69 protein-coding genes are annotated in these 84,425 nt (G+C 74.2%); 33 read left to right on the top strand and 36 right to left on the bottom strand.

The genetic code is table 11. The features are described from left to right. The 4 genes from AB0G16_RS17680 to AB0G16_RS17665 form a co-directional block, all read right to left on the bottom strand. Nucleotides 1-742 (bottom strand): hypothetical protein (locus AB0G16_RS17680; protein WP_362805714.1); only part of this gene is annotated, 742 nt, incomplete at its 3' end. 175 nt (nucleotides 743-917) lie between these two features. Then, nucleotides 918-1,622, bottom strand: coding sequence for a class I SAM-dependent methyltransferase (locus tag AB0G16_RS17675; RefSeq protein ID WP_362805712.1), 705 nt, complete (start codon nucleotides 1,620-1,622; stop codon nucleotides 918-920). Between the two features lie 157 nt (nucleotides 1,623-1,779). Then, on the bottom strand, nucleotides 1,780-2,847 hold the full coding sequence (locus tag AB0G16_RS17670; RefSeq protein ID WP_362805710.1) for a glucose-1-phosphate thymidylyltransferase: 1,068 nt from the start codon (nucleotides 2,845-2,847) through the stop codon (nucleotides 1,780-1,782). 125 nt (nucleotides 2,848-2,972) lie between these two features. Beyond that, entirely contained in the window at nucleotides 2,973-3,347 is a 375-nt protein-coding gene (locus AB0G16_RS17665) for a GtrA family protein (RefSeq protein ID WP_362805708.1), read from the bottom strand. A 187-nt stretch (nucleotides 3,348-3,534) separates the two neighbouring features. Between AB0G16_RS17665 and AB0G16_RS17660 the strand changes: the two genes are divergently transcribed. Beyond that, entirely contained in the window at nucleotides 3,535-4,530 is a 996-nt protein-coding gene (locus tag AB0G16_RS17660; RefSeq protein ID WP_362805706.1) for a glycosyltransferase family 2 protein, read from the top strand. Here AB0G16_RS17660 and AB0G16_RS17655 read toward each other — a convergent pair. Together AB0G16_RS17655 and rffA are read right to left on the bottom strand one after the other, a co-directional pair. Further along, nucleotides 4,481-5,401, bottom strand: a complete 921-nt coding sequence (locus tag AB0G16_RS17655; protein ID WP_362805704.1) for a GNAT family N-acetyltransferase — start codon at nucleotides 5,399-5,401, stop codon at nucleotides 4,481-4,483. The two genes, AB0G16_RS17660 and AB0G16_RS17655, sit on opposite strands and share 50 nt — an antisense overlap. Continuing rightward, a complete protein-coding gene (gene rffA, locus AB0G16_RS17650; RefSeq protein WP_362805702.1) occupies nucleotides 5,398-6,594 on the bottom strand; it encodes a dTDP-4-amino-4,6-dideoxygalactose transaminase in 1,197 nt (398 codons plus the stop codon). Before rffA ends, AB0G16_RS17655 begins: the two co-directional genes overlap by 4 nt. A 365-nt stretch (nucleotides 6,595-6,959) precedes the next feature. On the opposite strand from rffA, the gene AB0G16_RS17645 reads away from it, so the two are divergent. Further along, nucleotides 6,960-8,219 carry a nucleotide sugar dehydrogenase gene (locus tag AB0G16_RS17645; RefSeq protein WP_362805700.1) on the top strand — a complete coding sequence of 420 codons (1,260 nt, stop codon included), beginning with the start codon at nucleotides 6,960-6,962 and terminating at the stop codon, nucleotides 8,217-8,219. A 54-nt stretch (nucleotides 8,220-8,273) separates the two neighbouring features. Here the strand turns inward: AB0G16_RS17645 and AB0G16_RS17640 are convergent, their stop codons facing one another. The 11 genes from AB0G16_RS17640 to AB0G16_RS17590 form a co-directional block, all read right to left on the bottom strand. After that, nucleotides 8,274-8,657: a carboxymuconolactone decarboxylase family protein gene (locus AB0G16_RS17640; RefSeq protein ID WP_362805698.1), complete on the bottom strand. Its 384-nt coding sequence runs from the start codon at nucleotides 8,655-8,657 to the stop codon at nucleotides 8,274-8,276. Continuing rightward, complete coding sequence (locus tag AB0G16_RS17635; RefSeq protein WP_362805696.1) at nucleotides 8,626-9,486, bottom strand: NAD(P)-dependent oxidoreductase; 861 nt, start codon at nucleotides 9,484-9,486, stop codon at nucleotides 8,626-8,628. The genes AB0G16_RS17640 and AB0G16_RS17635 overlap by 32 nt, the downstream gene beginning before the upstream one ends. A 61-nt stretch (nucleotides 9,487-9,547) precedes the next feature. Further along, nucleotides 9,548-9,784: an SDR family NAD(P)-dependent oxidoreductase gene (locus tag AB0G16_RS17630; RefSeq protein ID WP_362805694.1), complete on the bottom strand. Its 237-nt coding sequence runs from the start codon at nucleotides 9,782-9,784 to the stop codon at nucleotides 9,548-9,550. Further along, a complete protein-coding gene (locus tag AB0G16_RS17625) occupies nucleotides 9,781-10,632 on the bottom strand; it encodes an aldehyde dehydrogenase family protein (protein ID WP_362805692.1) in 852 nt (283 codons plus the stop codon). Before AB0G16_RS17625 ends, AB0G16_RS17630 begins: the two co-directional genes overlap by 4 nt. After that, entirely contained in the window at nucleotides 10,626-10,901 is a 276-nt protein-coding gene (locus tag AB0G16_RS17620) for an aldehyde dehydrogenase family protein (RefSeq protein ID WP_362805690.1), read from the bottom strand. Before AB0G16_RS17620 ends, AB0G16_RS17625 begins: the two co-directional genes overlap by 7 nt. Continuing rightward, nucleotides 10,898-11,446 (bottom strand): nuclear transport factor 2 family protein, encoded by a 549-nt coding sequence (locus tag AB0G16_RS17615; protein ID WP_362805688.1) that lies wholly within the window; start codon nucleotides 11,444-11,446, stop codon nucleotides 10,898-10,900. Before AB0G16_RS17615 ends, AB0G16_RS17620 begins: the two co-directional genes overlap by 4 nt. After that, nucleotides 11,446-11,637, bottom strand: a complete 192-nt coding sequence (locus AB0G16_RS17610) for a ferredoxin (RefSeq protein WP_362805686.1) — start codon at nucleotides 11,635-11,637, stop codon at nucleotides 11,446-11,448. The genes AB0G16_RS17615 and AB0G16_RS17610 overlap by 1 nt, the downstream gene beginning before the upstream one ends. After that, the gene (locus AB0G16_RS17605) at nucleotides 11,634-12,962 is read right to left on the bottom strand and encodes a cytochrome P450 (protein WP_362805684.1); all 1,329 of its coding nucleotides are present in this window, start codon (nucleotides 12,960-12,962) and stop codon (nucleotides 11,634-11,636) included. Before AB0G16_RS17605 ends, AB0G16_RS17610 begins: the two co-directional genes overlap by 4 nt. After that, the gene (locus tag AB0G16_RS17600; RefSeq protein WP_362805682.1) at nucleotides 12,955-13,743 is read right to left on the bottom strand and encodes an SDR family oxidoreductase; all 789 of its coding nucleotides are present in this window, start codon (nucleotides 13,741-13,743) and stop codon (nucleotides 12,955-12,957) included. The genes AB0G16_RS17605 and AB0G16_RS17600 overlap by 8 nt, the downstream gene beginning before the upstream one ends. 51 nt (nucleotides 13,744-13,794) lie before the next feature. Further along, nucleotides 13,795-15,039: a cytochrome P450 gene (locus tag AB0G16_RS17595; protein WP_362805680.1), complete on the bottom strand. Its 1,245-nt coding sequence runs from the start codon at nucleotides 15,037-15,039 to the stop codon at nucleotides 13,795-13,797. Nucleotides 15,040-15,165: 126 nt separating this feature from the next. After that, a complete protein-coding gene (locus AB0G16_RS17590; protein ID WP_362805678.1) occupies nucleotides 15,166-15,768 on the bottom strand; it encodes a helix-turn-helix domain-containing protein in 603 nt (200 codons plus the stop codon). A 453-nt stretch (nucleotides 15,769-16,221) separates the two neighbouring features. Between AB0G16_RS17590 and AB0G16_RS17585 the strand changes: the two genes are divergently transcribed. Beyond that, nucleotides 16,222-18,882 carry an exo 1,3/1,4-beta-D-glucan glucohydrolase gene (locus AB0G16_RS17585; protein WP_362805676.1) on the top strand — a complete coding sequence of 887 codons (2,661 nt, stop codon included), beginning with the start codon at nucleotides 16,222-16,224 and terminating at the stop codon, nucleotides 18,880-18,882. Between the two features lie 194 nt (nucleotides 18,883-19,076). On the opposite strand, the gene AB0G16_RS17580 is transcribed toward AB0G16_RS17585, so the two are convergent. Beyond that, nucleotides 19,077-19,304, bottom strand: a complete 228-nt coding sequence (locus tag AB0G16_RS17580; RefSeq protein ID WP_362805674.1) for a DUF397 domain-containing protein — start codon at nucleotides 19,302-19,304, stop codon at nucleotides 19,077-19,079. 33 nt (nucleotides 19,305-19,337) lie between these two features. Continuing rightward, complete coding sequence (locus AB0G16_RS17575) at nucleotides 19,338-20,204, bottom strand: helix-turn-helix transcriptional regulator (protein ID WP_362805672.1); 867 nt, start codon at nucleotides 20,202-20,204, stop codon at nucleotides 19,338-19,340. Nucleotides 20,205-20,354: 150 nt separating this feature from the next. On the opposite strand from AB0G16_RS17575, the gene AB0G16_RS17570 reads away from it, so the two are divergent. Both AB0G16_RS17570 and AB0G16_RS17565 read left to right on the top strand, forming a co-directional pair. Continuing rightward, nucleotides 20,355-20,762: an ATP-binding protein gene (locus AB0G16_RS17570; RefSeq protein ID WP_362805670.1), complete on the top strand. Its 408-nt coding sequence runs from the start codon at nucleotides 20,355-20,357 to the stop codon at nucleotides 20,760-20,762. Nucleotides 20,763-20,959: 197 nt separating this feature from the next. Beyond that, the gene (locus AB0G16_RS17565) at nucleotides 20,960-22,786 is read left to right on the top strand and encodes a M14 family zinc carboxypeptidase (protein ID WP_362805668.1); all 1,827 of its coding nucleotides are present in this window, start codon (nucleotides 20,960-20,962) and stop codon (nucleotides 22,784-22,786) included. Between the two features lie 209 nt (nucleotides 22,787-22,995). Here AB0G16_RS17565 and AB0G16_RS17560 read toward each other — a convergent pair whose 3' ends face one another. The 3 genes from AB0G16_RS17560 to AB0G16_RS17550 all read right to left on the bottom strand — a co-directional run bounded on the left by AB0G16_RS17560 (nucleotide 22,996) and on the right by AB0G16_RS17550 (nucleotide 26,111). After that, entirely contained in the window at nucleotides 22,996-23,805 is an 810-nt protein-coding gene (locus AB0G16_RS17560; RefSeq protein ID WP_362805666.1) for a methyltransferase domain-containing protein, read from the bottom strand. A gap of 187 nt (nucleotides 23,806-23,992) precedes the next feature. After that, a complete protein-coding gene (locus tag AB0G16_RS17555; protein WP_362805664.1) occupies nucleotides 23,993-25,528 on the bottom strand; it encodes an aldehyde dehydrogenase family protein in 1,536 nt (511 codons plus the stop codon). 151 nt (nucleotides 25,529-25,679) lie between these two features. Further along, nucleotides 25,680-26,111 (bottom strand): cupin domain-containing protein, encoded by a 432-nt coding sequence (locus AB0G16_RS17550; RefSeq protein WP_362805662.1) that lies wholly within the window; start codon nucleotides 26,109-26,111, stop codon nucleotides 25,680-25,682. A 94-nt stretch (nucleotides 26,112-26,205) separates the two neighbouring features. On the opposite strand from AB0G16_RS17550, the gene AB0G16_RS17545 reads away from it, so the two are divergent. The 7 genes from AB0G16_RS17545 to AB0G16_RS17515 all read left to right on the top strand — a co-directional run bounded on the left by AB0G16_RS17545 (nucleotide 26,206) and on the right by AB0G16_RS17515 (nucleotide 35,346). Next, a complete protein-coding gene (locus AB0G16_RS17545) occupies nucleotides 26,206-26,763 on the top strand; it encodes a MarR family transcriptional regulator (RefSeq protein WP_362805660.1) in 558 nt (185 codons plus the stop codon). 185 nt (nucleotides 26,764-26,948) lie between these two features. Further along, nucleotides 26,949-27,362 (top strand): SRPBCC family protein, encoded by a 414-nt coding sequence (locus AB0G16_RS17540; RefSeq protein ID WP_362805658.1) that lies wholly within the window; start codon nucleotides 26,949-26,951, stop codon nucleotides 27,360-27,362. Nucleotides 27,363-27,445: 83 nt separating this feature from the next. Further along, nucleotides 27,446-28,954: an SWIM zinc finger family protein gene (locus tag AB0G16_RS17535; protein ID WP_362805656.1), complete on the top strand. Its 1,509-nt coding sequence runs from the start codon at nucleotides 27,446-27,448 to the stop codon at nucleotides 28,952-28,954. Continuing rightward, entirely contained in the window at nucleotides 28,951-30,387 is a 1,437-nt protein-coding gene (locus tag AB0G16_RS17530; protein WP_362805654.1) for a DUF5691 domain-containing protein, read from the top strand. Before AB0G16_RS17535 ends, AB0G16_RS17530 begins: the two co-directional genes overlap by 4 nt. After that, nucleotides 30,384-31,451 (top strand): AAA family ATPase, encoded by a 1,068-nt coding sequence (locus tag AB0G16_RS17525; RefSeq protein WP_362805652.1) that lies wholly within the window; start codon nucleotides 30,384-30,386, stop codon nucleotides 31,449-31,451. The genes AB0G16_RS17530 and AB0G16_RS17525 overlap by 4 nt, the downstream gene beginning before the upstream one ends. A 69-nt stretch (nucleotides 31,452-31,520) precedes the next feature. Beyond that, nucleotides 31,521-34,202: a DUF5682 family protein gene (locus AB0G16_RS17520; RefSeq protein ID WP_362805650.1), complete on the top strand. Its 2,682-nt coding sequence runs from the start codon at nucleotides 31,521-31,523 to the stop codon at nucleotides 34,200-34,202. Further along, complete coding sequence (locus AB0G16_RS17515; protein WP_362805648.1) at nucleotides 34,195-35,346, top strand: VWA domain-containing protein; 1,152 nt, start codon at nucleotides 34,195-34,197, stop codon at nucleotides 35,344-35,346. The genes AB0G16_RS17520 and AB0G16_RS17515 overlap by 8 nt, the downstream gene beginning before the upstream one ends. Before the next feature lie 115 nt (nucleotides 35,347-35,461). On the opposite strand, the gene AB0G16_RS17510 is transcribed toward AB0G16_RS17515, so the two are convergent. Next, nucleotides 35,462-35,638, bottom strand: coding sequence for a hypothetical protein (locus AB0G16_RS17510; RefSeq protein WP_362805646.1), 177 nt, complete (start codon nucleotides 35,636-35,638; stop codon nucleotides 35,462-35,464). 25 nt (nucleotides 35,639-35,663) lie between these two features. On the opposite strand from AB0G16_RS17510, the gene AB0G16_RS17505 reads away from it, so the two are divergent. Further along, a complete protein-coding gene (locus tag AB0G16_RS17505; protein ID WP_362805644.1) occupies nucleotides 35,664-36,182 on the top strand; it encodes a CGNR zinc finger domain-containing protein in 519 nt (172 codons plus the stop codon). Nucleotides 36,183-36,224: 42 nt separating this feature from the next. On the opposite strand, the gene AB0G16_RS17500 is transcribed toward AB0G16_RS17505, so the two are convergent. After that, nucleotides 36,225-36,587 (bottom strand): nuclear transport factor 2 family protein, encoded by a 363-nt coding sequence (locus AB0G16_RS17500; protein ID WP_362805642.1) that lies wholly within the window; start codon nucleotides 36,585-36,587, stop codon nucleotides 36,225-36,227. Between the two features lie 150 nt (nucleotides 36,588-36,737). Between AB0G16_RS17500 and AB0G16_RS17495 the strand changes: the two genes are divergently transcribed. Beyond that, nucleotides 36,738-37,148, top strand: coding sequence for a nuclear transport factor 2 family protein (locus AB0G16_RS17495; protein ID WP_362805640.1), 411 nt, complete (start codon nucleotides 36,738-36,740; stop codon nucleotides 37,146-37,148). Nucleotides 37,149-37,215: 67 nt separating this feature from the next. Here the strand turns inward: AB0G16_RS17495 and AB0G16_RS17490 are convergent, their stop codons facing one another. Together AB0G16_RS17490 and AB0G16_RS17485 are read right to left on the bottom strand one after the other, a co-directional pair. Next, a complete protein-coding gene (locus tag AB0G16_RS17490) occupies nucleotides 37,216-38,439 on the bottom strand; it encodes a sigma-70 family RNA polymerase sigma factor (RefSeq protein WP_362805638.1) in 1,224 nt (407 codons plus the stop codon). Further along, complete coding sequence (locus tag AB0G16_RS17485; protein WP_362805636.1) at nucleotides 38,436-38,798, bottom strand: YciI family protein; 363 nt, start codon at nucleotides 38,796-38,798, stop codon at nucleotides 38,436-38,438. Before AB0G16_RS17485 ends, AB0G16_RS17490 begins: the two co-directional genes overlap by 4 nt. A 264-nt stretch (nucleotides 38,799-39,062) precedes the next feature. On the opposite strand from AB0G16_RS17485, the gene AB0G16_RS17480 reads away from it, so the two are divergent. The 5 genes from AB0G16_RS17480 to AB0G16_RS17460 all read left to right on the top strand — a co-directional run bounded on the left by AB0G16_RS17480 (nucleotide 39,063) and on the right by AB0G16_RS17460 (nucleotide 48,976). Further along, nucleotides 39,063-40,415: an MFS transporter gene (locus AB0G16_RS17480; RefSeq protein ID WP_362805634.1), complete on the top strand. Its 1,353-nt coding sequence runs from the start codon at nucleotides 39,063-39,065 to the stop codon at nucleotides 40,413-40,415. 216 nt (nucleotides 40,416-40,631) lie between these two features. Continuing rightward, the gene (locus AB0G16_RS17475; protein WP_362805632.1) at nucleotides 40,632-41,648 is read left to right on the top strand and encodes an enolase C-terminal domain-like protein; all 1,017 of its coding nucleotides are present in this window, start codon (nucleotides 40,632-40,634) and stop codon (nucleotides 41,646-41,648) included. A gap of 224 nt (nucleotides 41,649-41,872) precedes the next feature. Then, nucleotides 41,873-43,822 carry an RNA ligase family protein gene (locus AB0G16_RS17470; RefSeq protein WP_362805630.1) on the top strand — a complete coding sequence of 650 codons (1,950 nt, stop codon included), beginning with the start codon at nucleotides 41,873-41,875 and terminating at the stop codon, nucleotides 43,820-43,822. A 2-nt stretch (nucleotides 43,823-43,824) separates the two neighbouring features. Continuing rightward, nucleotides 43,825-46,434 (top strand): RNA repair domain-containing protein, encoded by a 2,610-nt coding sequence (locus AB0G16_RS17465; protein ID WP_362805628.1) that lies wholly within the window; start codon nucleotides 43,825-43,827, stop codon nucleotides 46,432-46,434. A 127-nt stretch (nucleotides 46,435-46,561) separates the two neighbouring features. After that, nucleotides 46,562-48,976 carry a polysaccharide lyase 8 family protein gene (locus AB0G16_RS17460; RefSeq protein ID WP_362805626.1) on the top strand — a complete coding sequence of 805 codons (2,415 nt, stop codon included), beginning with the start codon at nucleotides 46,562-46,564 and terminating at the stop codon, nucleotides 48,974-48,976. Nucleotides 48,977-49,041: 65 nt separating this feature from the next. Here AB0G16_RS17460 and AB0G16_RS17455 read toward each other — a convergent pair whose 3' ends face one another. Then, entirely contained in the window at nucleotides 49,042-50,577 is a 1,536-nt protein-coding gene (locus AB0G16_RS17455; protein ID WP_362805624.1) for an LCP family protein, read from the bottom strand. 139 nt (nucleotides 50,578-50,716) lie between these two features. On the opposite strand from AB0G16_RS17455, the gene AB0G16_RS17450 reads away from it, so the two are divergent. Both AB0G16_RS17450 and AB0G16_RS17445 read left to right on the top strand, forming a co-directional pair. Further along, nucleotides 50,717-51,610: a crotonase/enoyl-CoA hydratase family protein gene (locus tag AB0G16_RS17450; protein WP_362805622.1), complete on the top strand. Its 894-nt coding sequence runs from the start codon at nucleotides 50,717-50,719 to the stop codon at nucleotides 51,608-51,610. 5 nt (nucleotides 51,611-51,615) lie between these two features. Continuing rightward, the gene (locus AB0G16_RS17445) at nucleotides 51,616-52,659 is read left to right on the top strand and encodes an alpha/beta hydrolase (RefSeq protein WP_362805620.1); all 1,044 of its coding nucleotides are present in this window, start codon (nucleotides 51,616-51,618) and stop codon (nucleotides 52,657-52,659) included. Nucleotides 52,660-52,789: 130 nt separating this feature from the next. On the opposite strand, the gene AB0G16_RS17440 is transcribed toward AB0G16_RS17445, so the two are convergent. Further along, the gene (locus AB0G16_RS17440; protein WP_362805618.1) at nucleotides 52,790-54,304 is read right to left on the bottom strand and encodes a prolyl oligopeptidase family serine peptidase; all 1,515 of its coding nucleotides are present in this window, start codon (nucleotides 54,302-54,304) and stop codon (nucleotides 52,790-52,792) included. A 139-nt stretch (nucleotides 54,305-54,443) separates the two neighbouring features. On the opposite strand from AB0G16_RS17440, the gene AB0G16_RS17435 reads away from it, so the two are divergent. From AB0G16_RS17435 to AB0G16_RS17415, 5 genes are all read left to right on the top strand, one after another. Then, the gene (locus AB0G16_RS17435; RefSeq protein WP_362805616.1) at nucleotides 54,444-55,571 is read left to right on the top strand and encodes an exonuclease SbcCD subunit D; all 1,128 of its coding nucleotides are present in this window, start codon (nucleotides 54,444-54,446) and stop codon (nucleotides 55,569-55,571) included. After that, nucleotides 55,572-59,768: an AAA family ATPase gene (locus tag AB0G16_RS17430; RefSeq protein ID WP_362805614.1), complete on the top strand. Its 4,197-nt coding sequence runs from the start codon at nucleotides 55,572-55,574 to the stop codon at nucleotides 59,766-59,768. A 357-nt stretch (nucleotides 59,769-60,125) separates the two neighbouring features. Then, nucleotides 60,126-61,805, top strand: a complete 1,680-nt coding sequence (locus AB0G16_RS17425) for an MDR family MFS transporter (protein ID WP_362805612.1) — start codon at nucleotides 60,126-60,128, stop codon at nucleotides 61,803-61,805. A 64-nt stretch (nucleotides 61,806-61,869) separates the two neighbouring features. Beyond that, nucleotides 61,870-62,238 (top strand): VOC family protein, encoded by a 369-nt coding sequence (locus AB0G16_RS17420; protein ID WP_362805610.1) that lies wholly within the window; start codon nucleotides 61,870-61,872, stop codon nucleotides 62,236-62,238. A gap of 363 nt (nucleotides 62,239-62,601) precedes the next feature. Continuing rightward, nucleotides 62,602-63,120 (top strand): crosslink repair DNA glycosylase YcaQ family protein, encoded by a 519-nt coding sequence (locus tag AB0G16_RS17415; RefSeq protein ID WP_362805608.1) that lies wholly within the window; start codon nucleotides 62,602-62,604, stop codon nucleotides 63,118-63,120. A gap of 180 nt (nucleotides 63,121-63,300) precedes the next feature. Here the strand turns inward: AB0G16_RS17415 and AB0G16_RS17410 are convergent, their stop codons facing one another. The 4 genes from AB0G16_RS17410 to AB0G16_RS17395 form a co-directional block, all read right to left on the bottom strand. After that, entirely contained in the window at nucleotides 63,301-66,396 is a 3,096-nt protein-coding gene (locus tag AB0G16_RS17410; RefSeq protein WP_362805606.1) for a chromosome partitioning protein ParA, read from the bottom strand. A 384-nt stretch (nucleotides 66,397-66,780) separates the two neighbouring features. Further along, nucleotides 66,781-68,193, bottom strand: a complete 1,413-nt coding sequence (locus AB0G16_RS17405) for a hypothetical protein (protein ID WP_362805604.1) — start codon at nucleotides 68,191-68,193, stop codon at nucleotides 66,781-66,783. Beyond that, nucleotides 68,183-69,400, bottom strand: a complete 1,218-nt coding sequence (locus AB0G16_RS17400; protein WP_362805602.1) for a hypothetical protein — start codon at nucleotides 69,398-69,400, stop codon at nucleotides 68,183-68,185. Before AB0G16_RS17400 ends, AB0G16_RS17405 begins: the two co-directional genes overlap by 11 nt. A 188-nt stretch (nucleotides 69,401-69,588) precedes the next feature. After that, nucleotides 69,589-70,335, bottom strand: a complete 747-nt coding sequence (locus AB0G16_RS17395) for a TetR/AcrR family transcriptional regulator (RefSeq protein WP_362805600.1) — start codon at nucleotides 70,333-70,335, stop codon at nucleotides 69,589-69,591. A gap of 93 nt (nucleotides 70,336-70,428) precedes the next feature. Here AB0G16_RS17395 and AB0G16_RS17390 point away from each other — a divergent pair, with 93 nt between their 5' ends. From AB0G16_RS17390 to AB0G16_RS17380, 3 genes are all read left to right on the top strand, one after another. Then, nucleotides 70,429-71,496 carry an amidohydrolase family protein gene (locus tag AB0G16_RS17390; RefSeq protein WP_362805598.1) on the top strand — a complete coding sequence of 356 codons (1,068 nt, stop codon included), beginning with the start codon at nucleotides 70,429-70,431 and terminating at the stop codon, nucleotides 71,494-71,496. A gap of 236 nt (nucleotides 71,497-71,732) precedes the next feature. Continuing rightward, the gene (locus AB0G16_RS17385) at nucleotides 71,733-72,587 is read left to right on the top strand and encodes a helix-turn-helix transcriptional regulator (protein ID WP_362805596.1); all 855 of its coding nucleotides are present in this window, start codon (nucleotides 71,733-71,735) and stop codon (nucleotides 72,585-72,587) included. A gap of 60 nt (nucleotides 72,588-72,647) precedes the next feature. Continuing rightward, complete coding sequence (locus AB0G16_RS17380) at nucleotides 72,648-73,031, top strand: hypothetical protein (RefSeq protein ID WP_362805595.1); 384 nt, start codon at nucleotides 72,648-72,650, stop codon at nucleotides 73,029-73,031. A 29-nt stretch (nucleotides 73,032-73,060) separates the two neighbouring features. On the opposite strand, the gene AB0G16_RS17375 is transcribed toward AB0G16_RS17380, so the two are convergent. Further along, entirely contained in the window at nucleotides 73,061-74,125 is a 1,065-nt protein-coding gene (locus AB0G16_RS17375; RefSeq protein WP_362805593.1) for a DUF418 domain-containing protein, read from the bottom strand. Between the two features lie 119 nt (nucleotides 74,126-74,244). Between AB0G16_RS17375 and AB0G16_RS17370 the strand changes: the two genes are divergently transcribed. The 4 genes from AB0G16_RS17370 to AB0G16_RS17355 all read left to right on the top strand — a co-directional run bounded on the left by AB0G16_RS17370 (nucleotide 74,245) and on the right by AB0G16_RS17355 (nucleotide 78,442). Then, nucleotides 74,245-75,423: a histidine kinase gene (locus AB0G16_RS17370; RefSeq protein ID WP_362805591.1), complete on the top strand. Its 1,179-nt coding sequence runs from the start codon at nucleotides 74,245-74,247 to the stop codon at nucleotides 75,421-75,423. Continuing rightward, nucleotides 75,420-76,076 carry a response regulator transcription factor gene (locus AB0G16_RS17365; protein WP_362805589.1) on the top strand — a complete coding sequence of 219 codons (657 nt, stop codon included), beginning with the start codon at nucleotides 75,420-75,422 and terminating at the stop codon, nucleotides 76,074-76,076. The genes AB0G16_RS17370 and AB0G16_RS17365 overlap by 4 nt, the downstream gene beginning before the upstream one ends. Before the next feature lie 272 nt (nucleotides 76,077-76,348). Then, on the top strand, nucleotides 76,349-76,996 hold the full coding sequence (locus AB0G16_RS17360; protein ID WP_362805587.1) for a response regulator transcription factor: 648 nt from the start codon (nucleotides 76,349-76,351) through the stop codon (nucleotides 76,994-76,996). A 273-nt stretch (nucleotides 76,997-77,269) separates the two neighbouring features. Next, nucleotides 77,270-78,442, top strand: a complete 1,173-nt coding sequence (locus tag AB0G16_RS17355) for a phospholipase D-like domain-containing protein (RefSeq protein ID WP_362805585.1) — start codon at nucleotides 77,270-77,272, stop codon at nucleotides 78,440-78,442. Nucleotides 78,443-78,661: 219 nt separating this feature from the next. On the opposite strand, the gene AB0G16_RS17350 is transcribed toward AB0G16_RS17355, so the two are convergent. From AB0G16_RS17350 to AB0G16_RS17340, 3 genes are read right to left on the bottom strand one after another with little or no spacing between them, the layout of a single operon-like run. Continuing rightward, on the bottom strand, nucleotides 78,662-80,680 hold the full coding sequence (locus AB0G16_RS17350) for a prolyl oligopeptidase family serine peptidase (protein WP_362805583.1): 2,019 nt from the start codon (nucleotides 80,678-80,680) through the stop codon (nucleotides 78,662-78,664). Beyond that, complete coding sequence (locus tag AB0G16_RS17345) at nucleotides 80,677-82,548, bottom strand: ABC transporter ATP-binding protein (RefSeq protein WP_362805581.1); 1,872 nt, start codon at nucleotides 82,546-82,548, stop codon at nucleotides 80,677-80,679. The genes AB0G16_RS17350 and AB0G16_RS17345 overlap by 4 nt, the downstream gene beginning before the upstream one ends. Continuing rightward, complete coding sequence (locus tag AB0G16_RS17340; RefSeq protein WP_362805579.1) at nucleotides 82,545-84,296, bottom strand: ABC transporter ATP-binding protein; 1,752 nt, start codon at nucleotides 84,294-84,296, stop codon at nucleotides 82,545-82,547. The genes AB0G16_RS17345 and AB0G16_RS17340 overlap by 4 nt, the downstream gene beginning before the upstream one ends. Between the last annotated feature and the right edge of the window lie 129 nt (nucleotides 84,297-84,425).

Raw genomic sequence — 84,425 nt, 5'->3', positions numbered from 1 at the left:
AGCTCGCCGCCGCCAGGTGGGCGTAGACGAACCAGTGGTAGAGCAGGGGCTCCCCGGCCACCATCGGCACGGTGGGCGGCACGTGGTGCCTCAGTTCGCCGGTCAGCGCCAGGTGGTACGGCATGTCGGGGAACGCGTTCCCCAGCGCGGGCCAGGTCAGGGCGTTGCGCGCGAAGAACGACACCGCGCTCCAGGCGAGCAGGTAGGCCAAGAGCAGCACCAGCGACCAGGACCACCAGACCGGTGACCTCTCCAGCCGGGACGGGTCGCCCGCCCAGTGCCGGCGCAGCCGGGGCACGGCCAGGAAGAGCAGGAAGGTGACGGCGGGCCAGGCCAGGACGAGCAGCGGCATCCCCGCGGCGCGGGCACCGGCGTAGGCGAAGACCTCCACGGCGTAGCCGAGCGCCAGCCCGAGCGCGATCTCCTCGGCGAGGGTGCGCCTGCCCCCGTACAGGAGACGCAGGACCAGTACGCCGGGCAGTGCCACGCCCAGCGCGACGTAGAGGAGGAACAGGGCCGCGTCGGTGCCGGAGACGCCGTGCCGGTACAGCACGGCCCCGGTCAGGGCGGCCGCCGTCGCGGCGGGCGCCCAGGCGGTGAGGCGCCGCATCCCTGGGGGCCGGGCGTCCGGCCGGTCGGCCTCCGGTTCCGGGAAGGCCTCGCCGGCCTCGCCGTCCCCGGCGGTCAGCAGCGGTCCCGGCGAGGAAGGGCGACCAGGGTGACGGGGCGGGGTTTCTGCCATGCGCCCGAGCCTGGTGAAACGATCGTCCCGCGAGGTCTCCGGCACCCGCGCCCGGCGATGTCTTTCCGGGTCTTTTGCCATTCGCCAGGCCATCGGGGTGCGGGCACGCGGGCGTGCGAGCACGCGGGTGTGCGGGACGCGGCCGCGCGGGTGTGTGGGGAGGGGGCGGCGCCGGTCAGGGGTGGTGGGCCCGCACCATGAGCGAGACACCGGGCAGCGAGGTGACCGGCAGGTACCTCTCGGCCGCCACCACGGCCCTCAGCCCCAGGTTCACCAGGGGCGAGGTCTCCGTCACGTCCGAGCCCGAGGTGTGCCTCCTGCGGCGGGCGACGACCGGCCGCAGCAGGACGTTCCAGCTCCACATCCGGTCGACGACCAGGCCCGCGCCGGTCAGCAGGGCGCCCAGCTCTTCGCGGGTGTACCGGCGGACGTGGCCGGAGGCCACGTCGTGCGCCGACCAGAGCGCCATGTCGCAGGGGACCGTGATCAGCGCGGTCCCGCCGGGCCGCAGCACGCGCGCGAGCTCACCGGCGGCCCGGTCGTCCTCCTCGATGTGCTCCAGGACGTCGAACGCCATCACCAGGTCGAACCTCGCGTCGGGCAGGGGCAGGTTTCGCGCGTCGGCGTGGATCGCCCGCAGGCCGCGCTCCCTGGCGAGCTCGACGGCGAGTTCGGAGAAGTCCGCGACCAGGGCGTCCCAGCCGTGCTCGACCAGCACGCGGGTGTTGCCGCCCCCGGCCGCGCCGATGTCGAGCGCCCTGCCGGGCGGGCCGAGCCGGCGCAGCTCGCGGAGCTCGCGGGCGAGGATGGCGCGCCGCTCGCGGTACCACCAGTGGCGGTCCTCCAGCTCGACCGTGCGGCGGATCTCCGTGGCCTCCATGCGTCGTCCTCCCAGACGTGTTCTCGGGCGCGGTCTCGGGTGTGTTCTCGGGCGCCGTCCCAGAGGTGCTCTCGGGTGCGGTCCCGCGGGTGTTGCCAGGCGTTTCCTCGGGCGCGGTGCCGGGGCGTGTTCCCGGGGGCGACCCCGGGCTGGGGGATCAGGCGCGCAGTTGCACCCGGCTGTGGTCGCCGACCATGAGCTGGTGCGTGTCGGGCAGGCCGACGGCCCGGCTCACCTCGACGTTCCGGCCGATCAGGGAGCGGGTCAGCGGGGAGACGCCCCTGACGGTGGAGTCGGCGAGGATGATGCTGTACTCCACCCCGGCCTCCTCCAGCACGCACCCCTCGCCGATCGAGGTGTAGGGGCCGACGTAGGAGGCCTCGATCCTGGCGTTGGCGCCGATGACGGCCGGGCCGCGGATCACCGATCCGCGCACCGTGGCGCCCGGCCCGATGTCGACGCGCCCGGTGATCTCCGAGGCCGCGTCCACCGTCCCCCGGACGGTCGTCTCGATCGCCTCCAGGACCATGCGGTTGCACTCCAGCATGTCCTGCAGGCGGCCGGTGTCCCTCCAGTAGCCGGTGACGAAGTGCGAGTGGACGCGCCGGCCGTTGTCGATCAGCCAGGTGATCGCGTCGGTGATCTCCAGCTCGCCGCGGGCCGACGGCTCGATCGCCCGGACCGCCTCGTGGATCGCGGGGGAGAAGGTGTAGACGCCCACGATCGCGAGATCGCTGCGCGGGTTCTCCGGCTTCTCCTGGAGGGCGAGGATCTCCCCGTCCGGTCCCAGCTCGGCCACCCCGTAGAACTGCGGCTCGGTCACCTTGGTGAGCAGGATCTGCGCGTCGTGGTCGGACGCGCGGAAGGCGTCCACCAGGCCGGCGATGCCGTCCAGCAGGAAGTTGTCGCCCAGGTACATCACGAACGGCTCGTCACCCAGGAAGTCGCGGGCGATCAGCACGCAGTGGGCCAGGCCGAGCGGCGCCTCCTGCTGGATGTAGGTGACCTCCAGGCCGAACGCCGAGCCGTCGCCCACGGCGGCGCGGACCTCCGCGCCGGTGTCGCCGACGACGATGCCGACGCTCGTGATACCGGCGTCCCTGATCGCCTCCAGCCCGTAGTGCAGCACCGGTTTGTTGGCGACCGGGACGAGCTGTTTCGCGGACGTGTGGGTGAGCGGGCGCAGCCTCGTGCCCCTGCCGCCCGCCAGAACAAGTGCCTTCATCGCTGCCGGCCCCTTCCACGGGAACCACGTGGCCACGGCGGCCGGTCGATCCCGTTGAAAACTACGCGGGGAGCCGGGAATTCCCTCCGCGGCGCGGTCGCCTTTGCGGAGAAAGGGGGGTGTTTTCACCCGGGACGGACGTTCACCTTCTCCCGGAACGTCCAGGCGCGGTGCACCGCGTAGGTCACCGTGGGACTGACGACGAGGATCACCGCCTGGGCCGCCATCACGGGAAGGTGGCAGAGCTCCACCAGCACGGGAAGGCCGGCGAGGGAGGCGCCCAGGAAGCCGAGGCCGACCGCGTAGAAGCGCAGGTAGCCTGCGAGCCACGACCGGTCGCGCGTCCTGAACACCACCAGCCGGTACCACGGGTAGACGATCACCACGGTCGTCAGATGGGCCGCCATCGCCAGCAGAAGGTAGGAGACCGCATCGTTCACGGCGAGCAATGCCAGGCCCAGGAGAGCGTAATAGAGCACGGCCGTCGTGGCGCTGGCCATCAGGTATGTGATGCGCTGTCCAGCAAGAGAGGAGATAAAACCTCCTCGCCCGGCATGCAGGCATTTTTCGAGATTAGTCAGCTTTCCTGCGCCTACCATGTCCGGCCATTTCAGATCTTATTTGTTGTCGCGGTAAATGGATGTTAGCTCGCTGTGAGATGTAATCGGGGGATCAATGTCCGTGTCGGTGGTCATTCCGTGTTACCGCTCCGCGCGGACCCTTCCGGCACTGGTGAACGGGGTCGTCGCGGTCCTGCGCGAGCTCTCCGTCCGCCACGAGGTGATCCTCGTCGTCGACGGGAGCCCGGACGACACCTGGCGGGCCGCGACCGAGCTCGCGCAGCGCGTCGAGGGAGTGCGGGCGCTGCACCTGTCGCGCAACTACGGTCAGCACAACGCGCTGGTCGCCGGGATCAGGGAGGCCGAGTGCGAGGTGGTCGTCACCATGGACGACGACCTGCAGCACCCGCCCGGGCAGATCCCCCTGCTGCTGGCCGCGCTGGAGCGCGACGGCCTGGACCTGGTGTACGGCGTGCCGCACCGCGAGGAGCACGGGCTCGTCCGCAACCTCGCGTCCCGGTCGGTCAAGACCGCCATGGCCGGAGGGCTGGGCATCCGCACCGCCCGGACGATCAGCGCCTTCCGGGCCTTCCGCACCCGGCTGCGCGACGGGTTCCAGCAACTGTCCGGGCCGCACGCCTGCGTCGACGTGGCCCTGTCCTGGGCCACCACGAAGGTGGGGTCGGTCGGGGTGGAGATGAACGAGCGCGGGCACGGGCGCTCCAACTACACGCCGGGCATGCTGCTGCGCCACGCGGTGAACATGCTGCTGGGCTACAGCGCGGCCCCGCTCCGCGCCGCCAGCTACCTGGGGTTCCTGATCGGCACCGTCGGCCTGCTGCTGGGCGGCGTCGTGCTCTGGCGCTTCGCCAGCGGGGACACCACCGTGGCCGGGTTCACCACGATCGCGTCGATGGTCACGCTCTTCTCCTCGGCCCAGCTCATATCCGTCGGCGTGCTCGGCGAGTACATCGGGCGCATCCACGGCAACGGCATGGGGCGGCCGACCTACGTGGTCCGCGAGCGCGTCGGGTCGCCGGCCGCGACGGCCGTCCCCCGGCAGCCGGGCGGCGCTAGCGGCGCGGTCCACGCAGCAGCCGGCTCCGGATCAGGTGAACGGTGAGGAAGGCGTGCACGGGCTCGAACCCGTACCGTGCCCAGGCACGCTGCACGCCGGTGTTGTGCCCCTGGGTGGAGATGACCACCTCCCGCCCGCCCCGGGCGAGGACGCGCTCCTCCACCGCCGCCAGCAGGTGGCCGTAGAGGCCGCGCCCGCGCGCCCGCGAGACGACCCCGGCGAGCAGGATCTCGGTGACCCCGCCACCGCCCCCGCCACCGTCCCCGCCGCCTCCCCCGAGGTCGCCCCCGCCGGTGATCCCGTCGCCGTCCCCGTTCCCGCCGCCGGTGCCGTTCCCGCCGGTGGGTTCACCGCCGGGCCCGTCGTCGTCGGCCAGCGTCGCCAGCGCGAGCACCCCGCTCCCGTCGTCGTGCGCGTCGTGCGCGTCGTGCTCCCGCAGCGCCACGCACCTCCCGGACGCGGCCGAGCGCACCGCCCACTCCCGGTACCCCTCCAGCGCCGCCGAGGCGTCGAACAGCGGGTTGGCCACGTAGTGGCTCCGGTAGGCGGCGAAGATGTCGGAGACCGGACCGGGCACCGCGGCCGCCGGGAGCGGGCAGGCGGCCCGCAGGTCGGCCCGGGGCTCGGGCGCGCGGCCCCGCCCCGCGCGCAGCCGCCAGTAGGCCAGGGAGTCGGCGAACACGGCGGTACGGCCGAGCGAGGTCAGCTCGGCGAACCAGCCGACGTGCCCGGCCGGGTAGCGGAGCACGATGACGTCGGCCGCCGACCCCAGGACGGCCTCGCGGACCGGCCCGAAGGACGGCCCGGCCCCCGCCGGGACGGTCAGGCGCTCCACCGGGCGGCCGAACCGGGCCGAGTCGAACGGCGACCCCACCGCCCGCGGCGTCCCGTCCCCCGTCATCTCCCACCAGCTCACCGGCGCACCTCGTGCTCGCGCACGGCCTCGACCACGCGCGCCACCCCGGCGTCGTCCAGGTCGGCGAAGAGCGGCAGCCGCACCAGGCGGTCGGCGACCTCCTCGGTGACCGGGCATCCCGCCGGGGCCGTCCTGCCGTACCGCAGGCCGGCGGGCGCGGTGTGCAGCGGCTGGTAGTGGAACGCCGCCTGCACGCCCCTCGCGGCGAGGTGGGCGATGAACGCGCCCCTGCTCTCCAGGCCGGGCAGCAGCAGGTGGTACAGGTGCGCCGGGTGCTCGCGGTCGGCGGGGACCGCCGGCTGCCGGACCCCGTTGGCGGCGGCCCAGCCGGCCAGCTCCGCGTGGTAGCGGCGCCACACCTCCTGGCGCATGGCCTGGATCTTCTCGAAGGATTCGAGCTGGGAGGTGAGCTGCGCGGCGAGGATGTCGGAGGGCAGGTAGCTGGAGCCGATGTCGACCCACCGGTACTTGTCCACCTGCCCGCGGAAGAACCGGCCGCGGTCGGTGCCCTTCTCCCGGACGATCTCCGCGCGGGCGGCGAGCTCGGCGTCGTTCACCAGCAGCGCGCCGCCCTCACCGCACTGCACGTTCTTGGTCTCGTGGAAGCTCTGCGCCGCCATGCGGCCGAACGACCCCAGCGCGCGCCCCCGGTAGGAGCCGCCGAGGCCGTGGGCGTTGTCCTCGATCAGGGCCAGGCCGTACCGCTCGGCCACGGCGAGGATCGGCTCCATCTCGCAGGCGACCCCGGCGTAGTGGACGACGACGACGGCCCGGGTGCGGTCGGTGATCGCGTCCGTCAGCAGCCTCTCGTCCAGGTTCAGCGTGTCGGGCCTGCAGTCGACGAAGACCGGCACCGCCCCGCGCAGCGCGTAGGCGTTGGCCGTCGAGACGAAGGTGAACGACGGCATGATCACCTCGTCGCCGGGCCTGAGGTCGAGCAATAGCGCCGACATCTCCAGGGCGTGCGTGCAGGAGGTGGTCAGCAGCACCTGCCGTGCCCCGGTCATCTCCCGCAGCAGCCCGGCGGCCCGCCGGGTGAACGGCCCGTCCCCCGACGTGGAGCCCCGGCGCACGGCCTCGGCGAGATAGTCCATCTCATTGGCCGAGACGTATGTCCGGTTGAAGGGAACGGGGGCGGGCGGGCGGCCGGAATTCGGCGGAAGGACGCGGGAAGAAGCGCCGGCCGCCGTCAACGGAGCCTCTTCTCCGGTACGGCGCCGATGTCGCGCATGGAATACACGGCTGAATGCTACGTACGCCGTTCCGCCGCGCCGCGGACCGACATGCGGGCGGACGCGACTCTTGTACGGGTGGCCGTGAGGTTTTTACCCGGGTCGCCGAGCTGCGACAACGCGCAAATATCCGGAAATGTCAGATATTTATTATATTGCGTCATATGGTATTCGTAACGGCTCGCGCGGGGACACCGACCCGCGCGAGCCGCGGCCTCGGGAGCGGGCGGCGACACGCCCGGTTCACCGCATGATCGGTTCCGGGGGAATATCGCTCCTAAAGTCGTTTCGTATTCTCCTTTTTCCGAGGCGACGGAGGTCCTGCCGTGGGAGAGAAACTGGTCGTGGTCGGCCAGGGGTACGTCGGCCTGCCTCTCGCGATGCGGGCCGTCGCGGCGGGATTCGACGTGGTCGGCGTCGACGTCGACGAGCGGCGGGTCAAGCGCCTCAACGCGGCCGAGTCCTACGTCGAGGACGTCGGCGACGACGCGCTGTCGGCCGCCCACCGCTCCGGCCGCTACCTGGCGAGCGCCGACTACGGCGCCGCCGGGGACTTCGACGTCTGCGTCATAACCGTGCCGACGCCGCTCCGCGACGGCGTCCCGGACCTGCGCCACATCGCCGCGGCCGGGGAGGCGGTCGCCCCGCTGCTGCGGCGGGGCGCCGCGGTCGTGCTGGAGTCCACCACCTATCCGGGCACCACCGAGGAGTACCTGCTGCCCCTGCTGGAGGAGGGCTCCGGCCTGCGGGCGCCGGAGGACTTCCACCTGGGCTACAGCCCGGAACGGATCGACCCCGGCAACGGGCACTGGCGCCTGGAGAACACGCCGAAGGTGGTCTCCGGCATCGACGCGGCGTCCCTGGAGCGGATCCGGGTGTTCTACGCCCGGCTCGTCCACCAGGTCGTCCCGGTCTCCTCGCCCCAGGTGGCGGAGCTGTGCAAGCTCCTGGAGAACACCTTCAGGCACGTCAACATCGCCCTGGTCAACGAGCTGTCGATCTTCGCGCAGCAGCTCGGCATCGACGTGTGGGAGGCCATCGACGCCGCCTCCACCAAGCCCTTCGGCTACATGCGCTTCACCCCCGGACCCGGCGTCGGGGGGCACTGCCTGCCGATCGACCCGTCGTACCTGTCGTGGAAGGTCAAGCGCAGCCTCGGGCACAACTTCCAGTTCGTGGAGCTGGCCAACGACATCAACCGCCACATGCCGGACCAGGTGGTACGCCGCCTGGGGCTCGCGCTGAACCGGGCGCGCAAACCGGTCAACGGCAGCCGGGTGCTCGCGCTGGGCCTGGCGTACAAGAAGAACGCCGGCGACTGCCGCGAGTCGCCGGCGATCGACGTGGTCAGGGGGCTGCGCAAGCTGGGCGCCGACGTGCGGGCCGCCGACCCGCACGTGGACCCCTTCCTGCTGCCCGCGGGCGTCGGGGTCGTCGCGTTCTCGGAGCGGGAGCTGGCCGAGGCCGACGCCGTGGTGGTCCTCACCGACCACGACTGCTTCGACTACGCGCTCGTCCAGCGGGCGAGCGCCTTCGTCCTCGACACCCGCAACCGCTGCCGCGGGCCCAACGTCGAGAGGCTCTGACCGGCCGGCGCCGGGCCTGCGGCGACGGACCGGCGGCGGGCCGCCCGCGGCCGGCTACGGGCGCATGACGCGGGCGATCAGCTCCTCGACCTGCGTGTTGAGCTTGGCCCCCCTCGGCCAGCCGGCGTAGTGGGTGAGGAAGACGACGATCTCGCGCAGCTCGTCGGGCGTGAGGTCGCCGGTCCGGACGGCCGCGTCGAGCTGGAGCCCGACGACGTCGTCCATGCCCTGGCCCACCAGCATGCCGAGCAGGAGCAGCCGCCGGTCGCGGTTGGAGATTCCCTCCCTGGACCACACCTCGGCGAACAGGTGCTCGACCGTCATCCCGAAGAAGTCGCCGGGGCCGTCCTCGACGTGGTCCCAGCCGTAGGCCTTTTTCATGATCTCCAATCCGCGGGCCCGGCGCTCAGGAGTGGTCTCGTCCGCGTGGTCGCTCATGGGGCACTCCAAGTCCGTCGGCCAGCCGTTCCAGGGCGAGGGCGGCCATCGGGGTCTCCACCCCGCTGGCCCGTGCGAGTTCCAGCGCCAGGGAGAGATCCTTCTCCCCGAGGGCTCTGACATGTAGCAATATTTCGTACCACGGATCATCCGGAGTTACAGGCTCGGTGGTCTTCCTGAGCATGATGGCCCCGGGGCCGCCGGTGACCGCGTCGGAGTGCCTGACGGCCTGCGCCAGCGCCTTCAGCGGGACGCCGCACGCCTCGGCCGGCCGCTGCGCCTCCGCCGCCGCCGCGAACGCCGCGAAGTGCAGCAGGTTGCGCGCCAGCTTGGCCCGCGTGCCCGCCCCGGCCGGGCCGACGTGCAGCACCAGCTGCGCCCAGTGCCCGAACGGCTCCCGGCACCGCTCGACCGCCTCGTCCGCGCCGCCGGCGAGGACGGCCAGCCTGCCCTCGTGCGCCCCCGTGAAGCCCCCGGTCACCGGCGCGTCCACCACGTGCACGCCGTACCGGGCCGCCTCGGCCGCCAGCTCCTCGGCGGTGACCGGGGAGATCGTCGAGTGGACGGCGATCACCGTGCCCGCCCGCGCGACCGGCAGGGCGGCGCGCACCACCTCGCGGACCTGCTCGTCGTCGAGGACCATGACCTCGATCACGCCGGCCTCGGCCGCGATCTCCAGCGGGTCCGTGACGGCCCGCGCGCCGCGCTCCACCGCGGGCGCGCACGCCCCGGGCCTGACGTCGTACACCAGCAGCCCTCCGGGCCGGCCGGCCAGCCGTACGGCCATCGGCGAGCCCATCTGGCCCAGCCCGACGAATCCGACCCTCATACCGGTCCTCCCTCCGGGAGCCGGGGGCCGCCCGGCCCCGGACACGGCCGCGTCGCGGCCCTCATGAGCGGATCACGTGCCCGCCGTCGACGTTGAAGATCTGCCCGCCGACCTGCTCGGCCACCCGCTCGCCCGCCGCGGTCTCCAGGTCGGCCACCACGACGTGCGCGCCCTCGGCCGCCAGCGCCCGGACGTAGGCCTCGCCGATCCCGCGGGCGCCGCCGGTGACGATCGCCACCCTGCCCTCGAACCGCGTTGCCGCACCGCCCCGCTCCCGCCCGTCCTCGAAGCGCATCATCGACCTCCGTACGGTGTGGCGACGACCTTGCTCTCCAGGTACTCCTCGAATCCGAGCACGCCCATCTCCCGCCCGACCCCCGACTGCTTGTAGCCGCCGAACGGCACGTCCCCGCCGTACCACTGCCCCCCGTTGACGCCGACCGTCCCGGTCCGCAGCCGCCGGGCCACCGCCAGCGCCCGCTCCTCGTCGCCGCCGTGCACCGCCCCCGACAGCCCGTACGGCGAGTCGTTGGCGATCCGGACCGCGTCGTCGTCCCCGTCGTGCGGCAGGGCCACCAGGACCGGGCCGAAGATCTCCTCCCGGGCGACCCTGGCGGAGTTCGTCATCCCCACGATCAGGGTCGGCTCGATCCAGAACCCCCGCTCCCGGTCCGGGGGCCGGCGCCCGCCGCAGGCGAACGCGCCCCCCTCGTCCAGGGCCAGCCGCAGGTAGGACTCCACCCGGTCGCGCTGGCGGGCGGAGATCACCGGCCCGCAGACGGTCCGGGGATCGGCCGGGTCGCCCACGCCCAGCTCGGCCAGCGTCCTGGCCGCGGCGTGCACGCCCTCGTCGAACCGCTCCCGGGGGAGCAGCAGCCGGGTGGTGATCGCGCACCCCTGCCCGGCGTGCGTCGCCACCGCGAAGGCCGCCGTCGCCGCCGCCGCGCCGACGTCGGCGTCCTCCAGCACCACGTAGGCCGACTTGCCGCCGAGCTCCAGGAAGACCCGCTTCACCGTGGCCGCCGCCGAGACCATCACCGAGCGGCCCGTCACGGTGGAGCCGGTGAACGAGACCAGGTCCACCCGGGGGTCGGAGACGAGCTGCGTGCCGAGCGCGTGCGAGGAGGAGGTGACCACGCTCACCACGCCGGGCAGCCGGCCTCGGCCACCGTCAGCTCCCGCAGCTCGTCGGCGTGCCCGGTCAGGGCCTCGCGCAGCTGCCGCAGGCAGCGGGCGCGCAGGGACGGGTCCGAGGCCCACGTCCCGGTGTCGAACGCCTCGCGCGCGGCGCCGATCGCCGCGTCCATGTCGGCGGGCGCCGCGTCCGGGGCCTCGCCCACGATCTCCTCGGTGGCCGGGTCGACGCTCAGGAAACGGGCGTCCGGCACCGCCCGGCCGCCGCCGCCCGGCCTCACGGGCGCTCCCACAGCGCGACCGGGGCGGCTCCCAGCCGGTACCAGCCCGCCGGCCTGCCCCCGGCGCGTTCCATGCGGCGCTTCATGCCGTCCGTCAGCACGCCCGCCCCGATCATCTCCGCGAACAGCGCGGTGGCGTTGCCGAAGTCGAACCAGTCGCGCTGCCACGACCAGCGCATGCCGCCCGCGTACCGGAACCACGACCCGCCGATCCCCGCCACCTCGTACGGCGTGCCGTCCGGACGGGTCGCCTCGGCGACCTGCTTCCAGAAGCCGACCACCTCGCCCTCGACCTCGTCGACGAGCACCTTCTGGTACGGGTAGCGCCAGCCGTCCAGCCCGCCCATCTCCGCCCCCAGTGCGACGTCGCGGATCTCGTCCCGGCCGACGGCCATGAACTCCAGCTCCGGGCCGAGGTTCCAGCCGTAGGTGGCGTCCTCGGTGTAGAGGGAGGCCAGCGGCCTCCAGTCACCGAGACGCTCGCACTCACGGTTGGACGACAGCCACAGCCGGACCATCTCCTCCAGCTCCTCGCGCGGATACATCAGTCCTCCAGTCGCAGCGCTCGGGTGGGACAGTTGCGCACGGCCTCGCGCACCGCGCCGGACAGGGCGGCGGGCGGCTCGTCCGCCAGGACGTCCACCGCGCCGCGCCGGGGCACGGAGAAGACCTCCGGGGCGGCGAGCTCGCACTCGGCGTGCCCCTGGCACAGGTCGGCGTCCAGGACCACCCTCATCGGACCCGCCTCCGGTAGCGGACCGCGCAGGGCCGTGCGAGCTGGACGACCATCTTGGTGTGGTCGTCGCGGTAGCTCTCCAGCGGCTGGGCGGGCGCGAACTCCCAGTCCCGCAGCAGCACCGAGAAGATCGCCTTGAGCTGGACCATGGCGAACTGGGCGCCCACGCAGCGGTGCCTGCCCGCCCCGAACGGGATCCACGTCCACCGGTTGACCAGGTCCTCCTGGCGCGGCTCGGCGTAGCGTTCGGGCCGGAAGGAGTCGGGGTCGGGGAAGTCCCCGGCCAGCCGGTTCGAGACCGCGGGGGAGGCGGCGACCAGCTCGCCCGGCTCGATGTCGTACCCGCACACCCGCTGCGGGGTCTTGGCCACCCGCATCAGCAGGATCAGCGGCGGGTGCAGCCGCAGCGCCTCCTTGATCGCCGACTCCAGCGCCGGGATCTCGCGCAGCGCCTGGAAGCTCACGGCCGAGCCGTCGGCGTACAGCGTCTCCAGCTCCCCGTCGACCCGCGCCATCGTCCCGGGGTGGCGCAGCAGCTCGATCAGGGTCCAGGCCGCGGTGCCGGAGGTGGTGTGGTGCCCGGCGAACATCATCGAGATGAACACGCCGGTGACCTCGTCGGCGCCGAAGCGCGGGGTGCCGTCCTCGTTCCGCACCGAGAGCAGCACGTCCAGCAGGTCGCGGTCCTCGCGCGCCGCCGGGCCGCGCGAGTCCATGATCTCCTGCACCAGCGCCACCAGACCGGCCCTGGCCGCGTCCCGCCGCCGGAAGGACTCGATGTCGGCGTACGGGTCCACGAACGCGATCGGGTCGGTGCCGCGCTCCAGGTCGTGGTAGAGCCGCGCGAACCGCGCGTCGAGCCGCTCGCGGAACCTGCGGCCGATCAGGCACGAGGAGGAGGTGTAGATGGTCAGCTCGGCGAACCAGTCGAGCAGGTCGATCTCGCCCTCGTCGTCCCAGAGCGCGACCATCTCCCTGACCTCGCGTTCGATGGTCTCGGCGTGCCCGCGCATCATCGTGGCCCGCAGCGCCTGGTTGTGCAGCATCTCCTTGCGCCGCTCGGGCGGGGCGTCGAAGACCACGCCCTCGCCGAAGATCGGCTTCATGAACGGGTACGCCTCGGCCTGGTCGAGGTCCTCGTCGGCCGACCGGAAGAAGAACTCGTTGGCCTCGGCCCCGGACAGCAGCACGACCGGCCGGCCCGCCAGCGAGAACGTCCCCACGTCCCCGCACTCCCGGCGGACCCGCCACATGAGCTCGACGGGATCGGTGCGCAACTCCTCCAGATGATCGCTCCCGGACACCGGGGGCGCTTTTCTAGTCATTCCGCTCCTCGTTCAGGGGGGCTTCGGGTTCGATCTCCAGGAGGGTGACGTGCGCGCCGCGGGGCATGGAGACCACGGCCAGGACGGCCGCCGCCACGTCGCGAGGCTTGAGGAACCGGTCGTGCCTGGCCAGCCCGAACCTCGTCCAGTCGTCCAGGACCTTCCGCAGGACCTCGACGGGCCAGGTGGAGCCCATGCCCGACAGCGTCGGGCCGGGGCGAAGGACCGACGCCCGCACCCCGGTGCCCTCCAGCTCCATCCGCATCGCCCCGGCCGGCCCCTCCAGGGCGTTCTTGGCGGCGACGTAGGCGCCCATCCGGGGACGTGGCAGGCGCACCACGTCGGAGGTGACGAACACGATGTCGCCGCGTCTCCTGGCCGCCATCGCGGGCGCCACGGCCGCCACGAGCCGCTGGGTGCCGAGCAGGTCGAGCTGGAGCTGCGCCTCGAAGGCCGGGGTGGAGGTCTCGTAGGCGTTCCCCGGCGTCACCTCGCCCGCGCAGGTCACCACCACCTCTGTTTCACCTAACGCTTGCTCGGCTTCGGAGACAAAAAAAGAGACCGACCCGTCGGAGGTCACGTCGAGCGGCAGCGCCACGGCCCCCCCGCCCCCGGCCCTGATCCTCGCCGCCAGTTCCTCGCAGACCGCCGCCCGGCGCGCGCCGAGGGCCACGGGATGACCGGCCCGCGCCAGGGCCACGGCCACGGCCGCCCCGATGCCGGACGAGGCCCCGCTGACCAGGGCCGGCCTGCGCTCGGGGTGCGGGGGGACTCTCGGCACGGGAAACCTCCGTCGTCGGTCGTGGCCGGGCGTTCCGGGCCGCGTGGGGTCTCACCGGCGGGTCACGCTCATCGGCAGGCGGGCGAACCCCCGGACGTTGGCGGCGTGCGTCCGTTCGGCCCCGGCCAGGTCGATCTCGTAACCGGTGATCCGCCGGGTCAGCTCGCCGAGGACCACCCGCCCCTCCATCCGGGCCAGCGAGGCCCCCAGGCAGAAGTGGCCGCCCCGGCCGAAACTGATCATCTCTCCGGTGTCGCGGTCCAGGTCGTAACGGTCGGCGGCGGGGAAGACCCGCTCGTCGCGGTTGGCCGAGCCGACCAGCAGCAGTACCCGGGCCCCGACCGGAAGGCGCGTGCCGCGCACCTCCACCTCCTCGGCGACCCGCCTGGCCAGCATCTGCGAGGACGTGTCGTAGCGCAGGGTCTCCTCCACCCACGGCTCCACCGCCCCGCCCAGGGCCTTGGCCCCCTCCACCGGGTTCAGGAACGCCCAGTACAGGGCGTTGCCGAGCAGCTTCGTGGTCGTCTCGTTGCCGGCGACCACCATCAGGAACAGGAACGCGATGATCTCCTCGTCGCTCATCCGCTCACCGTCGATCTCGGCGTCCAGCAGGGCGCTGGTCAGGTCGTCGGTCCGCCGGGCGCGCCGCAGGGCGAGCATGTCCGCGTAGTAGCCGACCAGTTCGAGGGAGGCCGCCACGCCCTCGGGCGGGATCTCCTGAAGGCCGTCGTCGCGGTGCATCAGCACGTCGGCCAGCCGCCGCAACTCCCGCCGGTCGGCCTCGGGCACGCCCATCAGCTCGGAGATCACGTCCATCGGCACCCGGCTCGCGACGGCCGTGATCCAGTCGAACTCCCCGCCCTCCAGTGCCGGCTCCAGGTGCAGGCGCGTGATCTCCCTGATCCGCGGCTCCAGCGCGGCCACCCGGCGCGGGGTGAACCCCCGCGACACCAGTGCCCGCATCCTGGTGTGCCGGGGCGGGTCCATGGCCAGGAAGGACATGGACCGGTGCGCGCCGGGCCCCCACACGGTGGGCTCCAGCGAGACCCCGTAGCCGCTGGAGTAGGTCGAGCCGTTCCTGAACGCGGAGCCGACGTCCTCGTGGCGGGACAGCGCCCAGAAGTCCAGCTCCTCGTTGCGGTAGAGCGGCGCCTCCTCCCGGAGCCTGGCGTAGACGGGATAGGGATCCTCGTGCACGGCGTAGTCATAGGGGCTGTACAGCGGTGCCCCGCCGATGGCGACGCTGTCGCGTCGCGGTTCGGCCGCTGGGACCCGGCTCCTTCCCTCGTCGCTCATCCGCTTCGCTCCTTCGCTCCTCGGTCCAGTCCCCGGCGCGGCCTCACGGCGCTCCTCGGTCCAGTCATCGGCGCGGCCTCACGGGCCGATCCCCGGCAGGGGCATGGGGTGGTTTCTGCCATGGCTTCATGGGGTGTTTTCCGGTGTGGTCCCGTGGGGGGCGGGGGGGAAGACGGTGGCGGCGGTGGTGGCGAGGAGGGCGGGGAGGTCGTCGTAGGAGAGGTGGCCCATTCCGGCCTGGACCAGGGCGCCGTAGAAGGCCAGCTCGAAGGTCTGGAGGGCGGCGGGGGAGGCGTCGGTGGCCTCGGCGATCCGTTCGTGGACGCGCAGGCCGATGCGGGCCCGCAGGCGCCGGACGTTCGGTTCGTCGGCGAGCATCGCGGCGGTGCAGGCCGACGACAGGGCCGGATCGTCGGCCACGAGCAGCGCCACCCCGCGCAGGGCCTCGGCCGCCCGTTCGGCGGGTGAACCGCCGTGGGGCAGGGGGGCGGGGGGTGGCAGGTCGCGCAGGCGCCGCCAGAACACCTCCGCCAGGAGGTGGTCCTTGGAGGCGAAGTAGGTGTAGGCGGTGGCCGGGGCCACTCCCGCGCGCCTGGCCACCCCGCGTACGGTCAGCCCCTCGTACCGGTGTTCCGCGACCTCCGCGACCGCCGCCTCGGCGAGCCTGCGCACGGTCTCGGCCTGCCGGTCCGACAGCCGGGCCCGGGGGGCCTGGGTCGTCCTGGCCATCGTCGCTCCTCGAACTGGACACCTGTCCAGAAGCTAGTCCACGGATGAGGGGTTGCCTAGGCCCAAACGCGCGGCGGTTCGGCCGGCGGGGTATCCGCGGGGTGTCCCGGGTGGATCGGTGCGGTCCCGTGGGAGAAGGAAGTGTTGATCTACAATGTCAAGGACGGAGCCGTGCGGACGACCACAAGGAAAAGGGGGACAACGAAGCGTGAGAGCGCTCTCAGGAGGATGGTGATCTGATCGTCGCCGGGAAGGAAGTGTGGCTGCTCGTGGTCGCGACGCCGCTGGTGGGGGCGGTTTTCCGCCGATCGGGTGTTTGCGGGGCTCCCGTCCATCCGAGAGAGCGCTCCCTGAGGGCTATTGACTAGGCCGCGTCACGGCGTCAGGATCTGCCAAGTGCGGACTCCGGGGGGGCCGCCGTGACCGTCGCAGTGCCTCGAGAACGGACCCTCGATGATCAGACCCTTCGCCCGCCTGGGCGCCCGCAGGAGCGGATTCGCGGTGCTCGCGAGTCTCGCCGTGCTGGCCACCGGGACGGCCGGCATCCCGAGCGCGGGAGCCGAGAGCGCGACCGGCGGCCGGCAGCCGGTGATCGGCAAGCCGGCGCTGGACTTCCGCGGCTGTGCCCGCATCGAGAAGAAGCTGCCCACCCTGAACGAGTGGCCGAAGGTCAAGAGCAAGATCGGGAAGAACCCGCTCCAGGAGCGCCGGATCGCGAAGATCCTCGCGGGCATGACGCTCGCCGAGAAGGTCGGCCAGATGACCCAGCCGGAGATCACCTCGATCACCCCCGCGGAGGTCGGGCAGTACTTCATCGGCTCGGTGCTCAACGGCGGCGGCGCGTGGCCGAACCGCGACAAGCACGCCCCGCCCAAGGCCTGGCTCGACCTCGCCGACGCCTACTGGAACGCCTCCGTCGCCACCCGGACGAAGATCCCGGTGATCTGGGGCATCGACGCCGTGCACGGCAACAACAACGTCTACGGCGCGACGGTCTTCCCGCACAACATCGGCCTGGGTGCCGCGCAGGACCCGTGCCTGGTCCGCGACATCAGCGCGGCGACGGCCCGGCAGATCCGCGCCACCGGCCAGGACTGGGCGTTCGCGCCCACCCTCGCCGTCCCCCTGGACGACCGGTGGGGCCGCACCTACGAGGGCTTCTCCGAGGACCCCCGGATCACCCGCGCCTACGGGTACGAGGCCGTCAAGGGTCTGCAGGGCAGGCACCCGTGGGGCATCGGCCAGGACGGGGTGATCGCCACCGCCAAGCACTTCATCGGTGACGGCGGCACCCTCAAGGGCGTGGACCAGGGCGTCAACCCCTCGTCCGAGGCCGAGATGATCAACGTGCACGGCCAGGGCTACTACGGCGCGCTCGCGGCCGGCGCCCAGAGCGTGATGGTCTCGTTCAACAGCTGGACCAACACCGAGCTCGGCATCGACGAGGGCAAGCTGCACGGCAGCAAGCGCGCCCTCGACGAGATCCTCAAGAAGAAGATGGGCTTCGACGGCGTCGTCGTCTCGGACTGGAACGGCATCGGCCAGGTCGCCGGCTGCACCAACGCGAGCTGCGCCAAGGCGGTCAACGCGGGCATCGACGTGGTGATGGTGCCAAGCGACTGGAAGGCGTTCATCGCCAACACGATCGCCCAGGTGCAGAGCGGCGAGATCCCGATGGCGCGGATCGACGACGCGGTCACCCGCATCCTGCGGGTGAAGCTGCGCGCCGGCGTGCTCGACGGGCCCAAGCCCTCCAAGCGCGCCTTCGCCGGGTCGGCCGACGCGCTGGAGGCGCGCAGGCTCGCCAGGGAGGCGGTGCGCAGGTCGCAGGTCCTGCTGAAGAACAACGGCAAGGTGCTGCCGCTGGCGAGCGACTCCAAGGTCCTGGTGGTCGGCAAGAGCGCCGACAGCCTGCAGAACCAGACCGGCGGCTGGACGCTCACCTGGCAGGGCACCGGCAACGTCAACGCCGACTTCCCCAACGGCACGACGATCCTCGGTGGTCTGCGCGAGGCGCTGGGCGAGGCCGACGTCACCTTCAGCGAGACCGGTGAGGGCGTCGACCCGTCGGCGTTCGACGCGGTCGTCGCGGTGATCGGCGAGACCCCGTACGCCGAGGGCGTCGGGGACCTGGCGCGGCGCTCGCTGGAGGCCGCCAAGATCTACCCCGGTGACCTGGCGGTGCTCGACCGGGTCAGCGGCAAGGGCGCGCCCGTCGTCACCGTCTACGTCAGCGGCCGGCCGCTGTGGGTGAACAAGGAGCTCAACCGCTCCGACGCCTTCGTCGCCGCGTGGCTGCCGGGCACCGAGGGCGGTGGCGTCGCCGACCTGCTGGTGCGCGGCAAGCACCGCGAGGGCTACACCGGCAAGCTGCCGTACTCGTGGCCGAAGAGCGCCTGCCAGACGCCGCTGAACCCCGGCACCGAGGGCTACGACCCGCTCTTTGCGCTCGGGTACGGCCTGCGCTACGGCCAGACCGGGTCGGTGGGGACGCTCGACGAGACCTCCCCGGCCGGCTGCGGCGAGCAGGGTGGCGGTGGCGAGGCCGGTGAGGATCTGGAGATCTTCAACCGGACGGACGTGGCGCCGTACAGGAGCCTGATCGGCTCGGCGGAGAACTGGGGCGGCACCGAGATCGGCGCCGACGGCCGGGCGGCGCACGCCGAGATCGCCGTGGAGCCCGCGGACGTGAACGTGCAGCAGGACGGCCTGAAGGCGACCTGGAGCGGTACCGGCCCGGCCCAGATCTACATGCAGGACCCGGCCGGGGGCTCGGACCTGCGGGGCTACCTCAACGCCGGTGGGGCGCTGGTCTTCGACACGATCGTCCACCAGGCCCCGGCCGCCAGGACCGTGCTGAGCGTCCACTGCGTCTACCCGTGCCTCTCCGAGGTGGTGGCGACCTCCCTGTTCCAGGGGATCCCGGTCGGCACCAGGACGACGGTCAAGATTCCCGTCTCCTGCTTCGCCGCGGGCGGTCTGGACCTGGAGGCGGTGAACACGCCGTTCCTGGTCTACACCGACGGGGCCTTCTCGGCCTCGTTCGCCAACGTCCGCTGGGTGCCGAAGGCGGCCGGTGATCCCGACGCGCGGAAGTGTGAGGATCTGACCTAGGACCGGCCCGGGCGCCGGACCTGGATCCGAGGTCCGGTGCGAGGGCCGCGATGACCGCGATGACCGCCCGGTGACGGGAGGCGAGGCCGGAGGGCGCGTGCCGCCCTCCGGCCTCGCCGCCGTTCCGGGCGCGTCGTGCTCCGTGCGGCCGGTGGTTCCGGGGGAACCGGTGAGGCGGTTCCCCCGGAGGTCCGTCAGTCGAACTCGCCGTCCTTCACGCCGCCGACGAAGGCGTCCCACTCGCTCGGGGTGAACGCCAGCGCCGGGCCCTTCGGATCCTTGGAGTCGCGGACGAGATAGAGGTGGTCGGAGTCGGCCTTGTGGGGGACGGTCGTCGCCTCACCGGGGACGACCGCCACCTCCACGCAGTTGCCTCCGGTGCTGCGGCCGCTCTTGCGCCATTGGGCGTCGGACAGATCCATCGTGGACCCTCGCACTTTTTCTTCCTTCGGGTACTAGGGGGTGGAAAACCTTCCCGCCATCTGGGCGATGAAGGCCGCCGACGCCTCCTGGCCGAGAGCCATGGCGCAGAGGCTCTCGAACATGGAGGCGTATCGGCTGACTTGCTCTGGTTCGTCCGGCAGGAGCCCGCTCGCGGCCTGCTCCAGGTAGAGCAGGTCGGGATCCTCCGGTTCGGGGAAGCTGAGCAGGCAGAACGGGCCGTCCATCGCGGGGTGGGCGCCGGCGGAGAACGGGAGGACCCGGATCTCCACGTTGGGCAGCCCGCCGAGGTGGACGAGATGTTCCAGCTGCTCCGACATGGTGTCGCCGCCGCCGATCCGGCGCCGGATCACCGCTTCGTCGAGCACCGCGACGAGGTGGATAGGGTCGCCTGGTCCGTGCAGCAGTCGCTGACGCGAGATGCGCACGGCGACCGTCTCCTCGACCGTGGAGGGGGTCTGGGCGACGGCGGTCGCCTCGATCACTGCGCGTGCGTACGGTTCGGTCTGCATCAGGCCGGGAACGACCAGCGGCTCGTACGACCGTACGAGGGACGCCTCCGCCTCCAGCCCGATGTAGGAGTCGAAGCCGGGCTTGAGCGCCTGCCGGTGGCGGTGCCACCAGTCGCGCCTCCTGGCCTCGACGGCCATCTGGATCAGGGAGGCCCGCGCCTCCCCGGTCACGCCGTACACGTCGGTGAGGGCCGACACGTCCGAGGGACGAGGCCGGGTCTGGCCCGTCTCGTACCGCCAGACGGTGGTGTCGGTGGAGCCGATCCGCTCGGCCACCTCCACCCTGCTCAGCCCACTGTCCTTTCGCAGACGGTTGAGTTCAGCGACCAGGCGGCGATGCCGGGCCGTGGGGCTGCGTCGAGAAACCACGCATCTACCTCCCTCCGTCCTTTGATAGGAAAACTGTGGAATCTCAACCTGAGGTATTGCAGTCCTTGATAGAACAGTTCACCGTGAGTGAGTGTGCCATCTCAGAGGGCGACGTGCATGGAATATGCGGGTCGGGGAGTGAGGTCAACGATGACGACCGGACGGCAGGCCGTCTCACCTCGGACGACGGTGCCCCTCAAGGGGGTTCCGGAGTCGGTGGCGACGGCGCGGAGCCGGGTCAGGGAGCTGCTGGGTGAGGGGCACCCCGCCTTCGACGACGTCGTCCTCCTGGTGAGCGAGGTGGTGACCAACTCGGTCGTCCACTCCGGCTCCGGGGCGGGCGGCGAGATCGCGATGACGGTGACGACGGGACCGGCCGCGGTGCTGGTCGAGGTCTGCGACGCCGGCTCCGGCGCCTCGGCGCCGCACGTGCGCAACGACCCCGAGGCCGAGGGCGGGCGCGGCATGTTCCTGGTCGACCTGCTCGCGGAGGGCTGGGGCATGTACGACGAGCCCGCCGGCGGTGCGCGGACGGTCTGGTTCAGGGTCGTCTTCTGATCCTCTCCCGGAACTCCCGGAGTTCTCGCCGCGCCCGGGACGCGGCGCGCGGTGCTCCGGTTCGGGGGCGTCCTCCGATCTGCCCCCCGAGTCCCCGCGGCGCCTAAAATTTGGGCCTTTCCTAATCAACGCCGCTGCTTGACTCTCGGTGGAGGCACGTGACGAATCCCTAGAGTGCGTGCCTGAGGAGGACACAGGTGAGACGCCGACTGATCGTGGTGTTCGCCGCCCTGGCGCTGTTGTGTCTCGGTGTGACCGGGGCCGGAGCCTCGGCCGAGCCACAACCGAACAGCCAGTACAAGGTCCAGGGACCGACCACGTCCCAGCAGCGCAGCGCGGTCGCCGCCACAGGCGCCGCGATCGACCAGGTCGACTCCGACTCGATCGTGGTCACCGCCAGCCAGGAAGAGGTCGCCGAGATCAAGAAGCTCGGCTACAGCGTCACCAGGATCCCCAGGGCGTTATTCCCGACCGGGCCCGAGCAGCGCGCGGACTTCCCGCCGTCCGACTCCGGGTACCACACCTACGCCGAGATGACCGCCGCGGTGAACAAGATCGTCGCCGACCACCCGACGATCGCCCGCAAGATCAGCTACGGCAGCTCGTACGAGGGACGCGACCTGATCGCGGTGAAGATCAGTGACAACGTCGCCACGGACGAGAACGAGCCCGAGGTGCTGTTCACCCACCACCAGCACGCCCGCGAGCACCTGACCGTCGAGATGGCGATCTACCTGCTCAACCTGTTCACCGACGGCTACGCCACCGACAGCCGTATCGCGAACCTGGTCAACGGCCGCGAGATCTGGATCATGCCGGACCTCAACCCCGACGGCGGCGAGTACGACATCGCCACCGGCTCCTACCGCTCCTGGCGCAAGAACCGCCAGCCCAACTCCGGCTCGTCGTACGTGGGCACGGACATGAACCGCAACTGGGGCTACAACTGGGGCTGCTGCGGCGGCTCGTCCGGTTCGGCCTCCAGCGACACCTACCGGGGCTCGGCGGCGGAGTCGGCGCCCGAGGTCAGGGCGGTGGCCAACTGGGTCCGCAGCCGGGTCGTCGGCGGGGTGCAGCAGATCAAGTCGCACATCGACTGGCACACCTACGGCGAGCTGATCCTGTGGCCGTACGGCTACACCTTCAACGACACCGCGCCCGGCCTGACCCAGGACGACCGCGACGCCCACGCGACCCTGGGCCAGAACATGGCCTCCACCAACGGCTACACCCCCCAGCAGGCCAGCGACCTCTACGTCACCGACGGCACCATCGACGACTGGATGTGGGGCGTCCACAAGATCTTCAGCTACACCTTCGAGATGTACCCGACGAGCGCCTCGCCGGGCTTCTACCCTCCCGACGAGCAGATCGTCCCGCAGACCACCCGCAACCGCGAGGCCGTGCTCCGCTTCATCGAGTACTCCGACTGCGTCTACCGGATCATCGGCAAGGAGGCGCAGTACTGCGGCGGCTCCAACCCCGGGGTGACGGTCTACTCCGACACCTTCGAGACGGCGACCGGCTGGACGACCAACCCCTCGGGCACCGACACCGCCACCTCCGGCGCGTGGGAGCGCGGTGACCCCGAGGCCACCACCTCCGGCGGCGCCAAGCAGCTCGGCACCACCGTCAGCGGCAGCAACGACCTGGTCACCGGACGCCTCGCCGGCGCGGCGGCGGGTGACCACGACCTGGACGGCGGGGTCAGCAGCGTCCGCTCACCGGCGATCACGCTGCCCTCGTCCGGCACGCTCAGGCTGGGCTTCTCCTGGTACCTGGCGCACGGCTCCAACGCCTCCAACACCGACTTCCTGCGGGTGAAGGTCGTCGGCTCCTCCACCACCCAGGTCTTCCAGCAGCTCGGCTCGGCCGCCAACCGCAACGGCGCCTGGGCCACGGCGAGCGTCGACGTCTCCGCCTTCGCCGGGCAGAGCGTCCGCATCCTGGTCGAGGCCGGTGACGCCTCCGGCGCCTCCCTCGTCGAGGCCGGCGTCGACGACGTGAAGATCACTCAGCAGTAGTCCCGATCCCCGTGCGGGGCGCCCGTCGCCGGCGGGCGCCCCGCACCCCTCCCACCGGCTCCGCGTCCTTGCCCCTTCGTCCGTCCCGGGCGGCTTCCCCGCGCGGTTCGATCCGTCCTCCCGAGGACGGGCCGCGTCCGCCGAGGACGGCCGGGGACCGGTTGACCGGGGATCGCCGGGGGCGTCCCGGGACAGGTGGCGCGGAGGTCTCAGACGCGGCAGATCAGCTCGCCGTGCAGCAGCGACAGCCAGCCGTCCGGGTCCGCGGCCCAGGCCCGCCACCCCTGGGAGATGCGGCGCAGGTCCTCCTCGGTGGCGGAGCCCGAGGCGAGGACCTGGCGGGCCATGTCGGACTCCAGCACCCGATCGGCCCACATGCCGCCCCACCAGGCCCGGTCCTCGGGCGTGGCGAAACACCACGTGGAGGAGGTGGCGGTGATGTCGGCGAACCCGGCCCGCCGCGCCCACGACAGCAGCCGCCGGCCCGCGTCGGGCTCGCCGCCGTTGGCCCGCGCCGTCCCCCGGTAGAGGTCGAGCCACTCCGTCAGCGCGGGCGTCTCCGGGAACCAGGTGAACGCGGCGTAGTCGCTGTCGCGTACCGCGACGACCCCGCCCGGCCTGCACACCCGCCGCATCTCGCGCAGCGCCAGGACCGGATCGCCCACGTGCTGGAGCACCTGGTGGGCGTGGACCACGTCGAAGGTGTCGTCGGGAAGGTCCAGGGCGTGCGCGTCCGCCACGGCGAACGCGATGCCGGTCAGCCCGCGGCGCCCGGCCTCCGCCCGCGCCAGGTCCAGGGCACGCTCGCTCACCTCCACCGCGGTGACCCGGCCGGGCGCGACGCGCCCGGCCAGGTCCGCGGTGATGGTGCCGGGCCCGCAGCCCACGTCCAGCAGGCTCATGCCCGGCCTCAGGTGCTCGAGCAGGTACGCCGCCGAGTTCTCCGCCGTGCGCCACCTGTGGGACCTGAGCACCGACTCGTGGTGGCCGTGCGTGTAGACGGCGTTCGTGCCTGTCATGGGGACCTCTCCTCGTCGGCGGGTGCTCCGACCGTAACAGAGGTCTCACATTTCAAGAAGAATCGTCTCACCATTCAGACAATGGGGGGTGCCGAGCCGGCCGGGCACGGCGCCGCCGGGGGCGGGCGTGACGGCCGGACGCGGCACCGGGCCCGCCCCGGAAGCGGTACCGAGAGGGCGGCAGGGCTCAGAGGCGGAAGTCCAGGTCCGGGACGATCTCGGCGACGTCCATCTGGGCCTTCTGCAGCCGTCCGGAGTGGTCCCAGTTCATCGACTGCCACCGGGTGAACTGGTCGAGGACCCACATCCCCGACTGGCGGCTGCCGTTGCCGGACCGGCCGTTGCCGCCGAACGGCAGGTGGGCCTCCGCGCCGGACGTGGAGTTGTTGACGCTGACCATGCCCGCGCCGATCCCCTCGCGGAAGCGGAAGACCGAGGCCGGGTCGGTGGTGTAGACGGCGCAGGAGAGCCCGTAACCGGGGAGGTTGGCCAGGTCCAGGGCCTCCTGGAGGGTGGAGAAGGAGGTCACGCCGACGATGGGGCCGAAGGTCTCCTCCAGGAAGAGGCGGTCGTCGGGACGGACGCCGTCCACGACCACCGGGTGGTAGTAGAGACCGCCCTCCCCGGTGAAGTCGCCGCGCGGGTTCTCGGCGGTGATCCGGCCGACGGGCCCGGAGACGACCGTGTGGTGGGACTGGATCCAGCCCAGGTACTCCTCGTAGCGGTCGGCGAACCGGCGCTCCAGCAGCGGCCCGCACAACACCTCGCCGGAGGGGTCGCCGATCGCCGCGGCGGCCACGGCGCGGGCGTAGCGGCGCAGGAACTCGTCGTGGACGCTCTCGTGCACGATCACGGTGCCGAGCGAGGTGCAGCGCTGCCCGGCGGTGCCGAAGCCCGCGAACAGCGCGCCCTCCACCGCCAGGTCCAGGTCGGCGTCCGGCATGACCACCATCGGGTTCTTGCCGCCCAGCTCCAGGCAGGGCGACTGCAGGTGGCGCCCGCACAGCTCGCCGACGGCGCGGCCCACCTCGGTGGAGCCGGTGAACCCGACCTTGTGCACCGTGCCCTCGGCGAGCGCCGTCTCCAGGCCCTCGAACGTCGTGGCGCCGTCGGCCAGCACCAGGTTCAGCACCCCGTCCGGCAGCCCGGCCGCCGCGAACAACCGGTAGAGCGCGTGCGCCGAGGCCGCCGCGTACTCGGCCGGCTTCCACACCACGGCGTTGCCGCAGAGCAGGGCGGGGACGAGGTACCACGCCGGCACCGCGACCGGGAAGTTGCCGGCGGTTATCACCGCGGCCACCCCGACGGGGACGCGGAAGGTGAACAGGTTCTTGTCCGGCATCTCCGAGGGGACCGTCTGGCCGTACAGTCTCCGGCCCTCGCCGAGGAAGAAGTCGCAGGTGTCGACGATCTCGCGGACCTCGCCCAGCGCCTCGGCGTACGGCTTGCCGATCTCACGGGTGACCAGGCGGGCGAGGTCGGCGGCGTTGGCCTCCACCAGGCGCCCGATGGAGGCGATCACCCGTCCTCGGACGGGCGCGGGAACCCGCGCCCACTCCCGCTGCGCGGCGGCGGCCGTACGGCACGCGGTGGAGAACGTGGCGGGGTCCGCCAGCCGGACCCGGGCGACCACCTCGTCCAGGTGAGCCGGGTCGACCGACTCGTAGGTCACGCCGTTGGACGCTTCTTTTCCGCCGATGACGGAGACGATCTCGCTGGTCACCTTCGACCTCCCGGTATGGACGTGTAACCGCATTGTCCCCGCGCGGGAGGAGGCCGTCACATCGGCCGTGGAGCGGAAGGCCGGCGCCGAGGCGGTACGCGAGGCGCTCGAGGCCGCCGGGCGGGGAGCGGGGGCGGGGCGGGGCGGGGCGTCAGATCATGCGGAAGTCGGCGAAGTCGAAACCGGGGGAGACCACGCAGCTCACCAGCACGCCCTCGTCGCCCGCGGGGCGGGCGGCCTGCCAGGTGCCTCCGGGCACCAGGACCTGCGGGACCTGCCCCTCCTCCACCAGGGGGCCGAGGGTCACGGTGGTGGCGGGCACCCCCTCGTGGCCGCCGAGGACGAGCGTCAGCGGGCCGCCCCGGTGCCAGAACCAGATCTCGTCGGAACGGACCAGGTGCGGACGCGACTCCTCCCCGGGCTGGAGCAGGAAGTAGATCCCGGTGGCGGTGGCCCGGACCCCGTCGTACCCGGGCGGGGTGAGCTCGGCGGAGGTCCGCCAGGTCTCGCGGAACCAGCCGCCCTCGGGATGCGGCAGCAGGTCGAGCGCCTCGGCGAGCGGAGGGCGGGAAGTCGTCGTCACCGTACGGATTCTAGGCGCCGCGGCCCTCGCCGCACCTGGTCGTCCGGGGAGGATCGACAAAGTAGGGAAGTACGTACTATTCTTCATCAGTACAATGAAGCACGTAAATATCTACGAGAGCGATCCCGGCGGTCTTCTCTACGACCCTCGGGTCAGGACCGCGATGACCTGGTTCGCCGACGACGACGAGGACCTGCTCACCTTCGAGGCCGGCGCCGCCGTCCGCACCGCCAACCACGCCGTCGAGCGCATGCGCGCCCACGGATCCCAGGGACGAGGGGTCAGCGCGGGCGCCCTTGACCTGCTGGTCCGCCTCAACGCCGGCGAGCAGGGCATCAGCATCGGCGAGCTGGCCCGGTCCGCCGGGGTCAGCTCCCGCAACGTCACCGGCCTGGTCGACACGCTGGAGCACGACGGGCTGGTCCGCCGGGTGGCCGACCCCGGGGATCGGCGTTCGGTCCTGGCCGAGATCACACCTGCCGGGCGGGCGTGGATGGAGGCGTTCCGCAGGCCGTCGCAGCTCGCCGTGCGGGCGATGTTCCAGGGCTTCGCTCCCGAGGAGCTGGCCGTTCTGCGCGACCTGTGCCTGCGGCTGGCCGCCAACCGGCATCGCCTCGCCGACCACCTGCGCCGGGCCGGGCCGGAGCCGTGACCGGGACGGCCCGGGAACGGGGCCGTCTCGCCGTGCGCGACCGTCACGGGGGGTGCGGCGCCGGTCGGCCCCGGTCGGCCCCGGTCGGCCCCGGTCGGCGCCGGCCGCCCGGCGAAGGTCCGGTCGCGTCCCCCGCCCGCCCACCGGCGGGAGACCGCCCTGTCCCCAGAGGAGTTCCCGCCGCCATGGCCTCCATCCGCCACGAGATCGTCGTCGATGCGTCCCCCGAGCACATCTGGGATGTGCTGCGCGACGTCGGAGCCGTGCACGAGCGCCTGCTGCCGGGCCGTGTCACGGACACCCGGCTGGAGGGCGACCAGCGGTTCCTCACCTTTCCCGACGGGCACGTCGTGCGCGAGCTGATCGTCGCGATCGACGACGATTCCCGCCGCCTGGCCTACTCCGTGGTCGAGGGCGCGAGACCCCCGCTCGAGCACCACCACGCCTCGTTCGAGGTCCGCCCGGAGGGCGACGGAGCGGGCCGGCTGATCTGGACCACCGACGTGCTGCCGCACGCGCGGGCCGCCGAGGCTCGCGTTCGCATCGAGTACGGCGCGCTGGAGATGAAGCGGGCCATCGAGGGCGCGGCGCGCGGCTGAGCCGCCCCGCGCGATCCCCGCGCGGGGGCGTCCCGGTGGAGATCGATGTGGATTTGTCGGCCAGGTTGGCTAGCGTTCGCTGCGTGATCGAACGGTGGAACCGGGATCAGGTGCTGGCGCTCGCGCCTGACGCCCCCTCCCAGAAGGCAGCCCACGGAGTCTCCTCACCCGCCAAGTGGTCGGGGACGGGGGTGAGTGCCGACGCGCTGTGGGGCGAGTGCAAGGGCAGTGGCTCCAAGCCCTACCGGGCGTGCGTCGACCTGTCCGAGCCCGCCTACAAGTGCACCTGCCCCAGCAGGAAGTTCCCGTGCAAACACGCCCTGGGGTTGCTGCTGCTGTGGTCGGCCGACGGCGTCCCCGCCGCCGACGAGCCCGCCGACTGGGTGGGCGAGTGGCTCGAGGGGCGGCGCGGCCGGGCGGCGAAGGCGGCCGAGGCCGGCGCGGCGCGGGCGGCCAGGGCCGCCGACGCGGGGCCCGCCGACGGCCGCAGGGCCGAGCAGCGTGAGCAGCGCGTGACCGCCGGCCTCGCGGACCTGGAGCGCTGGCTCGCCGACCAGATCAGGGAGGGCATCGCCGGGTCCCGTCGCCACGACCAGTGGGACGCCCTGGCCAAGCGCCTGGTCGACGCCCAGGCCCCCGGGGTGGCCGGTTCGCTCTCCCGGCTGGGCGCCGCTCTGGACGGTGACGACTGGCCGGCCCGCCTCCTCGGTGAGTACGCGCTGCTGCACCTGCTCTGCGTGGCCCACCGCCGTCTCTCGGCGTCCTCCGTGCCCTCCGCCGACGGCGCCGGCCTCCAAGACGGTGCCGAGGCCGGGGCGAACGCCGGGGGAGGGGTGCCCGCCGGGCTCCTGCAGCGGGTGCGCGAGCGGATCGGCTTCTCGATGGCCAAGGAGGAGGTGATCGCCCGCGGCACCGTCCGCGACCGGTGGGACGTGCTGGGGCGACGCGACGAGGAACACGACAGGCTGACCGCGCGCAGGGTGTGGCTGCGCGGACGCGAGACCGGCAGGGCCGCGCTGGTGCTCTCCTTCGCCCCGGCCGGGCAGGCCCTGGACGCCTCCCTCGTCACCGGCACGGTCGTCGACGCCGACCTGGCGTTCTATCCCGGCTCGGCCCCGCTGCGCGCCGTGGTCGCCGCCCGCCACGAGACGACCCGTCCCGGCGCCGACGCCGATCCGGTCGGCTCCGATGCGGTCGGCTCCGATGCGGTCCGGTCCGGGGCGGCCGGGCGCGCGGCGGCCGGGACGGTGACGGCCGGGCAGGCGCCGGCCCGGCGGGAGGACGTGGGTGCGGGCCCGCCGCGCGGCACGACCGTGCCGCAGGCCCTGGACGAGATCGCCGAGGCGCTGGCCGGTGACCCCTGGCTGGACCGCTGGCCCGTGCTGCTGGAGGGGGTGGTCCCCGCCGGGAGCGACCTGCGGGTGCTGACCGGCCCCTCCGGCGGGCTCGCCCTCCACCCGTCGGAGGGCACCCCGTGGCGGCTGGCCGCCGTCTCCGGCGGTCACCCGGTGACCGTCGCCGCCGAATGGACACCCCGGGGGCTGCGCCCCCTGACGACCTGGGACGAGGAAGGCAGGGTGATCGTCCTGTGAACGCCGCCGCGCAATGGGAGGACCTGGTCTCCACCGCGCTCGTCGGGACCGACCGGCGCCCGATCGCCGGGCAGGCCGCGAGCGAGGTCGAGCTGCTCGAACGCGCGGCCGTGCACACGCTGCGGACGCGCGCGGGACGGCGGCCGGTCGCCGGGACGGAGCCGCCGGCCCCGGCGGCGCCCGAGGAACAGCCCGTCGTCCCGCCCGCCGCCGCCGACCGGTTCGCCGGGCTGCTGGAGGGCAAGCGACCGAAACTGCTCGACGAGTGGCTGGCCGCCGCCTCCGGGCACGGGTACCGGCTCTCCCCGCACCTGCTGCCCCAGCTCCTCGACCACGCCGCCAGGGACAGGTCGATCCGCCCGCACGTCGGTGTCCTGGCCGGCAACCGGGGGCGCTGGCTGGCCGGTCTCAACCCGTCCTGGGGCTTCCTGCTGGAGGAGGTCACCGCCGCGGCCGTGACCGGCTTCGGCGGCGACGAGGTCTGGGAGCTGGGCACCTCCGGTGACCGCCGCGCCTACCTGGCCGCACGGCGGGCGACGGACCCGGCCGGCGCCAGGGAACTGCTCGCCGCGACCTGGGAGAAGGAGACGCCCGCCGACCGGGAGACCTTCGTCAAGGTCCTCGCCGACGGCCTGTCCGACGACGACGAGCCCTTCCTGGAGGCCGCGCTGGACGACCGCCGCCGCGAGGTCCGCAACGAGGCCGCCTACCTGCTCAGCAGGCTGCCGGACTCGCGCCTCGGGCAGCGGATGGCCGAACGGGTGGCGCGCCACCTGACCGTCAAGGGCGGGAGGATCCTCGGGAACGGGAAGATACTCGTCACCCCGCCCGAGACCTGCGACGCCGCGATGGAACGCGACGGCATCCGGGCGAAGGCCCCGCGCGGCACCGGCGAGAAGAGCTGGTGGCTCCAGCAACTGGTGGCCCGCACCCCGCTGGCCGTCTGGACCCGCCTGTTCGGGGGCTCGCCCCGCGACATCGTCCGCATGAAGGTCGTCGACTGGCGCCGGGAGGTCGCGGCCGGATGGGTCAGGGCCGCCGTCGTGCAGGGCGACCCGGTGTGGGCCCGCGAGCTGTTCCTCGACGACCCGCTCGCCGACCTGCTCGCGGTGCTGCCCCCGGCGGAGCGCGAGACCATGGCGGTGGACTTCGTCCGTCACCACGCCGACCGGCACGGACGGCTGGTCGACCGCCTGGTGGGCGTCCCCGCCCCCTGGGGTCCCGACCTGACGCTCGCCGTGCTGGAGAAGATCATCAAGCTCTCCTCCGGTACGCAGTCCTGGTACGTCGGCGAGGTGACCAGACTCGCCGGCGAGCGCGTCGACCCGGGCCTGCACGAGACGGTCCGGCGTTTCTCCCCCGAACCCCCCATCCAGGAGGTCGCCGCCCTCCTGCGTTTCCGTGACGACATGTTGAAGGAGCTGCAGCAGTGACAACGGTTCTGCGGGCCCATGCCGAAGACCAGTACGCCGAAGAGCTGGCGATCCTGGCCAAGAGCGACGACCGGACCCGCCCGCCGGGCTGGAAGCTGTCCCCCTGGGCGGTGACCACCTACATCCTCGGCGACGGTGACCAGATCACCCCGAAGTACATCGGGCCGCGGCGCATCGTCGAGGTGGCGGTGGCGACGCTCGCCACCGACCGCGCGCTGCTGCTGCTCGGCGTGCCCGGCACCGCCAAGACCTGGCTGTCGGAGCACCTGGCCGCCGCGATCAGCGGCGACTCCACCCTGCTGGTGCAGGGCACGGCGGGCACCGCCGAGGAGGCCGTCCGCTACGGCTGGAACTACGCCCGGCTGCTGGCCGAGGGGCCGTCCATGGAGGCGCTCACCCCCAGCCCGGTGATGCGGGCGATGTTCGAGGGGCGGCTCGCCCGCGTGGAGGAGCTGACCCGCATGCCCTCCGACGTGCAGGACGCGCTGATCACCGTCCTGTCGGAGAAGACGCTGCCGATCCCCGAGCTCAACCGGGAGGTCCAGGCCACGCGCGGGTTCAACGTGATCGCGACCGCCAACGACCGCGACCGCGGCGTCAACGAGCTGTCGAGCGCGCTGCGCCGCCGGTTCAACACCGTCGTGCTGCCGGTGCCCGCCACCGCCGACGAGGAGGTGGACATCGTCTCCCGCCGGGTGGGTCAGCTCGGCCGCTCCCTGGAGCTGCCCGAGACCCTCACCGGCCTGGAGGAGATCCGCCGGGTGGTCACGGTCTTCAGGGAGCTGCGCACCGGCGTCACCGAGGACGGCCGCACCAAGGTCAAGTCGCCCAGCGGCACGCTCAGCACCGCCGAGGCGATCTCCGTCCTCACCAACGGCATCGCCCTGGCCGCGCACTTCGGCGACGGCGTGCTGCGTCCCTCCGACGTGGCCGCGGGCATCGTCGGCGCCGTGATCCAGGACCCGGTCTCCGACCGCGTCGTCTGGCGCGAGTACCTGGAGACCGTGGTGCGCGAGCGCCGCGACTGGCGCGACTTCTACCGGGCCTGCCGTGACGAGGGCTGAGGCGATGTTCCCTCCGCAGGTCGTCCTCGCCGCCCGAGCGCGCGTCCCCGCGGCGACCGGGTGGTGCCGATGAGCGTCTCCGTGCTGGGAATCCGGCACCACGGGCCAGGCTCGGCGCGCTCCCTGCGCGACGAGCTCGAACGGCTGGCACCCGACATCGTGCTCATCGAGGGGCCGCCGGAGGCGGACGGGCTGGTCGAGCTGGCACGTGACCCCGACCTCCGGCCGCCGGTCGCCCTGCTCGCCCACGTGCCGGGCGAGCCGTCCAAGGCCGCGTTCTGGCCGTTCGCGGTGTTCTCCCCCGAGTGGCAGGCGATCCGTCACGCGCTCGGGGCGGGCGTCCCGGTCCGGTTCTGCGACCTGCCCGCCGCGCACGGCCTCGCCTCCCGGCCCGGTGAGACCGACAAGACCGACGAGCCGGGTGAGACCGGTCGGACGGGTCAGGCCGACGAGGGCGACGAGGCCGGTGACCCGGGCTCTGGCCCTGGCCGGGGCGGTCCTGGGCGGACGGATCCCCGGGCGGGTGAGGACGCCGGGGACGCCCAGGGCGCCCAGGGCGCCGGGGGTGTGAAGGCCCCGGGAGGTTCCGGGAACCCCGGGGTCCCCGGGGACACGGTGCCCGGGGACACGGTGCCCGGGGACACGGTGCCCGGGGAGGAGGTGGGCGAGGGGGACGTGGAGGTCGCCCCCGAGGTGGTACGGATCGACCCGATCGGCGCCCTGGCCCGCGCCGCCGGGTACGACGACCCCGAACGCTGGTGGGAGGACGTGGTCGAGCACCGCGGCGACACCCCGTTCCACATGATCGCCGAAGCCATGGAGGCCGTCCGCGACGGCCACACCGCCGACGCGTACGAGGCGCGGCGCGAGGCGTTCATGCGTCGCACGATCCGCAAGGCGGTCAGGGACGGGTTCCAGCGGATCGCCGTGGTGTGCGGCGCGTGGCACGTCCCCGCGCTGGCGGGCACCTCGAGCGAGGGGACGCCCTGGGGAGCCGGGCTGCCCACCGCGAAGGCCGACGACGCGCTGCTCAAGGGACTGCCCAAGGTCAGGACCGAGGTGACCTGGGTGCCGTGGACGTACGGGCGGCTGGCCGCCTGGAGCGGGTACGGCGCCGGAGTGACCTCCCCGGGCTGGTACCACCACCTGTTCACCTCCCCGGACCGCCCGGTCGAGCGCTGGCTGACCGGCGCGGCCGGGGTGCTGCGGGAGGAGGACCTGCCGGTCTCCTCCGCCCACGTCATCGAGGGCGTACGGCTCGCCGAGAGCCTGGCCGTGCTCAGGGGACGGCCGCTGGCCGGACTGGCCGAGGTGACCGAGGCGGTCAGGGCGGTGCTCTGCGAGGGCGACGACCTGCCGGTGGAGCTGATCCAGCGGCGCATGGTCGTGGGGGAGCGGCTCGGCCAGGTGCCCGACAGCACCCCGATGGTCCCCCTGCAGCGCCACCTGCGCGAGGAGCAGCGAAGGGTGCGCCTCAAGCCCGAGGCGCTCGACCGCGAGTACGATCTCGACCTGCGCAAGCCCCTCGACCTGGAGCGCAGCAGGCTGCTGCACCGGCTGCGCCTGCTCGGCGTCGGCTGGGGCACCCCGCAGCAGAGCCGGAGCAAGGGCACCTTCCGCGAGTCGTGGTCGCTGGCCTGGCGGCCCGAGTTCGACATCGACCTGATCGAGGCGAGCGCCTGGGGCACGACCGTCCCGGCCGCCGCCGCCGCCCGGGTCCGCGACCTCGCCGGCGGGGGAGCGGTACCGGGTACGGACGGCGCGGGAACGGGAGGGACCGGCGGGCGGGCGTCCGCCGGGGTCACCCTGGCCACCCTCACCGGCCTGGTGGAGCGCTGCCTGCTCGCCGACCTGCCCGAGGCGCTGCCGCACGTCCTCGACGCCCTGTCGGAGCGGGCGGCGCTCGACGGCGACGTCACGCACCTCATGGCCGCGCTCCCGGCGATGGTCCGCGCCCAGCGCTACGGCGACGTGCGCGGCACCCCCGCCACGGGCCTGACGGTCATCGTCGAGGCCATGCTCACCAGGATCTGCATCGGCGTCGGCGGTGCCGTCACCGGCCTCGACGACGACGCGGCCCGGGACCTGATCGGCCACATCGACGCCGTGCACACCGCCGTCGCCCTCATCGAGGAGGAGCCGGCGGGCCCCGCGAACTCCGCGAACTCCGCGAACTCCGCGAACTCCGAGGGCTCCGAGGGCTCCGAGGGCTCCACGGGCTCCACGGGCTCCGGGGAACGGGCCGCCGGAACCGCGGAGACGCCGAAGGGGAGGTGGCTGGCGGCGCTGCGCACCGCCTCGGGCCGCGCCGACCTGCACGGGCTCATCGAGGGACGGCTCACCAGGATCCTGCTGGACGCCGGGGACCTCGACACGACCGAGGTCGACCGGCGGATGTCACGGGCCATGTCGGCCGGGCACCCCCCGGCCAGGGCCGCCGCCTGGGTCGAGGGGTTCCTGTCGGGCGGCGGGCTGCTGCTGGTGCACGACCCGCGGCTGCTCGGGCTGGTCGACGCCTGGCTCACCGGGCTCGCCCCGGAGACCTTCGTCGACGTCCTGCCCCTGCTCCGCAGGACGTTCGGCGCCTTCGCCGCCCCGGAACGCCGCTCGATCGGCTCGCGGGTCCGCTCGCTGGACACCGGCGTCGCCGACCGGGAACCGGACGCGGAGGACCTCGACGAGGAGCGCGCGGCGCCGGCCGCGCGGACCGTACTGGCGATCCTGGGAAGGACGGGACGGACCGATGGATGAGAGGCTGCGCCGCTGGCGGATGGTCCTGGGCGGCGACGCGGACGGCACCGGCTGCTCGCTGAACGGGACCGACGCCCAGATGGACGGCGCCCTGGCCGCCCTCTACAACGGCGGCGGGGGATCGGGCGAGCGGAGCGGAGGCCTGGGCGCCTCCGCGCCCAGGGTGGCGCGCTGGCTGGGCGACATCCGGTCCTACTTCCCCTCGACCGTCGTCCAGGTCATGCAGAAGGACGCGGTCGAGCGGCTGAACCTGACCCGTCTGCTCATGGAGCCGGAGATGCTCGAGGCCGTCGAGCCGGACGTCCACATGGTCGGCACGCTGCTGTCGCTCAACCGGGTGATGCCGGAGAAGGCGCGCGAGTCGGCCAGGGCACTGGTCCGCAAGGTCGTCTCCGAGCTGGAACGGCGGCTGGTGCAGAGGACGAAGGCGGCCGTGACCGGGGCGCTGGACCGCTCGGCCCGCACCCACCGGCCCAAGCGGGTCGCCGACATCGACTGGGACCGGACGATCCGCGTCAACCTGAAGAACTACCTGCCCGACCGCAACACCGTCATCCCCTCCAGGCTCGTCGGGTACGGCAGGCGGCAGCGGGCGGTCCAGCGCGAGGTCGTGCTCTGCATCGACCAGAGCGGGTCCATGGCCGCCTCCGTCGTCTACTCCAGCGTCTTCGGCGCGGTGCTCGCCTCGATGAGCTCGCTGAGGACCTCGCTGGTCGTCTTCGACACGGCGGTGGTCGACCTCACCGACCAGCTCCACGACCCGGTGGAACTGCTGTTCGGCACCCAGCTCGGCGGCGGCACCGACATCAACCGGGCCATCGCCTACAGCCAGGGCCTCATCACCCGCCCCACCGACTCGATCTTCATCCTGATCAGCGACCTGTACGAGGGCGGGGTGCGCGAGGAGATGCTCCGCCGGGTCGCCCAGATGACCGCGGCCGGGGTGCAGGTGATCGTGCTGCTCGCGCTCTCGGACGAGGGCGCGCCCTTCTACGACCACGACAACGCCGCGGCGCTGGCGGCCCTGGGGGTGCCGGCCTTCGCCTGCACGCCGGACGCGTTCCCCGACCTGATGGCCGCGGCGATCGAACGGCGCGACGTCGGCCAGTGGGCCGAGCGCGCGCTGGGACGCAGCGCCGGGTGATCGCTCACCGGTGAGCGGCACCGGTGAGCGGGCACGGGAGGCCCGGAAGGCCCGGACCGGCCCGGTCCGGGCCTTCCGGGTGAGGTGGGGCGGGGGGACGGCCGGGCGCGCGGGGTCATGCGGCGTCGGCGCCGATGACCTGTCCGGCCAGCACGATCAGCCAGCGGCCGCACTCGCACCGCGCGTAGCTGACCGTTCCCTCCGAGGTGTAGTGGGCGGACGCCGGGACGGCCGCCGGCCGCCCGCACGAGGGACAGGCGGGCGGCCGCCCGGTGGAGCTCTCATCTGTCATGCCCCCAGCGTGATGTAATCTTTCAATGCATTTCAACCCTTACGGTGGCATGGCCGCGGAAATCGCCGTCGCGCTGGTGAACATGGAGCCCGGCGCGCCGCCCGAGGCGATCGCGGAGACGCTGCGGGCGCACGACTACCGGCCCCTGGGGGTCGTGGAGCCCGGTCAGGCGGTGGAGCTGCTGCGCTGGGCCGGACGGCTCCGGCCGGTGTTCACCGACGACGACCTGGACCGCCGGGTGAGGACGGTCAACGATCTGCTGGCCGCCACCGCCAGCCGCCCCTATGTCTCCCGGCACGACGGCAGGGCGCCCCACCTGCACTTCGCGCACGAGGGGGACGCCCTCGTCGACCGGCTCAAGGCCTACACCGCCACCGGCCTCGCCCACGTGATCTGCCAGGACCACACCCGCCTGGGCGTGTGCGGGCGGCCCGGTTGCGACGTGGTCTACGTCGACACCTCCCGCAACGGCAGGCGCCGGTTCTGCGCCCTCCGCTGCGCCAACCGGGTGTACGTCGCCGGCCACCGCAGCCGTCACGCGTAGCCGGCACGTCCGGCCCGCGTGACGGGCGGGGCCGTGGCGGGCTCAGCGCGGTGTCTGCTGGTGGAAGGCCAGCCTCCACCCGTCCGGCCGGCGGACGTACAGGCTGCTCATCAGCGCCGAGTACGGCGGGTCGCCCTCCCGCCGGGCCAGGACGCCGTAGGTGACCAGCGCGGTGTCGGGCGTGGGGTGTGACACGCGCGGTTCCTGAAGTTCGTGGGAGGACCAGGGGCGCCCCGCCATGGCCTTCACGATCGCCGCCCGGTCGTCGAGCGTCATGCCGCCGGGCAGCAGCATGACGACCGTACGGTCGAGGATGCGCTCGTAGAACTCGGTGGCGGCCTCCGGGGTGGAGGAGAGCGCCCGCCAGCCCTGCCTCTCGATGTCGATCACGTCGTTCCGCGTCACTCCTCGTCTCCGTTCTCCGCTGTCGTCCCGGCCGTGTACACGGGGTGTCCCCGAGTCCGATGATCCGATCCGGTGTCCGTGTCCCCGCGGGGAGGGCGATCACACCGCCTCCACCCCGGGAAGATCGTTTTCTGGTACGATACATATGTCATGACAAGTCATGATGAAAACGCTGGCATCCTCCCGGTCGACGCCGAACGGCTCACCGCGGCCTACATGGACGCCTTCAACTCGGGGGATGCCGAACGCCTGGACCGGCTCTACGAGGACACGGGCGTGGTCGTCCCCTCCCCGGGCCGTCCGGCCACCGGTGCGGAACGGGCCGCCGCCGACCGGTATCTCCTCGGTCTCGGCCTGCCGATCGACGCCCGGCTGCGGCACGCCTACGTCAGCGGAGACGTCGCCCTGCTCGTCGTCGACTGGTCCGTTCACGGCACGGGCGCCGACGGCCATGAGATCCGCATCGAGGGGACCGCGGCCGACGTCGCGCGACGGGGCCCGGACGGGCTGTGGCGATACGCCGTCAACAACCCCTTCGGAACCGGCCGCACCCCGCGCTGAGCGACCCGCGTGACGACCTCGGCGTGACGTCCCCGGCGCGTGGACGACCGGGGGCGCGCCGTGACGCTCAGGGAGCCACCGTCGTCGCGCGCATGCGCCGCAGGAAGTCACGCTCGGTCGCGTTGCCGGCGAGGGCGAGCGCCGCGTCGTAGGCCCGCACCGCCTCCGGGGCGCGGCCCAGGCGCCGCAGCAGGTCGGCGCGGACGGCGTGGAACAGGTGGTAGCCGTCCAGGTCGAGGCCGTCGACGAGGGCCAGCGCCGCGCCCGGCCCCTCGACCTCGGCCACGGCGACCGCCCGGTTGAGGGCCACCACCGGTCCCGGGGCGAGCTCCAGCAGCAGGTCGTACAGGTCCAGGATCTGCCGCCAGTCCGTGGCGGACGCGGCCGGCGCGTCGCCGTGCACGGCGTTGATCGCCGCCTGGACCTGGTACGGACCCGGCCGGCCGCGCCGCAGGCAGCGCCGGACGATGGCCTGGCCCTCGGCGATGAGCTCCCGGTCCCACAGGCCGCGATCCTGGTCCGGCAGGAGCACGAGGGCGCCGCCGGGGGTGACGCGGGCGGCCCGGCGCGACTCGACGAGCAGCATGAGCGCGAGCAGTCCCAGCACCTCCGGCTCGTCGGGCATCAGCTCGGCCAGCAGCCGTCCCAGGCGGACGGCCTCGGCGCACAGGTCCTCGCGGATCAGCCGCTCGCCCGACCCGGCGGTGTGCCCCTCGGTGAAGACGAGGTAGACCACGGCAAGTACGGCCCGGAGGCGGTCGGGCAGCTCGGCCTCGGTGGGGATCCGGTAGGGGATCCCCGCGTCACGGATCTTGTTCTTGGCCCTGACCAGCCGCTGGGCCATGGTCGGCTCGGGGACCAGGAAGGCGCGCGCGATCTCGGCGGTGGTGAGGCCGCCCAGCAGGCGCAGCGTCAGCGCGACGCGGGCGGCGGTGGAGAGCGCCGGGTGGCAGCAGGTGAAGATCAGCCTCAACCGGTCGTCGCGCACCGGCCCCTCCTCGGCGGGTTCGGCGGGGGCGCGCAGCAGGGCCGCCTGGGCGTGCCGGTCCTCGCGCGTGGCCTCCCGCCGCAGGTGGTCGATCGCCCGGTTGCGGGCGGTCGTGATGATCCATCCCGCCGGGCTCGGGGGCGGGCCGGTGACCGGCCAGCGCCGTACCGCCTCGGTGAACGCGTCCTGGACCGCCTCCTCGGCGAGGTCGATGTCGCCGAGCCGGCGGATCAGGACGGCCACCGCACGACCGTACTCCCGGCGGAACACGTCCTCGATCTGCGCGCGGGAGGGGCCCGTCATGCCGGGCGACGGTCCCCGTCCGCGCCGTGCAGGGGGCGCACCTCGATCGGGAGCGTGGTCGCGCGGGAGAGCCTGCGTCCCCACTCCAGGGCGGCGTCGAGATCGGACGCCCTGATGACGGTGAACCCGCCGACGTGCTCCTTGCCCTCGGTGAACGGGCCGTCGGTGGTCAGCGACTCACCGTCGCGGACCCGGACCACGGTGGCCGAGCTCGCCGGGTGCAGCCCCGCGGCGAAGACCCATGCCCCCGCCTCCTTGATCTCCCGTTCCACGGCCCCGACGTCCCGCATGATCGGCTCCAGCTCGCCCTCCGGGAGAGCGCCGTCGGGCTGGTACACGCTGAGCAGGTACTGCCTCATGTCCTGGTCCTCCTTCTGGTGGCCACCCGGACGACGTCCCCCGTCGTCGCCCGGTGGGGCGGCGCGGGCGCCGAGGCGGCGCGGGCGGTCTCTCACCCCCTACACGAACGGCGTACCACCGGATCGACACCGTACGCGAGGGGACGGGGACCTTTTTCCCGCGCCACCCGATCCCCTTCCCCGCCCGGGTCGCCGGTCCTACGACCATGGGCCGAGGCGGGGGCCCGATGACCGGTGCCGGGCACCGGCCGTACCGTCTATCCCATGGTTAGCACGACGATCGAAGAGCGTCCCGCCGGAATATTCGCCCCCCGCCACCGGGCACTGACCATCGGGATGGTGGCCCTCATCACCCTGGCCGCCTTCGAGTACATGGCGGTGGCCACCGCCATGCCGGTCGTGGCCGGCGAGCTGGACGGGCACGCGTTGTACGGCCTGGCGTTCAGCGGGGCACTGGCGGCCGGGGTCGTCGCGACCGTGCTGGGCGGGCGCTGGGGCGACCTCGGCGGGCCGGTCGCGCCGCTCTGGACCGGGGTGACGGTCTTCGCCGCCGGATTGATCCTGGCCGGGGCCGCCCCGACGATGGACCTGTTCGTCGCGGGCCGGTTCGTGCAGGGTTTCGGCGCGGGCATGCTCCAGGTCGCCATGTACGTCCTGGTCTCGCGGGTCTACCCCGCCGAGCTCCACCCCCGGGTGTTCTCGGTCTTCGCGACCGCCTGGGTGGTGCCCTCCATGGTGGGGCCCGTGATCACCGGCGTCGTGGTGGAGAACGTGGGCTGGCGCTGGGTCTTCTACGGCGTGGCGGTGATCCTCCTCCCGGCGGCGCTGCTGCTCTGGCGTGGGCTGGCCTCCGCGCCCATGTCGGAGCAGCCGCCCGCCCCCGCCCGCTCCCCGATCCTCCGCAGGCTGGGCTGGGCGCTGCTCGTCGCGGCCGGAGCCGCCCTCATGCAGTACGGCGGCGCGGCGCGTGGCGCCGGGTTCGCCCTGCTCGTCGTCGGCCTGGTCGTGCTGGGCGCGGCGCTGCCCCGCCTGCTGCCCCCCGGGACCCTGCGCGCGGCCCGCGGGCTGCCGTCGGTGATCTCCCTGCGCGGCATCGTGTCGGGTGCGGTCATCGGTGGTGAGGCGTTCCTGCCGCTGATGCTCAACGAGGAGCGGGGCCTGTCGCTGACCATGGCCGGGCTCGTCCTGACCGGCGGTGCGCTGAGCTGGTCGTTCGGCTCCTGGGTGGTGGGCCGCAGGCGGTTCGAGCGCGTTCCGCTGCTGCGCCTCGGCTCCCTGCTGATCACCCTGGGGCTCGTGCTGATGGCCCTGACCGTCTTCGCCGTCGTCCCGATCGCCGCGGCCTTCCTCGGGGAGATCGTGCTGGGTCTCGGCATGGGGCTGGTGTACCCGACGCTCTCGGTGCTCGTCCTGGAGCTGTCGCCCCCCGGGGAGGAGGGCGAGAACAGCGCGTCGCTGGGGGTCGCGGAGTCGGTGTACACGGTCGTCTCGGTCGCGGTCGCCGGCGCGCTCCTGGCGGCCCTGGGCACCCTCGGCGCGGTCTACCTGCTCTGCTTCGCGCTGGTGGCGGCGCTGGCGGCCACCGGGATCGTCGTCGCGGGCCGGGTCAAGGCCTGACGCCCCCTTCGCCCCGTCCCCCGATCCCCCCGGGGGCGGGGGACGCCCCCCTCGCCCCGGCCCCGGTCCCCCGGGGGCGGGGGACGCCCGTGGGGCTTCGTGGCACGATGGGAAGAACGCCGTTCTCGCCGGTGTTGAAGAGAGTCCCGCCTCCGGGCGGGATTCGTGTTTTCAGAGCTCGGGGTCCTCCGGGCTCGGAGAGACCGAGGGGGGTCCATGCCGCGCGTCCGTGAGCTCGAGGTGTTCCGGTTGATCCTGCCCTACGGCAGGCGGCCGGAGAGCATCCTCGTCCGGCTCACCGACTACGGCGGCATGACCGGGTGGGGCGAGGTCGTCGACGCCGGCCCCGAGATCCGGGTCTCGCTGGAGGAAGGGCTCGGCCGGGCGCTGATCGGCGTGGACTGGGAGCACCCCGACGAGCTGGGCCCGATCCCCGGCGGATCCGCCGCCGACATGGCCTGCTGGGACCTGTGGGGCAGGATGCGCGGCGTGCCGCTGGCCCACGCGCTCGGCGGCACCCGCACCTCGCTCACGGCCACCGTCAGGGTCGGTGCCGACCGGAACCTCGACAGCCTGGTCGCGAGGGTGAACCGGCACGTCTGCGCCGGGTACTCCCACGTCACCCTGGACATCCACCCCGGCTGGGACGTCGAGCCGCTGCGCGCCGTCCGCCAGGCGTACCCGGTGCTGGGCATCGGCGTGGACGCCCGCGGCGCCTACACCGGAATCGACGCCCTGGAGGCGCTCGACTCCTACGAGCTCTCCGCGATCGAGCGTCCCTTCACCGGCCCGTCGGGCCTGGCCGACCACGCCGACCTGCAGGAGCGGGTCGCCGCGCCGGTCCTGCTGGAGGTCTCCTCGGACGCGGAGCTGGAAGAGGCGATCACCGTACGGGCGGGCCGGGCGCTGCTGCTCCGCCCCTCGGCACTGGGATCCCTGCGTGAGGTGCGCCGGGTGCACGACCGTGCGACGAACGCCGGCTGGGAGATCGCCTGCGCCGGGGGCCGCGGCACCGGACTGGCCCGCGCGGCCACCGTCGCCGCCGCCAGCCTGCCCGGCTGCGGCCTGCCCTGTGACGTGGCCGAGCCGCCGCGCAGCGCCCAGATCGTCGACCCGCCGGTCGGAGCCTCGGGCGGCGTGGTGGCCGTGCCCCTGACCCAGCCGGGACTGGGCCACCGCATCGACGAGGACCGGGTCCGCCGCCTGGCCAAGGAGTCGTACTCCGTCACCTGAGACGAGACCGGGTGAGGGCGCGGCCCGGCGGCCACGGCCTCACGGGTTCGGCGTTCCCGTCCCCGGTGGTCCCCTCCCACCCTCCGGCGCCCCCTCGCGCGGGCGGTCCTCCCGCACGCGGGCGGCCCGCGTACGAGGCGGGCGTCCGGTCGTTTATTCGATGGCGTCGCCGGTTCCCTCTTCCGTATCGTCACCGGGACGTCGTACCGGCCGGGGAGTGGATCATGCGCGTGCACTACCCCCGCACCCCTCACCTGCCGTGGTCGCCGGGGGCCACCTCGGACGACCTGCGCGCCACCGGGCTGCCGGAGCTGGAGGGCCGGGAGGTCGTCGTCACCGAGAAGCTCGACGGGGAGAACACCACCCTGTACCCCGACGGGCTGCACGCCCGCTCGCTCGACTCGGCGCACCATCCCTCCCGCGCGTGGATCAAGGCGCTGCACGGCAGGATCGCCCGGTCCATCCCGCCGGGCACGCGGGTGTGCGGGGAGAACCTCTACGCCCGCCACTCGATCGAGTACCGGGACCTGGAAAGCTGGTTCTACGCCTTCTCCGTCTGGGACGGTGACCACTGTCTCGGCTGGGACCGGACCGTGCGCCTGACCCGGAGGCTGGGGCTGCCCGTCCCGCCGGTGCTGTGGCGCGGCGTCTTCGACGAGCGGGCGTTGCGGGCGCTGCGCCTGGACACGACACGGCGGGAGGGCTACGTCGTACGGACCGTCGAGGGCTTCCGGCGCGAGGAGTTCGCCCGCCGGGTGGCCAAGTGGGTGCGTCCCCGGCACGTGCGGACCGACGAGCACTGGATGCTCGGTCCCGTCGTGGAGAACGGCCTGAGCCCGGCCGCCGCCCTGTGGGAGGTGCGCTCGGGGGCCGATCGCGACGTGCCGTCACTGCTGGCGGCGCTGGGAGCGGGAGCCGGCGACCCGGATGGTCCCTCCGGAGCCGGACGTGCCGATGCCGCCGGGCACATCGAGGCCGCCGGGAGAACCGGGAACACCGAGGCCGCCGAGGTCGCCGTGGCCGACGTCTCCGCCCGGCTCGACCTGCTGGGCCGGACGGGGGACGCCCGGCTGGCGGGCGTGCTGGCGGCCCTGTTCCACGGCGCGTACCGCTCCCGGCTGGCACCCCGGCTGGTGGCGCCGCTGGGCATGCCCCTGGCGCGGCGGGTCGCCGACCTGGTCGGGCTCCACCCCCTCCTGCACCGCCCCCTGCCCGACGAGGCGCGCCGGGAGGGGCTGGTACGGCTGTCCGCCGCCGCCGACCTGGGGGTCCTGCACGCGGTCGCCGCGGCGGTGCTGGCCGGGCACGCCGGCGAGACCGTCACCGAGGCGCGCGAACAGGTCGGCTGGTCCGAGCTCCACGCCGAGGAGGCCGGACTGCTCGGCGAGGCACCGCTGGCGTCGCTGCGCGAGGGCATGCGCGAGGCGCTGGGCGTCCGCGACGGCGTGCGCGGGGGGCTCGGCGTCGCCGCGGGCGAGGACGCCGGGCCGGACGACGCCTGGCAGCGGCGGCGGGGGAGCGGCGTGACGGAGCGTGACGCGGCAGGCCGTGACACGGCGGACCGTGACGTGGCGCATCGTGACGTGGCGGACCGCTGCTGGGCCGAGGCCCGCGAGGCGTACGCGCTGGGCCGGATCACCACGGCCGCCGAGGGGCGGGCGCTGACGTGGCGGTGGCGGTCGGGCGGGTTTCCCCGGCTCGTCGTCACGGTCGGCCCCTCGGGCAGCGGCAAGAGCACCTTCGCCCGCCGCCTGCCGGGCGTCGACGCCGTCGTCTCGCTGGACGAGCTGCGCCGGACCGGCGGGACGGGCGCGAGCCGGCGTGCCGACCCGGCGATCCTCACCGAGGGGCTGCGCCGGCTCGACACGCTCCTGGCGGCCGGCGGGACCGTCGTCTGGGACGCCACCGCCCTGAACCGCCACCAGCGCTCCCTGGTGCACGCGGTGGCCCGCCGCCGCGACGCGCTGACGACGCACGCGGTCCTGCTGGTCCCCGACGGCATGCTGGCCGGGCGCAACACCGGGCGCGCGCACCCGGTGCCGCCCGAGGCGCTCTCGTCCCAGCTCCGCCGGTTCTCCCCGCCCTACCCCGGAGAGGCGCACCGCACCTGGTACGTCGGGCCCGACGGAGAGGTCGGCGACGTCGCCGGGACACTGGACGCCGAGGAGGAGTGAGCATGCGCACGAGCGAGGAGATCTACCACCGGGTGCGCTGGGACCCGCGTTTCGACCCGGCCCGGTTCGTGCTGGGGATCAACGTGCGCGGCGCCGCCCCCAAGCGCGTCCCGCTGCCCGCCTTCGTGCCCGGGGGCGACATCCCCTGGCACCGCGTCCTGTTCGTCGAGGCCGACGGCGAGGTGCTCTGGGACCGCGCGGCGGGTCTGGACCGCGTCGACGCCTCGCTCGCCGGCCGGGTACGGGAACCGCGCAGGCTCCGGGCGCCGTTCTTCACCGCCGTGACACCGTTCGCGTGGGACCCGGCCGGAGGCTGGCGCCCCGCGCCGACGGGGCCGACGGGGCCGACAGGGCTGTCGGGGCTGTCGGGGCCGGAGACGGCGGCCGCGCGTGTGCCGGTGCCCGCCCGCCTGCGCGTGCTGACCTGGAACACCCTGTGGGACCGCTACGACGGCCACCGGATCGCCACCGCCCGCCGCAGGCCGCTGCTGGTCGAGGAGCTGGAACGTGCCGACGCCGACGTCATCGCGCTGCAGGAGGTGGAGGCCGGGCTGCTCGGCCCGCTGCTGGGAGCCGCCTGGGTCAGGAACGGTTACACGCTGAGCGCCGACCCGGCCGGCCGCGACATCGACGACAGCGGGGTCCTGCTGCTCAGCCGCCTGCCCGTACGGGAGGGGGGACGCCATGTCCTCGGCCCGCACAAGGCCGTCGCGGCGCTCACGGTGCGGTCCGCCGCCGGTCCGCTCGTGGTCGCCGCCACCCATCTCACCAGTGACCACAGCGAGAACGGCCCCGCCAGGCGCGACGCGGAACTCTCCCGCCTCGCCGAGGTGCTGGCCTCGGTCGACGGCGACCTGATCCTGCTGGGAGACCTCAACGACGGCGGCGACGGTCCCGCCCGGGTGCTGGGCCTGCGGGACGCCTGGACGGAGTTCCACGGACCCGACGACCGGACCGCGACCTTCGACCCCGGGACCAACCCGCTGGCGGCCGTCTCCTCGCTCTCCGGCCGGGCCTCCCGGCTCGACCGGGTGCTGCTGCGCGGCCACGGCCTGCGGACCGTCGACGCCGCCGTGCGGGGTGACTCTCCCGCGACCGACGACGGCCTCTTCCTGTCGGACCACTACGGCGTCGTCGCCGACGTCACCACGGACGCCGGTACGGACGTCACCGTCACCGTCACCGTCACCGTCACCGTCGGCGTCGGCGTCGGCGACGCGGGCGAGGGCGAGGGCGCGGGGACGGAGGGGGTGGGGGCGGGGCGGGAGCCTCATCCCAGCGGTCCCGAGGAGGAGGCGCGGGCGCGGGAGGTCGTGGAGCGGTTGCGGGCCTCGCTGCCGGAGGGGAGCGTGTACGTCGCGGGATCGCGCCGCCTGGGCTGCGCGCTGCCGGGCGCGGACCTGGACCTGGTGGCGGCATTGCCCGGACCGCCCGGACCGCCCGGACCGGGAGGCACCGGGAACGCGAAGGGCGCTCGGCGCATGAGGGGCACCGAGGGCGCCGAGGGCACGGGAGGCATCGGGAGCATCGGGAGCGTCGAGGACAGGGTCCGGGCGGCGCTGCCGGAGGCGACGGGGATGCGGCGCGTCCACGGCGCCCGCGTACCCGGCCTGCGGCTGCGCGCCGGGGGCCTCGACGTGGACCTGGCCGTCGTCGTGACCGGGGGACTTCCTCCCGCCGAGGCGGTGGAGCGCCGTACCGAGCTGGACGAGGCGTCCGCCCTCGCGCTCAGCGCGATCAGCGACGCCGACGCGGTACTCGCCGCGGCGGGCGCGGACCGCGCGGCCTTCCTCGCCCTGGCGCGGCAGGTGAAGGCCTGGGCGAGGGCGCGGGGCCTGGACTCGGCCCCGTTCGGCGGGCTGCCCGGCCTGGCCTGGACCGTCCTGGCGGCGCGGGCGACGCGCGAGGCCGGGGCTCCGGGGAATCCAGGGCATCCGGAAGACCCGGGAAGCCCGGGTGACACGGGGGGTCCGTCGCGGGGCGAGCTGTTGCGGCACTTCTTCGGCACCTGGGCCGCCTGGGACTGGAGCCGTCCGGTCGAGCTGTGGCCGCAGGCGCCTCCCGGCGGGGGGAGGACGCCCGCCCGGGAGAGCGGCCCGTCGGGCGGTGATCCACCCGACGACCGCGCGGCCGTCACGGTCATGACTCCCGGCACCCCGGTCCGCTCGTGCACCGAGCAGGTCGGCGCCGGCGGCCGGGATCTGCTGACACAGGAGCTGTACCACGCCTGGGAGATCCTGGAGGCGGCGGGAACCGGCCCGGTTCCCTGGTCCGCGCTGCTGTCGCCCCCGCCGCTGCACCGCCGGCACGCGGCGTGGGCGGTGGTGACCGTACGGACGGAGCGGGCCGGTGACCCCGGCGGGACGCTGGGCCGCGCTCGCGGCAGGATGCGCGCGCTGCTGACCTCGCTGGAGCGGGCCGGCACGCGTGACGCGCACGCCTGGCCCCGGCCGTTCGAGAGCGGACCGGACGCGGTGCGGTTCGCCGTGGGCCTCGGCCGCACGCCACCGGACGCGGCCGGTCTCGCCGGGATCGCCGGACCGTGGGCGGCGAGCCTGCGCGGGGTCGACGTCACATGGGCGGCGCGCGGCGAGGTGCCGACGCTCACGTGACGGCGGGACGACGTAGACCCCGGTGTAGTGGCCCCGGGCGGTGTCGCCGTCCGAGATGTCCGGGGGAGGTGCCGACCGTGACCGGCCCGCTGCCCGGCCGCAACCCCCCTTGAGCGACAATCCGGGGGTGAGCGGATGTTCCAGGCGGTCGCTTCTCCGGCTCGGCGGGGCCGCCGCGGCCGGAGCGCTGATCCCGGCCGAGATCGCGCGCGTCACGGGCCTGTCCTCGCGCACGCCGGCGGTCCGGCCCGTACCGGCGGGCTCCGCACCGTCGCGGGACGGCGCCCCGGGCGCCCCCGGCGCCCCCGCTACCCCCGGTGTCCCGGATGTCTTCGCCCTGTTGCGCGACCGATGGCGGGACGTCACGGCGGGGTCGGGCTTCGACGCCTCGGCCGAGCCCTACCGGACCCGGCTGGCGAGACTGGGCGGGACCGCGGCGCGGTACCGGGACACCATGGCGCCGGCCGCCTCGTCGCTCTGGCCCGGCCTGCCGTTCCCCTCCTTCACCGCCACCCCGGCGCGGCTGCGGAGCATGGCCCGCGCGTACGCCCTGCCCGGGACCGGCCTGACCGGTGACGCGGACCTGGCCGCGGCCGTCGCGGCCGGGATCGACCACTACCGCCGCCGGGTGTACGCCGCGGGCGCGGAGGCGACGGGCAACTGGTGGGACTGGCAGATCGGCGTGCCCCGCAGGCTCCTGGACGCGGCCGTGCTGATCGGCCCGCACCTGACCGAGCGGGAGAGCGGACCGCTGCGGCGGGCGGCGGAGCACTTCGTGCCCGCGTGCCGCCTGCGCGACTACGACGGCACCAGCACCGGCGCCAACCGGGTGGACCTGTGCGTCGTGACGCTGCTGCGCGCCGTCCTCGGGTCCGACCCGGGAGGGGTCGCGCTGGCGGCCTCGGCGCTCTCCCCGGTCTTCCCCCACGTCGAGGAGGGCGACGGCTTCCACCGGGACGGCTCGTTCCTCCAGCACACCTCCGTCCCCTACCAGGGCGGCTACGGGGTGGTTCTGCTGTCGGGCCTGGCGACACTGTTCGCGGTGCTGCGCGGCTCGCCCTGGGAGATCGCCGACCCGGCCAGGCAGGTCGTCCTCGACATGGTCGAGAGGTCGTTCGCGCCGTTCGTCCACGACGGCTTCTGCATGGACCTCGTCGCCGGCCGGGGGATCGGCAGGCGGCCGTACGGCGACCACGACAGGGGGCGCGGGATCGCCCTGTCGATCCTGCTGCTGGGCGAGGCGGCCTCGGCCGCAGAGCGGGCCCGCTGGCGCTCCATGGTCAAGGGGTGGGCGCTGCGGGACGTCCACCGGCCCATGCTCGCCGCGGCCGGGCGCGACGACCTGGGAGCCCACGCCCGCCTGGCCGCCGTCCTGGACGACGACGCGATCCCCGCCGCAGCCGAGCCCGCCGGGCACCGGCTCCTGCCGGCGAGCGCCCGTGCCGTCCATCGCCGGCCGGGCTGGTGCGCGGCCCTCAGCATGGCCTCGGACCGGGTCGGCCACTACGAGCACGGCAACGGCGAGAACCTGCGCGGCTGGCACACCGGCTCGGGAATGCTCTACTGGTGGGGTGAGGACCACGGCGACCAGTACTCCGACTCCTTCTGGTCCACGGTCGACCCCTACCGGCTGCCGGGCACGACCGTCTCCACCCGGCGGCTCGCGGACGGCGCCGGCGGGGCGTGGGGGGACACCCGCCCCCCGGTCCGCTGGGTGGGTGGCGCCACCGACGGCGTGTACGCGGCGGTCGGCCAGCACCTGAACGGCCTCGAAAGCACGATGGAGGCGTTCAAGTCGTGGTTCTTCCTCGACGACGCCGTCGTCTGCCTGGGTGCCGGGATCACCGGCGAGGACGGTGTGCCCGTCGAGACGATCGTGGACAACCGCAGGACCGGCGCCCCCCTGACCCTGGACGAGGAGGCGGGCTGGGCGCACCTGGAGGGGCACGGCGGCTACGTCCTGCCCTGCGCCTCGGGGTTGCGCACACTGCGCGAGAGACGCGCCGCGGACGGGACGCGGGCGGAGGCGGGGACGGGGACGCCTGCGCGCGACTACACGACCCTGTGGTTCGACCACGGCGTCGACCCCGTCTCGGCCGGGTACCTCTACGTGCTCCTGCCGGGGGCGAGCCTGGCCGCGACCCGGTCGCGGGCGGCCGGCCCCGGCTGGATGAGGGTGCTCGACAACACCGCCCGGCGGCAGGGGGTGCGGGTCCCCTCGCTCGGCCTGTCCGCCGTCGTCTTCTGGAACGGCGGGGCCGTCGGCGGCCTGGCCGCCTCCGCGCCGTGCGCGCTCCTGGTCCGGGAGGCGGACGACGGTACGGCCACGCTGACCGTGTCCGACCCGCGACGCGACCTGGACACCCTGACCGTGACGTGGGACCGGCCGGTGACCGGGGTGCTGCGCGGTCACGGGCTGCTGACGGGCGCCACGACCGGCGCCGGTCTCACGCTCACCTTCGGCAGGGCGGCCCTGCGGGACGGGGGCTCGGCGACGGTCACCGTACGGCTCGGTGGAGGGCCGACGGCAGGCGGCCGGTGACGGACGCGCCGGACCGGACGCGCCGGGCCAGGCGCCCGGCGAGCGCCGGTACCCGGGCGCGACGCTCAGGCGCAGCCCTCGGTGATGCCCTTCGCGGCGGACGGGTCCGGCTTGGCGGTGGCGCTCGCCCGGGGACGGGGGGTCCGGGCGGACGCGGTGCCCTCGCCGGTCCCCGGGCCGCCGGTGGCCGTCGCGGTGTCCCCGGTTCCGGGCGTGGCGGCGAGGGTGGTCCCGGGTGTGGCCGAGGGGGCCGCGGTGGCGGTGAGCGGGCGCTTGGGGGCGGCCGAGGCGCGCAGGGCCTTCGCGGTGACCTTACGGATCTTGTCCCAGTCGGGGTAGCCGGTGTTGATCAGCGGCGGGACGAACTGGACGCTGGTCACCTTCGCGTTCTTCACCTTCAGCACCAGCGGGACGAGGTGCTCCAGCATCGGGCGCGGGATGTCGGTCCTCAGCAGTTCCTTCGTGGCCGTCGCGACCTGGTTGAGCCGGGACAGCACGGTCGCCGGGTCCGCCTGGGACAGCAGGGCGCCCAGCACGCAGCGCTGACGGCCCATCCGGGTGTAGTCGTCGCTGTTGGTGCGCGAGCGGGCGAACCACATCGCGTCGGCGCCGCGCAGGCGGCGGGTGCCCGCCTTGACCAGGCCCTCGTTGTACCTGCCGAAGACCACGTCCTGGGGCACGGTCAGCGTCACGCCGCCGATCGCGTCGATCAGCCGGGCGAAGCCCCACATGTTGACCAGGGCGTACCAGTCGATCTTCAGCCCCAGCGTGTACCCGACCGTGTCGATGAGCGTCCTGGTGCCCTGGTGCCTGCGCCCCCCGAAGATCTCCGGGTGGGCGTCGGCGTACTCCCAGACCGCGAAGAGCAGGTCCTCGCGCGAGCCGTCCGGGTTGACCGGCAGCCGGAAGCCGTCGGGGAAGCGCCTCGCCATGGGCGAGCCCGGGACGAAGCGGACGTTCTCCAGGTTGCGCGGCAGGCTGAGCAGCACGGTGTTGCCGGTCCGGACGTCCACGCTGGCCACGTTGATGCTGTCGGTGCGCACACCCTCCCGATGGGTGTCGGCGTCGCCGCCGAGCAGCAGGATGTTCACCCGCGAGCGGCCCGACCACGGATCGTCCGGCTTGCCCGTGCCACCGCCGCCGGGACCCGGCGTGGAGGGGGCGTCGAAGATGTCGGTGACCGCCGACTGCGACACCGCCGCGGACTGCCCGACCAGACCGAAGGGCAGCAGCACGGTCACCGCGAGCAGACCTGCCAGGCTCCCCGCGACCGCCTGCCCGGCCCTGGGCAGGCGGCCGGGGTTCATCACCGTGAACGAGTGCACGATCAGCGCGAACCAGGCGAGACCCAGCACCGCCGAGGCCGCGATGACCATGGTCACGTTCGAGGAGGAGGCGGCCAGTTGCCCGGCGAGGGCGCCCAGGTCGGAGGTGAGCACCACCCAGAGCAGGGCCAGCAGCAGCACGGCGTACCCGGACAGCAGGGCCAGGCCGGTCCTGCGCCATCCCGCGCGCAGGTGCGCCGCGCCCGGGGCGACGGCGGCCAGTGCCGTCCAGCCGATGACCGCCCCGACTCCGGACGGCCGTGGTCTGTCCCGCACCTGCCCCCCGTTTCCTCGTCCGTCACCGTCGCAGAGAGATATTAGGGGGGTGAAACACCGTCGTGAGCGACAAGTCGGTGAACAACTCAAGAAGCTCATACGGACTTATCGGGCTTTTTCTCTGGAATAAGATTCGGTCATGGCCTTCACGGAGATCCAGTACGAGGTGGCGGATGGCGTCGCCACGATCACTCTCGACCGCCCGCACCGCCTCAACGCCTTCACCTACGTCATGCGAGGCGAGCTGATCGACGCCTTCGACCTGGCCGACGCCGACGACGGGGTGCGCGCCGTCGTCGTCACCGGCAGGGGCCGCGCCTTCTGCGCGGGCGCCGACCTCTCGGGCGGGGGAGAGACCTTCGACCACCGCAGGACCGGCGAGATGTACGCCGGGCGGGACACCGTCGACGGCTCGCCCCGCGACGGCGGCGGCACGGTCGCGCTCCGGATCGCCAGGTCGCTCAAGCCGGTCATCGCCGCGATCAACGGCCCGGCCGTGGGCGTCGGGGTGACGATGACGCTCCCGATGGACATCAGGCTCGCCTCCGACACCGCCAGGTTCGGCTTCGTCTTCGCCCGCCGCGGCATCGTGACCGAGGCCGCCTCGAGCTGGTTCCTGCCCCGCCTGGTCGGCATCTCCCAGGCCATGGAGTGGGCCGCGACCGGCAGGGTGTTCCCCGCCGACGAGGCGCTCCGGGGGCGGCTGGTCTCCAGGGTCCTCGCCCCGGACGAGCTGCTCCCGGCCGCGTACGCGCTCGCCCGGGAGATCGCCGACAACACCTCCGCCGTCTCGGTCGCCGCGATCCGCCGGCTGATGTGGTCGGGCCTGTCGGCCGCCTCCCCGTGGGAGGCGCACCGCGCCGACTCGATCCTGATGAACGCGCTCGGCTCGGCCCCGGACGCCGCCGAGGGCGTCACGGCGTTCCTGGAGAAGCGGGCGGCGACGTTCCCGATGAAGGTCTCGGGAGACCTCCCCGAGGCGGTCCCCTCCTGGCCGGACAACCCCTACGAGCGGCCCGACGAGCGACACTGACCGTCATGTCCGACCTTCCCGCCCCTGGCGTGCCCGCCCCTGGCGTGCCCGCCCCTGGCGTGCCCGCCCCTGGCGTGCCCGCCCCCGACGTGCCCGCTCTCGACCGACCCGCCCCCGACGTTCTCGGCCACGGCTACGAGCTCACGGTCCTGCCGATGGCCGACGACCACGAGGGGCCGGTGGTGGCCTCGCTGGTGCGGCGGCGCGCCACCGGACCCGCCCGCGGAGCCGTGCTGTACGTGCACGGCTTCACCGACTACTTCTTCCAGACCCACCTGGCCGACCACTTCGTCGCCCGCGGCTTCGACTTCTACGGCCTCGACCTGCGCAAGTACGGCCGCTCGCTGCTGCCGCACCAGACCCGCGGGTTCGTGCGCAGCCTCACCGAGTACTTCCCGGAGATCGACGAGGCCGTACGGGTCGTCCGCGAGCGGGACGGGCACGAGCGGGTCGTCCTCAACGCCCACTCCACCGGGGGTCTGATCGCCCCGCTCTGGGCCGACCGGGTCCGCGGCCGGGGACTGGTCCAGGCGCTGGTGCTCAACAGCCCCTTCCTCGACCTCAACGTCCCGTCCCCCCTGCGGGCGGCGGCCGACCTGCTGGGCGGCCCGCTGTCCAGGCTGCCGGCCCGCGCCGTGCTGCCCCTGACGCCCGCCACCGCGTACGGCGCGAGCCTGCACCGCACCCACCACGGCGAGTGGGACTTCGACCTGGAGTGGAAGCCCATCGGCGGGTTCCCGGTGCACGCGGCCTGGCTGGCGGCGGTCCGCCGGGCACAGCGCAGGCTGCACGGCGGCCTGCGGGTGGACGTGCCGGTGCTGGTGCTGTGCGCGGAGAGGGGGCTGCGGCTGCGCGCCTTCGCCCCGGAGGCGCGCGGCGCCGACGTGGTGCTCGACCCCCGGCAGATCGCCCGCTGGTCGACCAGCATCGGCTCGCACGTGACGTGCGTGCGGGTCGCGGGCGGCATGCACGACCTGGTGCTCTCGCCCGCGCCGGTCCGCGAGCGCGTGCTCGCCGAGATCGACCGCTGGCTCGGCGGCCACCTCTGACCCGGCTCCCCGTGAACGGGCGGCGCCAGCCGTCCCGCCGGTGGCCCGAGAGGGCCCGAGGGGGCCCGCGCGTCGCCTTCCGCGACCCGAGGGGACCTGCGCGTCCCCCGCGACCTGAGCGGCCCTGGTTCTACAGCGGGAACGAGAACAGGCCGTAGTAGGCCGCGGCCACCAGCAGCAGGCCGTTGCCGCCCAGCGCCCCGGCGACGGCGAAGCTCTGGGCGCGCGTGGGCTGCCAGCCCTCGCGCATCCCCTCGACGACGGCGGCCACGCCCGTGACCTCCTGAAGGAGCATCAGCAGCGCCAGGATCCTGATGACCAGCCACCCGGCGAGCACCGCCGGCCAGGCCCCCGCCTGGTTGACCGAGAACAGCACCAGCAGGACGATGAACGCCAGCACCGAGACCAGCAGCCCGACCCCGGTCCACGCCATCCGGCGGAACCGGCGCCGGATCGGCGGCCAGACGCGGGCGTTCGTCTCCGCCGCCGGCCGGCCGCGCAGCCGGGCGGCCATCTCCGCCACCGGGGCGACCACGTAACCGACCGCGGCCAGGCAGAGCGCCAGCCCGATGACCGTCCCCCCGGCGTACCAGGGGGCGGCGGGCACGTCGCTGGCCTCCAGGCGCTGGACAGGCGTGGCGCCGGCGATGTGCACCGACGGCGTGGCCGTGCCCGGCAGGCCCCGGATCCAGTTGGCGAGCGTCTGCAGGTAACCGGGCGCGAAGGCGCCGCCGCGCAGGCGCATGCCGTGGTCGGCGCCCTCCAGGTAGCGGATCGTGTAGTCGCGGTTGCCCCCCTCGGTGAGCGCGCCGGTCAGGGTCATGCTGCTCTCCACGAACGGGATCGACGGATCCCGGGTGCCGTACAGCGCGAGGACCGGCTGCCGCACGCCGCGCAACGCGGGCAGGCCGTCGTAGCGCAGGAAGTTCATGTCGACGGAGCCCATCGCCCGGATGAGCAGCTCGCGCACCCCCGGCGGGGCGTGCAGCCGCTCCAGCTGCTCGCCCAGCGCCCACGTCACCTGCCGCACGGGGGAGACGTTGGGCGCCGAAACCAGCACGGTGAACCCGACCTCGTCGCTCTCGGTGGCGGCGATGGGCACCACCCAGCTCCCCTCGCTCACCCCCCACAGCCCCACCCTGGCCGGATCGACGTCCGCGCGCCCGCGCAGCTCCCGCAGGACGCGTACGGCGTCGCTCGCCAGCAGGGCGAAGTCGCGGTTCCGGAAGTCGTAGCCCACGGTCCGCTTGTCGTAGGCGAGCGTGACGATCCCGGCCTTGGCCAGCCACTCGGCCTGGGTGGTGAAGTCGCCGCGCGCCCCGGCACCGGCCCCCTGCACGAAGACCATCGCCGGGTGCCGTCCCGGCGTGAGCGGCGCGCGGATCGTGGCCCGCAGCCGCGTGCCGTCCTCGGCGACGACGGTGACGTCGCGGGTGCTGATCGGCGCGGTCGCGGCGACCGGCGCGACCTCGGCGGACGGCTGCGGGGGAAGGGTCTGGAAGACCGGGTCGGCGCGCAGCGGGGTCGGGTCGAACGGCGGTGGCAGCGTGTAGCCCACCGTCGCCAGGGCGGCCAGGATCAGACCGGCGGCGACGCTCAGAACGCCACGGCCGGCCTGCAGGCCGATCCGGTCCTCGCTCGTCACTGCCTCCGCGCCCGCCGCTCTCCGGTATGGTTCCCCTCGATCTTCAAGCCTACTCAGGTCCGGAAACCCCACGGATACGGGGGATCCGTGTAACGCCAGTGGCCACATTTGTCGCTGGGTCCTGTTAGCTTCGTGCGACATGCGGGTGCTGCACACATCGGACTGGCACCTGGGCCGCTCGTTCCACCGGGAGAGTCTCCTGGCCGCCCAGGGCGTCTTCGTCGACCACCTGATCGAGACGGTCAGGTCGGAGCGGGTCGACGTGGTCGTGGTCTCCGGAGACGTCTACGACCGGGCGCTGCCCTCGGTCGACGCGGTCGAGCTGTGCAACCAGGCGTTGAGCCGGCTGGTCGACGCCCGCGTGCGCACCGTGCTGATCAGCGGCAACCACGACTCGGCGCGCCGCCTCGGCTTCGGCGCCGAGCTCATCGACGCGGCCGGCGTCCACCTGCGCACCGACCCCGCGCGGGTCGGCGAGCCGGTCGTCGTCGACGACGTCGCCTTCTACGGCATCCCCTACCTGGAGCCCGAGCTGGTGCGCGTCGCCTGGGAGCTGCCCGAGCGCACCCACACCGCCGCGATCGGCCACGCCATGTCGCTCGTCCGCGCCGACCTGGCGCGCCGCTCCGGCCGGTCGGTGGTCCTGGCCCACGCGTTCGTGACCGGCGGGCACGGCAGCGACAGCGAGCGCGACATCAGCGTGGGAGGCGTCGCCCACGTTCCGGTACGGGTCTTCGACGGCGTCGACTACACGGCGCTGGGCCACCTGCACGGCCGTCAGCGGATGAGCGACACCGTCCGCTACTGCGGCTCCCCCATCGCCTACTCCTTCTCCGAGGCCGGTCAGGTGAAGGGCTCCTGGCTGGTCGACCTCGGCCCCGGCGGGTTCGAGGACGCCACGTTCGTCGAGGCCCCGGTGCCCAGGCCGGTCGCCCGCCTCACCGGCCGCATCGACGACCTGCTCGCCTCGCCCGAGCACGCCCGCCACGAGGACCACTGGCTGCAGGTGACGCTCGTCGACCGGATCCGGCCCAAGGGGGCGATGGAGCGCCTGCGGGCCCGCTTCCCACACACCCTCGCGCTGTCCTTCGAACCCGAGGGCGGCCCGGACGACGTCGTGACCCGTCCCCGGGTGGCGGGGCGCGCCGAGATCGACGTCGCCCTCGACTTCGTCCGCGAGGTACGCGGCGAGGCCGCCGACCCCGAGGAGACCCGGCTGCTGAGGGAGGCCGTGGAGGCGTCCCGCGTCAAGGAGGCGATGGCGTAGATGCGCCCGCACCGTCTGTGGATCAGTGCGTTCGGCTCGTTCCCCGGAGAGGAGCAGGTCGACTTCGACGCCCTCACCGAGGCCGGGCTCTTCCTGATCCACGGCCCCACCGGCGCGGGCAAGACCACCGTGCTCGACGCGCTCTGCTACGCCCTGTACGGCAGGGTGCCCGGCAGGCGCGACAGCGCCAAGAGCCTGCGCTGCGACCACGCGCCCCCCGGCCGCGGGCCCAGCGTGGCGCTGGAGGTCACGGTCAGGGGCCGGCGGCTGAAGATCACCCGGTCGCCGGCCTGGCAGCGGCCCAAGCTCAGGGGCACCGGCACGACCAGGGAGAACGAGAAGGCCCTGCTGCAGGAGCTGTCCCCGGGCGGGGAGTGGGTGGGGCTGACCACCCGGATCGACGAGGCCGGGGAGTTCGTCGGCACCCTGCTCGGCATGAACGCCGAGCAGTTCCTCCAGGTCGCGATGCTGCCCCAGGGGGACTTCGCCAAGTTCCTGCGCTCCGACGGGGAGGATCGCCGGAAAGTCCTGGAGCGCCTGTTCTCGGTGAAGATCTACGCCACCGCCGAGTCCTGGCTCGCGGACAGGCGCACCGAGGCGTTCCGTGAGCAGCAGGCCCTGCGCAGGGAGGTGGACTTCGCGGTCAAGCGCATCGAGGAGGCCGCCGGTCCCGCCCTGACCGCCGCGCTCGGGACCGGTACGGAGTCCCCGGCGGAGGACGCGGGGGTCTTGTTCGAGGTCGCGGCGGGGTCGTCGGCGGATTCGTCCACCGGGTCGCCGGCGGAGTTCTCGGTGGAGGACGACCCGCTGGGCTGGGCCCGCGCGCTGGAGGGGCTCGCGAGCCGGGAGGTCGCGCGGCTGGACCTGGGGGACGCCGGGAGCGAGGCCGCCGTACGGCGGGCACGCGAGAGCCTGGAGACCGGCGCCGCGCTGGCCGACCGGCGCCGGCGCCACGCCGATGCGCTGGTCAGGAGCCGGGCGCTGGAGGAGACCGCCGAGGAGCGGGCGCACCTGGAGGCCGTCCTGGAGGAGGCGACGGCGGCCGACCGGGTGCTGCCGCTGCTCCAGGAGGCCGAGCAGCGCGCCGCGGCCGCGTCCAAGGCCGAGGACCTGGCCGCCGACGCCGTCGCCCGCGCCCTTCCCCTCCTCGACGCCACCTCCGGCGTTCGCGACGCCTCCCCGGCCCTCCTCGACACCGACCGCGACGCCCGCGACGTCGTCAAACCCGCCCGCGACACCGGCGGGGCCGTCTCCGGCACCGGCGGGGCCGTCCATGAGGCCGACGACGCCGACGCCGACGAGGCCGCCGACGAGGCCGCCGGCGCCGGTCGCCGTGGCGCCGTACTCGGGCACCTGGCCGCGCTGGAACGCGACCGGCAGAGCGAGATCACCCGGCTGGGGGAGCTGCGCGCCGAGGAGACACGCCTGGCGGAGATCGAGCGGGAGCGGGAACGGGCCGGTCACGAGATCGCCGAGCTGACCGCCGCGCAGGCCGTGGCGGACGCCCGCCTCGAGGTCCTCCCGGATCTGCGGCGCGAGGTGGACGAGCGCCTCACCGCCGCCCGCCTGGACTCCGCCCGCGTCCCGGCCGCCGAGTCGGCGGTGGAGACCGCCGTCACCCGGCTGCGGGCCGCCGAGCAGCGCGACCGCCTCGCCGCCGGGCTGGCCGCCGCCCGCGCCGACCTCGCCGCCCGCCTGAGCGCCCTCCCGTCCGGTCTCGACGGGGAGCTCGGCGACGGGCTCGACCCCGGACCCCACGAGGAGACCTCCGAGGACCGTACGGCGGACGGCACCCCCGGCCGGGGGCGGGCTCCGGCAGGATCGACGGGCGCGGCCGGAGCCGGGGCGGAAGCGGGAGGCACGGCCGGGGTGGGTACCGGCGCGGACGCCGGCCCGTCCGGCGAGCCGGACCGGCTCCGCGCGATCCTCGCGGCCCTGGAGAGGGAGCGCCGGGAGGAGCTGGCCGGGCTGGAGGGGCTGCGGACCGAGGAGGCCCGCCTGGCCGAGCTCGGCGCCCGGCTCGACGAGCTCGACGCGGAGCTGGGCGAGGCCGCCCGTACCGAGGCCGGGATACAGGAGAGCCTGCGGGGGCTGCCCGCCGCGTCGGCGGAGGTGGCCGCCCGCCTGGAGAAGGCCAGGACGGCCGCGGCGAGCACCCCGGCGGCGCGGTCGGCCGCCGAGGCCGCCGGCGTGGTGCTCGGCGCGGCACGACGCCGCGAGGTGCTCCGCGCCGAGCTGGAGACCGCCCAGGCCGCCCGCACCGAGGCCGTCGATCTCGCCCAGCGGCTGCGTGACCGGCACCAGGACATCCGGCAGGCCAGGATCGACGGCATGGCCGCCGAGCTCGCCGCCAAGCTCGTCCCGGGCGAGGCGTGCGTGGTCTGCGGCTCGCCCGAGCACCCGGCCCCGGCCGCCGCCGCCGACGAGGCGCCCACCGCCGAGGACGAGCGCGCCGCCCAGGCCGACGTCGAGACGGCCATGGAACGGCGCCGGGCCGCCGAGACCGACGTCACGGCCCTCTCCCTTCGTCTGGAGGAGGCCGTCGCCACGGCGGGGGAGCGGACCGCGCAGGAGGCCGAGCGAAGCCTCGCCGAGGCGGAACGCGAGCTGGCCGCCCTTCTGGGGACGGCGAGGACCGAGGAGTCCCTCGCGGCGGAGGCCGCGCGCCTGGCCGCCGAGCTGGACGCGGCCAGGGAGGCGGCCGCCGAGGTCGCCCGGCGCCTGGCCGAGGGCCGGGCCCGCCACGCGGGCGGACAGGCCGAGCACGAACGCCTGACCGCCCGCCTGGACGCCGCCCGGGGAGCCGACCCGACGGTCCAGGCCCGCCGCGACCGGCTCGCCGCGGAGGCGGCGCTGCTGTCCGCCGCCGTCGGCGCCGCGAGCCGCGTCGCCGAGGCCGCCGCCGCCCACCGCGAGGCGAGCGGGCGGACCACGTTGAGCGCGCACGACGCCGCCGCCGAACTCGCCGAGGCGGAGCGGGCGCTGGCCGCCCTTCGGGATTCGGCGGGCGCCGAGCCGGAGCTGTCGGCGCGGGCGGGCGAGATCGCCGCCGAGGCCGAGCGGCTCCGGGAACGCTCGCGGGAACTGGCCGTCGCGCTGGCCTCCCGCCGTACGGACGCCGAGAGGCTCGGCGCCGAGGCCGGGCGGCTGGCACGGCGCATCGACGAGGCGCGCGGCCAGGACGCGTCGCTCTCGGCCCGGCTGGACCGGCTGGCCGACGAGGCCGCGCTGCTCAGGGAGGCCGTCGAGGCGGTCAGGGACGAGCGTTCCACCGCCGCCGAGCTCGCCGCGGCCCGCGACCGGGCCCTGTCCGCCGTCGTCGAGGCGGGGTTCCTCGGCCTGGAGGACGCGCTCGCCGCGGTCCGTCCCGCCGCCGAGCGGGAGGCCAAGAGGGCCCGGCTGCGTGAGCTGGCGACCGAGAGCGCCGCGGTCGCCGCGACGCTCGCCGACCCCGAGCTGGTCGCCGCCGCGGCCGAGCCCGAGCCCGACCTGCGGGCCCTGCGCGAGGCGCGGGACGCCGCCGACGCCGCCCACGCCCGCCTGCTGTCCGAACGCGGCCAGGCCACCGCCCGCCTGAACCGGCTGGCCGCGCTCCGCGCCGAGCTGGACACCTGCCTGGAACGCTGGCGCCCCGCCGCGGACCGGCACCGGCTGGCCGAGGGGCTCGCCGCGCTGACCGGCGGCAACTCCACCGACAACCGGTGGAACATGCGGCTGTCGTCGTACGTGCTCGGCGAGCGCCTGCGGCAGGTGGTCGAGTCGGCCAACGAGCGGCTCGACCACATGTCGGGCGGGCGCTACCTGCTGGAGCACAACCGCGACCGTACCGCCGGGGACCGCAGCAGGTCCGGCGGCGGCCTGGGCCTGCACGTCCTGGACAGCTGGACGGGGGTGGGCCGCGACCCGGCGACGCTGTCGGGCGGGGAGAGCTTCATCACCTCCCTGGCGCTGGCCCTGGGCCTGGCCGACGTGGTCACCGCCGAGGCCGGGGGAGCGGACATCGGCACGCTCTTCGTCGACGAGGGCTTCGGCACCCTGGACGAGGACACCCTCGACGGCGTGCTGGACATCCTCGACGGGCTGCGCGACGGCGGCCGGGCGGTCGGCATCGTCAGCCACGTCGCCGAGCTGCGCACCCGGGTGCCCGCCCAGCTGCGCATCCGCAAGGAGCGCCGCGGCTCGACCGTCCGCCAGTGATCCGCCGGGCCGCTCCCCGCCCCGCCGCGAGGTCGGAGTCGCCGCCCGGACGCGGGCGGGCTCCGGCACGGCACACGGTACGGACCACGGCGCGGACGGTGTGACGGCGCGGCCCACGCGGACGGGGTGGACGTGGAGTACGGGGCGGCGATGAGCACCGAGGATCGGACCGGATGCTTTCGCGACGGAGTACCCCGGCGCGGGGGCGGCCGGACGGGGCATGGGACACTTTCACCGACGACGGGGCGCGTTGTCGCCATCGCAGCCCGTCGGCGCGGAACGATCGTGTTCCGCGCCGCGCCTCCTGCCGCCGTCACCGCCGCACAGAGCGCGCGGAGACCCGCGGAGACGTCTCTCGTGGATCATTCCCCTGTCGTGCCCGGCCTCCCCGCCGGGGCCGACGCCCTTCTCCCGCCGTCCGCCGTCCCGGCGCCCCCCGCCCTCCCGGCCGGAGCCGCCGACCCGGCGCCCGGCACCGTCCCGCCAGGGAACGCCACGGCGAGGGCGGCGACCACAACGACCACTGCGAGCGCGGGGGACACCGTTCCCGCTCCCCGGCTCTGGCGGGTCTTCGTCTGCCTGCTGCTGGTGACGTTCCTGGCCGCGCTGGACCAGACGATCGTCGCGACCGCCCTGCCCACCATCGTCGGAGAGCTCGGCGGCCTGGAGCACATGTCCTGGGTGGTGGCCTCCTACGCGCTCGCCGCGGCCGTGGCCATGCCGGTGTTCGGGAAGCTCGGTGACGCCCTAGGGCGCAAGTCACTGCTGCTCGGGTCGATCGTCGTCTTCCTGGCGGCGTCGGTGTTCTGCGGGCTGGCCCAGGACATCGTCCAGCTCGTCCTGGCCCGGGCCCTGCAGGGACTCGGTGCGGCGGGGCTGATGATCCTGTCGCAGGCGGTGGTCGCCGACCTGGTCCCGCCGCGCGACCGGGGCAGGTTCCTCGGCCCGCTGGGCTCGGTCTTCGGCATCGCCACCGTGATCAGCCCTCTCGTCGGGGGGACGCTCACCGACGGCGCCGGCTGGCGCTGGATCTTCTGGCTCAACCTGCCGCTGGGCATCGTGGCGTTCGTGCTGGCCGTCACGTCGCTGCGGTTGCCGAAGCGGCGGCTCTCGGCCCCCCTGGACGTGACGGGCACCGTGCTGATGACCGTCACGACGACCGCGCTCGTCCTGATCGGCACCTGGGGCGGCACGCTGTACGGCTGGGCCTCCCCGGTGATCCTCGGCCTGGTGGCGTTCACCGTGCTGGGAACGTTCCTGTTCGTCCTGGCCGAACGCCGCGCCGCCGACCCGCTCATCCCGCTCGGCATCCTCGCCGACCGCACCGTCCTGGTCGCCGGTGGGCTGAGCCTGGTGGTCGGGGCCGGACTGTTCAGCGTGGTCAGCTACGTGCCGTCGTACATGCGCATGGTGTACTCGATGAGCGCCACCGAGGCGGGTCTGTTCCTGGTGCCGCTGACACTCGGCCTGCTGGCCACCAACGTCGGCACGGGCTTCCTGATCAGCAGGTTCGGGCGCTACAAGATCTTCCCGATCGCGGGCACCGCCCTGGCGGCCGTCTCGATGCTGCTTCTGGGGTCGATGACCACGCAGACGCCCGCCTGGGCACTGGCCGTCTACCTGGTGCTGCTCGGCCTCGGGGTGGGCTGCTTCATGCAGGTGTCGATCACCGCGGTGCAGATCGCGGTACCCCAGTCCTCGGTCGGCACCGCCACCTCGACCGTCGTCTTCGTCCGGGAGATCGGGGTGACGGTCGGGGCGGCGGTGATCGGTTCGGTGTTCGCCGCCCGGGTGGCCGCCGCGCTGGGACCGGTTCTCGGCGGGGCGGGGGACCCGTCCCGCCTGACCCCGGAGGAGGTCGCCATGCTGCCTCCTGCCGGTCGCGCGCTCGTGGCCACCGCGTACGCCGACGGCCTGGTGCCGATGTTCCTCTGGCTCGCCGGGATCTTCGGGGCGGGGCTGGTGCTGGCGCTGCTGCTGAGGGAACGCCCGCTCACCGGGACCCCGGGGCCGGACGAGGGCGGCGAGGCCGCATAGTCGTGATCTCCTCGGGCACCACCCCCTCATGCGTGGACGATCAGGGTCTCAATCGTGGGGTGTGGTGCTCGACGCGCCCGAGGCGGGGGCGCTCGCACGGTTCTACGTGCGCCTCCTGGGATGGAGGATCACCGCGGAGGAGCCGGAATGGGTGGTGCTCATGCCCCCGGAGGGCGTCGCCTACCTGGCCTTCCAGACGGAGTCGAAGTACGTGCCGCCGGTCTGGCCCTCCACCGACGGCCGCCGGCAGATGATGATGCACCTCGACCTGGAGGTCGGCGACCTCGAGGCCGCGGTCGCTCACGCGGTCGAGGCGGGGGCGACGCTCGCCGACCACCAGCCGCAGGAGACGGTACGGGTGCTCCTCGACCCGGCCGGACACCCCTTCTGCCTCTACACGGACACGTCGTCCCCGGGCGGAGAGCCGGGCTGACGACCGGCCGGGGCGGCGGGTGGCGCCGTGGTGCGGGGGCCGATGATCGCCGAGGTGACCGCCGGATGGCCGACGACGAAGACCCGATGCCGGGGCCGGGTGGGTGATCGGTGCGCCCCGGTCGGGTCGTTCGGGCGACCCCGGTCACCCGGGCGACCCCGGTCACCCGGGCGACCCCGGTCACCCGGGCGACCCCTGGTCGGCGTCGCGCGTCCTCACCCACCTCGGCGCCACCGCCGACATCGTGCGCGGCGTCAACGGCGCCCGCTGGTACACCCTCGCGGCCGCGCTGGACCCTGATGCGGCACTGGCTTCGACGACGTCCCCGCCCCCACGGGCGCCGCCGACGGCTACCGGGAGATCGTGCGCCGCTGGCTGTACTCGTTCGGTCCCGGCACCGTGGACGACCTCGCGTGGTGGCTGGGCGCCACCAAGACCGTGGTGCGGACGGCACTGGCCGGGCTCGACGCGGTCGCGGTCTCGCTCGATCGGGGCGCCACCGGCTGGGTACTGCCCGACGACCTCGACGAGACCCCCGAGCCCGGCCCGTGGGCGGCGCTGCTGCCGGTGCTCGATCCGACCGTCATGGGCTGGCAGGGGCGCGACTTCTACCTCGGCCCGCACCGCGACCGGCTCTTCGACCGCCGGGGCAACGCCGGGACGACCGCCTGGGCCGACGGCCGGGTGGTGGGCTGCTGGGTGCAGGACGACGCCGGTGTCGTACGGGTGCGGCTGCTGGAGCCGGTGCCGGCCGCCGCGCGCCGCGCCCTCGACGCCGAGGCGTCGCGCCTGACCGAATGGCTCGGCGGCTTCCGCGTCCCGAGCGTCTACGGCTCGCCCGCCATGCGATCCGACCTTTCCGACACGACGGCCCCGCGATAGCCGCGGGCGACGCCCCCGATGCCCTCGGCGTCCCATCCCACGGTGAACCCTCCCCTGTCCGGCCGGTCGTTCCCACCGTCTCACCACCGGGCTCGCCACCCGGCCACCGGGCCCCGGCCCGGCCCGCTCCGGGACGGGCCGGACGGGAACGTCCCCGGACCGCGAGGCCCGGAGGCCGCCTCACCGGCCGACCGCCGCGGCCAGGGCACGCACCCGGGCGGCGTGGCCGTCATGGCCGATGATCACCGGCGGCTCGTTGTACGGCATGGCGTCGGAGGAACGGCGCAGCTTGACGTACTGCCCGCACGCGTCGACCGCGTAGGGCTCCATGTCGTCCTGGAGCGCGCCGATCACCGTGATCCCGTACGTCTCGCCGATCCGGCGGAACAGCGCCACGGCCTCCCTGCGGTGCTCCTTGCCGAGGTTGCGGCCCAGCTCGTCGAGGACCAGGCACAGGTGCCCGCCGCCCGAGGACGCGATCGCCGCCGCGCAGACCAGCTTGACCGCCTTCTCGTCCATCAGCGCGGTGTTGGCCCGCCGGTCGTACGGCACGAAACCCTGCCCCTCGCCCCGGCGCCACTTGGGGGTCACCCGCCAGGCCCAGCGCTGCTCGGGGTCGGCGGGGGCGGGCGGCACCGGGAACTCCAGCGTCGCCCCGTACCCGCCGTAGGAGGTGTCGAGCCTGTCGAACTCCTCCGCCACCCGGGCCAGCCGCGCCCTGATCGCGGCGGTCAGCGCGGCCCGGTGCGCGGCGGTGGACCGGGCGGCCTCCTCGGCCCCCCGCGCGGCGGCGGTCAGGTCGCGCTGCCGGGTGACGATCTGCGTCTCGATCTGGCGCCGCCGGTGCCGCTCGTACTCCTCCTGCCCGCGCAGGTAGGAGGCGAGCGCCGAGCAGACACCGGGGAACGTCGCCTGCTCGCGCGCGGTGCGCCCGGCCCCGGGAGCGGCCCGCTCCCTGACCAGGAAGCGCAGCTCCTCGGGCATCTCCTCGTCCTCCCCGGGGAAGGTGTCGCGCAGCGCCTCGTCGAGCCGCCGCTCGGCGGCCCGCCACCACTCCTCGGCCGTCAGCGGGCGCTCCTGCTCGTCGAGGGCGTCCAGCCAGTCGCGCGCCCCCTCGGTGGTGCCGCCCCACTCTCCGGCCAGCGCGTCCAGGCCGAGCGCCTCGCGGTCGGCGGTGATCCGCGCCGCCTGCTCCGCGGCCTGGTCCCGGTCGGCCTCGTGCCGTGCCCGGCGGCCCTCCAGCCGCTCGACCTCCATGGTGCGCGTGCGGGCCCGGAAGTCCAGCGAGCTCACCCCGCGTTCCGCCTCGCCCACCTTCGGCGCGATCGCGGTCAGCGCCTCGGCCAGCTCGATGAGCGCGTGCCGGCGCTCGGACAGCCGCCGCTCGATGTCGGCGAGCTGCAGGGCGGCCCTGGCCCCCTCCAGTCGCCTGCCCGCCTCGGCCACCGCGTCCTCGGCGGCCCGCACGGCCGCCGACGCACTCTCCTGGACGTCCCGTGCCCGATGCAGGCGCTGTTCGGCGGCCTTGATCCTGGCCTCCCTGCCGGTGACGGCCACCTCGAACGACCCCACCACGGTCACGCCGGCGGCGCTGACCAGCACCGAACCGGGCAGCGCGTCCAGCGCGCGTGCCGCGGCCTCCAGGTCGGCGGCGTCGACGATCACCGTGTGCTCGTGCGGCCACCCCCGGCCCCCCGGTACGGGCACCGTCCGGCCGCCGCCGCCACCGTCGCCACCGCCGTCGGCCGCTCCCTGGTCACGCGCCTGCTCGGCGACGTCGATGGCGTCGAGCAGCCCGGTGGCCCCCACGCCCGCCCCGGCGAGCGCGTTGAGCTGGGCCGCGGCCGGGCCGCCCTCGGCGTCGTCCAGCGCGGCCCTGGCCCCCTCGCTCTCACGGTCGGCCACGCCCAGCGCCTTCAACGCCTCGTTCAGCCGCGTCCTGGCCCCGGCCAGCTCGGCTGTGGCCGTGGTCACGTCGCGTCCGTCGGCCAGGCGGCGCTGCTCCTCCAGGCCGGGGATCCAGCCGCGCAGCTCGTCCACGGAGTTCTCCGCCACGGCCCGGTCGGCGTCCAGTTTCGCCGCGTGCGACTGCAGGTCGGAGAGCTCCCTGCGGGCCTGGGCCAGGCCGCGTTCGAGCGTGTCGTCCTTGAGCGTCGCGATCTCCGCCCGCACCTCGGCGATCGCCTCGCCGGCACGGGCGCCCGCCGCGCGGACCCGCTCCAGCTCCACCGCCAGCGCCTCGTCCCGCCGCGCCGCGTCGGCGAGCCTGCGCGCCAGCCGTCCCCGCCAGCAGCGCAGTGCGTCGGCAAGCCGGACGCGGGCCCGGTCGCGCCGGTCGAAGGTCTCCAGGAGGGTGCCGGACTCGTCCTCGAACTCGCGGAGCAGCTCCATGGCCCGCGTCGCACGCACCCGCCGGGCGTGCTCGTCGCGGCGGGCCTCCCGCTCCTGGTCGAGCTCGGCGTCCAGGCCGGTCAGCGCGGCGATCGCCTCGAAGACGCGTTCGGGGGAGATCTCGTTCAGCGGCTGGGAGAGCAGGTTGGTGGCGACCTTGCTCCGCACCGAGGTGGACAGGAACGACACGCACCTGACCCGGTCGCCGTACAGGAACCTCGTCAGGTCGCGCGCCACCACGTCGCGTCGGCCGGCCGAGCGGGGCAGCGCCGCCCAGAGCTCGTCCGCCCGCGCCACCCGTTCCGCCTCCGAGGCGGCCGAGGCCAGGTGGATGCCGGGAACCCACCGGATCTCCAGGTGCGGCGCCTCCTGGTTGACCCGCAGCCACACGGTGACCGCGTCCAGTGACGCCTCGGGCGATTCGTCGGGCGAGGCGTCGGGCGAGGCGTCCTCACGCGCGGGAGCGTCATGAGGAGCATCGTGGGAGGCGTCGTGGGAGGCGTCGTGCCGAGGGGCGTGGGACGCGTCGTGCGCCGGATCGGCCGGTGCGAAGACGCCGATGATGTAGCCGTGGTCGGCGCTGGCCCAGGTCCGCCCGCCGCCGCCCGCGGCGAGTTCGGCGTTGAACAGCAACTCCGCCACCGACTTGGCGCCGGAGGCGAAACGCCACTGCTCGTCCCCGAGCAGTGCCGTGATCATCGCGATGAACGACGACTTGCCCGCGCCGTTGGAGTCCTTCGGTCCGGCGCCCGCGATCACGATCAGGGTACCCGGCACGGTCGGCACCGGATGGGTCGACAACCGGGAGATGTTGACCGGCTGCACGGCGACCAGCACCCGGTCGCCCACCACGTTCTCCGTCGGCGCGCCCGCCCGGACGTCCACGGAGACCAGGGTCGCCTGCGTCCCGGCCGAACTCCCGGAGGCGCCGGGAATCCCGGAGGTTCCGGGGATCTCATCCGGACCGGGGCCGCCCTCGGCCGCCGGGGCCGAAGCGGCCCCGGCCCCGGGGGTGCTCCCACCGGGGGACGCGGTCCTCGCTCGGCTCCCGCGTGAGCCTTTCGCGGCCTGGTTCCGCTGGTCGGTCAACCCCGTTCCCCTCTTCCATCGTGTTCGCGCTCCTGCGTCATGTTCAGGGCATGGGAGCACACCTCGGTGGCGCTCACCGGGTGTCGTTCGTTCCGGTACGTCGCCCGGCGACCGTCGTCACCCGTCTTCATCCGTCGTCATCCGTCGCCGTCACCCGTCGTCATCTGGCGTCGGGCGGTGTCACCGCCGGCCCGCCCGTACGGCCGCGGCCAGCGGCGTGTGCGGTCCCGCGGCGAGGATCAGCTCCTCCTGCAGGCGGCGCCTGGCCTGCGGGGTCAGCCGGTGGAACTGGGGACCCGGCACGTAACCGCCGGCCTCCTCACCCGCCTTCACCTGGGTCACCAGCCCCGCGTGCCGCAGGACGCGCAGGGCGGCCTCCAGCTCACCGATCGGCAGCCGGGTGTGCCGTCGCAGCTCGTCGGCCTGGGCCGGGAACGGCGACAACCAGCTGTCGGCCGGAAGGAGCCCGTCGGCCCGGGGGATGGCCACCGAGTGGACCAGCACCAGCACCAGCACCGCCCGTTCGGCCTCGCCAGGGATCGGGACCGCCTCCCCGGCCACGGTGTCCGCGTACCCCGACGTCCACGTCTCGCGCTCGTGGATCAGGACCCGGCCACGGCGTTCCAGCATCCGGGCGAGCGTGTGGCGCGGCGCGGGCTCCCGCAGCGCCGGGAAGCGGGCCTCGTGCACGGGCTCGGCCGCGTGCTCGACCGCCATGAACGCCGCCACGATCTCGGCCCTGCGCCGCTCGTCGAAGGGGCCGAGCAGGTCCTCGTCCATGTTCTCGGGGACGGTGACGCTCGCGGCGGCCTCACCCTCCTCGGCGCCGGACCCGCGGGGATCGCTCCCCGCGTCTTCCGGACCACCGGGCTCGCCGAGGCCGCCGCCGTCACCGCCGCCGCCGCCGTCACCATCGTCGCCATCGTCGTCGCCGGTGACGGGAAGGATCGCGAGACCGTTCCGTTCCCCGGCGCCCGAGGGCAGGCGGCGCATCAGCTCCCGGAGCTGGGCGTGCGACGACGCGGGCCACGAGGCGCACCGCGGTCCGAGCCGGACGTGGCCGCCGGAGACCTCCAGCCAGGCCGAGTCGTGCAGGCGGCGGAGCGCGCCGATCGCCCAGTTGCGCATCAGGTCGTCGTCACGCCCGATCAGCGCCCGGTACGCCGACAGCACGTCGTCCGTCGCGGCCGGGACACCGGGCCAGGGATCGGAGGCCAGGTCGGTCCAGCAGCAGCGCAGGGCCGCGGCCAGCACCCGCCGGGTCTCCCCGGATCGTTCCACCGCGACCGGGGCGACCTGGTACTCCTCCAGGAGCGACGGGGTCGCGCCGTCCGGCCAGACCGGCAGCGCCAGGCCCGTGCCGTCACCGCGCCCCAGCCGCGCCATCCCCGGCGGGGCGGGCAGCCCGGCGCCGAGCCGGATCGGACCGCCCGCGCGGGCGCGGACGTGCGCCACGTCGGGCCGTTCGGGCACGGACGCCGCCGTGCCGAACGCGGCGGACCCGTCGGACATGGCGAACGCGTCGGACGCGTCGGACGCGTCCGCGGTCCCGGTGGCCTCGGTGGCCGCGGTGGGGGGCGGATCAGTCGGCACCGCCGGTCCTCTCCAGGCTGCCGTGGGAGAGCCAGGCGGGCTCGGCCGCGGGGTCGGCGGTGAGGCCGTCGGACCAGCGCAGCCGGTACGGGGAGTCGGGGCGCAGGTCGGCCGCGACCAGGTCGGCCAGCAGGCGGCGGGCCGAGACCCATTCGCCGTCGGCGGTGAGCAACTGCTCCAGCCGGGCCGAGGAACCCCCCGCCAGCGCGGCCTCGGCCACGGCGGTCAGGTGGTCGAGGCCGCCGGTGCCGGGGTCGTAGGTGTCGGCGGGGCCGGGGTCGGGCAGGGCCGAGCGCGGGGGATTCGGCTGGGCGGGCGCGGGGCGCGGGCTCTCGTCCACGGCGCGGACGATCGCCGCCGGATCGTGCCAGGGGGCGGGGGCGTCGAAGACGAAGCCGTCGAGCACCGAGGCCAGGCGCTCCCTGCCCGAGGTCTGGGCGAAGGTGCGCCAGGTCTCCGCGGGCAGGAGCGTCAGGTTCCTCGTCGTACCGGCCGAGTCGGCCAGGCGGCCGGCGGCGCGGCGCGAGGCGTCGCTGTAGGAGTAGATCGCGGCGCGCAGCTCGGTGCAGGTGCGGTCCAGGTCGGGCCAGCGGTTCAGGATGGTGCCGTGCAGGCTCTGCGCCCGCCGGGTGATCTCCTCGGTGCCCCAGAGCTTGGGCGCCTGCTCGCGCAGCTCCTCGATGGTCCCGCCGGTCAGTGTGATCAGCTCCAGCGCCCAGAGCCGGAAGGCGCGGGAGAGGTTCTGCGCGCTGGTGCGGGCCTCCTCCATCGTCGTGGCCGGATCGGCCACGTTGAGGTCCTCCAGCGCGAGCAGCCGGTGCATCTCCGACTGGCCGCCGTCGTCCATCATCCGGCGGATGAACATCAGCCCCACCACGCTGGTGAACGACGCGCGGTAGCGGAGCTGGTTGGGCTTGGGGAACACCTCGCGGATCGCGCCGAGGCCGCGCAGCACGCGGAGCCGGTTCTCGAACCGGTCGAGCGGGTAGGCCCGGCAGACGTGGCGCATCTGCTCGTGGGTCAGCCACTCCTCGCCGGCCTCGGCGAACGCCGCGAACAGCGTCTCGGCGATGTCGACGAGCGCCGGGTCGTCCACCACCGCGCCGCTGTCGCGGGCGAGCGCCGCGAACATGCGGCGGTAGGTCGAGAGCACGGCCTCCTCGGTGAGGGCCGAGTCGAGCGTGATCTCGTGGTTCGTCTCTGGCACGCGCCCTACCGTAAGGCCTGCGCCCGACATTCCTGACCCGCACGGCGGGACACGCACCCGGGCCGCACGTCTCCCGGCGGAGCGCGACCTCACCGGCGCGGGTACGGAGCGGCGCGGGTACGGAGAGGGCGGGACCGACGCCGGCCGGGTGACGGGGAGATCCTCGGGAACGCGCGGGGGACGGCGTCTCAGCCGTCGGCGGCGAGGCGGTCCAGCCACTCCGTCAGCAGCCGCCGTTCCGCGTCGCTGAGGGTCGTCTGCTCGGGCAGCGCGGCGCGCAGGGCGCGGGCCGCGCCGGCCGGACCCGGGTCCCGCACGGCGGGTTCCCGATCGGTCACGGCGGCGATCATGGATTCCCGGAGGACGGTCAGCAGGGCCGGGTCGCGCCGGTCCTCGGGCAGGGTCAGCCAGGTGAGTACGGCGCCGCGCGCCGTGGCGTGGATGAGCGTGACCGCGAGCTCCTCGTCGACGCGGAGCCAGCCGCCGACGGCGAGACGCCGGATACGGCCCAGCAGGACCTCCATGCCGGCCTCGAACGCGGCCGAGGTCCTCTTCACGGGCTCGCTGTACATCAGCGTGTACAGCGCGGGGTTGGCCAGGCCGAACTCGACCGCCAGATCCCAGCCGGCCCTCAGGTCGTCGACGGGGTGCCCCGGATCGGGGTCGACGTGCTTGGTCATGAGAAAGCTGGTGAAGCCGTACTCGGCGACCGCGTCGAGCAGCCCGTCCTTGTCGCCGAAGAGTCGGTAGATGGCCGGCGGTTGCACTCCCGCCGCGGACGCGACCGCGCGGGTGGTGACCGCGTCGCGCCCCTCACGCGCCAGCAGGGCCGCGGCCGCCTCGACGACCCGCTGCCGGAGTCGATCGCGGCCCGTGGCCGCGGTGTCGGACCCGACGGTGGCCGCGCCGTCCCCGCGGGGTGGGCTCGATTCCATTTTCCAACGATACCGCGTATATGGTTCCACTGGTAGTTCCAGTGATACTGTCATCGTGGTTCCAGTGGAAACAACAGGATGAAGGTGTGCGGCATGCCGGACAAGATCAAGATCGTGGCGCTCGAGGAGCACGTCGCCCTGCCCTCGCTGCTCGACGCGTGGGCCGGGGCGGGTGTGCCGCGGATTCCGCAGCTCGGCTTCGGTGACGAGCCCTTCGCGCGACGTCTGCGGGACGTCGGGGAGGCCCGCCTCGCCGACATGGACGACCAGGGCGTCGATGTCGCGGTCCTGTCCCTGGCCTCACCGGGCGTGCAGAACCTCGCGGCCGGGGATGCCGTCAGCGTGGCCCGGGAGGCCAACGACGCGCTGGCCGAGATCGTCGCCGGGCGACCCGACCGGTTCCAGGCGTTCGCCGCCATTCCCACCGCGGCGCCCGAAGCCGCCGCGGCCGAACTGGAACGCGCGGTGACCCGGCTCGGCTTCCCCGGCGCGATGCTGTACGGGCGTACCGGGGACAGGCCGGCCGACGCCCCGGAGTTCGACGACCTGTACGCCACGGCCGAACGCCTCCGGGTGCCGCTGCACTTCCATCCCCAGACTCCGGTCCCCGAGGTCATCAAGGCCTACTACTCCGGCTTCGACGACGGGGCCGGGCTGACGCGCAGCACCGGGATGGGGCTCGCGACGGCCGGCCTCGGCTGGTACTACGACCTGGGCGTCCAGTATCTGCGGATGATCTTCTCCGGTGTCTTCGACCGGCACCCGGGGCTGCAGGTGATCGCGGGGCACTGGGGCGAGGTCGTCCTGTTCTACCTCGACCACATCGGGGTCATGGCGCACAACGCCCGGCTGGAGCGCCCGCTCGCCGACTACTTCACGCGGAACTTCTGGGTCTGCGGCAGCGGCACGGTCAGCGAGCGCTACATGAGGTGGACGTCGGAGGTCGTCGGAACCGGGCGCATGATGTACTCGACCGACTACCCCTACACCTTCGGGACCCGGCCCGGCGGATTCCCGTTCCTCGACACCGCCGGCGGGGTCGCCCGCTCGTTCCTCGAACAGGCGCCCTTCACCCACGAGGAGAAGGTCGCGATCGGGTCCGGCAACTGGGAGAAGCTCACCGGGCACGTCGCGGCGCGCCGCGAACACCACCCCGCCTGATCCTCCACCCCGGCCGGTCGCCGGTCACGACGACCGGCCGAGGCGTGCGGGACGGCGGCCCCGGCCCGCTCCGGTTCGGACGGCGACGGCCGGCGGCCGGGGTTCCTCCCCCGGCCCCGGAGGCGAGCGCCCGCCGCGGCAGCGCAACGATTCGCAATTTTCGCGACAAAGGGAAATGTGCGGCATACGGTCGGAATGTCGGAAGGACCGGCCCCCGCGGTGACGAGGTGACGGAGATGGCGACCTCCACGGCACGCATCGACGAGGCGAAGGGCATCCTCGGAGCCCGGCTCAGGGCGCTCCGCGCCGGTGCCGGACTGACCGGGAGGGCGCTGGCGGCGAAGACGGGCCTGGACCACACCAAGATCTCAAAGATCGAGAACGCGGTCCAGATGCCCAACCAGGCCGACATCCGGACGTGGTGCGAGGCCTGCGACGCGGACGAGCAGGTGGTCGACCTCATCGCCGCCGCCCAGAACATCGAGGCCATGTACATCGAGTGGCGCCGCCTGGAGGAGAGCGGTCTCGGCCACGTCCAGCGCTCCTTCCAGCCCCTCTACGAGCGCACCCGCCAGTTCCGCGTCTGGCAGCACTCCGCCGTCCCCGGCCTGCTGCAGACCGAGGACTACGCGCGGGGGCACCTGCGCACCGTCATCGACTTCCGCGGCATCCCCGACGACATCGACGCCGCGGTGGTGGCCAGGCTGCGGCAGCAGGAGGTCCTGCGCGACGGCGGCAGGAGGTTCGCCTTCGTCATCGGGGAGCAGGCGCTCCGCACCCCGCTGGCCGGCCCCGAGGCGATGACCGCGCAGCTCGACCGGCTGGCGGAGCTGACCTCGGGGGTCGCCAACGTGTCCTTCGGGATCGTCCCGGCGACGGCCAGGCCGCCGCTCATGCCGCCGGAGAACTTCTGGATCTACGACACCGACCGGGTCCGGATCGACACCGTGCCGGGGCAGATCCAGCACAGGACCCCGGGCGACGTGGCCGTGTACGAGAAGGCGTTCCAGGCGCTGAGCGGCGCCGCCGCGTACGGGCGGCAGGCCCGCGACATGTTGCGGAGCGCGGCGGAGGCGTTTCGCGCGCGGTGAACGCGCAACATCGCGCAACATCGTTGAGCCGTGCGCCGGGCGGTCCCTACCCTTGCCGGCGTGACCGTTGATCACACCCCTCCCGGAGACCTCGTGCCCCATCCGGCCGAACTCCGGGCCGGTGAACTGGCGGCCCTGCTGGCCCGCGCCCACAACATCCCGGCGGACGTGCACCGCCTGCCCTCGGGGGAGCGGGTCGTCTCCGTCTACCACGGGCTCGTCGTCCGCCTCGACCAGGAGTGCCGTTTCTGGTGGGTCGTCCCGGCCTCCGTGGACCGCGGGAGAGCGCTGTGGACGAGCGCGGCCACCCCGGCCGCGGCGGCGAGCCGGATCGCCGTTCACTACCGGGAACTGCGGGCCCGCCCGCCGGGCCAGCTGATCCACGGCGGCTACCTGCTGACGGACGTCCTCCTGGAACACCACGCCGCCGCCACCCCGATCTGACCCCGGCCGCCGGGCGGGTGGAGGCCGTCCTACCGCCCCGGCGCGCGGCGCAGGGGCGGGCGGCGGGCCCAGGTGGCCCAGCGCCAGAGCCATTCGAGCGGACCCTGGCGGTAGCGGCGCAGCCACAGGACGGAGAACGGCCACTGGACGCAGAGGACGGCGGCGGCGATCAGGTACACCGTCGCCGGGGACCAGTCGTGCGGCGCGCCGAGGACCAGGCGGACCCCCAGCACCAGGACCGTGGCGGTCAGGTAGTTGGTCAGCGCCATCCGGCCCAGCGGTGCGAGGACACCCGTCAGCACCGGCCGCAGCGGCGTCCTGAGCAGCACCAGCAGGACGCACACGTACACCCCCGCGACCAGTGCCCCGGCCGTGTGGATCCAGAAGCCGAAGTACCGGTCGTCCATGCCGCCGGTCAGCGTGGTCTGCGCCCACAGGGCGGGCGCCGCGGCCGTCGCGAAGGCCAGGCCCAGCAGGAGCGGCACCCGGGTGGAGTGCTCCAGGCGGTCGGCCACCCCGTACCGGACCAGCGACGAGCCCAGCAGGAACAGCCCGGCGACCAGCACGGTCCTGTCGCCGCCGATCGCCAGGGCCGTCGCGACGAGCGCGACGGCCAGACCGGCCACGGCCCGGCGCGGCAGCCAGGTCGAGGGAAGCAGCACCAGCAGGCCGACGACGGCGTAGACGGTCAGGATGTCCCCCCGCCACAGCAGCAGGAAGTGCGCCAGGCCGATCGCGAGCAGCGCGAGGAGGCGGCGCAGCAGGAGCAGTCGCGGGCGGGCGACGCGGCCCGTGACCGAGGTCAGCAGCAGCGAGAACCCGATCCCGAACAGCAGGGAGAAGATCGGGAAGAAGCGCTGGTCGACGACCATGCCCATGACCTGCCGCACGCCCTCGTGCGCGTCGTGCGCCTCCACCGGCGAACGTCGCAGGACGACCTCGCCGGCGTTGGCGATCGGCCTGACGTTGGCCACCAGGATCCCGCACAGCGCGAACCCGCGCAGCACGTCGAGGGCGACGATCCGCGGCCGGCCGGGCCGGACCGCCGCCTCGGACCCGGGAGAGGCGGAGGAAAGTTGATCTTCGTGTGGCATGCGCCCATCCTGCGGGCCCGGCCCGGTGCCGGGTACCGGCCGCAGGCAGGGTCGGCGCCGCCCGCGGCGGTACTTTCGGCCGGTACGGCCCGCCTGCCCGGACGTCTACCCTGAACGGCGTGAGGGTGCGGCATCGACCGGTCGGGCGGGCGCGGGGGGCGGCGGACGCCGGGCTCGGCGTCCTGTTCGCGGCGACGCTCGCCTTCTGGGCGTACCGGATCGCGGTGACCTGGGGCGGTGCCCACTGGTGGTTCGGCTGCGCGGCCGGGGCGGTGGTCTGCGCGATCGCCCTGGTACGCCGGCGCGACCGGGCCCGGGCGGCGGTCGCGGGCCTGGCCGTCGCCGGGGTCACCGTCCTGGTCACCCGTCTCGCGGGGCTGCCCGGCGAGCCCGGGCCCGCCATGGCCCTGGCGCTGTCGGTGCTCGTCGGCTCCGCGGTCAGGGCGCTCCCGGCGTCGCGCGCCGCCGCCGTCGCGGCCGGGGGGTTCGCGGTCGTCGCCGCCACCTGGCCGGCCGTTCCGCCCTCCTCGGGTCTCCCGCCCGTGACGTCGCTGAACGCCGCGGCGTGGCTCGCAGGCCTCGCGCTCGGGTCGTGCTCGCGGCTGTTCGAGGCCCGGCACCGGGCGGCGGCCGAGAGGGTGCGCCGCGAAGAGCGGCTGGCGCTGGCCAGGGAACTGCACGACGTCGTCGCCCACCACGTCACCGGCATCGTCCTCCAGGCCCAGGCCGCGCAACTCGCCGCCCGCAGGCGGCCGGAGAGGGCGGAGGGCCCCTTCGCGGAGATCGAGACCGCCGGTTCCGACGCGCTGGCCGCGGTGCGGCGCGTCGTCGGCCTGCTGGGCGACGCCGGTGACGCGCCTTCGGCCACGGCCGTCCCCGAACGCCTCGGCGAGCTGGTCGAACGCTTCGGCGACCGGGGAGGTCAAGGCGTCCAGGAAGGCCGGGAACACGGTCCGGCGGTGCGCCTGGACCTCTCGGCCGACGAGTCGGCGTGGCCCCCGGAGGTGGCCGTCACCGTCCACCGGATCGTCCAGGAGTCGCTGACCAACGTCTCGCGCCACGCCCGGCAGGCCCGGTCGGTCACGGTCCGCGTCGTCCAGGAGCGCGACTCCGTCGTCGTCGAGGTCGTCGACGACGCCCCTCAGGCCCCCGCCGGGTACCGTCGCGGCGGGTACGGGCTGGTCGGGATGCGCGAACGCCTCGATGCCCTCGGTGGCACGCTCCGCGCGGGACCGCGCCCGGGGGCCGGCTGGGCCGTGCTCGCCACCCTGCCCGTCCCCGCGCGGGCCCGCCGGTGACGATCCGGGTGCTGCTGGCCGACGACCAGTCGATGATCCGCCGCGGCCTGCGGCTCATCCTGGAGGACCAGCCCGACATCAGCGTGGTCGCCGAGGCCGCCGACGGCGCCGAGGCGGTCGCCCTGGCCCGCCGTCTCCGCCCGGACGTGTGCCTCGTGGATATCCGGATGCCCCGCCTCAACGGCATCGAGGTCACCCGCCTCCTGGCGGGTCCCGGCGTCGCGGACCCGCTGCGGGTGGTCGTGGTCACCACCTTCGACCTCGACGAGTACGTCCACGACGCGCTGCGCGGCGGGGCGGTCGGCTTCGTCCTGAAGGACGCCGGGCCCGTCCTGCTCGTCGAGGCCGTCCGGGCGGCGAACGCCGGCGACGCCCTGGTCTCGCCGTCGGTCACCCTGCGGCTGCTGCGCCGTCTCACGGCCGCCGCCGCGCCGTCGGCCCCCCGGTCCGCGCGGCCTCTCTCCGAACGGGAGACGGAGGTGGTACGGGCCATCGCCAGGGGCCGCAGCAACCAGGAGATCGCCGCCGAGCTGTTCATCTCGCTCAGCACGGTCAAGGGCCACGTCTCCGGCATCATGACCAAGCTCGGGGTGCGCAACCGGGTCGGGATCGCCGCCTGGGCCTGGGAGAACCGCCCGCCGGACGGCCTCTGACACCCCGGGCACGCCACCGGCGCCCACCGACCCGGAATCGGCTGTCCGAAAAAAAACCGAAAAGAAGACAAATTAGGAAATTGTAGGTCGTATTAGGCGGCCACTTCTGGAATTAAATTCTTTTCATGCGCGAGTGTGCCTCTCACCTGGACCGATCCCACTTCTATATCCCCAGATCCGTGTTTAACTCGGACTTGCGGTAATCACCCAACTTCTGGGGGTAGTGACCCCGGATTGAGCGGGACCTCACCGTGAACCAGGGGAGAAGATTCATGATCAGTGTCCTGATCGCCGAGGACATGCATCTCGTCCGGGGGGCCATGGTCGCCCTGCTCTCCATGGAGAGCGACATCAAGGTCATCGGTGAGGCCGGTCACGGCGACGAGGTGGTCCACTCCTGCATGCAGCTCCGGCCCGACGTCGCCCTCATCGACATCGGGCTCCCGGGCACCGACGGACTCACCGCCACGGCGGAACTGCGCCACAGGCTCCCCGAGTGCGCGCCGGTGATCCTGACCGGGCTCGCCACCCCGGCCGCGCTCTGCCGGGCCCTGGACGCCGGGGCCCGCGGCTTCGTGGTCAAGGACCTTCCGGCCGACCAGCTCGCCGGCTGCGTGCGCCGGGTGGCCGCGGGGGAGCAGGTGGTCGACCCCGAACTGGCCGTCGCCGCCCTGCACGCCAAGAGGAACCCGCTGACCACGCGCGAACTGGAGGTCCTGGGCGTCGCGGCGGAGGGGGCGCCGGTGGGCGAGATCGCCGACCGGCTCTGCCTGTCCGGCGGCACCGTGCGCAACTACCTGGCGCGGATCCTCACCAAGGTCGGCGCCCGGACCCGCGTCGAGGCGGTCAAGATCGCCAGGCAGGCGGGCTGGCTCTGGTCGGAAGACCCGGCCGAGCTGGGCGTGATCCGCTACCGCTGACCCCGCCGACCCCGCCGGCCCCGGACGCCGGGACCGGGCTGAAAAGTCACGATCCCGATCGCGCCGTGCGACATGCCGCGTCTTGGGGGACGACCTCACCGCACCGGATATGTCGGCGCACTTAATCCAAGCGGGAGGGGACCGAATACCACGGCGGCATGACCACGATCACTTCTGTAGAAGGCGGAACCGTGTTTTTCGCTCACCACGATGAAGAGAAACGATCTATTCCACTCTAAAATGCGGGCAAATCCCTCAACGAGAGGTTCGCCCGTGCGACATTGGATCGCCTTCCTGTCCGCGTTGCTTCTCCCTGCCGGCCTGATCACCGTGATCGCCGGGCCGGCTCACGCCGCCGTGGCGAGCGAGGTCATCCTGACCCTGCCGAACGATCGCTCGATCGAGGCGAAGGCGGTGGACCTGATCGACAAGGCCACCGGAACGATCAAGGTCGCGGCCTTCGCCATCAAGGAGGACAACGGCGCCGAACCCAACCCGATCCGCGTCGCCCTGGCCGCCGCGGCCGCGCGAGGCGTCAAGGTGCAGCTCGTCATCGGCGGGCGGCACGCGGGTGAGAGCTCGATCACCCGGTTGAAGGCCGCCTTCGACGGGACGACGTCGAGGGTCGAGACGTGCGGGACCGTGGTCGGCGGCGAGAACGGCGGCGGCTGCTTCGGCACCTACGACCAGCACGCCAAGTTCATCATCTTCGACAGGACCGACGGGGTCAGCAACGTCATCCTGGTGACGTCCCAGAACTGGGCGAAGTACGCGGGCGGCTGGAGCGCCGCCAACAACGCCGTCGTGTACGGCGGGCTGCCGTGGGAGTCGCCGTTCTCGGTGAACCTTCGCGGGTTCTTCACCGACCTGTGGACGAACACCGCCCGCAACGACGACTACTGGGCCGAGCGCGGGTACGTCATCTCCCCCGGCGACTCCGACGTGCAGTTCTACCCCAAGAGCAGCGGCGACCCGGTCGTCTCCCTCATCGGCGGCACCGACTGCAAGAACGGCGCTGACCACGGCAGCATCCGCATCGCCGTCCCGGACTGGTCCCGCGAGGACCCGCCCAAGCGTCCCGTGATCGCCGCACTCGCCTCCGCGGTCACCCGCGGCTGCGAGGTCCAGGTCGTGACCGACGAGGACACCGCCGTCGTCGGGCAGCTCCGCGCGGCGGGCGTGACGACCTGGAACGACAGGGCGAGCTACGCCTCCACCTTCGTCCACTCCAAGTACATCCTGGTCAGGAACTCCTCCGGCGCGAAGCAGGTCTGGACGGGCAGCCCGAACATGACCAACGGCTCGCTTCGCGGCGCCGACGAGGTGCAGCTCACGCTGAGAAAGGTCGGCGACCTGACCACGCCCGGCCTGTACGACGCCTACGACGCCAACTTCGAGGCGATGAAGGCCCACTCGCGGGTCGAGCGGTTCCCGCCCCTCGGATGACCCGGCCGGCCGGCGGCGCCCGCCCGGAACGGCAGGCGGGCACCGGCCCGGCTCGGTCCCGGCACCCGGATCGGGAATCACCCGCACCCGGGCCTCGTGACGGTGAAGGGGGGACGACCTTCCCCCCGTCCCTCTTCGAGTGCGGCCACGTGCCGCCGTACCCGCCCGTCGTCGACGGCGCTCACGGCCGGCCGGCCCGCACCGGGCGCCTCGACGAGCTCACGCGGACCCTGAGCCGGGTGCCGTCCCGATCCCCAGGCCGGTGTGGGCGGCGAGGAAGGCGAGCATGTCGGCCGCCAGGCCGATCGCGCGGTCCGCCGAGCGGGAGGCGTGGCCGACGCCGTCCTCGTGGCGCAGCAGGATCGGCCGCGTGCCCGACGTCGCCCACTGCAGCGCCGCGCACATCTTGCGCGCGTGCAGGGGGTCCACGCGGGAGTCGCCGCCGAAGGTCGTCAGCAGCGTCGCCGGGTAGTCGGCGCCCTTCGTGACGCGGTGGTAGGGGGAGTAGCCCAGCAGCCAGCCGAGCTGCTCGGGGTCGTCTGCCGAGCCGTACTCCGAGCGCCACGCCGGTCCCAGCCCGGAGCGCTCGTAGCGGACCATGTCGAGCAGCGGCGCCGAGCAGACCGCGGCGGCGAACAGCTCCGGGTGCTGCGTCAGCGCGGCGCCCACCAGCAGCCCGCCGTTGGACTCGCCGCACGCGCCCAGCAGCGCAGGGGTGGTCCAGCCGTCCGCGACGAGCTTCCCGGCCGCCGCCGCGAAGTCGTCGAAGACGTTCTGCTTGCGCTCCAGCATGCCGTCGCGGTGCCAGTCCGCGCCCTCCTCGCCGCCGCCGCGCACCTGGGCCAGGGCGAACACCCCGCCGGCCTCGACCCAGGGCAGGACGTAGCTGGAGTACGACGGCGTGAGCGAGGCCCCGAACCCGCCGTAGCCGTACAGGATCGCCGGTCTGGGGCCGGAGCCGGGGCGGGCCAGCACGACCATCCGGACCGGCGTGCCGTCGGACGAGGAGCAGACCACCTGACGGCTCTCCAGCTCGGGCACCTCCACGGCGCCGGGCGCCGCCTCCCACAGCGACGTGCGCCCGGTGCGCGTGTCGTAGCGGTGCACGCCCACGGGCGTGACGCCGTCGGTGTAGGTGAACCAGACCTCGTGGCCGCCCTCGGGGCGGGTCGTCAGCCCGCGGACCGAACCGAGACCGGGCAGCGGCACAGCCCCGCGCCGCTCCCCGGTCGCCAGGTCGTGGACGCCGATCTCGCCGACCGCGTGCCTGGTCCGGGAGACGAGGAGCACCGGCCCGGCGATCGCGAACTCGCCGATCACCGACTCGGTGTCCTCGCCCACCAGCTCGGACCAGTGCTCGGGGTCCGGCCGCGCGGGATCGGCCACGCACAGGCGGCCCCGGGGCGCGCCCAGCGTGGTGAGCAGGTACAGGCGGCCGTCGCGGCCGACGGCGGGAAGCGTCGCCACGCCCGCGTCCCGCTGGATCACCCGCAGGTCGGGACACTCGGGGGAGGAGGCCGACAGGTCGGCCAGCCACAGGTCGTTGCCGCCGCCCACGGCCGGCGCGGCGATCGTCAGCCAGCGCCCGTCGTGGTCGAGCCCGAGGCCGTACGAACGCTCCTCGCCCATGACGACGGCGTCGTCGTCGGCCGGGGTGCCGAGCCGGTGCAGGCGCACCTGGCGCGAGCGGACGTAGTAGAAGGACTTCCCGTCGGGCAGCCACGCCACGGGCGCGTACCGGCACCGGTCGATCGGGCCGTCCACCGTCCGCCGGGTGGCGACGTCCATGACCCGCAGTTCCGAGCGCTCGTCCCCGCTCCGGGAGAGCTGGTAGGCCAGCAGCCCGCCGTCCAGGCTCGGCTGCCAGTGGTCGAGCGTGGTCAGCCCGCTCGGGTCGAGCTCCGCCGGGTCGACCAGCGTCTCCTCCGCCCCGTCCGGACCGGCGCGGTAGAGGATCGCGTGCTCCTTCCCGGCCGCGTGGCGAAGGAAGAACCGGCTCTCGCCGCGCCAGGCCGGCGTGCCGGCGGACCCGGCGCCGGCCAGCGCCGCCACCCGCGAGCGCCACAGGTCACGGCCGGGCAGCGCGTCGGCGTGGGCGCGCCACAGCTCCTCCTGGGCCGCCGACCAGTCCCGCGTCTCCGGGGCGGCGGGGTCCTCCAGCCACCGGTACGGGTCGGGCACGGCACGGCCGTGCAGGTGGTCGACGACCGGCTGCCGCTCGGCGGGAGGGTAGATCATCGGGTTCCTCCGGTGGGGAGACCGTGGGCCCGGACCGGGGGGCCGGGCGCGAGAGGCGGTGGCCCGGCGGGGGAGGCCGGGGACGGCGGGGAGGCCGGGGACGAAGGGTCCCACCGCCCGGCCAGGTCGGCGTAGAGCGGGGAGGTGGCGAGCATCTCCTCGTGGGTGCCCGTCCGCACGCTGGTGCCGTCCATGACGAGGATCCGCCGGGCACGCAGGGCCGAGGTCAGCCGGTGGGCGATGACGACGAGCGTGCCGCCCCGCCTGGCGAACGCCTCCTCCGCGCGGGCCTCGGCCACCGGGTCCAGGTGACACGTCGCCTCGTCGAGGATGACCAGCCGGGCCGGGGCCAGGTAGGCGCGGGCCAAGGCGACGAGCTGGCGTTCGGCCGGGGAGAGCAGGTCGGGACGGACCTCGGCGGAAAGACCGCCCAGCCGCGCGACCAGGCCGGTCAGGCCGATCTCGGCCACCGCCTCGTCGACCGCCCCGGGCGAGGCGTCCCCGGCCAGGTAGACGAGGTTCTCCAGCAGGGAGCCGCGGAAGACGTAGGCCTCCTGGGGGATCAGCACCCGACCGGCGGGGTCGAGCCGTTCGGCCGGCACGCCGCACACCACGACCCGGCCGGACGAGGGCCGCAGCAGCCCGGTCAGCAGCGCGGCGAGCGTGGACTTGCCGATGCCGCTGGGACCCACGACGGCGACGTGGTCGCCCTCGGCCACCGACAGGTCCAGGCCGTCGATCACCGGCTCGGCGTGCGGCCCGTAGGCGAACGTCACGCCGCGCAGCTCGGCCCCGCCGTCCCGGGTGGCGGCCGCGACCCGGGCGCCCGCCCGCGCGGGCGGGTCGCCGTCGCGCAGCAGCCGGCCGAGCGCCACCCGCAGCCGGACCCCGTTGATCCCCAGCCCCTCCACGAGGTTGCCGAGCGCGGGCGCCAGGGACTGCGTGACGTAGGCCAGCGCGCCCAGGATCACCCCGGCGCCCGCGCCCTCGGAGATCAGCCAGGGGGTACCGGCCAGGATCAGCAGGATCGGCAACCGGCCGCCCACCGCCAGCGCCACCGTGCGCATCGCCGTCACCCGGGCCAGCGACCGGGCCGCGCGGGCCTGCCCGGCCACCTGGAGGCCGACCTCGTCGGCCATCCGGGCCTCGGCGCGGCAGGCGGTGATGTCCCGCAGCCCGCCCACCACGCCGGCCAGCGCCGTGGAGGTGCGCTCGTCGGCCAGGATGAAGTCCCGCTGCCGCCTGGCCAGGGCGCGCAGCGACAGCAGGAAGACGACGAGCCCGGCGACGAACGGCGGCAGCACCAGCACCAGCACCTGCGGGACGAGGGCCGCCAGCCCGAGCGCCACGCTCACCACGGTGAAGGCGAACGACCTGACCACCGTGACGACCGAGGCGAACGCGTCGCGGGCCAGCTCGACCTGGAGGTTGGAGCGCGCCACCGCCCCGGCCCCCGGACCGCGGCCGGAGGCGGCCGAGTGGCGCAACGCGTCGTCGACGACGTGCGCGAGCAGTTCCTCGCGGAACGGCTCCACGATCGCGGCGACGGTCAGCACGACCTGCCGCGCGCCGACCGCGGCCAGCAGCCACGCGCCGCCGAGCAGGGCCAGCCAGGCGAAACCGGTCCCGGGCCGCCCCGCGCCGAAGCCCTCGTCGATGGCCCGCGCGATGGCCAGGCCGATGACCAGGGAGGGCGCGGTCTCCGCGACCGACCAGCCCGCCAGCCTGACCAGCTGGTACGGGTCCCTGAGGAGCGCCCGCCGGAGCGGCCGGTCCACGGCGCCCCCGCCCGCCGCGGGGCCCCCTCCCCCCACCGAGCCCGCGCCCCCCACGGCGCCCCCACCCCTCACGGAGTCGTCGCCCTTCATGGGGCCTCCGCCTGGAAGACGGCGCGGTAGGCCGGATCGGCCCACAGGGAGCGGTGGTCGGCGAAGGCGCGCACCCGGCCGTCGTCCAGCCAGATCACCCGGTCGGCCGCCGCCGCGGTCGCCGCCCGGTGGGTCACGATCAGCCGCGTCCGGTCGCGCAGCTCCCCGGAGAGCGCCCGGGCGACCTGGCGCTCGGTGACGGTGTCCAGGCTGGAGGTCGCGTCGTCCAGGACGAGCAGGCGCCGTCCCTGCGCGAAGGCGCGGGCCAGGCCGAGCCGCTGCCGCTCCCCGCCGGACATGGGCGCCTCCTCCAGCGGCGTGTCGTACCCCAGCGGGAGCCGCCGGACGAAGGCGTCGGCACGGGCCGCCCGCGCCGCCGCCCGCACGACCTCGTCCCGCCCGGAGGCGCACCGGGGATCGCGGCCGGAACCGGAAGGGGAGCCGGGGACGGACGCGGACGCGGGGGCGTCGTCGGCGCCCAGGGCGACGGTGCCGCCCACGGTCCCGCCGAGCAGCACCGGGCGCTCGAAGGCGTACCCCACGGCCGCGCGCAGCGCCTCGCTGGAGAGCTCGGACAGCGGTACGCCGTCCAGGCGGACCGTACCGCGGTCGGGGTCCGTCAGGCGTCCGGCGACCGCGGCGAGCAGCGACTTGCCGGCGCCGGAGCGGCCGACCACGGCCACCGCCCGCCCGCCGGGAACGACGAGGTCGACGCCTCGCAGGACGCCCGCGTCGACGCCGTCGAACTCCAGCGCGCCGGGCCCGGGAGGCAGCGCCCGGGCGCCGTAGGCCCGGGGCGCCTCGGCGAGCAGCTCCCCCACCCGCACCGCGGCCGCCCGCGCCCTTGCCAGGCGGCCGACATGTCCCAGCGCCGAGCCCAGGCCCGCGCCGAGCACGACGTAGCGGGCGGCGGCGTACAGCTCACCGGCCGAGAGGTCCCCGGCGGCCAGGCGCAGCCCGCCCACCCCGAGGACGGCGACCTCCAGCAGCGGGACCACGGCCCCGGCCTGCACGCCGGCCCGCGCGTTGACCCGCCACATCTCCATGGCGTGCCTGCGCAGCAGGGGCAGGGCGGTCAGCACCCGCGCCCGCTCCTGGTCGGCGGTGCCGGCGGCGGCGATCGTACGGGCCCCGGCCAGGGCGTCGACCAGGCGGGCGGCGATGTCGCCCTGCGCCGCCTGGTACTCACCGGCCACGGTGGTGCTCGCGCCGAGGAAGGCGCGCAGGACGAGCGCGATGAGGACGAGCCCGGCGACCAGCGTCACGGTCAGCAGGGGATCGATGAGGGTGAGGGCCACCACGGCGCCCGCGGTCGGGATGACCAGCGCCACCGCGGTGACGACCGCCTCGGGGGCACGCCCGATCTCCTCGGTGTTCAGGCCCATCCTGGTCACCAGCTCGCCCTCGGGGAACCGGCGGGTCATCGCCGGCCCCACGCCGAGGACGTTGCGCACCACCCGGGCCTTGAGCCAGGCCGACGCGCGCGCCCCGCTCGATCCCGAGGCCCACACCTCGAAGGCGTCGCAGACGACGCCCAGCACCACGACGCCGACGCAGGCGCCGAGCCAGGCCGCCACGTCGCCGGCCTCCCCCCGCGCGCCGGCCACCAGCTCGTCGACCGTCCCGCCCAGCAACAGCGGGAGCGCGAGCTGGGCGAACGCCCCCAGGACGGAGACGATCGCGAGCACGGCCAGCCACGGCCCGCCCCGCCGCACGGTCTCGGCCACCAGCCGGTCCGCTGCCCGCACGGGTCCTCCTCCCTCCGGGAACGAGCGTGCCCGGGACGGCCGCCGTCGCTGGCCGTCCCGGGCACCGGATCTCACTAGTGGCAGAGGACCAGGCTCAGGTTGCTGGGCTTGGCCGACTCGCAGCCCAGG

This window comes from Streptosporangium sp. NPDC023615, from assembly GCF_040640155.1.
In the GTDB taxonomy this organism is placed as follows: Bacteria; Actinomycetota; Actinomycetes; order Streptosporangiales; family Streptosporangiaceae; genus Streptosporangium.
This window is presented reverse-complemented; position numbering and strand designations above follow the sequence as displayed.

Bases quoted from the DNA above. Each gene is read 5' to 3' on its own strand.
- AB0G16_RS17675 (WP_362805712.1), bottom strand. From the start codon at position 1,622: ATGGAGGCCACGGAGATCCGCCGCACGGTCGAGCTGGAGGACCGCCAC.
- AB0G16_RS17670 (WP_362805710.1), bottom strand. From the start codon at position 2,847: ATGAAGGCACTTGTTCTGGCGGGCGGCAGGGGCACGAGGCTGCGCCCG.
- AB0G16_RS17665 (WP_362805708.1), bottom strand. From the start codon at position 3,347: ATGGCCAGCGCCACGACGGCCGTGCTCTATTACGCTCTCCTGGGCCTG.
- AB0G16_RS17640 (WP_362805698.1), bottom strand. From the start codon at position 8,657: ATGAGCGACCACGCGGACGAGACCACTCCTGAGCGCCGGGCCCGCGGA.
- AB0G16_RS17635 (WP_362805696.1), bottom strand. From the start codon at position 9,486: ATGAGGGTCGGATTCGTCGGGCTGGGCCAGATGGGCTCGCCGATGGCC.
- AB0G16_RS17630 (WP_362805694.1), bottom strand. From the start codon at position 9,784: ATGATGCGCTTCGAGGACGGGCGGGAGCGGGGCGGTGCGGCAACGCGG.
- AB0G16_RS17615 (WP_362805688.1), bottom strand. From the start codon at position 11,446: ATGTATCCGCGCGAGGAGCTGGAGGAGATGGTCCGGCTGTGGCTGTCG.
- AB0G16_RS17610 (WP_362805686.1), bottom strand. From the start codon at position 11,637: ATGAGGGTGGTCCTGGACGCCGACCTGTGCCAGGGGCACGCCGAGTGC.
- AB0G16_RS17605 (WP_362805684.1), bottom strand. From the start codon at position 12,962: ATGACTAGAAAAGCGCCCCCGGTGTCCGGGAGCGATCATCTGGAGGAG.
- AB0G16_RS17595 (WP_362805680.1), bottom strand. From the start codon at position 15,039: ATGAGCGACGAGGGAAGGAGCCGGGTCCCAGCGGCCGAACCGCGACGC.
- AB0G16_RS17590 (WP_362805678.1), bottom strand. From the start codon at position 15,768: ATGGCCAGGACGACCCAGGCCCCCCGGGCCCGGCTGTCGGACCGGCAG.
- AB0G16_RS17585 (WP_362805676.1), top strand. From the start codon at position 16,222: ATGATCAGACCCTTCGCCCGCCTGGGCGCCCGCAGGAGCGGATTCGCG.
- AB0G16_RS17580 (WP_362805674.1), bottom strand. From the start codon at position 19,304: ATGGATCTGTCCGACGCCCAATGGCGCAAGAGCGGCCGCAGCACCGGA.
- AB0G16_RS17570 (WP_362805670.1), top strand. From the start codon at position 20,355: ATGACGACCGGACGGCAGGCCGTCTCACCTCGGACGACGGTGCCCCTC.
- AB0G16_RS17560 (WP_362805666.1), bottom strand. From the start codon at position 23,805: ATGACAGGCACGAACGCCGTCTACACGCACGGCCACCACGAGTCGGTG.
- AB0G16_RS17545 (WP_362805660.1), top strand. From the start codon at position 26,206: ATGAAGCACGTAAATATCTACGAGAGCGATCCCGGCGGTCTTCTCTAC.
- AB0G16_RS17540 (WP_362805658.1), top strand. From the start codon at position 26,949: ATGGCCTCCATCCGCCACGAGATCGTCGTCGATGCGTCCCCCGAGCAC.
- AB0G16_RS17520 (WP_362805650.1), top strand. From the start codon at position 31,521: ATGAGCGTCTCCGTGCTGGGAATCCGGCACCACGGGCCAGGCTCGGCG.
- AB0G16_RS17515 (WP_362805648.1), top strand. From the start codon at position 34,195: ATGGATGAGAGGCTGCGCCGCTGGCGGATGGTCCTGGGCGGCGACGCG.
- AB0G16_RS17510 (WP_362805646.1), bottom strand. From the start codon at position 35,638: ATGACAGATGAGAGCTCCACCGGGCGGCCGCCCGCCTGTCCCTCGTGC.
- AB0G16_RS17505 (WP_362805644.1), top strand. From the start codon at position 35,664: ATGCATTTCAACCCTTACGGTGGCATGGCCGCGGAAATCGCCGTCGCG.
- AB0G16_RS17495 (WP_362805640.1), top strand. From the start codon at position 36,738: ATGACAAGTCATGATGAAAACGCTGGCATCCTCCCGGTCGACGCCGAA.
- AB0G16_RS17490 (WP_362805638.1), bottom strand. From the start codon at position 38,439: ATGACGGGCCCCTCCCGCGCGCAGATCGAGGACGTGTTCCGCCGGGAG.
- AB0G16_RS17485 (WP_362805636.1), bottom strand. From the start codon at position 38,798: ATGAGGCAGTACCTGCTCAGCGTGTACCAGCCCGACGGCGCTCTCCCG.
- AB0G16_RS17480 (WP_362805634.1), top strand. From the start codon at position 39,063: ATGGTTAGCACGACGATCGAAGAGCGTCCCGCCGGAATATTCGCCCCC.
- AB0G16_RS17475 (WP_362805632.1), top strand. From the start codon at position 40,632: ATGCCGCGCGTCCGTGAGCTCGAGGTGTTCCGGTTGATCCTGCCCTAC.
- AB0G16_RS17470 (WP_362805630.1), top strand. From the start codon at position 41,873: ATGCGCGTGCACTACCCCCGCACCCCTCACCTGCCGTGGTCGCCGGGG.
- AB0G16_RS17465 (WP_362805628.1), top strand. From the start codon at position 43,825: ATGCGCACGAGCGAGGAGATCTACCACCGGGTGCGCTGGGACCCGCGT.
- AB0G16_RS17450 (WP_362805622.1), top strand. From the start codon at position 50,717: ATGGCCTTCACGGAGATCCAGTACGAGGTGGCGGATGGCGTCGCCACG.
- AB0G16_RS17445 (WP_362805620.1), top strand. From the start codon at position 51,616: ATGTCCGACCTTCCCGCCCCTGGCGTGCCCGCCCCTGGCGTGCCCGCC.
- AB0G16_RS17435 (WP_362805616.1), top strand. From the start codon at position 54,444: ATGCGGGTGCTGCACACATCGGACTGGCACCTGGGCCGCTCGTTCCAC.
- AB0G16_RS17430 (WP_362805614.1), top strand. From the start codon at position 55,572: ATGCGCCCGCACCGTCTGTGGATCAGTGCGTTCGGCTCGTTCCCCGGA.
- AB0G16_RS17395 (WP_362805600.1), bottom strand. From the start codon at position 70,335: ATGGAATCGAGCCCACCCCGCGGGGACGGCGCGGCCACCGTCGGGTCC.
- AB0G16_RS17390 (WP_362805598.1), top strand. From the start codon at position 70,429: ATGCCGGACAAGATCAAGATCGTGGCGCTCGAGGAGCACGTCGCCCTG.
- AB0G16_RS17385 (WP_362805596.1), top strand. From the start codon at position 71,733: ATGGCGACCTCCACGGCACGCATCGACGAGGCGAAGGGCATCCTCGGA.
- AB0G16_RS17375 (WP_362805593.1), bottom strand. From the start codon at position 74,125: ATGCCACACGAAGATCAACTTTCCTCCGCCTCTCCCGGGTCCGAGGCG.
- AB0G16_RS17360 (WP_362805587.1), top strand. From the start codon at position 76,349: ATGATCAGTGTCCTGATCGCCGAGGACATGCATCTCGTCCGGGGGGCC.
- AB0G16_RS17350 (WP_362805583.1), bottom strand. From the start codon at position 80,680: ATGATCTACCCTCCCGCCGAGCGGCAGCCGGTCGTCGACCACCTGCAC.
- AB0G16_RS17345 (WP_362805581.1), bottom strand. From the start codon at position 82,548: ATGAAGGGCGACGACTCCGTGAGGGGTGGGGGCGCCGTGGGGGGCGCG.